This window comes from Pseudomonas sp. UBA5666 (assembly GCF_002420785.1).
In the GTDB taxonomy this organism is placed as follows: Bacteria; Pseudomonadota; Gammaproteobacteria; order Pseudomonadales; family Pseudomonadaceae; genus Aquipseudomonas; species Aquipseudomonas fulva.
In genome coordinates, this window is record NZ_DIIQ01000016.1 from 43,705 (window position 1) to 159,047 (window position 115,343).

The window sequence follows — 115,343 nt, forward strand, 5'->3', positions numbered from 1 at the left end:
GTAACCCATCAATTCCGAAGCTTGTTCGCGGGCGTGTTGGCAGGGGATGCCGGGCTCGATGCGGAACAGGGCGTGGGTGTGGTTTTCGCCTTGGTAGAAGACGGTTTGGCCAAGGGTGCAGGGGGTGTGTGCGGTGGACATGGGTGTGGCTCCCTGAAGTTTTTTGGGCTGGCTGTTTTTGTGTCGTGGCTGGGTTACTGCCGTTTTGATTGAGCCAGGGGCTTGAGGGTTAGTGCGTGGGGTGTCGCGAGGGAGGGTGGTGGATTTGCAGGAGGGCGGATTCCAGCAGGCGGCGCAGGGATTCGAGCTCGTGCATGGAAGCCATGATCAGCGGGGCTGCCGGGGAGCGGGGCTGCGTGAGGAGGGCTTGTTGGGCCACGGCTTCGGCGCAGAGGGCGTAGTCGGCGGCTAGGGTTAGGGTGTCTTCCAGGGTGACGGGTGTGGGTGGTGGATCAGGGACGATTTTTAACATGAGTTGCTTCCGTTGCTGGGCCGACATCCGCCGCTGTCAAACGGTGGGTGGCAGCTGTACGTGGGTTGACAGACCGGCGGAAACAACAAGATCCGGCGCACGCAAGCGTGCCCGCACGTACAGCCGCCATAAGGGCGACCGCTTAGTTGTTTACCGCTGCGACCTGTCAAAGTCGTGTCGTTGGGTTGGCAACGACGGGGTGAGACTAGGACGCGGGGAAGGCTGACGCAACGGGAAACAGGGGAGGGGAGTATCTTTGGGAAATGGACTACAGGGAAGGGGGGAAATCTGAGGTTTTGGGCGGGATGGGCTAATCCTGAGCGTGGTTGCAGGGAGGTCCGGCCTGTCGGATTGACGCTGTGTATCCAAAATCCTAAGTGCCGACTCGCGGTCATAGATACATTGATATCGTAGGTTGCTGAGCCGGGGTAATCTGAATTAAGTCAGTAACATATTGATTAATAGTGGGAGTATCGGTTTGTAATTTTGGCTGGAATACCGATTGGAATACTGCGAGAAGTATTCTTGGTTTGCCGATGACCGGCTCGGGCGCCCAGCGTCGGGCGACCCAGGTCCAAGTGCGGTCACTGAGCTAAACAACCACGGGATAGCATGCATCACCCCACAATGTATCCGGGTTATCCAACATCAGCAGAATGATGACCGGAACCAGCTTGCCGAGCAGGTTGGCACAGTCGCGCAGTTGATCTCGATTGACGCTGCTGTTCCAAGTGGCACCGCCATGCATGATCTGGTTGCGCAGGGTGTAGATCCGGTTGAACAGCACCCCTAGCACGGCCGCGGTGTTGCGATTGGCCAGTGCTTGCTGCGCGGTTTTACGACCGTTGGCAAAGCGTTCGGTCCACAGTGGCTCGCTGATCTTGCCGTTCTGGTAATCCCAGAAACTCTGAAACACATAAGGGTTGTCAAGCAAGACGCGAATACTGCCAGAGAACTCGGACCACACCAGATTTTCGATCAGGCTGTTCTTGTCCAAGGCACAGAGTTTTTCGAGAAATGCCTTAAAGGTGGGCTGTTCGGACAGGCGGAACTCTTCATCAATGTCCGTCGCGTATGCCGAGTTGAAGGCGATCCACAGAAAGATAAAGCGTCCATCAATATCATCAGTCTGCTCAGCGCGGTTCAGCCAGCTCAGTGCTCGATGAGCACGCAAGGTGAGGTTGGGGTGATGGCCCTCACGTTCTTGGCGGTGTCGGGTCTTGAGTGCTTGATGGTCCATGAGGTGATGATCCTTGAGGGGGCGCGCGGTCCGTAAAGAGCTGATGTGTGTCTGAAAACTTTACAGTTAAATGAGCGACTCGCCGCTGGCGCTGGAAACTATCTGGCCAGGGCACTCGAACCTGCTCCAATTGTTTACCTGTATGAACAGACAACGTGGACGCAGCCTGTCATTTTGCTTAGGGTATGGCCATTCGACACTACCTGCAAGGCGGCTGGCATGAAGCGTGATGACTTCCTGGCACAACCCGAAGTTGAGGCTTTCATTGAATGGCTGGCAGCCAACTTGCCGGTACTCACCTTCAAGCTGCGATTCAAGTCCAGCAAGTTTGTGCCCGGCGGTTTGACGGTCGATGTACAGGGGATAGAGCAGGTCCTTGAGCATTACCGCTGGAAGGCAAGCTGGCGCGACAGCCACCAGAGCGCGGTCGACTCTGAAACCTGGATGCAGACCCAGGGCTCGCTTAGGCAATTGCGTGAGTGGCTGTCGGCTGGTGTCCGCGCCGGTGATGAGCAACAAGCGCTTCAGGCCTGTTTGCAGATTCTGCGCTGGGGCGGCGTGCGGGGCGCCATTCCATTCTTGCATCGGCTGGCGGCCAGCGGCGAGTTGTCGAGCTACCTGAAGAAGATGGCTGGGCTCATGGCGCTCGATGCCGACAATGACCTGGATGACCTCAGCAGTGTCGAGCGTTTCGATTCGGGCCTGACCAAGATTCACGCCTTGCTCGACTTGTCCGGTTCGCCGATCTATGACAGCCGTGTGGGCGCCGCGATTGCCATGTTGTATGCGCTGTTCCGCCAGCAGTGGGCAGGGCGTGGCAAACCTCTGCTGAGGTTTCCGTCCGGCGGCGCGCGTGGCGACCAAATCCGCAACCCCGGGGCGTTTGCCAATTGTTTGGCAGCGCCGCAGTTCTCGGCGATCGAATACGCTGAGTGGGCGCGCTGGCAGGTCCGCTTGGGCTGGATTGTCCGCGCGTTGCTCGGGCGCACAGGCTGGTTTGCCGACCAAGGGGCAATGCCCGCGCGATGCCATGCATTCGAGGCGAGCCTTTTCATGCTCGGCTATGACCTTCGCTGCTTTGGCCTGACACCAGTACCTGAGGCCCAAGCTGTTGGCGAGCAGGGCGAAGTATCGCTGCGCGAGTCTGGCAATAGCGGCTGGGTGCCCACGGGTCATCCTTTTGGCCAGGTGCTCAGTGACTACTTGGCCTTCCGTCACAGCGGTGCGCCAGACAATAAAGACGCGTTCGTTGACTGGCTGGTGGCTGAGCCGCGCAATGGGAAAACGCTCTCACGCGCTACTGCACAGGGCTATTGCTTCCCGTTTTCCATTGACGAGTTTGACTTGTTCGGCCGCTCGCTTGCTGCCCTTGAACGCATAGTTGAAGGTGGTGAGGACGGACTGCGGGCAGCCTTGTCTGGTGAAACGCTCGAGCCGTTCACGGTGGGGGACGAGCGCGTCAGTGTCTGCCTGGTTGATGTATTTATCACTGGCAATGCCTATGCCCGCGCAGAGAGCGACAAGGAACGTGTCGACTACGTCGTAAACGCTGGCTATGCCGGTACCGAGAACTCCGCGAGAACACTCATGGCCGTAGGGCGCAGCGTAGGCAAGCACTTCGGCCTGCTCGATGTGCAGCACTTGCCAACGCCCTTGTTCGAGCAGTTCTACCAAGGTTGCTCGCTCGACGCCTGAGCCACGCCGGAGGCAATACAACCATGCAAACTCGAAATGGGACTCGGCTGTATTCCGCCTCGGACATCTGCGGCTTCCTGGAATGCCAGCATCTGACAGCGCTGGACCTGCAACACCTGGTCGCGCCGATGGAGAAAGCCCCGGCAAGCGAGCAGAACCGCTTGATCCAGGACAAAGGGCTGGCCCACGAAGCAGCATTTCTTGAACGGCTCAAGAGCAACCATGCCCACGTAGTCGACATCGCTGAGGGTAATCCGAGCTTCCCTCGGCGGGTGGAGCTGACCATCGAAGCCATGCAGGCTGGTGCGGACATCATCTTTCAGGCCTCGCTTCAGGAAGGCGCCTTTATCGGGCATGCCGACTTCCTGCGCAAAGTGCCTCGGCCGTCGGCGTTGGGTGGCCACAGCTATGAAGTGATCGACACCAAGTTGGCCAAGAATACAAAGGCCAAGTTTCTGGTGCAGGTTGCGCTTTATTCGCGGATGCTGATAGCGATTCAGGACGTACAGCCACAGTTCATGTACATCGTGCTGGGTGATGTTGCGCGTACCGAGCAGGCCTATCGGGTTGCTGACTACGCGGATTACCTAGAGCAGGTGCTGCAGCGTTTCACTGCGTTCGTGAACATTGACGGACCTCGGGTCACCTACCCGGACCCGTGTGGGCATTGTGGTTTTTGTGGGTGGCGTGATCGTTGCACTGAACAACGTCTACAGGATGACCATCTGTCGGCAGTCGCTGGTATCAGCCGCTCGCAAATCAAGAAATTACAGGTTGGCGGTGTGACCACCTTGCAACAGTTGGCGGCCAGTGGCGATGACTTGCGTATACCCAAGCTGCAAGTGGAGTCACTGAACAAGTTACGCCATCAGGCGCGCCTGCAGTTTCAGGGGCGCTCCAGCGATACCCCGTTGTACGAGCTGTTGCCGGTCATGGGGCAGCGGCGTGGCTTTGGCCGTATGCCTTCTGCAGTCGAGGGTGATCTGTTCTTCGATATGGAAGGTAATCCTCTGGAGGAGGGTGGCCTGGAGTACCTCTTCGGCCTGTATATAGACGAAGGCGGTGAACAAACCTTCAAAGCTTTTTGGGCGCACAGCCGGGACGAAGAAAAGATCGCGTTCGAGCAGTTCATCGACTGGGTCATCGCGCACCTTGAGCGTTACCCGAATGCGCATGTCTACCACTATGCCAGCTATGAAGAAACGGCCATCAAGCGCCTGATGAGCCAGCACGGTACGCGAGAGGCGCAAGTGGACTGGCTGCTGCGCAATGGCAAATTGATTGACCTTTACAAGGTGGTGCGTGAAGCGATCCGGGTGTCGGAACCCAGCTACTCGATCAAGAACATCGAACACTTCTACATGGCAAAGCGCGACGGTGATGTTACCAATGCCGGTGCGAGCATCGTGTTCTATGAGCGCTGGAAAGAGACTGGTGAGCCAGCATTGCTTGAGCAGATTGAGCGGTACAACGAAGACGATGTGCTTTCTACGTATCTGTTACGCAACTGGCTTGCAAACATAAGTCCGTTGGGCCTCGAGGCTCTTGTCGTAAAGCATGCTGAGGGCGAGAAAGCCGTAGCAGAGCAGAAGGAGATCGAGGTTCTGCTGGCAAATTATCGTGATCGACTGCTCGCTGGCTTGCCGTCCGAGGAATGCGCACTGAGCGACGAGGATCAGGTCAGGGTACTGACCTTCCAACTGCTCGACTTCTACCGTAGGGCAGAAAAGCCGGTGTGGTGGCAGCTGTTCAGCCGCCAGGACATGACGACCGAAGAGTTGCTGGAGGATATCGAGAGCCTCGCCGGTTTGCAGCGTACAAAAACGCCGCCGGAACCGATCAATAATTCGTTCCTGTTCGAATACAGTTTCGAGCCGCAGGAAAGCAAAATGCGTTCGGGATCCAAAGGTGTCATCCCAGAATCGTTGGCCAGTGTGCAACTGGTCAGTCTGGACCATGACGCGTGCCTGGCGACATTCAAGGCCACCGCAAAAAAGGCGCCACCGGAAGCCTTTGACATGATTCCCGGCAGGCCAATACCGTCCACGCCGCTGCGCAAGGCACTGTTTCGTTATGCCGATAGCGTCTTGGCTGGTGAGCAACGCTTCCAGGCGGTGGCGGATTTCCTCCATCGACGCGCACCACGGGTTAAAGGCATCGAGCCGGGTGCGCCTCTGCTTGATCCGGACCTGGCAACGACCGATGCCATCAAGCAGGTGGTACGCAACCTCGAGGACAGTGTGCTGTTCATTCAGGGGCCGCCAGGTGCCGGGAAGACCTACACCGGCTCGCATGTGATCGTTGACCTGCTCAAAGCCGGCAAGCGCATTGGGGTAACCTCCAATTCGCACTCTGCCATCAACAACCTCTTGGCTGCTTTCGAGGCGCGTGCACAAGTGGAGGGTGTTAGATTCAAGGGGCTGAAAAAGTCATCGGAAGGCGAGGGCACGGAATTCATCGGCCGTTGCATCCGCTCCATCGAGGACAAAACGGAATTTCTCGACAACTGGGGGCCGGATATCAACCTGAGCGCCGGTACTGCCTGGCTGTTCGCCGACGCGAGCTTCACCGAGCAGTTGGATTACCTGTTCATCGATGAAGCAGGCCAGGTGAGTGTGGCGAGCCTGGTCACCATGGGCATGGCGGCCCGTAACATCGTCTTGATGGGTGACCAGATGCAATTGTCGCAACCTGTGCGGGGCGTGCACCCGGGCCGCTCCGGTGACTCCATCCTCGACTATCTGCTGGACGGCACGCCCGCCATCGCACCTGGCCGAGGGGTGTTCCTGGCACAGACCTGGCGGATGCATCCGCAGATTTGCTCTTTCATCTCCCAGGCGGTGTACGAAGGTCAGCTTTCATCGGCGCCAGGGACCGAGCGGCAGTTGTTGCTGCTCGATGGGGAGCGACCGGAAGTACCGGCCAGTGGGCTGATGTTCTGCCCTGTCGAACATGACGGCAACAGCCAGAGTTCCGATGAAGAAGCCGCCTGCGTCAAAGCGCTGTACCTGTATTTCCTACGCCAGCGCTATGTGGATAAAACCGGCGTGGAGCATGCGCTGTGCCTTGAAAATATCCTGGTCGTGGCGCCTTACAATCTGCAGGTACAACTGTTGAAGCAAGTGCTCCCGGCGGGCGCGCGCGTCGGCACTGTGGATAAGTTTCAGGGGCAAGAGGCGGAAATTGTCATCGTATCCATGGCGACGTCGAATGAGGACTACCTGCCAAGGGACATTGGCTTCCTGTACTCGAAAAACCGTTTGAATGTGGCGGTCAGCCGAGCCAAGACGCTGGCGTGCATCGTTGCCAGCCCGGACCTGACGGCCATTCGCTGCCAGACGCCGCAAGACATGAACCTGGTCAACGGCTTGTGCATGGCGACCCGTCATGGGCGACAGGGAAACCGGTCGTCCCAGTGTGAATAGTGGCCTTGGCCTTTCTGTGTATCCGCGAAAACGTCTCATGACCTATCCGCCCGCTTTCCTTGCCGTGATGGAAAAGACGCTCAGAACTACGCGCTTCGGTATCGACGACCTGCTGGCGTTGGAAATAGGCACCTGGCATGCCGCCGTGCTTTTTGACGATGCCGAGCACCTGATGGCGTTTGCTCCCGTGGCGATGAACGACCGAGACCGCGCCGAAAACACGCCACTGGATATGGCCTACCGGCTTAACCGAACGGCATGGATCGACACGCTGGAGGCGCTCGGGGCTGAGGGGGAAAAAGAACTTCTGGATTGGAAAGGCCTCGGCAGCTTTCTGACCCCTGTCAACCATGATCGTTTGCCCAGCAAACGCGGCATCATCAAGGCGCTCGCCAATCGATACCGGCAGGGCCGCAGTCTGAATGACCGTGATGCGGCAGGTAATACTCCACTCCATTGGCTGGCCGCGCACGGCCACAGCAAGGCTGCGAACTACTTCGCCAACCACTACCGGACCTTCTGCCTGGACCTGAGCGCGAGGAACAACGAGGGCCACACCGCCCGAGACGTTGCCAGGCTGGCGGGCCATCATGACATAGCGGCGCAGCTGTTAATCCGGGAAATCGACAACTACCTGGGCGCGGCATATATCTGGCAGCAGATGTGTGCCGACCGCAGCAGTTACAGCCGTAGCTGAACCTCTGTGAGCGGGCCATCGACCAAGGGCATTGAGCCCCTCGTCTGAGATACTCGCGATTTCAATCATGCAACAACCACGGCTTTAGCTCTTTGAGGTTGCTCACGACAATCTGCTGGGCCTCGGGGCTCATGGCCAGGCTGCGCCGGTCAATCTGATAGCGCTGCAGCACATATTTCACCAGCGCCCTGCGGCTGGGCACAATCAACTGCCCCTGGGTCATACCGAAGTCCGTTTCGATGATTGCCTTCTGCGCCTCGTTCAAGCGTCCATCGGGCTCGATGATCACCGGAATCTCGGTGTTCCAGTCTTCATCCAGCTCGCGCGTGTTCGGTGAGGCGTCGAGCAAATCCGGCTGCCCGCGCAAGCGGCTCAGCACGAAGTCGCGGTATTGGCCATTCTTTTCGCAGTAAGCCCGCACATGCCAGCGCATGCCGGTGTAGACCAGCGTGTGAGGGGCGATCAAGCGAACCTCGACGTTGGGGGTGTTGAACGACACGTACTCGGTTTCCAGGCGCAGGCCCTCACGGCAGGCCTTGAGCAAAGGGCGCAGGACCTCCGGGCGGATGGGCCGATCCGGCACCTCCAGCACCTTGGTGTGCGCATAGGCCAGTGCGAGTCCGTCGATGTGCGGGGCCCGCTCATTGTTCTGGTAGAGCAGATGAAGATAGGCGCTGGCGCTGTCGTCGATGAACAGCGGCTTGAACTGCTTGCTCGGTACATACCCCTTGAGCTGCTTGTCATATGTCAAGTTTTTGGGCGCATGCTCGGTGATGTAGGTGTTGATGTCCTTGGACGCCTGCTGGCGACTGATTCCAAAGCTCTGCATCAAGTGCCCCGTGGTCAGCCGGCCTTCCCACCAGGCAACGGTCTCAATCAAACGATAGCGAAGTGCCAGGTCCCAGCGTACCTGCTCGACGGATTGCTTGCGTTTCATACCCTCTCCTTGTGCGCGATTACTTTACCTGTATAAGTCTACATTCTAGACGTGTAGCTTTGCATTACATATCTTCGATTTGTCTTCGGAATACATCGGGGGCAGCAAAGGATATGAGCATGACTATGCCGGAAGTGGTTGCGACAGGGGCCTTGGTGGCGATGGGGATCATCCTGCTGGTGCTGATTCAGCAGGCTTTGAAGCTCGGTGAGCTTGGGAAAAAGGTCGAGCACTGCCAGAGGGACCTGCGCTGGCTACAGATTTGGGAAATGGAAAACCGCGAGCTGCGGTCGGCGTTGCGCGCAGAGCGGGAGCATGTTGCGCAGTTGCAGCGCAAGCTGGTGATTTTGCAGGACCTAGCTTCTGGTGAAGGGTGTTGAGGGACGATATGAACAGAATTGAACGGATCAGCGGCTGCCTGCTGGGGGGAGCCGTCGGAGATGCGTTGGGCTCTCCCGTGGAGTTGCTTGAGTGGCCTGTGATCGAGGCCAGGTTCGGGTCGCAGGGCGCCAGTGATTTTGCCCCGGCGTTTGGCATCACCGGTGCGATCAGCGGCGCTACCCAGATGATGCTATTTACCGCAGAAGGCTTGCTGCGGGCTTATGTGCTAGGGAGTTCACGGCAGGCATGTCATGTGCCCAGCATTATTCATCATGCGCTGCTGCGTTGGCTGACGACCCAGGATTACCCCTCGGTGATACCGGTCGCCACAGATAGCTGGCTGATCAGGCAAATGGAGCTCTGGTCGCGTCGTGCGCCAGACATCACCTGCATGAGTGCGCTCAAGGTCAGTGGACGGTTGGGTATGGTTGCCGAAAACAACAGCAAGGGCTGCGGTGCCTTGGTACGTGTTGCACCCTGTGCATTCTTCGCCCATGCATTTGACTACGCCTCGCAGTCCGGGCGCCTGACGCACGGGCACCCGACAGGTTACCTGGCGGCTGGGCTGTTCGCCGACATTCTGCAGTGTGTTGTCGGTCGACAAGATAGCTTGGAGCACGCTGTGACGCAGAGTTTGGCCAGGTATGGGCAAGTACCTGGTATCGAGGAAACGCGCAGCCTCGTCGAGCGAGTGATGTTCTTCTTTTACGAGGGGTACACACCTAGCCCTCAACGAATAGACGATTTTGCCGGTGGTTGGGGCGCTGAACAGGTGCTGGCGATTGGGCTGTGGTGTGCGTTGGCTGCGCGGTCATTTGAAGACGGGGTGATTGCGGCGGTTAATCACAGTGGTGACAGCAGCACTACAGGGCTGGTCGTCGGGCACTTGCTGGGGGCGCAGTATGGTGTTGCCGCTATTCCTGATCGGTGGCTTGAGCGCCTGGAGCTGCGGCAGGTGATTGCTCAGGTGGCCGAAGATATTGAGTGTGTTCCGCGAGAGTATTACGGGGTTGGCGGCGAGTTTGATGAGCAGATTGAACTGGCTTATCCCGCGAGTTGAACGCATTGGAGGCAGTGAGTTTGCGTAGCGACCAAGGAGATTGAAAATGCCGGTAAAACCTAGACCCTTCACTTTTGAATGTGAAGGTTGTGGTTGGACGAAAACAGTGGCGCCGCGCAGTGATACGTTGGCGCTTGGGGAGTGGATTGATCAGTGTCCTAAGTGTGGGGGCAAGGCGTTGAACGTACTTACTGCCAGGTGGCTTGCGGGGGCGGTGGCGGAGTTGCTGGCGCGGCGGTGGTTTTAGGGTATAGGCGGACAAGTCGATCAATCAGGATCATTCAGCCATGAAGAATATATTTGCCTTTGTCGGTTTTATCGTGATCGCTACCAAGGGTTATGAGCTGTACCGCGAATACAGCGAGATGAAGCGTGAGAAAGCGGCGCGGGAGGCGGACGCCGGTTCGATTTGATGCACGCCGAGTTGTGGCATTGACGACCTGTACGAGGATATCGGGGTGGCTACGGAGCTGAAGTTTTGTCATTAATTTATGCATTTGCTTCGACCAATGAGCATTACAGTCCCGCGTTCTCGAAGAACGCCCTGGTGGAGCGGAGCCAGGAGCTGGCCAGTTTCGCGGTGAAGCGCTGGCCGCTGACGCCGACCGACTTGGCTGAAGCGTAATCGCCTACGATTGACCTGCGAGAGCTACCGCCCCGATGTTGGGCTTCGGCCCGTCACCGGCGCGGCGCACTGAGCTGACGGCCTCAGTCGTTCATCAGCCAAGGGCGCAGCTCCTTGAGGTTCTTTACCACAATCTGTTGCGCTTCGGGGCTGGTCGCCAGGTTACGCGGGTCGATGTGGTAGCGCTGCAGCACGTATTTCACCAAGGCTTTGCGGCTCGGTACCACTAGTTGCCCATCCTGCATGCCGAAGTCGGCTTCGATGATGGCTTTTTGCGCCTCGTTCAGCCGCCCGTCTGGCTCGAAGATGACTGGCACGTCGGCACTCCATTCCTCGTCAAGCTCGCGCGTGGTGGGCGGCTCGTAAAGCAGGTCCGGCTGTCCGCACAGGCGGCAGAGGACAAAGTCGCGGTACTGGCCGTTCTTTTCGCAGTAGGCGCGCACATGGCAGCGCATACCTGTATAGATCAGTGTATGCGGGGCGATTCGGCGAATTTCCACGTTCGGCGTGTTCAGCGAGACGTACTCGGTTTCCAGGCGCAGGCTTGCGCGGCAGGCCTTAAGCAAGGGGCGCAGCACCTCCGGGCGAATCGGTCGGTCAGCTACCTCTAGCACCTTGGTGTGCGCATAGGCCAGTGCTAGCCCGTCGATGTGCAGGGCGCGCTCATTGTTCTGATACAGCAAGTGTAAGTAGGCGCTGGCGCTGTCGTCGATGAACAGTGGCTTGAACTGCTCGCTCGGCACGTAGCCCTTGAGTTGCTTGTCATATGTCAATTTTTTGGGCGCATGTTCGGTGATGTAGGTATTGATTTCCTTCGATGCCTGCTGGCGGCTGATACCAAAGCTCTGCATCAGGTGCCCTGTGGTTAGCCTGCCCTCCCACTAGGCAACGGTTTCGATCAGGCGGTAGTGAAGTGCTGAGCTCCAGCGAGCCTGCTCGATGGATTACTTGCGTTTCATACCTTCTCCATGTGCGCGATTACTTTACCTGTATAAGTCTACATTCTAGACGTGTAATTTCGAATTACATATCTTGTGCTGGTCTTCGGAATACATCGGGGGCAGCTAAGGACATGAGCATGACGATGCCGGAAATGGTTGCGACGGGTGCTTTGGTGGCGATGGGGATCATCCTGCTGGTGCTGATGCCGCAGGGTTGAGGTTGGGAGTGCTGGGCAAAGGGGTTGAGCAATGCCAGAGGGTTATGCGCGGGTTACAGATCTGGGAGATGGAGAATCGCGAGTTGAGGTCGGCGTTGCGGGCGGAGCGGGAGCACGTGGCGCAGTTGCGGCGCAAGTTGGACTTGCTGCAGGCGTTGGTGCCGGTTACGGACTGATGCTGGCCAGTGTTCTACAGGAGTAGGCATTCATGCCGATAAAATCAAAGCCCTTTGTGCTGCAGTGCAAGGATTGCAGCAGGAAAACGACCATCGCGCTGCGCAGCGATGCATTGAGGCCGGGTGAATGGTTTGTTTTGTGCCCAAGGTGCGGGAGTACGGAGTTGAAACTGCGAGCGGCGGGGGGGCTTAAGTTTGCAGCCGCGAGACTCATGGCGAGGAGGAGTGGGACGGCTTCGGCTGGTCATGGCAATATGGCACCATCTCTCTGCTCGTTGGCCATCTCAGTTACACGCCATGATGTCGTTGGGCAAGGTGTATGACATGACCTGTAAACCGGTACTACGAATTAACTTTTCAACGGACGATGACTTGGAATGCGTTCGTGGAGGTAAGCGCAGGGGCATACAAGCAGCTGCAGGCAATGTGACGTATTGACCTAATAAATTGTAAGGAGGCTGTAATGGTACAAGTAGGTGATTGGCAGCAGGACGCGATCGATGACGTCATTCGTGACGCTGTACGTGGTTCCGGAGAAGTCAATATCATTGTCGCGGGTAAGACGGGAGTCGGTAAAAGCACCTTGATCAACACCGTATTCCGCGGGAGGTTGGCGAAAACGGGTTCAGGCACTCCAGTGACACAGCAGATTGAAGAGATCTCGAAGGAAGGTCACCCGATCACCATCATCGACAGCAAAGGTCTTGAGCTGAAAGACTACGAGGTCATTCTCAGTCAACTCACGGATTTCGTAGTAGAGCGCGATGAGCATCATGACGAAAACAAGCATATCCATGCAGCCTGGATTTGTATTCAGGAAAGCGGCGATCGCATAGAACAAGCGGAAATCGACCTCTGTCGCATGTTGAACGATCACAAAATACCCGTGGTTGCGGTAGTCACAAAGAGCATGTTCTCGAAAGATAGTGATTTCCACCACAAGGTCAAAGAAATGCTACCGGGTTCTTGCGCGGTAGTGCGGGTGCGCGCTGAGGCTCAGAACATCGAAATTGAGGAGGGAAGCTTCCACACCCTCCCGATCAAAGGCATCGACGAGCTGATCTCTGAATCCGCGAGGTTGATCCCCGAAGCAAAAAAGCGTGCATTCGCCAATGCATTGAGCTCGCGGCATCAATCTTCCATGAAAATCAAAATCGAACAAGCTGAAAAGGAAGTATTGATAGCAAGTGGCCTGGCGGCGGCAGCAGGCGCTACACCAATTCCTTTTTCTGACTCATTCGTACTGGTGCCTATTCAAGTCGGTATGCTGGCGAAGATTGGCGTGACCTTTGGCATGGAGGTTAGTACCAGTGCATTGACCACCCTTGTCGCGTCGGCATTAGGTTCGAGCGCTGCGAGCCTGTTGGGTCGTGCGGTAGTTACGGGGATGCTCAAGATGATTCCGGGTGTAGGGAGCGCAGTAGGTGGCACCATTGCCGCAACAACAGCGGCTACGCTGACTAAAGGGTTGGGTGCGGCTTACATCTCGATATTGACGGATTTCTGCAATAACAATCCCGGTAAGGATCTCGATATCAGCCTGATCGGCGAGGAGTTGAAGCGCAGGCTCTCGTTCAAATAGTGAATGACTACTCATTTGGCCTATCGGAGCCCGGTAGGTCGATGAGTGGTTGGGTAGCTTGAGGAGAGTGGGTGGCGCTTGGACTACTCCCTCACTGGGCTTGGCGCTGCTCATGCTTCCCTCTTGGGCCGGCTTTGGAGTGAATGGACACACACCGAATCTGGGCGTTTGCTTTACACGTTCCTGGCGCCTGTGGGAACGCATCCCTCGTGGTCAGGGCTGCTACCACAACTGCAACCGCGAGAAAGAAAAGCACCAGGACAGACGGGGGATTGGGATGATCCAGCGGCGTGATCCAATCGCACGGGGGAATGTGCATTTCCCCATGCGCTGGCGTCACAATGCCGCGCGAGTAGCTTGAGTGGACTACTGGTGTTACCTCTGTGCAAAAAAGCCGCGTTTTGATTGGGCGCGATCTTTACCCATTCTTGCTGGATAGATATTGTGACGTGGTTCGCACACAGTTAGGTCAAAGAGCCATCAGGGACGTAATCAAGGGTTCTAGCGTACACTTTTACGCCGTCCCAATAATCGCCTCGCCAACCAGATATGCGAGTTCAAGGCAGTTCAACGGGACGGATACATGGACAAGAATTCACTGACTGAGCGTGACATCTGCAGCAAATACATCACACCGGCCATCACCGCGGCGGGCTGGGATTTGCACAAGCAGGTTCGTGAGGAAGTCAGCTTTACCAAGGGGCGCATCATCGTCCGTGGCAAGCTGCACAGCCGAGGCGAGTCGCGCCGCGCCGACTACATCCTGTATCACCAGGCCAACCTGCCGCTGGCGGTTATCGAGGCCAAGGACAACAAGCACGCGCTCGGCGCCGGTATGCAGCAGGCGCTCGGTTATGCCGAGGCGCTGGATGTGCCGTTCGTATTCTCCAGCAACGGCGACGGCTTCCTCTTCCATGATCGCAGTGGCACCGGCGCGCAAAAGGAAACCGAGCTGAGCCTGGAGCAGTTTCCCAGCCCCGATGAGCTCTGGCAGCGCTACTGCCAGTGGAAGGGCCTGAGTGGCGAAAGCCAGCAGAAAGCCGAAGCCCCGTATTACGACGACGGTTCCGGGCGCATGCCGCGCTACTACCAGATGAACGCCATCAACCGTACCGTCGAGGCCGTGGCGCGCGGGCAGGATCGCATCCTGCTGGTCATGGCCACCGGCACCGGCAAGACTTACACCGCTTTCCAGATCATCTGGCGCTTGTGGAAGTCCGGGCAGAAGAAACGCATCCTCTTCCTCGCCGACCGCAACATCCTCGTCGACCAGACCAAGAACAACGACTTCAAACCCTTCGGCCAGGCGATGACCAAGATCGCCAAGCGCCAGATCGAGAAGTCCTACGAAATCTACCTGTCGCTGTATCAGGCCGTGACCGGCAACGAAGAAGAGAAGAACGTCTACAAGCAGTTCTCCTCGGACTTCTTCGACCTTGTTGTGATCGACGAATGCCACCGTGGCAGCGCCTCCGAAGACTCGGCCTGGCGCGAGATTCTCGACTACTTCTCCGGTGCCACCCACATCGGCCTGACCGCCACACCGAAGGAGACCAAAGAGGTTTCCAGCATCACCTACTTCGGTGAGCCGGTGTACAGCTACACCCTCAAACAAGGCATCGAAGATGGCTTCCTCGCCCCGTACAAAGTGGTGCGCATCGACTTTGACAAAGACCTGCAAGGCTGGCGCCCACCCAAGGGTACGCGCGACAAGAACGGTGAGCTGATCGAAGACCGCGTCTATGACCTCAAGGACATGGACCGCCACCTGGTGATCGAAGCGCGGACCCAGTTGGTCGCCCGCAAGGTCACCGAGTACCTGACCGCCACCGACCCCTTCCAGAAAACCATCATCTTCTGCGACGACATTGACCACGCCGAGCGCATGCGCCAGGCCCTGGTCAACCTCAACCCCAAGCGCGTTGAGGAAAACCGCAAATACGTGATGCGCATTACCGGCGATGACAAGGAAGGCAAGGCCGAGCTGGACAACTTCATCAACCCCGAGTCGCGCTACCCGGTAATCGCCACCACCAGCAAACTCATGACCACCGGTGTTGATGCCCAGACCTGCAAACTGGTGGTGCTCGACCAGCACATCAAATCCATGACCGAGTTCAAGCAGATCATTGGTCGTGGCACCCGTATTAACGAGGATTACGGCAAGTACTGGTTCACCATCATGGACTTCAAGAAAGCCACCGAACTGTTTGCCGACCCGGCCTTCGACGGGGAGCCGGTGGTAATCTACAACCCCGAGGGCGACTCCTCACCGGTGCCGCCGGAAGAAACCGAGGGCGAAGAGGGTGACGTGATCGACTGTGGCGCTGGGCCAACCGAAGGTGACGAAACCACCGGCGGCGCTGACGACGATGGCGGCAAGAAGCGCGTCAAATACGTGATCAACAACGTCGCCGTGCACGTCATTGCCGAGCGCGTGCAGTACTACGGCCCGGACGGCAAGCTGATCACCGAATCGCTACGCGACTACACCCGCACCTGCGTTAAGAAACAGTTTGCCTCGCTGGATGACTTCCTGCGCCGCTGGAGCGATGCCGAACAGAAGAAAGTCATCATCGATGAACTGGCCGCTCAAGGCGTGATGTGGGAAGCCCTGGACGACGAAGTCTCAGCCAAGCGCGGCCAGCCGCTCGATCCGTTCGACCTGATCTGCCATATCGCCTTCGACCAGCCGCCGCTCACCCGCAAGGAGCGCGCCGAGCAGGTGAAAAAGCGCAACTACTTTGCCAAATACTCCGGCGCCGCCCGCCAGGTACTGGAAGCCCTGCTCGACAAATACGCCGACACCGGCGTCGAGCACATCGAAGACATCAAGATTCTTCAGCTGGCGCCATTCAGCCACATCGGTGCGCCGATTGAGCTGGTCAAGGCCTTTGGCGGCAAACCGGGCTATCAGCAGGCCATTCAGGAGCTTGAGCAACAGCTCTACGGATAACCGATGCCCAAACTTAATTCATTTGAAATCGCAGCTGTGCTCATCCGTAAGGGCTTTGTTCTGACCGTCAAAAATCAACATGCTAACGGGTATGAGAATCCTGATTTTAACGGTCGTGTATTCGTCAAAATGAGCAAAACGGGTGCTCCTGTTGCTAAGCAACCCTTCCTCATTCATCCAGAACATGCCACCGCAGGTAAATGGGACTTCATCAAGGTACTTTCCCCTTCTTTGCCAAATACCGGGTATCGAAACACCAACATGACGGGGTATCCCGCCGTAGCTGGCTCTGACAGTAAACTAGCAATTGCATTGGATATCGCTACAGAGGCCGATCTTCATCAACTGCTTGATCTACTCGGTTATAAATCCTCTGTTTCTTCCCTGCAGTCCGCGGCTGCTAAATCTTCGGTCTCAACAGAGGAATTTCTAAACGAACCCAACCTCACCGAGACCGAACGCGATGCACTGATGAAAGCGCGCATCGGCCAGAGCGGCTACCGCGACGACCTGCTGGCCTACTGGGGCGGCTGTGCGATTACCGACTGCTGCGTACCGGAGTTGTTGCGGGCCTCGCATATCAAACCCTGGCGTGCTGCCAGCCCGATCGAACGGCTTGATCCGTTCAACGGGCTGTTGCTCACCCCCAATCTTGATCTGGCCTTCGACCGTGGCCTGATCAGCTTTGACGATCAGGGGCAGATTCTCCTCGGCGAGGATCTCGACCCCGACAGCGCCCGTGCGCTCAATATCACCCCTTGTCTGCGCTTGCGCCAGATCAAGCCGCAGCATCGCGGTTATCTGGCCTGGCACCGTGAACACCTTTTCAGGAAGTAAGCATGTCCATCAGCAGCACCATTAAATCCATCCAGGACATCATGCGCAAGGACGTTGGCGTCGACGGCGATGCCCAGCGTATTGGCCAGCTTGTGTGGATGTTGTTCCTGAAAATCTTCGATGACCGCGAGCAGGAATGGGAGCTGCTTGATGACGACTACCGCTCGCCGATTCCGGAGAGCTGCCGCTGGCGCACTTGGGCGGCCAACCCGGAGGGCATCACCGGTGATGCCCTGAAGGACTTCATCGACAACAACCTGTTCCCGCAGCTGCAGAACCTCCACGAATACAGCACCACGCCAGCTACCTACGTGGTGCGTGGCGTGTTCGAGGATGCCTACAACTACATGAAGTCCGGCCAGTTGATCCGCCAGGTGATCAACAAGATTCAGGAAGGGGTGGACTTCAACAAGGCGCAGGAGCGCCACGCCTTTGGCGACATGTACGAGCAACTGCTGCGCGACCTGCAGAACGCCGGCAATGCCGGTGAGTTCTACACGCCGCGCCCGGTCACCGAATTCATGGTGCGCATGCTCGATCCCAAGCTGGACGAAAAGGTCATGGACCCGGCCTGCGGCACTGGCGGCTTCCTCACCTGCAGCATCGAGCACAAGCGCAAGCGCTATGTGCAAACCGCCGAGGACGAGCGCGCCCTGCAGGCGAGCATCTTCGGCGTGGAGAAAAAGCCGCTGCCGCACCTGCTGGCCACCACCAACATGATCCTGCACGGCATCGAAGTGCCCAACCAGATCAAGCACGACAACACACTGGGGCGCCCGCTTATCAGCTGGGGGCCGGCTGAGCGGGTCGATTGCATCGTCGCCAACCCGCCGTTCGGTGGCATGGAAGAAGACGGCATCGAAACCAACTTCCCCACGGCCTTCCGCACCCGCGAAACCGCCGACCTGTTCCTGGTGCTGATCATGCACCTGCTCAAGGACGGTGGCCGCGCCGCGGTGGTGCTGCCCGACGGTTTCCTCTTTGGTGAAGGCATCAAGAGTCGCATCAAGGAAAAGCTGCTGACCGAATGCAACCTGCACACCATCGTTCGCCTGCCCAACGGCGTGTTCAACCCCTACACCGGCATCAAGACTAACCTGCTGTTCTTCACCAAGGGCACGCCCACCAAGGACGTGTGGTTCTACGAGCACCAGTACCCAGTCGGTTACAAAAGCTACTCCAAGACCAAACCCATGCGAGTCGAAGAGTTTGCTGTCGAGGAAGCCTGGTGGGGCAGCGAGGCCGATGGCTTTGCCGCACGGCAGGAGAATGAGTTTGCCTGGAAGGTCAGCTTCGACGAGCTGCAAAACTGCAACTGGAACCTCGACTGCAAGAACCCTCACGTCGGAGAACAGATCAGCCATGACCCGAACGAACTGCTGCGCGACTACGCCGCGCTGCAAGGCGAGATTGGCGAACTGCGCGACCAGCTCAAGGCTGTGCTGGCCGAGGCCTTTGCCGCTCAGGCGGCGGAGCGTGACGCATGAGCGCCGTGTTGACCGACAATCTGCCGCTGCTGGCCGGCGCGCCCAATGGCATCAAGAAGCTGCGTGAGCTGATTCTGGAGCTGGCGGTGCGCGGTAAGCTGGTGCCGCAAGATCCGAGTGATGAGCCGGCCAGTGAGTTGCTGAAGCTGATTGCTGAGGAAAAAGCGCGGCTTGTGGCGCAGGGGAAAATCAAGAAGCAGAAACCGCTGGCTGGCGTTGAAGAGGCAGCACTACCATTTGAATTGCCAGTGGCCTGGGTTTGGGCTCGTCTTGGCGAAATTACCAACTTTGGTACTACAACCAAAAAAGACGAAATCCCAGATGACGCTTGGGTGCTCGATCTTGAGGATATTGAGAAAGACACTTCAAGACTTTTACAGAAGACTCGCTTTTACGAGCGTAACTCTCTCAGTGACAAGAACAGCTTCGCTAAAGGCGATGTGCTCTATGGCAAGCTCCGTCCGTATCTGAATAAGGTTCTAGTAGCTGAGGATGACGGATTTTGCACAACCGAAATTCTCCCGTTCAGGTGCCACGGACCTTATGTAGCGCACTACTTTATGGTCGCGCTGAAAAGCCCATACTTCCTCAGCTATGTGAATGCTAAAAGCTACGGTATGAAAATGCCTAGGCTAGGAACTGAAGACGGTAGGCAAGCCCTTTTCCCTCTACCCCCTCTCGCCGAACAACACCGCATCGTCGCCAAAGTCGATGAGCTGATGGCCCTGTGCGACCGGCTGGAAGCGCGGCAGGCCGATGCCGTCAGCGCCCACGTCCAACTGGTGCAGGCGCTGCTGGGCAGCCTGACTCAGGCCAGCAATGCAGAAGACTTTGCGCAAAGCTGGCAGCGCCTGGCCGAGCACTTCCACGCCCTGCTCACCACCGAATCCAGCATCGACGCCCTCAAGCAAACCCTGCTGCAACTGGCCGTGATGGGCAAGTTGGTGCCGCAAGATCCTAGCGATGAACCGGCGAGTGAATTGCTGAGGCGGATTGCCGAGCAAAAGGCGCGCCTCATCTCCGAAGAAGGTCTTCGAACGACAGCAAGAGACGATGTCCCAGAGGCTGAGCATTACTTCAGGCTACATACCGGTTGGGCGTCCTGCCGGCTTGGCAACCTTGCTCGTTTCATTGACTACCGGGGCAGGACACCTACAAAAACATCATATGGCGTACCGCTCATTACTGCCAAAAATGTGCGTCCAGGATTCATCAGTAGAGATCCTCAAGAGTTCATTGCTGAGACGGACTACTTGTCTTGGATGACAAGAGGCTTTCCACGGGTTGGAGACATGCTTTTCACAACCGAAGCTCCAATGGGGAACGTGGCGGTAATTGATATTGCTGAGCGTTTTGCACTGGCTCAGCGCGTGATTTGCTTCCAACTGCATGAGCTGGAAACGGGCCCATTCCTGAAGCTGACCATGATGTCCTCTGGCTTTCAGACGCAGCTTTCAGATGCCGCCACAGGTATGACCGCCACTGGTATCAAATCCTCTCGCCTTAAAGAAATACCAGTTCCGATACCTCCGCTCGCCGAACAACACCGCATCGTCGCCAAAGTCGACCAGCTGATGGCCCTCTGCGACCAACTCAAAGCCCGTCTTAATCATGTCCGGCAAGTGCACGAGCATCTAGCCAGTGCGCTGGTCGAGCAGGGCGTGGCCTGATTTAACAAGAACACCGATAAGGACATCCTATGCGTCCCGACAAGAAAGCCGTCACCGACCTGTTTACCGAGCGCGCGCAGTACCTGATCCCCTTGTTCCAGCGCGGTTACGTGTGGACGCTGAACGAGCAGGTGCAGCCGCTGTGGGAAGACCTCGTTGACCGCCTGGAGGCTATCGTCCAGCATCAGGCTGATGCAGCCATGGTCGGGGCTGGCCGGCTCAGGCCGCTACGCCGGCACTTTCTCGGGACCGTGGTGATCGGCAGCCTCAAGGGCGGCAGCAGTGATGCCGTGGGCAACCGCGATGTGATCGACGGTCAGCAGCGTATCACCACCCTGCAGATTCTGTTGCTGGCGTTTCGCGACCTGGTCGCGCCTCTGGATGACGATGCGCTGAGCTATGACCTCAAGCCGCTGACGCAGAATATCGGCCGATACCGCCAGGCCAGCGATACCCTCAAGGTGTTGCCGACCAATGTTGGCCGCGATGTCATGCAGGCGCTGGCCGGGCTGGGCAGCGCCGAGAAGATCAGCGAGCGCTTCCCGGCCAAGGTCGGCCGGCAGTACCAGGAACGCCCGGCGATGGTGCGTGCCTACCTGTTCTTCCACGCCATGCTGGCCTGCCACCTGCGCGGCCTGCGCTACGACGACCCGTTGCCGGACGCGGCTGCAGATGAAGAACGCACCGTGGCCCATGCGGTGATTCGTACCATCGACACGGACAACCAGTTGAAACTGCCGGGCGCCGACCTCCCTCTGCAGGTGGAGCGCGCCCATGCGCTGCTGGCCACCCTGCGCGAAGGTTTCCAGATCATGTCGCTGGAGCTGGAGGACGAGGACGATCCGCAGATTATCTTCGAAACCCTCAATGCCCGGGGCGCGCCGCTATTGCCGAGCGACCTGATCCGCAACTTCATCTTCCTCCATGCCACCCGCAACGGCGAGGACGTGGATGAGCTGTATCGCCAGGGCTGGCAGCATTTCGACGAGACGGTAGACACCAGCACTGGCAAGGGCGCCAAGTTCTGGAAGCAGCAGGAGCGGCAGGGCCGCCTGAAGAACTCGCGACTGGACCTGCTGCTTTACCACTACGTGGGCATGCGCAAGTGCGAGGATTTGAAGGTGGCCCACGTATTCAACGAATTCAAGGACTGGTGGCAGTACGAGCCCCGCGACACTCAGCACGAGCTGGCGCGCATCACGCACCTGGCGGGGTATTTCCAGACCTTTATGGTACCGGGGCAGGCGAGTCGCCTCGATCTGTTCTGCCGGCGTCTGAAACTGCTGGATGTATCCACGGTGACGCCGCTTGTGCTGTATCTACTGGAGCACCATAAGCCGGATTCCGCGGAGTTCCTGCAGGCCATTGGTGATCTGGAGTCTTACTTGGTGCGCCGGTTTATCTGTGGCTACACCACCAAGAGCTACAACCGCACCTTCCTCAACCGCTTGCTGGTGGAGATGGTGCGCGAGCAGAAGACCGATGCCGCGACATTGCGCGACAAGTTGCTGTCCCTGCAGGGCGACAGCCAGTGCTGGCCGGATGACGAGGCCTTCGCCCTTAACTGGTGCCATCGCGCTCTTTACCAGGGCCGCAACACCAGCAAGGTCCGTGCGGTTCTCGAGGCGCTGGAGTTGTCCATGCGCGGTAGCAAGCAGGAGAGCCTGGTGCTACCTGATGGCCTGACCGTGGAGCATGTGTTGCCGCAGAAGTGGCAAACGAACTGGCCGCTCGCCGAGGACACGCCAGAGAACCAGGAAAAGCGCCGTCGCCTGCTGCACAGTATCGGCAACCTCACACTGGTGACCCAAGCCTTCAACTCCGCCCTGAGCAACGAACCCTTTGCCGTGAAGCGGCAGGAGATCGTAACCACCAGCCTGCTGATGCTCAACACCCACTTCCAGCGCTATGGCGACAACGATTCCTGGGATGAGGAAGAAATCGTGGTGCGAGCGGACAGCCTGTTTGCATCCGCGCTGAAGATTTGGCCGATGCCGAAGTGATGCTGGAACCACTGATTATTCAAATAACGTTTTTGGGTGCCCTGACATGATGGACCTGCTGCAACACCTGATTCCTGACTTCGCCCATATGTTCAGCGCCAACCCCAATGGCATCAGTGCCTGGTTCTGGTTGGCCACTGCGCTGGTCTTTGTTTTTTCCTTTTGGGCGCTGGTGGTGCATTACCGCCGCTTCAGCGCGCGGATGCAGGCTCTGCACTCGCTGCTGGAAGGGCAGAGCAAGGAGACGCTAGCGCAGAACCGCCGGGAAACCCTACAGAGGGCGGGTGAGCTCAAGGCGCCGAATGTAGGCATGCTCTGGCGTGAATTCGACGAAAGCCTAGTGCTGTCCTCGGATCAGAAGCAGCTGTTCAACACGCTGGATGCCGAGCACTTCTTCAACCCGCGTACGCTGGCTGGTGGTTTGACGGCCAGCCGTTTGCTGGCGGCAGCGCCAAGCTTTCTGGTGGCCATCGGCGTGCTGGGCACCTTCGTCGGTCTGACCGTTGGTCTGGAAGGGCTGGTTGGCAGTACGGGCGAGATCGAAGCGCTCAAGGGCGGGATCAACAAGCTGATCTCCGGTGCTGCCGTGGCCTTTATGACGTCGGTCTGGGGTGTGCTGTTCAGCCTGTTGCTCAACTTCATCGAGAAGATGTTCGAGCGTGCGGCGCTGCAGGGGATTCAAGCGCTGCAGCACGATGTGGATGCGCTGTATCCGCGCATTCCCGCCGAGCAGTCGTTGGTGCACATCGCCGAATACGGCAAGGAGAGCAAGGAGGCGCTGCAGGAGCTGCACGAGCGCATCGGCGAGCGCCTGCAGGAAACCCTGACCGGCATGAACGAGGCGATGCAGACCGCACTCACTGATGCCCTGAACAACATCATGGCGCCGGCCATTCAGACCTTGGTCAGCACCACCAGCCAGCAGTCCACTCAGGTGCTGGAAAGCCTGGTAGGCAACTTTATGGAAGGCATGACCTCGGTTGGCCGTGAGCAGGGCCAGCAGATGCAGCAGGCAGCGGCTAATGTGAATGCCGCCGTGAGTGGCATGAGCGAGGAGCTGAATCAGTTGTTCAGCCGCCTCAGCGAGCAGCAGAGCCAGCAGATGTCGGTGGCGCAGCAGCAAAGCTCGGCCTTCGAGGCGCAATTGCAGCGCATTAGCGGTTCTGCTGATGATCGTCAGGCGCAGATGGAGCAGCGCTTCAGCGAGTTGATGGCGGGCCTGAGTGGTCAGCTACAGAATCAGCTGGGTGTGGCGCAGCAGCGCGACGAGGAGCGCCATGCGCTGTTCGAGCGGGTACTGGGCCAGGCCAGCAGCAGCCAGACGGCGATGCTGGATCAGTTCTCCCATTCGACCCGTGAGCAGATGCAGGCGATGGCCGAGGCCGGCAACGAGCGTCACAACAATCTGGAGAAGGTGTTCTCCCGTTTGATGATGAGCCTCAACACTCAACTCGATACGCAGATGGGCGCGGCCGAGCAGCGTGAGCAGGCGCGTAGCCAGCGGCATGAGCAGCAACAGGCCGAGCTGCTCGAACGCCAGCAGCAGATGCTGGGTAGCCTGGGGCAGAGCAGCCAGCAGCAGATCAGCGCACTCAACGAGGCGGCGGCGCAGCAACAACGTGAATTACAGAGCACCGTGGACAAGCTGCTGGGTGGCCTGACCACGCAGTTCAGCACCCAGGGCGAGCAAGCCGAGGCCCGCGAGCAGGCGCGGCAGCAGCGCTTCCAGCAGCAGTTGGAGCAGGTTACCCTGCAGCAGCAGGAGCTGCTGGCCGGTTTGGCCAGTGCCGTGCAGGCCACTCAGCAGCAGAGCCGGCTGATGGCGGAGCAGCACCAGCAGTTGCTCGGCCAGCTCAAGCAGGCCACCGAGGCGGCAGCGCAGAGTAGCAAGCATATGGACAGCAGTGCCAACCAGCTTGGCCTGCTATCGGCCAACGTGCGCTCGGCCGCCGAGCTGTTGGGCCAGCGCCTGGAGCAGGTGACGGCACGCATCGAGCAGGCGGGTGGACAGAACGCCGAATTAGCCGGCCAGCTGCAGCAGCAGGCGACGACCTTGGCGCAGTTGCAGGGCACCCTGCTGGAAGGTGCGCAGCGCTTCGAGCAGGCTGCCAGCGAGGCGCGTAACGGCTTTGGCGAGATGAAAACGACCCAGCAGGAATTTCTCGCCGGGGTGCGCCATGAATTTACGTCACTGGGCGTGGCGCTGCGTGAGCAGGTCGAGGCGGTTGAGAAGCAGGCTGAGGAGTGGCTGCGTAGCTATGCCGGTGAGGTGCGCGTGCAGACGGATGACCGCATGAACAAGTGGAATGAGGTCTCGCAGAACTATGCGGATCAGATGCACCGCATCGTGCAGAACATGAGCAGCATTCTGGATGAGCTGGAGGCACGCTGATGCGTCTGGGCAAAGCCAAAGAGGTCAGCGTCGACGAGGAGAATCCGTACTGGATGTCCTTCTCGGACATCATGTCGGCGCTGCTGGTGATCTTCATTCTGGCCTCGGTGATTCTGATCCTGCAGTTGATGGAGATTCAGCAGGAGCTGAAGGAGCGGCAGGTTCAGTTCGAGGAAGAAATCGTTGAACTGAAAAAGGCCGAGCAGGTGCGCCGCACCATTCTTGATGAAGCGGTTGAGGCCCTGCGCCGTCGCGGCATCAAGGTCGAGGTCAGCGAAAATCATACGGTGCTGAGTATCCCCAACGATCTGCTCGGGTTCGACAGCGGCGCCTATGACATTCATGCCGCTTACCAGGAACGTGCGCTGGAGATTGGCAAGGTGATCCATGAGGTGATCGCCCGTGATGACAGGATTGAGTATCTCGATACCATCTTCATCGAGGGCCATACCGACAATCGACCCTTCCCGGGGTTTATGGGCAAAGGCAACTGGGGGCTCTCAACCTTCCGCGCCATCTCTTTGTGGCAGTTCTGGGGCGCTGCCCTGCCGGGTGATGAGCAACTGGCCAGCCTGAACAACAAGGATGGCAAGCCGCTGTTCTCGGTCAGTGGTTACGGTGAAACCCGGCCGGTGGTGGTAGACCAGCGGGCGGAAGAAGACTTCAAGCGCAACCGTCGTATCGACATCCGCTTCACCATTCGCCGCCCGGACAGCGCTCAGTACGAGCAGGTACGTGAGCGTCTGGAAGAGGTGCAGCCGTGAGGTTGCCCCCGGTGCATATGCCCGTGGTCGAGTGGCCTGCCAAGACAATCGAAGGCTGGCAGATTCTGATCGAAAAGGGGGCCAGGATGGCGGCAGCGACAGGGCAGGGTGATGCGTTCGAGGCAATACTGGCGCGTTTGCGCGATATGGCCAGCACCGGGCGTTTTGACGGCTTGCCGGCGTTGCTCAAACGCCGGCTTACCGCGAGAGCGCTGACCTGGTTGTGGTTGAACGACGAGGTTATCGGTAGGCGCCTGTTCAGTGTCCGCTTGCTCACTGTGCTGGTGGAGGCGCAGCAGCCGAGGCTGACGCGCATTACTCTGCAGCAACTGGCGCAGTTCTACTTCCGTCGCTTCGACAAGCTGGACGAGCACGAGGGGCTGCGTGAGAAGCTTGAGCAGGTTTTGCTGCAGCAACTGCAATTGTTGCCTGAACCCAGAATCAGCGGGCCGCAAGCCGATCCGCTGTTAACCCTCAAGCGTGATGGACATTGGTTGTTGCCGCTTGACGGCCCGGTACAACTGGTCGAGCAGGTTCGCGACAGCGGCCATGAGCTGAGTGCAACCTTTGAGGCTCTGGGTCTTCAGGGCTTTGACGATGGGCGCTATGGCGATATCTGCCGGGCGCACTTCTACCTGGAGACCCTGCGAGGGCTTTCGCCCGGTGAGTATGACCCGGTGCTGGACGAACTGCAGAAACCCTCTGTGGCCAAGGCGCCCTACGAGGGCGAGCGGCGAATCGGCCATATCGCGCTGGAGATTTTGATCGACCGCGTCGGGCAGGAACCGGGCGATGCCTGGTTGAACTTCATCCTTAATCTGGCGGGGGATCCGCGGATTGCCCGCAATTCGCCCAATTACCGTGAGTGGTGGCAGTTCCTCGGTGAGGAGCGGGTGCAGAAGGTTCGGGGCTGGTTGGTCAAGGAGGATTTGCGACTATTCCTGAGTGCAGTTGAGGAATACGGGATTGAAACTCAGAATTTAGAATTGCAGCGTATGTTTCCTGCTCGTAAAAGATTTATTGAAGGGTTGTTTGAGCAGAAGCTTATTGTTAATGCGCGTTTGATGTTGGGTAATAAGGCGCAGGATACCGTCAGGAAAATTCTTGGGTCTGAGGTAAAAACAAGCTTTGCTCGAATGGAAGGGCGGATGCACGATAAAGCCGTTATTTATATGGATTGCGGTGCATTTCACCTTGTTCAAGGCTCTCATAGTTTTAAGATATGGGTTTACCTTGCTCTGCCGAGTGAGTTGTTGAGGTCTTTTGATAAAAATGTATTTAGTGATGCCGATCTTACTAAGGTTGTTCCGTTGGAGTATGAGCGTAGTTATCCTGGTCTGCCTTATGTCTCATACTCACATCATCCTATGGTATGGCAGAACAAGGTTTTCACTTTCTTGGCGGAAAACGGTATTTCTCTCGATCTCGAAAGATTGCTAAGTCGTTCTGATTATCAAGCATATCTACGGCGTTATGGCATGCCTGTAGTTAACTCTACTCGCACCGTAGTACCGAAGTCCAAGTTAGCAGAAGCTCCGGATTTTCTACTAAGTGAGCCACGGGGCTCAGCTACTGGTCAGGCAATTCAAACGATGTCAGAGCCTCAGGGGCCTTCGCCTGTCTCACAGGCAACGAGAGATTCCAGATCTACTCCTGCACAAGATCCAGTGGCTCCACGTGCTGTAACTTCTGCTCCATCTTCTTCGGTAGGGCAAGGTACTCAACAGCATGATCCCGTAGTGTCGCGCTCTGTAAGTTCTGGAGAAGTGAATGCTGCTGCTGCTGCTGCTGCGGCTCCTCAGATGGTGGTAAACGAAGGGCTGCTGGCAGGGTTGAAACCCTCGGCTCTGAAAATACTGCGCTACTTCGTGGACAACCCGGGCGATAAAGTCCGCTATGCCGCGAATGTTTTCGATGTCGACACGCGAGAAATCAATCAGATCTTGTATGGCCCATTGAAGGACATGTGCGTGCGTGATGAGCAGTACGGCTGGACGGTGAATGAGGCAGCACGTCTCGCGCTTGAGGCGTTGGATGAACAGGAAGGGGCCGAATAGATGGGGTTGATGGATATTTTCCGCTCGCTCATCGGTGAGCGGGATGGCGCGCTGAGTACTCAGCAGGGCTTTCAGTCGCAACCGGACTCCAATGGCTTGAACTTCTTCATGCCCATGCCGGCCTTCCAGGCGTTGCAAAATGGGCAGGGTAGTGCGCTGGCAAAAGTACAGTTGATCGTGTTCAACATGCTGACTGAGCAGGGCATTGCTGAAACCACCGCTAACGGTTTCCACATCGGTGCCGAAGATGTTTCGGGGATGGACCTTGAGCAGGCGGAAATCCTGCGCTTGCCAAGGCGCTTGCCGGGGCGCTTTCTGACCTCGATCAGTGGACGCACAGGCAACAGTGGTTTTCGTGTGGCGATCACCTTGGAAATGCCGGATGGCGCTGCCAGCTTCACACGCAAAGGCCCTTATTTGTTCCTGACCAGCAGTGAGTGCTACTGGCTGACGCCGGCTGAAATGATGGGTTTGCAGGCCTGGGAGCGGCATGAGGCGCTGCTGCCGGAGCAGCGTGGTGAGGCGGCCAATCTGCGTTTGATGGCTGAACTGCAGACCGCCGCACGCAGCGGTATGCGCATTGACCTGAGCCACTTCGAGCGGCTGGATGTGGTGGTGCCGGAGAACATCGGGGTTATCGCCACGCGTTTGCCAGATGGCAGCCTTCAGCTCTGCCCTAGCCTGGGGGATGGCTCCACTGCTGATCAGTTGGAGAAACGCTGGTCGCAGTTGGACATGACGGCCGATGGCGGCGTGCTGCGGATTGACAATCGTGTGCTGTTGCTGGATCAGGCGAGGATGGAGGGTATCCGCAATGTGCTGGCGAACAAGCGTATTCCGGCTAACCAGGTAAACGAGTTTATTGCGACGCCCACGGCGTTTCTCGATGCTGCGCTGGTCAATCTGGAGGTGGGATTCTCCGCCCGGGTTGCGGGCATCGGCAAGCTTCAGCACATGGACTTCGGCGCGCTGGATGCAACTAAGAATGACTGGTTTGCACTGGACAAACGCCCGGCACCTGCCGCTATTCTGGGCAAGCTGATTCAGTCTCCCGAGGATTTGCAGCGCTTCGAAGGGGTACTGCAGGCGGCTAATGAACAGGGCGCGACGAGTGTGGCGTTTGCTGGCGAGGTGATCGATATCTCCGATGCCCCGGCCGTTCAGCAGGAGCTGGCCAAGGCTCGCCAGAACATGCACCCGGTCAGCGATAGCGAATCGCGTGACGAGGAGTACGAGCCCCCGGAAGGCAAGGAAAAGGTCGGGGTCATTCTCAAGGATGCCGACGAGATAAACTCTGCACTGTTGCACAAGGCGGCGGCTGCAACGCCGTTGACTGTGCCCGACTGGTCGGTTTATGCCCGGCAGCCGTTCCCTCATCAGCGTGAGGGGATCGAGTGGATGTTGAAACTGATGGGCGCTGCGTTGCAGGATGAAGCGGATGACCTGTATCGCCTGCAGGGTGGTCTGTTGGCTGATGACATGGGCCTCGGCAAGACCTACATGTCGCTGGTTACCGTCGGGGAATATCTGGCCAGTCAGCGCGCGGCTGACAAGCCACAGAAACCAGTTCTGGTGGTGGCGCCGCTGAGCCTGCTGGAAAACTGGGAGGATGAAGTCGGCAAGACTTTCGCCGGCATTCCGTTCCGCGATGTGGTGGTGCTGCAGTCGGGGCGGAGTCTGCGCGACTATCGCGTCAACGGTGCTGAGCGCGAATCGGTGCAGTTGGCGTCTATGATCGATGACAGCAGTGGCATGGTGGATGAGCAGAGCATTCGCTATGCGCTGCATGTAGGGCCGGAAGCTGGTGTGCATCGTCTGGATATGGATCGCCGCTTGGTACTGACGACCTACCAGACCCTGCGCGATTATCAGTTCTCTCTGTGCCGTATCGACTGGGGCGTGGTCATCTTCGACGAGGCGCAGAACATCAAGAACCCCAATGCGCTACAGACTATTGCGGCCAAAGGGCTCAAGGCGGATTTCAAACTGCTGGCAACCGGCACGCCGGTAGAAAACAGCCTGGGCGATTTCTGGTGCCTGATGCATACGGTGCAGCCCGGTTTGCTGGGGGGCTGGGAAAACTTCCGCGATACCTGGATCAAGCCGATCCTGGCGGCCAGCGATGACGAGCGAGATGAGGTCCGGACGCATTTAGGCGAGCAGCTGCGGCGTGCGGTTGGCATATTCATGCTGCGGCGGGTGAAAGAGGATCAGCTCAAGGGCCTGCCAACCAAGACCATTCTCAGTGGTGTCGAGCAAGCTGATCATGGCCTGCAACGGCATGCGACGCAGTTGGGTGTTGTGATGAAAGGCATCCAGTTGCAGATCTACGATGAAGTCCTCAACAGCTACCGGGCGCGACGTGCGAGTGCTGAGGATATGCGGGGCACCGCACTGGCGGCATTGACTCAGCTGCGCTCGATTTCCCTGCACCCACGCCTGGAGAATGAGCCGGCGCTGTACAGCGAGGACGGCAAGCAAGCGCGGCAACTGATGATGGAGTCCGGCAAGCTGGCGGTGATGCTGCAGTTGCTTGATGAGATCCGTAGCAAGGGTGAAAAGGTCATTTTATTCATGATGACCAAGCGTCTGCAGCGAGTCCTCAAGCTCTGGCTGGACCAGATCTATGGCTTGAATCTATCTGTGATCAATGGCGATACCAAAGCGGTCGCGACACGTGCGGAAGACATGACGCGCAAGCGGCTGATTGCCGAATTTGAAGCCCACAGCGGTTTCAATGTGCTGATCATGTCGCCAGTCGCTGCGGGGGTCGGTCTGACCGTGATCGGGGCCAATCATGTGGTGCATCTGGAGCGCCACTGGAACCCGGCCAAAGAGGCACAGGCATCTGACCGGGTTTACCGGATCGGCCAGACCAAACCGGTATTCATTCACCTGCCTGCTGTCACTCATCCCCAGTTTGATTCATTCGATGTGCACCTTGACCGTTTGTTGCGCGGAAAACTGATGCTCAAGGATGCCGTTGTGACGCCGGAGTCGGTCAGTGAAGGTGAGATGATTCAGTCGATGGGCCTTTAAAGAATCTGTACGGGCGAGGTGAAAGGGGGGATAGATTTATTGATGGACTGCCTACCCTCGATTCGAGCGTCAGATCAGCAATCCTCGGCCGCTCCCTAATCGTTTCCAGATCAATAGGGCGGTGAGTCGATAGTAATACCGGGTGGCGTCGGAATGGTCTTTCAGGTGCTGAGTGAGAAACCAGCGCACATGCTTGAGCTGCCAGGTCCAGGGATTATCGCGTTGCCATCGCTGTTGAATGGCTGCTTGCATGACTCGTGCTTGGCGTAGGTGACGTTGCTGCGTGGCCTTTGAGCCGGTCAGTACGCCGCTCAGGAACAGCGTCATATCGAAGGGTTTGCTCATGTTCTTCCGCCAATGTAGGCCGATACCACATCGATCCGGTTATGCCCAAGCTCAAGGCTGATCTGTTGGCGCGCCAGTTGATCAAGGCCGCGGTCAATGCGATAGCAGTGGCCGCCATTGACCGGTGCGGCGTGGCCCGTGAGCTGCTCGTACCGTTCGCAGGCGTAGGCTGCGCGCAGTTCATGAAAACCCTTCAGCCCGTGTGCATGCAGCGTTTTGCGGGCGGAGAGCACTGTTTGGTGCAGAAATATGGCGTAGCTTTCGTCTCGGGCCAGCAAGTTGCGGCTGCCGGTTGGCGATGCCTGACGAACCAACTGTAGGGCCGCTTTCACCGCTTCATTGGCCACCACCCATCGCGGCGCTGATGAGCCTGAACGGCCTCCTTTGGTGCCGTCTTGGATGTTGATGCGGCCTAAGCGTTCGGCTTCGCGGTGTAAGCGTGGCAGGTCAGCCAGGATCGCTTCGCGCAGGCGCATGCCGGTTGCTCGAGCTAAAAGGACTATGGCGGCCACCCGATCGTGTTGCTGTTCTCCAAGCACCTCAGCCAGTCGCCGCACCTGTTGGTGATCTTGGCCATCCGGCGCGCGAGTGCGTACGCTCGAGCGCTGCTGTCCCAACGCCTGACTCGGGCTGGCGATCCTCACATCCTGATCACCGCGCAGCGCAGCAAGGGTGCGGTTAACGCTGCTCAGGCGGTTTTGCGCGGTGGCGATACACAGCTCGCCTTGCTGGATCTGCTGGTGCAGATATGCGACGTAATCCTCCAGCGTATGTCGATCAATCTGGCGCGCATCGTTGTAACCGGGGCCGTTCTCTGACCGGCACCAGCGCACGAAGGCTTGCCAGCGATCGCTGTGTGCTTTCACGGTGGCGAAGTGGCCGCCTGCGAACATATCCTCGAGTGCCTGCCGCCCGGCATAGCTCAGTTGGCGACCATAGCCAAAGTTGCGACCGTCACGCCGACCGACCAGTGCCATTATCTTCACCTTGATCGTTGGTTTGTAGGTGCAGCAGCAGGGCTTTCCAGTGGGGACCGATGCAGTCCAACTGTCCCCAGTGTGCTGGGCGGACGAGAAGGGCGTTTTCGCTGTGTTGCAGCAGAGCCCCTTCTTCTTGCAACTGTTCGATAAGCCGAGCGAGGTCGATTGACTCAGATGTTGGAGCGGCGACAGCGGCGACACTGGCGAAAACCCCCGCCGCATCTGGATTGGCACGTGGCGACAAAGTGGTGGCAGTGGCGGCGACACTCCGTAACTCGGTCGGCGAGCAATGTTGCGCCCGATAGCGGCGCACGGCGTCATTGAGTCGGAACATGGCGCACCTCGAATATGTCCCCGTCATTGTTCAGCCAGTTATGGGCAACCAGTTGCAGCAATAACTCGAAGGTGTGCCGCGTGCTTTTACGGGCAAAGCGGGGGCCGTTGCGCGTGATATCGCGGAGGCGAAACGGTGGCCAGTTCTTCTTTATCAACCAGCGCAGGAGGCAATCAGCCTCTGCGCGAAGCTTATTCAGTGGTTCCTGCTCAGTCAGCCGTTGGTTCTCGGCCAGGTAGTAGTCCATCAGCGTGGAGGCGCGCTGAATGTGCATGTCTTCCAATAAAGTCGATTCCTCAACCACCGCCATCACACCCGCCATGCGTAATACGTTCGCGGCGGCTTTGCCCGCGGCAGCTTGCACGTTGACCAGCTCGCCGAATTCCCCGGACTCGCATTCAATGGTGTCGTGAATGGCAATCCAGGCCTCACGGGCGCGGGGGCTCAACTCCAGGGTTACAGGGTTGAGGCCGCCGTCTTTATGGCGTGACCAAGGCTTCTGCATCAGCGCGGCAATGCGTTGCTGGTACAGGTGCACCTTTGGATCTCGGGTCAGGTCGATGGCTTTGTACAGCCGTTGTCCAACCAGACGCTCGGGCCAACTGATCAGGCAGCGCCCCAGGATGCCCTGGTCTTTGATATCTGCGTCCTGAAGCAAGCGGTCGGCCAGGCGGGGTTGCAGCATCAAGTGCATGCTGAGACGGCGGTCATAGGCACGCAGACTTTCCCCTGCCATCGCGCGCGACCGATCAATCGGGCTGCCGTCCCACAGCGTCGACAAGTGAGTGATGGCCTTGATCATGTTGTCCTTGCTCATGGTGCTGCCGCCCAAAAACTGGCCGCCTTCATCGCTGAACAGACCCATGCTGGGCAAGCCGTGGCACAGGCTTTTGACCAGGCCCTCAATGGTCGGCTCAGCACTGAGGAGTCTCGGTTGGACGGGTTCAGGTTGGGCGTCCAGCGTTAGTTGTGCTGACTTTTTCGAGGTCGGTGACTTCGCGGTGAGGCTCATTGCAGCGCGGTGCGCCTTGAGCTGTTCGCCATAGGCGATCCACTGCTGTCTTTCCCAGTCGTGTACGGCCTGCAGCGCAATATGGTCCACCGCGCTTTTGCGATCACCCGAGCAAGCCACCGTCAGCAAGTACAGCGACAACGGATAAATTCGGCCGTCGAGGTGAACATTGGCGTGCGCCTGGCTCGCCAAAGCTGCCGTGGCCAGAACGGATTGCGCGGCCATGGCGCAGGGCACGCCGATCACATCGGCCATGCGTTTCACGGCAGGCCCCAATAGATCGCCCAGCGCCGCGACCGGGTAGGGTAGGGGCGTAATCTGCTGTTCCAACAAGGGGCGTGGTGGCCCTTGTACTTCGCGCAGTTGCATAGCCTTCCTCCATAAATTACCGACCTCTCCCTCACGTCATCCCGTCAAGAATGCTGAGTGTTATCAGGGATCAAGGCCCCTGCGACCTGTGAGGGTGTCCACTGACGCGGGACTGGCGGCTCTTTACGACCAGGAGCAAGGGCATCTCATGATCTGGCCTCCTGAGCACCGTTACCGGTGGGCGGGTGGAGGCTGCACTGGCTGACGAGACCAGCGCCGCGAGATCCTGAGCCACAAGCAAGCAGCAATGCGATGACCGGGACATGCCTGACTGTCAGTCAGGTGCAGTCCATTCCTTGGGCTGCGGCACCATCATCTACAGCGCTGTTGCTGGTGACATCGGCGTTTGTCACGCCGATTGTCACGAGGGGAATTGCCGCAAAGCCCTGTGCGATGAGGGCTGCAGCAGTGGTAGGAGCACCCGTCTCTTTTCTGGAAAAAGAGACGGGCGAACGGTTGGCGCAAAACGTTGGCCGAGCAGGTTCGTTGCTGCAGTGCTAAATGGTTAGCGGGCAGCCGCACTAGGCTGATTGTTTAGAGGGCGTCCATCATTCTGGCGAATGACCGTGCGAGCCTCCGGGCGCGAATCGCACTTTGGGATGAACCACCGGGTTAGCGGCATGACCTTGAAGGCTCTGGTCATCTGGGGTGCTGCCTAAGGCAGCGCTTTGAATCTTCGTTCTATCGGTCACCGCGGCACGGGTCAATTGGTGAAGGGCACATGGAAATGCGCCAGATTCCACCTCTGGCGTGCTTTGGAAGTCGGTGGGTGTCAGTGGCAAAGTGGCCGTTTGTCGCTTTTCTGGTGTTAGCCCGTGAGCATGGGGATGCGAAGCCTCCCCATGCTCACGGGCTTAGCCGGAGAAACCAAAATCGAGGCGAGTTGGCGACTGTCGCCATCCGCTCAGACGGCAAGGATGTAGATGGCACGTGGTCTGTCGCCAGTGTCGCCGTTGTCGCCGCCCTATCGGATGGGTATCACGTTCCGATCCCTGGCCACATTCATCGCGCTGGCTGAGAGATTGCCCGTCGACGCCTTCAGAATGTACTCGCTCCACCAAGCCATCATCGGCCGCCGTCGCTCGATGTAGTCGGCTCGATTGTAGGCACTGCGCACCTCATCCTTGTCGACGTGCGCCAACGCCACTTCGATGAGCTCCGGGTCCCACCCATGTTCATTCAATATGGTGCTGGCCATCGAGCGCATGCCGTGGCTGACCAAGCGGTCCTGGAAGCCCATGCGTTTCAATGCCATGTTGGCGGTCTGGCTATTGGCATGAGTACGAGGGTTTCGGTCTGCCGGGAAGACGTATTCCCGATGACCACTGTGGGACTTCAGTATCTCCAGCAATGACATGGCTTGATCGCTCAACGGGATGCTGTGCGGGCGGCGCTTCTTCATCCGCTCCGGTGGGATAGTCCAGACTCGCCTTTCAAAGTCGATGTCTACCCAGCGAGTAGTTGCCGCCTCGGCGGGGCGAGTCATCGTGTGCAACTGCCACTCGATCAGGCAGCGGGTCGTGCGCTTGATACTGGCATTCGCTATTTCCAGCATGAGCTCAGGAAGCTCCTCGGGTGGTAGCGCCGCCATATTTTCTTTCTTCGGTTTCTTGAATACCGCCCGAATCCCGCTGAGCGGGTTCGCGAAAATCATTCCCGAATTGACCCCGTAGGTCATGATCTCGTTGAGGCGCTGGCTAAGCCGCTTCACCGTTTCCAAGCTGCCTTTGGCTTCGATAGGGCGAAGGATCTTTATCACCATCGGTGCACTGACTTCCGAGATCGGAGTCGATTTCAAGCTCGGAAAAACGTGCAGCGCGAGTGAGCGCCAGATGTCCTCGGCATAGGCCGGCGTGACCGAGTCCTTTTTCAGCTCGAACCAGGCGCTAGCTACTTTCTCGAACGTATGTTCCGTCTCGGCCCGTTTGGCCTGCGCGAGATCATTGCGTTGAGCTTTGGGATCGATCCCCTGCGCAAGTACTTCCCTAGCCTCAACCGCTTTCCGCCGAGCTTGTGCCAGAGAGACCTCAGGGTAGGAGCCGAGCGCCATGTTGATTCGATTTTTGGTGACCGGATGCCTGTAGTTGAAATTCCACTGCATCGAGCGGTTAACCCGGACGCGAAGCTGCAGGCCGTCGCCATCTGTGAGGACGTAGTCCTTGTCTTTGGGCTTGACCGCCTTGAGCTGGCGGTCGGAGAGGCGAGCTGTTTGAGCGCACATGGGAGAAGCTCCATGACACCTTTTGGTATTCCCAAGATTAGCCCCAGGTAGGCTGGAATACCACCGGGAATACCGGGATGGCTGGAACTCAAAAAACCGTTATGGCCCTTAAAAGAGCAGTAAACCCTTGATTTAACTGACTTCCAGGCACAAAAAAAGACGTCCGTGGACGTCTTTGATTGATTATTTGGTGGAGCCGGGGGGATTTGAACCCCCGTCCGCCAGTACTCCGCTGTCGGTACTACATGCTTAGCCGTGTCTATTGAGTTAATCCGCAGCCGCCCGACGGGCAGGGTGCTTTGGACGAGTTGGGTAAGTTTTAGTCGCTTTGCCCCCAACGTGCTACACGACGATCCTGTTCTGTATGACAATCACTTCGGGTTTACAGGCATCCCCTGGTGATTGCTGGAGCCGAAGCTACCAGGAGAGCGGGCTCAGCTGCTTACGCAGCGAGAGCGTAGCCCTCGTAGTTTTCGTCATTGGCAACTATAGAAAGTTGCAACAGTGGATTTACGAGTTCTGTTACCAACTCGGCATGCACCTAGAGTTTCGCTACCGGCGTCGAATCCTAATCGGCCCCACACTAGCTCTAAGCTAACGCACCTTACGGCACGTGAACCGGAGTATACGGCATTGCGCGGGCGGCGTCGACAGCTGAGCGCTCACCCGCGCGATGCATCAGGCGCCGCCGCTGCTCGAGCCGCTACCTTTGTTGGTGTTTTGCAGCGTGGTCAGGGCTTTTTGAGTGATTGCAATGCACTCCTTGTCATTGCCTTTTGCCTGGGCAGCTTTGGCCTTGGTCACTTCATCATCGATTTGCGTTTTGAGGCCTTCCGAGGTGGCTCCGGCGGTGGCCATGGTGTCGTTGATTTCCTGCAGGTTCAGGGCGCACAGGTCTTTTTCGGCAGCGAAGGCCGGCGAAGCGAGCAGGGTAGCGGCCGCGAACAGGGCCGAAAGCGCGGTACCTTTCATGGGAGTCTCCTCTGTGGCCTCTGGTAGGTGGGCCTGTAAAAGTGGACTGTGCCGCTTGGCTGACAGTTCCGTTTTGATGGTGGCGGGATGGCATGAGGGTTTGTGGCGGGATGTTGCTGGAGAGCAGAGTGGGAAGGGGCCGCTTTGCGGCCCATCGCGGCCGGTCCGGCGCCCCGGCGAGGCCGCTCCCACAGGGGAAAAAGGGGGGGCGGCCTCGCCGGGGGTTAGGCTACTGGGCAGGCGGTGGGACGGGTGCCGTCTACGACTTCGTTGTAGGGCGCCTGGTCGCGGTCGCGCAGGCCATAGTCGCGGATGACCGAGGTGACGCGCACGCGGTAGTCGTCGAAGATCTTGTCGCGGCCGGCGCGTTGGGCGGAGAGGTGGGCGGTGACGTTGCGCCATTGCACCACGGCTTCTTCGTCGCGCCAGGTGGTCACCGACATCACTTTCTTGGGGTTGAGGGTGCTCTGGAAGCACTCTACCGAGATGAACCCTTCCATGGGCTTGAGCAGAGGGGTGAGCTTGTTGACCAGGTCAACGTAGGTTTCGCCCTGGCCGGGCAGTGCTTGCAACTCGAACAATACGACGATCATGGGGCGTGCCTCATCCTTGATGACTTTGTTGTTTTCATGCGGTGGTGGTGCAGCGGGTTACTTCAGGTTGGCGAGCCAGGCGCGCATCACGCGGGCGGCGGCCTGGGTCAGGCGCTCGCCGAGTTCGGCGGCAGCCGAGCGCAGGGCGATGGGGTCCAGGCCGGTCTGGCCGACTTCGTTGGCGTGGCCTACCAGCCACTGCTCGATGCGGGCGGGGTCGGCTTCCAGGTGGCATTGCAGGCCCAGGATGCGGTTGTCCACGGCAAAGGCCTGGTGCGCGCAGATGTCGGTCTTGGCCAGCAGCACGGCGCCCTGGGGGATGTCGAACTGGTCGCCATGCCAGTGCAGCACGGGTACGTCGCCCAGTTCGGCAAGCGGCGATTGCTGGCCTTCGGCGGTGAGGGTAAGCGGCGAGAAGCCGATTTCCTTGACGCCCATGGGGTAGACCTTGGCGTTCATGGCGCGGGCGATCAGTTGTGCACCCAGGCAGATGCCCAGCATGGGCTTGCCGGACTCAATGCGTTGGCGCACCAGCTCGAGCTCGGCCTTGAGGAAGGGGTAGGGCTTTTCGTCGTAGGCGCCAATGGGGCCGCCCAGCACGATCAGCAGGTCAGCTTGCATCACCTGTTCGACCTGGAGGGTTTGGACGGTGGGGTCGATGTAGGTGAGACTGTAGCCGGCCTCACTCAGAACGGGGGCCAGGGTGCCGACGTCTTCGAAGTGGATGTGGCGCAGTGCGATGGCTGTTTTCATGTGCAAACCCGATGATGAAAGAAGTGAGGGCGCGGTTTACGCCGTAGGGTTGAGGTCGACCTTGATCGTACCGGCCTTGGGGAAGGTGCTGCAGGCCAGGGCATGGCCGTCGCGCTTGTCCTGGTCAGTCAGGCAGAAGTCGGGTTCGACGGTGTACTCGCCTTCCGAGACTTTCAGTCGGCAGTGGCCGCAGATGCCGGCGCGGCACAGGCTGCGTACGGCGATGCCGCTGGTTTCCAGCATCTCCAGCAGGCTCTTGCCCGCGGCGGGCTCCAGCACCTGGTCGTTATGCTGAAGGTGCAGGCGCAACGGGCTTTCGGCCTGGGCATCGTCTGGCGTGGCCGGGGCAGAGGCCGCTGGTGGGGTGAAGGATTCGATCAGCAAGGGGCAGGTGGGGAACAACGCCAGCAGGTGCTCGCGCATGCCCTGGGCGAAGCCGTGGCTGCCACAGATCACCACGCTGTCCGGGTTGCCCAGCGCTTGCAGGTTCTGGGCTTGCGGGCGGCCGGCCTTGAAGTGGCCTTTGCCGTGCACCGCTTCGCGGGTGACGAACACCTGTAGGTCGAACCAGGGGCAGCTCAGTTCCAGTTGCAGCAATTCGTGCAGGAACGGGATGTCGGCAATGGACGGCACGCACAGCAGCAGGCTGACCTGGGGCACGTTCAAGCCGCGCAGGGCGCGCTCGTGCAGCCCGCGCAGCAGGGCGATCGGCAGGGTGATGCCGATGCCGCCGGCCAGCAAGCCGACGTGGCGGCAGGCCTGGACCGAAGCCAGGGTGATGTCACCTGCGGCGAACTGCACGTCGAAACGCGTGCCGGGCTGGCAGGTGGCGTGCAACTGGTCCGAGACCCCGCCACGGCCTTCGCGCTTGATCGCCAGCTCGAACTGGTCGTTGCCAAGCCTGCGGGTGATGGAGTACAGCCGTTGCTGACGGGCGCCGGACAGGTCCGTTGCCTGCAACGCCACGTGCCGGCCGGGCACGAGGTCTGCCAGAAAGGCGCTGGAGGCGTTGAGTACGCGCAGGCCAAATACCTTGATCTGCGCGGTCTCGCTGCTGACATGCTCGCACACGGCTTCAAAGCCTGTCGGGGTACTCATGCGCTAGCCCTCTCGCGCAGCTGTTCGACGGCCTGTTCGGCGCTCTCCAGGCCATTGCCGGCCAGGCCGATGCGGTTGACCAGGGCTTCGAGGGAGTCGGTATAGACGCTGATCTCGTTGTTGTCGCCCACGTCGTGCAGGATCTCGTTGCCGTTGGGGAAGCCCAGCATCTCGAACACCCGCGACCAGGCGCCCATCTCGTTGTTGGCGAACATCTGCACGGTGCGCAGGATGATCGAGCGCAGGTACAGGCGTTCCTTGCGGGTCAGGCCGTTGACGATGTCGGTGGCGACGAAGCTGAACACGCTGGAGTGGCTCCACTCGTCCATGGCGTGGGTGCGGGTGACCTCGTGGCAGACCGACTGGATGGTGGTGTCTTCGGCCATGGTCTTGAGGTAGTCGGTGATCAGCGTTTCGCTGGCGCAGGCGATGCCGAAGCGGGTCAGGCGGCGTTCCCATTCGGCGGTGCAGTTGGCCAGCAGCGCTTCGCGCCAGGTCACCAGGTTGAAGGCGCTGAAGTCCAGGGGGGTAAGTTGGCGCATGTCGTAGATATAGTTGCAGGCCATGATCGACATGCGTGTATGCAGGGCTTCATCGAGCAGGGCTTGAGACATTACATCTTGCAGCAGTGCGCGGTTATGGCTGTGGGGCGGGGTCTTGATAATGTCTTCGCAGGCCGGCACCACCACATTGCATTCAATATAAATGGTCTTGAGGTTATAAATGCCCCAGGCGTAGGACATGCACTTGGACTGCAAGTCCTTGGGGGCTTCAAGCCAGGCCTGGTGGTTGCGAAACGGCAGCAGTGAATGGCTGAAGTCGTTCTTGTTGGCATCGAACGCCAGGCCCCAGTAATCGGGTTGTGGCTGGTTCACGGCAGCGCGGGTTTTCCACAGGGTTGAAAGTTTGGCGAGCATGCCTTTAACTGCATCATCGGTACCGCTATGGTTAACATCCATGTTAAAACTCCAGGCTATCGGTTGTCGTTGTTCAGTTTGATTACGCCGGCTGGCTGGCACACACAGGTGCGGGCGGCGCCCTTCAAGTTTGCGGTACAAATGTGTCGTTATTATTGCGTCAGGTCATTTAAATGAAAGTTGCAACGCAGTGACTTTGCGCTGCCGCGCCATTACCCATTCCTGCAACAATGTCAGGGCCACGGTCAGGCCCATGAAGGCGGCACTGGCCCAGAAAATCGCGTTGGGGTGGCCCTGGTCCAGCAACCAGCCGAACCCGACTGGCCCGATGGCGCCGCCGATGTTGAAACCCGTGGACACGATGCCGAAGGTCTTGCCTTCAGCCCCTTTGGTGGCGGCAGCCCGTACCAGCATGTCCCGTGACGGGGCGATCACGCCGGTCAAAAAGCCCGCTAGGCCCAGCACGGCAAGCAAGAGCGGCTCGCTCAGGCCCGCCGTGGCCACCAGCAACATCAGCATGCACGCCACCCCAAAAGCGCTGGCCGCCACCACCCCGTGACGCTGGGTGCGGTCGGCCAATGCACCGCCTGCCAGCACGCCGAATGCGCTGGCGAACAGGAAGGCGGTCAAGGCCGAGTTGGCCCAGTACAAGGCCACGCCCTGGCCCTGCATCAGGGCCGCGACGGAAAACTTTTCGATGGCGCCAGTGCTCAGGTTCAGCAGCACGAACAGCAGCGTCAGGCTGATGATCATCGGCGAGAGCAGCGCCACGCGTTGCGCCTGCACGGGCTTGGGTGCCGGGGCGGGCGGCGCGTCACTGACCTGGGCCAGTGCCGAGCCGGGTATCAATAGCAGGGCCAGTGCTGCAAAGCCCACCAGCGCTGCGGTCGCGAAGGCCATGGCCGGGCCGCTGGCCACCGCCACCCCCAGCAGCAACACCGGGGCCACCGCCGCGCCCAGAAAACCTGCAAAGGTGTGCACCGAGAACGCCTTGCCGATGTGCGCAGGGTTGATGTGTCGGGACAGCAGGGCATAGTCGGCAGGGTGGTAGACGGCATTGGCCACGCCCGCCAGCGCCATGCCCACCAGCAGGCAGGTGTAGCCGGGCAGCAGGGCAATCAACAGGAAGCTGCAACTGCCCAAGGCCAGGGCCATCAGCAGCAGGCGCCTGGCGCCATGGCGATCGACGGCAAACCCCATGGGGGCCTGCACCAGCGCGGTGACGATGTTGAACACGCTGAGGGCCAGGCCCAACGCCACATAATCCACGTTCAAAAAAGCAGGCAGCAGCGGAAAGAGCGCCGCCAGCACCATGATGTGCAGGTGGCTGACAAAGTGCGCTGCGGCGACTTGCGGCAACAGGCCGATACGTATCGTCATGGTGAAACCTGTAGGGGCATGAGCTGAGTCGGCGCAGAGCTTAATGAGGCTTTGGTCTTGTCGGGTAGTCCAATTAGTGGCAATAGGCCAGACCGCTTTGGCCCATCTTTCGCGCGTTCTGGCATGCCCAGGCCAGACGCCTGCTTGCCGGGCCAAGCCAGGTGGTCTGCAACAGCGCGGGTAATCGGTACGGTCGCAGGCGCCGCAGGCCGCTAGGGTAGTGCGGTTGTCGCCGGCGTTCAGACCAAGGAGTACACATGCCGCATTTCGCTTATAAAGAGGGCCACGCGCTGCCGGGCATCAGTGCCGCTGCGCTGCCGCAGGTGGACAGCGAGGTGTGGACCGCCATCGATGCCGAGCGGTTGCGCCAGGTGCAGTCCATCGAGCTGATCGCCGCCGAGAACGTGGTCAGCCGCGCGGTACTCGAAGCCCAAGGGTCGGTGCTGACCAACAAGTACGCCGAGGGGTACCCGGGGCGACGCTATTACGCCAGCTGCGGCAATGTGGATGTGGTCGAGGACCTGGCCACCGAGCGGGCCCGGCTGCTGTTCGATTGCAGCTATGCCAACGTGCAGCCTCACTCCGGCACCCAGGCCAACCAGGCGGTGTTCCTGGCGCTGCTGGAGCCGGAGGACAAGATCCTCGGGCTGGACCTGAAGTCGGGCGGGCACCTGTCCCACGGCGCGGCGTTCAACGTGTCCGGGCGTTGGTTCCAGGCGGTCAGCTACGGTGTGCACCCGCTGACGCACCTGGTTGACATGGACCAGGTGGCGCAGATCGCCCGCCGTGAGCGGCCACGGCTGATCATCGCCGGGGCGTCGGCCTATTCACGCACGCTGGATTTCGCCCGTTTTCGCGCCATTGCCGACGAGGTGGGGGCGTATCTGATGGCCGACATCGCCCACGTCGCCGGGCTGGTCGCAGGCGGCGCCTATCCCTCGCCAGTGCCCCATGCCCACGTCACCACGCTGAGCACCCACGCGACCCTGCGCGGCCCGCGCGGAGGGATGATCCTGTGCAACGACCAGACCCTGGCGCGCAAAATCAACGCGGCGGTGTTCCCCGGCCTGCAGGGCGCTGCACTGATGCACACGGTCGCGGCCAAGGCGGTGGCGCTGGGCGAGGCGCTGCAACCGGGTTTTGGCCCCTACGCCCATGCGGTGGTGGCCAATGCCCGGGCCTTGTGCGGGCGGCTGGCCGAAGGTGGCTTGCTGGTGGTGTCGGGCGGCACGGACTGCCACCTGGGGGTGATCGACCTGCGCCCCTGGGGCCTTGCCGGCAACGCCGCCGAGGGTGCGCTGGAGGCGGTCGGCATCACCGTGAACCGTAACGTCGTGCCCGGTGACGAGGTCAAGTCCAGCGTCACCTCGGGCATTCGCCTGGGCAGTGCGGCCTGTACCTCCCGGGGCATGGGCGAGGATGAGTTCCGCGAGATCGGGGACATGATCCTGGCCATGCTCGGGGGCGTGCGCAGCGGTGCCATGGACAGCCGCACCGAGCGCTCGATCCGCGAGGGCATCTTCGACCTGACCCGGCGTTTCAAGCTGCCTTACTGAACCCGGCGCTCAAAGCTTGAGGGCGTTGGCCAGGCGCAGCATGGCCGCTTCGATCTCGTAGGCCGTGAGCGAGGAATACCCCAGCAGCCAGCCGTGGGTCTGCGGCTCGCTCAGGTACAGGCTGCTCAGGCCCGACAGCTGCACGCCGGCCGTGGCCGCCTGGCGAATGGTCTTTTCTTCGGACCAGCCTGGCTTGAGCAGGCAGGGGATCTGCAAGCCACCTGGCGGCAGGTGGGCGGTGACCACCGGGCTCAGGTACTTGGCGATGGCGTCGTGCATCACCGCCCGGCGCCCGGCGTACAACTTGCGCATGGCACGCACGTGGGCGTTGTAGTGCCCGTCCTCCATGAAGCGCGCCAGGGTCAGCTGCAAGGTCTGCGGGGTGTGGCCATCCATCATGCTGCGGGCATAGGCGAAGGGCTTGACCAGTTCGGGCGGCAGCACGATGTAGCCCATGCGCAGGCCAGGGTAGAGGGTCTTGCTGAAGGTGCCGATGTACAGGGTGCGCTGGTAGCGGTCCAGGCCCTGCACGCAGGCGGTGGGCTGGCCGTCGTAGTGAAACTCGCTGTCGTAGTCGTCCTCGATGATCCACTTGGCTTTCTGCGCGGCCCAGTTGATCAGCTCCAGCCGGCGCTCCAGGGGCAGGGTCGCGCCGGTGGGGTACTGGTGCGAGGGGGTGACGTACACGCAATTGGCGCCGCTGCGGTCGGCGAACAGCAGGTCGGTGCGGATGCCCCGTTCGTCCACGTCGATGGGCAACACCTTGGTTTCGGCGATGGCGAACGCCTTGCGGGCGCCGTAGTAGCCGGGGTTTTCCAGCAGGATGGGTTTGCCGGCATCTACCAGCAATTGCGCGCACAGGTACAACGCCTGACGCGTACTGCTGAGCACCAGCACCTGGTCGGGGGTGCACGTGGCCCCGCGTTCGAGGTTCAGGTAGGTGGCGATGGCCTTGCGCAGGGGTTCGGCGCCTTGCGGGTCACCGTGCAGCAGGACGCTGGCGCGGTAGTCCTTGACCACTTGACGCTGCAGCCGCTCCCAGACGTCGGTGGGGAAGCTGCGGGTTTCCGGCAGGCCGGTGGCGAAGGCCTTGATCACTTGCTGGTCACGCACGCCGCCGGTCTCGAAGATCATGCGCCCGCGCTGGCTGAGTTCGGCGCCGGGCGCGACCACGCTGCGCCGCACCTCCTGGGTCCTTTGCCGGCGTGGGCCGGCCCCGCGCAATTCGGCGCCCACCGTGTCGCACACGTAGCTGCCCGCGCCGCCGCGGCGCACGATGAAACCGTCCCGGTGCAGCTGTACGTAGGCGTTTTCGACGGTATCGCGGGCGCAGCCCAGAGACTTGGACAGCGCACGGGTGGAGGGCAGTTTCAGGCTCGGGCCCAGCGCGCCATCCAGGATCAACGCACGCAAGGCACGCTGGATGCGCTGGTGCAGGTCCAGCAGCTGAAACTCGGCGTCGTTGAGCCGAATCTTCAGGGTGTCCAGCGCGAAGGTCTTCGCCATGTGGTCTGCTCTCCATCCATGAACTGGCAGGTAAGGGCAGGCCAGTTTATCCGTAGACTCCGGCCTTCGCCACCCAGGCCTGGCCTGGTATTCACCGCGTCGGCGCGTTCACGCACAGGAGCCCACCCACCATGGCACGGTCACACAATTTCAGCGCAGGCCCCACCGCAGTCCCTCTGGAAGTGCTCAACCAGGCGTACGACGAGTTTCACGATTTTGCCGGCACGGGCATGTCCATCATGGAGATGAGCCACCGCTCGCCCATCTTCCGCGCCATTGCCGAGCAGACCGAGGCCGACCTGCGCGAGCTGCTGGAGGTGCCGGCGCACTACCGCGTGCTGTTCGTGCAGGGCGGCGCTTCGTTGCAGTTCGCCCAGGTGCCCATGAACCTGGCCGGGGACAACGGCAGCGTGGACTACCTGCACACCGGGTTGTGGTCGGGCAAGGCGATCGAGGCGGCGCGCCAGTATGGCGAGGTGCGCGTGGTCGCCAGTGCCCAGGGCACCGGCTTTGACCGGGTGCCGGCGGTCGCGCACTGGCAGCTGAACCCCAAGGCGGCCTACCTGCACTACACCGAGAACGAAACCGTGCACGGCGTGCAGTTCACCGAAGCGCCCGCCAGCGAGGCGCCGCTGGTGTGCGATGCCTGTTCGAGCCTGCTGTCCAAGCCCATCGACATCGCACGCCATGGTCTGGTGTATGCCGCCGCCCAGAAGAACATGGGCGTGGCCGGGCTGACGGTGGTCATCATGGACCCGGCGCTGCTGGATCGCTGCCATGGGTTCACCCCGGACATCCTCAACTACGCGCGCATCAGCGATGCCCAGTCGATGCTCAATACGCCCGCCACCTTCCCCTGGTACCTGACCGGCCTGACGTTGCAGTGGATCAAGCGCAGCGGGGGCTTGCAGGTGCTGCACCAGCGCAACCAGACCAAAGCCAGCCTGCTGTACGAAACCCTCGACGGCAGCGACGGCTTCTACCGCAACCCGGTGCAGCCGGCCTATCGCTCGATCAACAACGTGCCGTTCCGGCTGGCCGATGAAGCACTTCAAGCGGTCTTCCTGCGCGAGGCCGAGGCGGCCGGGCTGCATGGCCTGAAGGGCCACGCCAGCGTCGGCGGCATTCGCGCCAGCCTGTACAACGCCATCTCCGTCGAAGCGGTGGCCGCCCTGTGCGAGTTCATGGGGGCGTTCGCCCGCAGGTACGGTTGAGCGCACTGAAAGTGGTCTGGTCCGCCCCGGTGAAGCGTCGGGGTAAAACCAGCCAATCTGCGGCTATAAATGACTGCCTACCGCAGCCGGATACAGCGTCTAGCAAGGAGCCAAGACCTATGTCATCTACTCGTACCCCCTCGCCCCTGCGCCTGCAGGACCTGCTGCACCCGGTGGTGGCCGGGCTCATTTCGGTGATCGTCAACTATGGCGGCACTTTCATTCTGGTGTTCCAGGCTGCCAAGGTTGCAGGGCTCAGCCCCGAGCTGACCGCCTCGTGGGTGTGGTCGGTGTCCATCGGCGTGGGCGTGACCGGGCTGCTGCTCAGCTGGGTCAGCCGCGAGCCGATCATCACGGCCTGGTCCACGCCGGCGGCGGCGTTCCTGATCGTGGCCCTGGCCACCACGCCCTACGCCGAGGCGGTGGGGGCGTACATGGTGTCGGCGGTGGCCTTCGTGCTGTTGGGCGTCTCGGGTTACTTCGAAAAGGCCGTGCGCCTGATTCCGCCCGGGGTGGCCGCGGGCCTGCTGGCCGGCATCCTGTTGCAGTTCGGTATCGGCGCTTTCGCCAGCATGAGCGTCGACCCGTTGCTGGTCGGGCTGCTGATCGGGGCGTACATCGTGTTCAAGCGCCTGAGCGCTCGCTATGCCGTGGTGGGCATCCTGGTGCTGGGGCTGGTGTACCTGGTGATGCAGGGCCGGGTCGATTTCGCTGGGCTGTCCCTGGCATTCGCCACGCCGGTATTCACCCGCCCCGAGTTCTCGCTCAACGCACTGCTGAGCGTGGCGCTGCCGCTGTTTCTGATCACCCTGACCGGCCAGTACATGCCCGGCATGCTGGTGTTGCGCAACGACGGGTTCCGCACCAGTGCCAATCCGATCCTCGGCATCACCGGGCTGGGCTCGCTGTTGATGGCGCCGTTCGGCTCCCACGCCTTCAACATCGCCGCCATCACCGCCGCCATCTGCACCGGCAAGGAAGCGTCCGAAGACCCGTCCAAGCGCTGGGTGGCCGGTGTGGCCGCCGGCATCTTCTACATCCTGGTGGGCATTTTCGGCGTGACGCTGGCGGCGGTGTTCATGGCCTTTCCGGCCACCTTCATCACCACCCTGGCGGGGCTGGCCCTGCTGGGCACCATCGGCGGCAGCCTGGCCAACGCCATGCTCGATGCAAAAGCGCGCGAGGCGTCGTTGATCACCTTCCTGGCCTGTGCGGCCAACATCACCCTGCTGGGCATCGGCGGTGCGTTCTGGGGGCTGGTGATCGGCCTTGTGGCCTACGCCGTGCTCAACGGTCGCCTGCCACGCCGGGCCAAGGCCGCCCAGGCAGAACCGGCCGCAGTGCCCACCAAAGGAGCGACGAATTGATGACCGAGTACGCCGAAGACCTCACCACCCTGCATGCGCGCCATGGCCGCTATCCGCAGGCCAACACCGTCGAGGATTTTCGCCGCAACCTGGCCGCCGTGCATGAGCGCATCGCCCGGGCCTGCGAGCGGGTCGGGCGAGACCCGGCCGAAGTGCGCCTGCTGCCGGTCAGCAAGACCTTCGACGAAGCCCACCTGCGCCTGGCCTATGCCGCCGGTTGCCGCCTGCTGGGCGAGAACAAGGTGCAGGAGGCCCAGCGCAAGTGGGAAGCCATGGCCGACCTGCAGGACTTGCAGTGGTCGGTGATCGGCCACTTGCAGACCAACAAGGCCAAGCAGGTGGCGCGTTTTGCCAGTGAGTTCCAGGCGCTGGATAGCCTGCGCGTGGCCGAGGTGCTGGACCGCCGGCTGCGCATCGAAGGGCGGCAGATGGATGTGTTCGTCCAGGTCAACACCTCGGGCGAGGCCAGCAAGTACGGGCTGGTGCCCGATGACGTGGCGGCGTTTCTACAGGCGCTGCCCGCGTTCCCGGCGCTGCGTGTGCGCGGCCTGATGACCCTGGCGCTGTTTTCGGCCGACGCCGCGCGGGTACGCCCGTGCTTCGTGTTGCTGCGTGAGCTGCGCGACCAACTGCGCGCCACTGCGCCTGAAGGGGTGTCGTTGCAGGAGCTGTCGATGGGCATGTCGGGTGATTTCGAAGTGGCCATCGAGGAGGGCGCCACGGTGGTGCGCGTCGGCCAGGCGATCTTCGGCGCCCGCGCCATGCCCGATGCCTACTACTGGCCCACCGCCGATGCCGCGCCGCACCCGGACGCTACTCCGTCGCTGGCCACCAGCCATTGACCACTCTGTACAGGAAACCTGCAATGTCTGCTGCTCCCGCTTACCTCATGCACACCTCAGCCCGCCAACCAGTTGCGTTCAGCCGGGGCCAGGGCGCCTTGTTGTGGGATTCGCACGGGGTCGAGTACCTCGATGCCATCGCCGGGGTGGCCGTGACCAGCCTGGGGCACGCCAACCCCGAGATCGCCTCGGCCCTGGCCGAACAGGCCGACGTGCTGCTGCACACCACCAACATGTTTCGTATCCCATGGCAGGAACAGCTAGGCGAGCGCCTGTGCCGGCTCTCGGGCATGGAGCGGGCGTTCTTCTGCAACTCTGGCGCCGAGGCCAACGAGGCCGCGCTCAAGCTGGCGCGCTTGCACGCCACGGCCCGCAACGTCGCCCAACCCCAGGTGCTGGTGATGGAAAACAGCTTCCATGGGCGTACCCTGGCAACCCTGGCCGCCACCGGCAACCCGGCCGTTCACCGCGGTTTCGAGCCGCTGATGCCAGGCTTCATCCGCGTGCCCTACGATGACATCGAAGCGGTGCGCCAGGTGGCGGCCAATTCGCCCAACGTGGTGGCCGTGCTGGTCGAGCCCGTGCAGGGTGAGGGCGGTGTGCATCCGGCGTCGGCGGGCTATCTGCAAGCGTTGCGCCAGCTGTGCGACGCGCACGACTGGCTAATGATGATCGACGAGGTGCAGACCGGCATGGGCCGTACCGGCACCTGGTTCGGTTTCCAGCACGCCGGCATCGAGCCCGACGTCATCACCCTGGCCAAGGCCCTGGGCAATGGCTTCCCCATCGGCGCGTGCCTGGCCCGAGGCAAGGCCGCCGAGCTGTTTTCCCCCGGCCACCATGCCTCCACCTTCGGCGGCAACCCGCTGGCCTGCCGCGTGGGCTGCACGGTGGTGGACATCATGCAGCGCGATCAGCTGCCGCAGCGCGCTGCGGTGCTGGGCCAGCGTTTGCTGGCGGCCTTGCAGCTGGCGCTGGGCGGGCACCCTGAAGTGGTGTCGGTGCGCGGTCTGGGCCTGATGGTCGGCATCGAGCTCAACCGCCCCTGCGCCGAGCTGGTGGACCGGGCCCGGGACGAGCAACACCTGCTGATCACCGTCACCCGCGGTACCACCGTGCGCCTGCTGCCACCCCTGATCTGCTCCGAGGTGCAGATCGACGACATCGCTGCACGCCTCACCCGCTTGCTGTCACCCCAAGCCTGATTCAGAACAAGGACGCTTAACCCATGTACGACTCGACGCTGACCCTCAACGCCTTCGATCCAGAGCTGCACGCCTCGATTCGCAACGAAGTGAATCGCCAGGAAGACCACATCGAGCTGATCGCCTCGGAAAACTATGCCAGCCCCTTGGTGATGCAGATCCAGAGCACGGTGCTCACCAACAAGTACGCCGAAGGCTATCCCGGCAAGCGCTACTACAGTGGTTGCGAATACGTGGACGTGGCCGAAAGCCTGGCCATCGAGCGGGTCAAGGCCCTGTTCAACTGCGACTACGCCAACGTGCAGCCCCACGCCGGCGCCCAGGCCAACGCGGCGGTGTTTTTGGCGCTGATCCAGCCAGGCGACACCGTGATGGGCATGAACCTGGCCCAGGGCGGGCACCTGACCCACGGCAACCCGGCCAACTTCTCGGGCCGCCACTACAAGATCGTGCCCTACGGCCTGGACCCTGAAACGGGTTTTCTCGACTATGACGAGATGGAGCGCATCGCGCTGGAAACCCGCCCGAAGATGCTCATCGGTGGTTTCTCGGCCTACTCGCGCTACAAGGACTGGGCACGCATGCGCAGCATCGCCGACAAGGTCGGGGCGATCTTCTGGGTGGACATGGCCCACGTGGCCGGGCTGGTTGCCGCAGGCGAATACCCAGACCCGCTGCCCCACGCCCATGTGGTCACCAGCACCACCCACAAGACCCTGCGCGGCCCGCGCGGCGGCCTGATCCTGTCCAAGGGGCAGGACGAAAGTTTCTACAAGAAGCTCGACTCGGCGGTATTCCCGGGTGTCCAGGGTGGCCCACTGATGCACCAGATCGCGGCCAAGGCCGTGGCCTTCAAGGAAGCGCTGTCGCCGGCATTTCGCAGTTACCAGACCCAGGTGGTGACCAATGCCCGGGCCATGGCCAAAGTGTTGCAGGCGCGCGGGTACAAGATCGTGTCGGACGGGACCGACAACCACATGATGCTGATCGACCTGTCGGCCAAGCCCTACACGGGTAAGGAAGCCGATGCGGCCTTGAGCAGCGCCTATATCACGGCCAACAAGAACTCGGTGCCCAACGACCCGCGTTCGCCGTTCGTGACCTCGGGGCTGCGCATCGGTACACCGGCGGTGACCACGCGAGGGTTCGATGTAGAGGCGTGCGAGCAGGTGGCGGGGTGGCTGTGTGATGTGCTCGATGCCCTGGAAACCGGGCGCAGTGACGAGGTGGGGCACCATGTGCGTGAGCAGGTGGTTGCGCTGTGCCGTCGTTATCCGGTTTATGGTTGAGAGGATGGGGGCCTGGCACCGGCGGTGTCGGGGTGTTTGAGGCAGGTTTTTTGACCTGTGTGAAAGGGCTGCCTGGCAGCCCTTTTTTGTTGCTGGGTTTGCTGTGCCGTCGAGTCCGGGATGAAGACCGCCGGGGCCGCTATGCGGCCCATCGCGGCACAAGGCCGCTCCTACAGGGATTTGCTTATTCGAAAGCTACCGGGATCTACTGTGGGAGCGGCCTCGTGCCGCGATGGGCCGCATAGCGGCCCCAACTACCGCGCCCGAGTGACCCGATCCACCAGATACACCAGCCCGTGATAATCGATGCCACTGTGGGTCGACAAGCCAATTTCACAGGTGCGGCTGGTGGAGATGCCTTCACCGCAGTACTGCACCGCATTCTTCAGGCTGCGCAAGGCATGGGCATTGAGCTCAGGGGTGGTGAAGCCCTTGTCGCCGGCAAACCCGCAGCAATGAATCCCTTCAGGTATCACCACCTGCGTGCTGCACCGCCGCGCCAGGTCGATCAGCGCCTGGCTTTCGCCCAGGTGCTGCGTACTGCAGGTCACATGCACGGCGACCGGTTCATCCTGCGGAGTGAAGGTGAGCCGATCGACCAGGTGCGTACGGATGAAACGCACCGGGTCGTACAGGTCCAAACGGGTATCCCCCAGGTCCTGGACCAGGCGCAGGGTGCAGGGGCTGGTGTCGCAATAGATCGGGTCCAGGCCGCCCCGGCTGGCGTGCAGCAGTGCATTGATCAGCTCCTGGCGCTTGTGTTCAGCCTGCTCAGGGTAGCCTTTGGAGGCGAAGGGCTGGCCGCAGCACAGGCTTTCGGCATTGTCAGGGAAGACCACCTGATACCCTGCCTTCTCCAGCAGGCTGCGGGTCTTGTCGAGCAACGAGCTCTGCTCGCGATCGGCATACGCCGGGCCCATGACCTTGGACACGCAGGCAGCCAGGTAAACCACGCGAGGGCGCGGGTCGTTGCTCGCCTCACCCACGCGCACAGGGCGCACAGGCTGGGGCATGGCCGGGGTCCAGCGGGGCATGCGCCCTTTGCTGGTCTTGCTCAGGGCGGCGCTCAAGCGGTTCAGGCGCGGCGCGCCCAGCAGCTTGCGGGCGGTATTGGCGGCGGTCAGGGACAGGCGCGCGCCGCCCATGGCCGTCTTGAAGTGTTCGGCCAACCAGTCGGCGGCCTTGCCATGTTCGGCCGCCTGGGCGCGCAGCTTCTTGACCAGCTCGCCGGTGTTGATGCCCACCGGGCAGCGCTGGGCACACAGCCCCGTGGCGGCGCAGGTATCCATGCCCTGGTACTGGAAGGTGTCGCGCAGCGCGCGGGTGTCCTGGCCGTCGCGCTCCCTGGCCTGGATATCCCGCCACATGACGATGCGCTGGCGCGGGCTGAGGGTCAGCCCCTTGGACGGGCACACCGGTTCGCAGAACCCGCATTCGATGCATTTGTCGACGATCGCGTCGGCAGCCGGCAGCGGCTTGAGGTGCTTGAGGTGGATGGCCGGGTCTTCGCTGAGCACCACATCGGGGTTGAGAATGCCGTTGGGGTCGAGCAGGCGCTTGAGCTGCCACATCAGCTGGTAGGCATCCTGGCCCCATTCGAGCGCTACGAAGGGCGCCATGTTGCGGCCGGTGCCGTGCTCGGCCTTGAGCGAGCCGCCGAACTCCACGGCCACCAACTGCGCCACGTCGTCCATGAAGGCCTGGTAGCGCGCCACTTCCTCGGCGCTGTTGAAACCCTGGGTGAAGACGAAGTGCAGGTTGCCTTCCAGCGCATGGCCGAAAATGATTGCCTCGTCGTAGCGGTGCTGGTCGAACAGCTGGATCAGCCGGTTGACGCCTTCGGCCAGTTGCTCGACGGGGAAGGTGACGTCTTCGATGATGACCGTGGTGCCGGTCTGGCGCACGGCGCCCACGGCGGGGAAGGTGTCCTTGCGGATCTTCCACAACTGGTTGTACACCACCGGGTCTTCGCTGAAATCCACTTGCTGTTCCAGGGGGAACTCGGCAATCGAGGCCATCACCTGGTGCATTTGCTCGTGCAGCAGGGTCTGGCTGGCGGCGCGGGATTCGATCAACAGGGCGCAGGCGTTGGCCGACAGGCCCTTGACCCACACCGGCATGCCGGCCATGTCCTGCACCGAGCGCAGGCTGCGCCGGTCCAGCAACTCCACGGCCGATACGGGCTGGCGCTTGAGGATCGGCACGGCGCGGCAGCAGCTTTCGACACTGGGGAACACCAGCAGGGCGCTGGCCTTGTGCGGGTGGTCGGGCACGGTGTCGTAGGTCACCGCGCTGATGAAGCCCAGGGTGCCCTCGGAGCCGACCAGCAGGTGCTGCAGGATATCGAGCGGCTGGTCGAAATCCACCAGGGCATTGAGCGACAGGCCGGTGGTGTTCTTGAGCCGGTACTTGTGCCGGATGCGCTCGGCCAGGGCCGTATTGGCGCGGGTCTCCCGACCCAGGCGGGCGAGGGCGTCGAGCAAGGGGGCGTGGCTGTTCTGGAAGGCCGCGACGCTGGCCGGGTCCTCGCTGTCCAGGCAGGTGCCGTCGGCCAGCACCAGGCGCAGACCGGCCAGGGTGTGGTAGGTGTTCTGCGCCGTGCCGCAGCACATGCCGCTGGCGTTGTTGGCGACGATACCGCCAATCTTGCAGGCATTGATCGAGGCGGGGTCGGGGCCGATCTTGCGCCCGAACGGCGCCAGCCAGGCGTTGGCCTGGGCGCCGATGACACCCGGCTGCAGCCTGATCTGTTCGCCCTGGCCGCGCACCTCGCGCCCGTTCCAGTTATCGCCCAGCACGATCAGGACCGAATCGCTGATGGCCTGGCCGGACAAGCTGGTGCCGGCGGCGCGGAAGGTGATGGGCACCCGCTCGCGCTGGGCCAGCTTGATCAGCCCGACCACCTCGTCCTCGGACTCCACCCGCACCACCAGCTTGGGGATCAGGCGATAGAAGCTGGCATCGGTGCCGAAGGCCAGGGTAGAGGTCGGGTCGTCGAAGCGACGCTCGGCAGGTATCAGGCGCTCGGCATCGCGCAGAAACGCAGCAGGCAGGCTCATGCAGTCTCCTCGCGGGGCCGCGGCGTCTGGTGCGGCGCGTGCCCCGGTAATCAGGCGGTGTTTCAGGCAGGCGCTCAGGCGCCGAATTCGCGTACCAGCGAGTCGCGGGTGATCTCGCCGATGGACTTGGTGCCGGTCAGCACCATGGCCACGCGCATTTCTTTCTCGAACAGCTCCAGCAGGTTCTTCACCCCGGCCTGGCCATGAACGGCCAGGGCATACAGGAAGGCCCGGCCGATCAGCACGGTGTCGGCGCCCAGGGCGATCATGCGCACCACGTCCAGGCCGCTGCGAATGCCCGAGTCGGCCAGGATCTTCAGGTCGCCCTTCACCGCGTCGGCAATCGCCGGCAAGGCGCGGGCGCTGGACAGCACGCCGTCGAGCTGGCGGCCACCGTGGTTGGACACGACGATACCGTCGGCGCCGAACTTGACCGCATCGCGGGCATCGTCGGCATCGAGGATGCCCTTGATGATCATCGGGCCGTCCCAGAATTCGCGGATCCACTCCAGGTCGCGCCAGGAAATGGACGGGTCGAAATTGTTGGCCAGCCAGCCGATGTAGTCGGCCAGGCCCGTAGGGTTGCCCCGGTAGGTGGAGATGTTGCCCAGATCGTGCGGGCGGCCCATGACGCCCACGTCCCATGCCCACTGCGGGTGGGTCATGGCTTGCAGCATACGCCGCAGCGGGCCGTTCTTGCCGCTCATGCCCGAGTGGGCATCGCGGTAGCGGGCGCCGGGGGTGGGCATGTCGACGGTGAACACCAGGGTGCGAACGCCGGCAGCCTTGGCGCGCTCCAGGGCATTGCGCATGAACCCGCGGTCCTTGAGCACGTACAGCTGGAACCACATCGGCCGGTCGATGGCCGGGGCCACTTCTTCGATGGGGCAGACCGAAACGGTGGACATGGTGAACGGGATGCCGTGGGCAGCAGCCGCACGCGCCGCCTGCACTTCGCCACGGCGGGCGTACATGCCGGTCAGGCCGACCGGGGCCAGGGCCACAGGCATGCTCAGGGTTTCACCGAACAGCTCGGTCTGCAGGCTGAGTTCGGACATGTTCTTCAGCACGCGCTGGCGCAGGGCGATGCTGGCCAGGTCCGAAACGTTATGGCGCAGGGTGTGCTCGGCGTAGGCGCCGCCATCGGCATAGTGGAACAGGAAGGGCGGCAACTTGCGTTGGGCGGCGGCGCGGTAATCGGTAGAGGCAGAAATGATCATGGGCTCTCGCAGCTTGGCAGGTGAGTAAGGCCGGGCAATGTGGGCTGCCCGGCCCCTTTCACTTTAGTGATGAACCAGCATGCCGGTCAGCCAGTAGGCCTGCACCAAGGTGATCAGGCCGACGATGGTGGCGAAGAACAGGCTGTGCTTGACGGTGAAGCGGAACAGGTCGGACTCCTTGCCCACAAGGCCGGTGGCGGCGCACGCCACGGCGATCGACTGCGGCGAAATCATCTTGCCGGTCACGCCGCCGCTGGTGTTGGCTGCAACCAGCAGGGTGTCGTTCACGCCGATCTGGTGCGCGGTGGTGGCTTGCAACGAGCTGAACAGGGCGTTGGAGGAAGTATCCGAACCGGTCAGGAACACCCCCAGCCAGCCCAGGAACGGCGAGAAGAACGGGAACGCCGCGCCGGTGCCGGCCAGTACCAGGGCCATGGTCGAGGACATGCCGGAATAGTTGGTCACGAAGGCGAAGGCCAGCACCATGCCGATGGACAGAATGGGCCAGCGCAGCTCGAAGAGTGTTTCCTTGAAAGTGGTCAGACCAGTCTTGACGTTGATCTTGAGCACGGCCATGGAGATCAGTGCCGACAGGAAGATCGCGGTGCCCGTGGCAGAAATCGGGTCGAGCTTGAACACGGCCGGCATGGCCGTAGGTGCAGCCACGATGGGGACCGTTTTGATCACCAGTTGGTCGAGGTGCGGGATGGCGAAGTTGAACACGAAGTTGTACATCGCACCGCCCGGGGCAAACGCGGCCTTGAAGGGCTTGAGGGTCCAGATCGTCACCAGCACCGTGAGGATCAGGAACGGCGACCAGGCCTTGAAGATTTCACCCAGGCTGTAGGGGCTTGGCTGGCTGCCACCGGTTTGCACCACGGCCGCGCCGACGCTGCCGGTGGCCGCCGCGAACGAACGCTTGGGCTGCCACACTTTCAGGAACAAGGTCAGGGCGATCAGGCTGGCCAGGGCCGAGGTGATGTCAGGGAGTTCCGGGCCGATGAAGTTCGAGGTGAAGTACTGGGTGACGGCGAAGCTCAAGCCGGCCACCAGGGCAGCAGGCCAGGTTTCCTTCACGCCGCGCAGGCCGTCCATCATGAACACCAGCCAGAACGGCACGAACAGCGACAGCAACGGCAGCTGGCGACCAGTCATGGCGCCAATGTGGAAGGCGTCGATGCCGGTGACCTGGCCTGCCACGATGATCGGGATGCCCAGCGCGCCGAAGGCGACCGGTGCGGTGTTGGCGATCAGGCACAGGCCTGCGGCGTACAGCGGGTTGAAGCCAAGGCCCACCAGCAGCGCGGCGGTGATCGCCACCGGTGCACCAAAGCCGGCCGCCCCTTCCAGGAAGGCGCCGAAGCAGAAGCCGATCAGCAACACCTGCAGGCGCTGGTCGTCGGTGATCGACAGCACCGAACTGCGGATCACCTCGAACTGGCCGCTCTTGACCGTGAGTTTGTACAGGAACACGGCCGCGACGATGATCCAGGCGATGGGCCACAGACCATAGAGGAAGCCGTAGCCGGCAGCCGCCAGGGCCATGTCGACAGGCATCTGGAAAGCGAAGATCGCCACCAGGATCGACAAGCCCAAGGTGATGCTGCCGGCGACATGGCCCTTGAGACGGAAGACGGCCAGGGCCAGGAAGAAGAAGACGATGGGGATGACTGCCGCCAGTGCGGACAGGCCGAGACTGCCCAGCGGGCTGTAGAGTTGTTGCCAGGTTTGCATATGGGGTGGCCCCTAATTGTTGTTGGTCATGCGCCGGCCCTGGATAATTGGTAAGACCAATTTACAATGGCTCGCCGCTAGGTTAAAAGCGCACACGGGGGTGTGTCAATTTGTCCGAGGCAGCACTTTGGTCGAATGCCGATGAGCGGGCAGGTGATGTGGCGTGAAAATCGAGCGCTGGTGGGTGTCGGCCGGCTGTGGATCGGCGAGAATGGATGCCCCGGATATCAGCCGGGATTCGTGGAGAGCGTGTGATGGTTTTTGATCAGGTCCGCCAGCGGCGCCTGTCCGACGACATTGTCGATCGGTTGGAAGGGATGATTCTGGAAGGCACGTTGACGTCGGGCCAGCGGCTGCCAGCCGAACGCGTGCTGGCCGAGCAGTTTGGGGTATCACGCCCGTCGTTGCGCGAAGCGATCCAGAAGCTGGTGGCCAAGGGGTTGCTGGTCAGCAAGCAAGGCGGCGGCAACTATGTGGCGCAGTCGCTGGGCTCCACGTTCAGTGACCCGTTGTTGCAACTGCTCGAACACAGCCCTCAGGCGCAACACGACCTGCTGGAGTTTCGCCATACCCTGGAGGCGTCTTGTGCCTACTACGCGGCCCAGCGCGCCACCGCACCCGACCGGGCTCGCTTGAAGGAGGCGTTCGACGTGCTGCAGGACTGCTACGCACGGGTGGGGGAGGTCACGCGGGCCGAAGAAGGCGCCGCCGATGCGCGCTTTCACCTGGCCATTGCCGAGGCCAGTCACAATGCCGTGCTGCTGCACACCATTCGCGGCTTGTTCGACCTGCTCAAGCGCAACGTGGTCACCAACATCGGTGGCATGTACCAGCAACGCAGCGAAACGCGCGACATGCTGATCAGCCAGCACCGGGAGTTGTACCTGGCGATTGTCGAAGGCAGGGCTGAGGATGCGCGTGAGGTGTCCAGCCGGCACATTCTGTACGTGCAGGAGGTGCTCGAAGAGGCGCATGAAGAGGCGCAGCGGGTCGCACGGGCGGAGCGGCGCAACGGGCACTGAGGGTATGTGTGCGGGCGAGTGTACGCATGAACAGGTGGCCGCTGTGGGCGGCGCGCTGTTCACGGCAGGTAAGCTTCCCCTTGATGAAACGATCGGGCAACTAGTTGCCCCTATCATCACTCGGCGGGGAAGAGGGGCAAGCGCTAGTCTTCCTTGCCCTTGTTGCGCACGGCCCGCTGCAGCTCGCGGTTGGAATCGCGTTCGCGCACGGTATCGCGCTTGTCGTATTCCTTCTTGCCCTTACCCAGTGCGATTTCGCACTTGATCAGGTGCTTGCTCCAATACAGCGCCAATGCCACGCAGGTATAACCCTTTTGCGCCACGGCCGCTTCGAGCCGCTCGAGCTCACGCTTGTTGAGCAGCAGCTTGCGGGTGCGGATGGGGTCTGCGATGACGTGGGTGCTGGCGGTGGTCAGCGGGGTGATGTGGCTGCCGAACAGCCAGGCCTCACCGTCCTTGAGCAGCACGTAGCTGTCAACGAGGTGCGCCTTGCCGGCTCGCAGGCTTTTTACTTCCCAGCCGGACAGGACCAGCCCGGCCTCGAACTTGTGTTCGATGAAGTAATCGTGTCGCGCTTTCTTGTTCTGCGCGATGGTCCCGGTCGGATGTTTTTTTTGCTTAGCCATAGGGTCGGCATTATAGGCAAGTCCGCGCGTCGTCCGCTATGGGATTTCTGCGTGCTTGAGCCACTGGAATGAATACCGGACAATGCAGGCACTGTCATAGGTACAGAACCTGTAATCGGAATGCTGCGAAGCACCGCCACCCAGCCTAGGAAGTGACGCCTGGATGACTACCCATATTCAACGCTCCGCCCTGCTGCCGTATCCTGCCCAGGCCTTGTACGACCTGGTAAACGATGTAGCCAGCTACCCGGACTTCTTGCCCTGGTGTTCCGACTCGACGGTGCTCGAAGCCAGCGAAACCCACATGCGCGCCAAGCTCGAGGTGGCCAAAGGCGGTATCAGCCAGCACTTCGTTACCCGCAATGTGCTGGTGCCGGGGGAATCCATCGAGATGAACCTGGAGGAGGGGCCGTTCACCCAGCTGCATGGCATCTGGGTGTTCAAGCCGCTGGGCGAGAAGGCCTGCAAGATCAGCTTGGACCTGTCGTTCGACTATGCCGGCTCATTTGTGCGCGCCACGCTGGGGCCGCTGTTCAATCAGGCAGCCAATACCCTGGTGGATGCGTTCTGCGAGCGTGCCAAGCAGTTGTACGCTGCTTCGTAAGGTCTGCAATCGAGGTATCGCCACGCGCCTCCAGTGGCAGGAGGCGGTGACGTTTGATTGGCAGCGTTTATTGCAGCAATGAAAAAGCCCGGACACTGTCCGGGCTTTTTTGTATCAGCGCGTTTAGCGCGTTTCCAGCGGTGCCGGTGTCGGCACGGGCGTGGTTTCGATGGTGTCGATCTCGCGCTGGATGGATTCCTCGACCGAGCCTGGTTTGGCCGGTTTTTCTTCCGGCTGGGCTGCCGGCTGCTCGCCGTTGGCGCCTGGGCTGACCGTGGTGTCACCGCTGCCACCGAGGATTTCCTGGTCGCGGCTGACGCCCGGCATGAAGTCGCCAGACAGGCTTACCAGCTGGTCGCTTTCATTGAAGAAAATGCTCATGCGTTCCTGTTGGCGCTGACCGCCACCAGGTTGCAGGCTGTAGAGGTAATCCCACCGGTTGGTGTGGAACGTATCCTGAATCAGAGGGTTACCCATGATAAACCGCACTTGCCGCCGGGTCATTCCCGGACGCAATTGGTCTATCATGTCTTGCGTGACGACATTGCCCTGCTGGATGTCGATTTTGTAAACCCCGGGAAACGAGCAACCGGCGAGTGCGAGCAGTCCCACGAAGGTGAGGCTGGTTAGCAAGAGCTTGGTGTTTTGCATCGGTGGGCGACTTCCACTATCTTGGCTGGACAACGTAAACACCGATCATACCCGTATTAAGAGAAGCTGCGAAGCAGCATCGGCGAGAAAGCTGACCATGGTTGAAAATAGCGAATTGCGCAAAGCCGGTCTCAAGGTGACCCTGCCTCGAGTCAAGATCCTTCAAATGCTCGACTCTGCCGAGCAGCGTCACATGAGCGCCGAAGATGTGTACAAGGCCCTCATGGAGGCAGGCGAGGATGTTGGCCTGGCCACCGTGTACCGTGTACTGACCCAGTTCGAAGCAGCAGGTCTGGTGGTTCGCCACAACTTCGACGGCGGTCATGCAGTGTTTGAACTGGCCGATGGCGGTCACCACGACCATATGGTCAACGTGGATACCAGTGAAGTCATCGAGTTCATGGACGCCGAGATCGAGAAGCGTCAGCGTGAAATTGTCGAAGAGCACGGTTTCGAGCTGGTGGACCACAACCTGGTCCTTTATGTGCGTAAGAAGAAGTAACGATTACTTCGTTCTTAAACAGCAAAGGCGACCCTAGGGTCGCCTTTGTTTTTTCTGCAAGCGGTGGTGTTGGCCGTTACCCCGGCCCTTTGCCGAATGACTTCAGGCCTTGCCGCTGACCACCATCTTGCGCGCATGGGCCAGCGATTCCTTGGTCAGGTCGATGCCACCCAGCATGCGCGCCACTTCCTCGACTCGTTCGCGTTTGCCAAGGCTGGCCACAGCCGTGTGCGTGGTATCGCTCTCGCGGACCTTGTGCACGAACAGGTGATGATGGCCTTGCGCGGCCACCTGGGGCAGGTGGGTGACGGTCAACACCTGGCCGCGCTCGCCCAGGCGACGCAACAGTTGGCCCACGATTTCCGCCGTCGGCCCGCCGATACCTACGTCCACTTCGTCGAATACCAAGGTAGGGATGCGCGAGGTCTGGGCCGTGATGACCTGGATCGCCAGGCTGATCCGGGACAGTTCGCCGCCCGAGGCGACTTTGGACAGCGCCTTGAGGGGTTGGCCGGGGTTGGCACTGACCAGCAATTCGATCTGCTCGAGCCCATTGGGTGAAAGGTCGGCCGTCTCATTGGGCGTGAGCTGAATGCAGAAGCGACCGCCAGGCATGCCCAGGCGCTGGATTTCCTGCTCGACAGCCTCTGCCAGCTGCTTGGCGGCATGCTGACGCAGCCCGCTCAGTTCGCGGGCCTTCTCTTTATAGTGCTGAGCGAATGCAGCCATCTCTTCGCCCAGGCGTTCCAGCGATTCGTCGCTGGCGTTGAGCCCTTCGAGTTCCTCCATCAACTGCTGCTGCAGGTGAGGTAGCTCTGTGGGGTGCACCCGGTGCTTGCGCGCCAGGGTATAGATGGTGTCGAGGCGTTCTTCCAGGGCCTGCAGGCGCATGGGGTCGGCATCGAAGTTGTCGAGGAAACGGTTGAGCTCGCCCACGGCTTCTTCCACCTGAATCTGCGCGCTGGCAATCAGGTTGGCCGCTTCCGACAGTGCCTTGGGGGCATTGCTGGCAGCGCCCAACCGGTTGAGGCTGGAGGTGAGCGCGCCAAGCACATTGCCCGAATCGCTTTCACTGCACTGGTCGATGACCTGGCGGCAAATGCCGAACAGGGCCTCGGCGCTGGTGAGGTTCTTGTGCTCCTGCTCCAGGTGCTCCAGCTCGTTTTCGCCCAGGCCCAGGTTGTCCAGCTCTTCGAGCTGGTAGCTGAGCAGCTGGTGACGGGCCCGCTGTTCGTCGCCGGAATTGGACAGGCGCTCCAGTTCGAGTCGCGTCTGGTTCCAGCGCTTGGCCGCCATTTGCACCTGCCGGGCCAGGTCGATGGCCCCGGCGTACTCGTCGAGCAGGCGCCGGTGGGTGTCGGCCTTGAGCAGGGACTGGTGCTCATGCTGGCTGTGGATGTCTATCAGCAGCTCGCCCAGGGCCTTGAGGTCGCCGAGCGGGCAGGGCGTGCCGTTGATGTAGCCACGGCTGCGGCCTTCGGCAGTGATGACACGCCGCAGGATGCACAGCCCGTCGCTGGCGAGGTCGCGTTCGGCCAGCCAGGTGTGGGCTTCGGGAATGTCGACCAGGTCGAACGTGGCGAGGATGTCGGCCTTGTCGGTGCCGGGGCGTACCACACCGCTGTCGGCGCGGTCGCCCAGGGCCAGGCCCAGGGCATCGAGCATGATCGACTTGCCCGCACCTGTCTCGCCCGTGATCACGGACATGCCGCGGGCGATTTCCAGGTCGAGGTGTTCGACGATGGCGTAGTTGTGAATGGACAGGTGCACCAGCATGAGGGCGACTCCAGAAAGTCATGTCTGGTTATTTATACAGTAGTTTTTTCCAGCCTGCCAATGCCCTTTTGGCGCAAACGCTTGAAGGCGTAAAAACCGGGTTGCCCCTTGAAGCTGTATTTTCCGGCCCCATATACGCCACATCACCGGCGAGCCTGGCTCGCAGTCCACCAAATTGCGCAGGAGATATCCCATGGCTGATGAGCAGCTGAACGAGAAAGACCTCAACGTCGAGCAAACCGGTGCCGACAACGCAGCTGATGCCCGCGTGCTGGAACTCGAAGAACAGCTGGCCGCGGCCAAGGACCAATCGCTGCGTACCGTGGCCGAACTGCAGAACATCCGCCGTCGTGCCGAGCAGGATGTGGAAAAGGCGCACAAGTTCGCCCTGGAAAAATTCTCCACCGACCTGCTGCCTGTGATCGACAGCCTGGAACTGGCCCTGGCTCACTCCAGCGCCCAGGACGAACACGTCAAGCAGATCCGCGAAGGCGTCGAGCTGACCCTGAAGATGTTCCAGGACACCCTCAAGCGCTACAACCTCGAGGCCATCGACCCGCACGGCCAGCCGTTCAACCCTGAGCATCATCAGGCCATGGCCATGCAGGAAAACGCCGAGGTCGAACCCAACAGCGTATTGAACGTGTTCCAGAAGGGCTACCTGCTCAACGGCCGCCTGCTGCGCCCCGCCATGGTGGTGGTCAGCAAGGCGCCGAGCGCAGCGCAACCTTCTATCGATGAAAAGGCTTGAAATCCTTCCGGGCATCCCCATCTAGGTGTCAAGCCTTCAAGTATTACCGCAGTTGGCCACAGTAGCCGCTGCTACCTCATTCAAGTTTCGGGAGAGTTAACATGGGCAAGATCATCGGTATCGACCTGGGGACCACCAACTCGTGCGTCTCCGTGCTGGAAAACGGTAACGTCAAAGTCATCGAGAACGCCGAGGGTGCGCGTACCACCCCCTCGATCGTGGCCTACGCCAACGACGGCGAAATCCTGGTCGGCCAGTCGGCCAAGCGCCAGGCCGTGACCAACCCGCACAACACGCTGTTTGCCGTCAAGCGCCTGATCGGCCGCCGCTTCGAAGAAGACGTCGTGCAGAAAGACATCAAGCTGGTGCCTTACAAGATCGTCAAGGCCAACAACGGCGACGCCTGGGTTCAGGCCAGCGGCAAAGACATGGCCCCGCCGCAGATCAGCGCTGAAGTGCTGAAGAAAATGAAGAAGACCGCCGAAGACTACCTCGGCGAGCCTGTGACCGAAGCGGTCATCACCGTGCCGGCCTACTTCAACGACAGCCAGCGTCAGGCCACCAAGGACGCCGGCCGCATCGCCGGTCTGGACGTCAAGCGCATCATCAACGAGCCGACCGCCGCTGCACTGGCCTACGGCATGGACAAGGCCAAGGGCGACCACACCGTCATCGTCTATGACCTGGGTGGTGGTACCTTCGACGTATCGGTCATCGAAATTGCCGAAGTCGACGGCGAGCATCAGTTCGAAGTACTGGCCACCAACGGCGACACCTTCCTGGGTGGCGAAGACTTCGACATGCGCCTGATCGACTACCTTGTCGACGAGTTCAAGAAAGAGTCCGGCATGGACCTGAAGAACGACCCGCTGGCCCTGCAGCGCCTGAAGGAAGCTGCTGAAAAGGCCAAGATCGAGCTGTCCTCGGCCCAGTCGACCGACGTCAACCTGCCGTACATCACTGCAGATGCAACCGGTCCGAAGCACTTGAACGTGAAGATTTCCCGCGCCAAGCTGGAATCGCTGGTCGAAGACCTGGTCAGCCGCACCATCGAGCCTTGCCGCATTGCGCTCAAGGACGCCGGTATCGACGCCAGCAAGATCGACGACGTGATCCTGGTCGGTGGCCAGACCCGTATGCCGCTGGTTCAGAAAGCCGTTGCCGACTTCTTCGGCAAGGAAGCGCGCAAGGACGTGAACCCGGACGAAGCCGTTGCCATGGGTGCCGCCATCCAGGGCGCAGTATTGGCCGGTGACGTGAAGGACGTTCTGCTGCTGGACGTCAGCCCGCTGACCCTGGGTATCGAAACCATGGGCGGCGTGATGACCTCGCTGATCGAGAAGAACACCACCATCCCGACCAAGAAGTCGCAGGTGTTCTCGACGGCCGACGACAACCAGGGCGCCGTGACCATTCACGTGCTGCAAGGCGAGCGCAAGCAGGCAGCACAGAACAAGTCGCTGGGCAAGTTCGACCTGGCTGACATTCCGCCAGCACCCCGTGGCGTGCCGCAGATCGAAGTGACCTTCGACATCGACGCCAACGGCATCCTGCACGTCAGCGCCAAAGACAAGGCCACTGGCAAGTCGCAGTCCATCGTCATCAAGGCCAACTCCGGCCTGTCGGACGACGAAATCGAGCGCATGGTGCGTGACGCCGAGGCCAACGCCGAGGAAGACCGCAAGTTCGAAGAGCTGGCCGCTGCCCGTAACCAGGGTGATGCACTGGTTCACTCGACCCGCAAGATGGTCGCCGACGCGGGTGACAAGGTCACCGCCGAAGAAAAGACTGCCATCGAAGCGGCCGTGGTCGCCCTGGAAACCGCCGTCAAAGGCGACGACAAGGCTGCCATCGACGCCAAGGTCGAAGAGCTGTCCAAGGTCTCTGCACCGGTTGCCCAGAAGATGTACGCCGAGCAGTCGGCTGAACAGCCTCAGGGCGGCGCGCAGCAGGCCGAGCCGGAAGCCAAGCACGATGACGTGGTGGACGCCGAGTTCGAAGAAGTGAAAGACAACAACAAGCAGTAATTCCTGCAAGTTGTCGGCCAGTGCACCGCCGTTTGGCGGTGAACTGGTAGGATGTCGCCGCGCGGGGGCTTGCTCCCGCGTTGACGTATCTGGAATTCGAGAATTTTTGCAGCATTTGTCAGCCCCTCATGGGGAGCAGGTGCTGACGGCGCGGCGCAGATGCCGGACGCCCAACAAGGTGCAAATGACCTATGTCCAAGCGTGATTATTATGAGGTCCTGGGTGTCGAGCGCGGCGCCACGGATGCTGACCTCAAGAAAGCCTATCGCCGGTTGGCGATGAAGTACCACCCTGACCGCAACCCGGGTGACAAAGAGTCCGAAGACAAATTCAAGGAAGCCAACGAGGCCTACGAGGTCCTGTCGGACGCCAGCAAGCGCGCAGCTTTCGACCAGTATGGTCATGCCGGTGTCGACCCGAGCATGGGTGGCGGCGGGGCCGGTTTCGGGGGCGCCAACTTCTCCGATATCTTCGGTGATGTGTTCAGCGATTTCTTCGGCGGCGGCCGGGGTGGTGGACGCGGTGGCGCCCAGCGCGGCAGCGACCTGCGCTACACCCTGGAGCTGAACCTGGAAGAAGCCGTACGCGGCACCACGGTCAGCATTCGCGTGCCGACGCTGGTCAACTGCCAGCCGTGCGATGGCAGCGGTGCGAAGAAAGGCTCCACCCCGTCGACGTGCCCGACCTGCGGCGGTATCGGCCAGGTGCGCATGCAGCAGGGCTTCTTCTCGGTGCAGCAGACCTGCCCGCGCTGCCATGGCCAGGGCAAGATCATCACCGACCCTTGTGGCGCCTGCCATGGCGAAGGCCGCGTCGAGGAATACAAGACCCTGTCGGTCAAGGTGCCAGCAGGCGTCGACACCGGTGATCGCATACGCCTGTCGGGCGAGGGCGAAGCCGGCGCGCACGGTGGGCCGACCGGTGACCTGTACGTGGTGATCAACGTGCGTGAGCACGAGATCTTCCAGCGTGATGGCAAGCACTTGTACTGCGAAGTGCCGATCAGCTTCACCGATGCTGCGCTCGGTGGCGAACTCGAGGTGCCAACCCTCGACGGTCGGGTCAAGCTGCGCATTCCCGAAGGCACCCAGACCGGCAAGCAGTTCCGCCTGCGTGGCAAGGGCGTGGCGCCTGTGCGCGGTGGTGGTGCGGGCGATCTACTGTGCCGCGTGGCGGTGGAGACGCCGGTCAACCTCAGCCGTCGCCAGCGCGAGCTGCTTGAAGAGCTGCGTGATTCGCTCGAAGGCGACAGCTCCCATTCGCCCAAGGCCAATGGCTGGTTCGATGGCGTGAAGCGCTTCTTCGGCGATCTCTGACAAGGAAAAGGCTATGCGACGTATTGCAGTGATGGGCGCGGCAGGGCGAATGGGCAAGACCCTCGTCGAAGCCGTGCAGCAAACCGCAGGTGCCGGACTCACGGCTGCCATCGACCGCCCGGACAGCACGCTGGTGGGTGCGGATGCAGGCGAGTTGGCGGCCCTGGGGCGCATTGGCGTGCTGCTGTCAGACGACCTGGCCAAGGTTGCCGATGACTTCGACGTGCTGATCGACTTCACCCATCCATCGGTCACCCTGAAGAACCTGGCGTTCTGCCGCAAGCATGGCAAGGCCATGGTCATCGGCACCACCGGGTTCACCGTGGAAGAAAAGCACCTGCTGGCCGAAGCGGGCAAAGACATCCCGATCGTGTTCGCTGCCAACTTCAGTGTGGGCGTCAACCTCAGCCTCAAGCTGCTGGACATCGCGGCGCGTGTGCTGGGCGATGACGTCGATATCGAGATCCTCGAGGCGCATCACCGCCATAAGGTCGATGCGCCTTCGGGCACCGCGCTGCGCATGGGTGAAGTGGTGGCCAATGCGCTGGGGCGCGACCTGCAGGAAGTGGCGGTGTATGGCCGCGAAGGGCAGACCGGTGCGCGTGATCGCGAGACCATCGGCTTTGCCACGGTGCGCGCCGGCGATGTGGTCGGTGATCACACGGTGCTGTTCGCTGCCGAGGGCGAGCGCCTGGAGATCACCCACAAGGCCTCCAGCCGCATGACATTCGCCAAGGGTGCCGTGCGAGCGGCTTTGTGGCTGGACGGGCGCGAGCCTGGCCTGTACGACATGCAGGATGTGCTCGAGCTGCACTGAGCCATCGGTCGTGACCAGGGCAACCTGCCGCCGCTGACGCGCACCGGTGCGGGTCTAGGCGGTGGGGCTCGCTTCTGGCGCGTGGCTCTGACAGCGGTCTGTCGCATTCATGTGTTTAAGAGGCACATATGCGGTAGACCCAAAACGCACTTTTCTGTAAGCTACAGCTTTAGTGTGTCCACTAAAAGCGCGCAGCGAATTGAATTCAGCACATAAAAGCGGGGTGACGTGTCCATACGTCACTCCGCTTTTTTGCAACCTGCGATCGCCCTTTCATGCTTGATTTTCGGGAGGTCTTCTTGACAAAGCCAGCCATACTCGCCCTTGCCGACGGCAGTATTTTCCGCGGTGAGGCAATCGGTGCCGACGGCCAGACCGTTGGTGAGGTGGTATTCAACACCGCTATGACCGGCTACCAGGAAATCCTTACAGACCCTTCCTACGCGCAGCAAATCGTTACCCTGACCTACCCGCACATCGGCAACACCGGCACCACGCCGGAGGACGCAGAATCCAACCGCGTCTGGTCGGCCGGCCTGGTCATTCGCGATCTCCCGCTGCTGGCCAGCAACTGGCGTAACACTCAGTCGCTGCCCGAGTACCTCAAGGCCAACAACGTGGTGGCCATTGCGGGTATCGACACCCGCCGCCTGACCCGAATCCTGCGTGAAAAGGGCGCTCAGAACGGCTGCATCCTGGCCGGTGACGACATCAGCGAAGAAGCCGCGATCGCTGCTGCGCGCGGCTTCCCAGGCCTTAAAGGCATGGACCTGGCCAAGGTGGTTTCCACCAAGGAACGCTACGAATGGCGCTCTAGCGTGTGGGAGCTCAAGACCGACAGCCACCCCACCCTCGAAGCTGCCGACCTGCCTTACCATGTGGTTGCGTTCGACTACGGCGTCAAGCTGAACATCCTGCGCATGCTGGTCGCCCGTGGCTGCCGCGTCACCGTGGTACCGGCCCAGACGCCGGCGAGCGAAGTGCTGGCTCTCAACCCGGACGGCGTTTTCCTGTCCAACGGCCCGGGCGACCCTGAGCCTTGCGACTACGCCATTCAGGCGATCAAGGAAATCCTGGAAACCGACATCCCGGTCTTCGGCATCTGCCTGGGTCACCAGCTGCTGGCCTTGGCCTCCGGCGCCAAGACCGTGAAGATGGGTCACGGCCACCACGGTGCCAACCACCCGGTTCAGGACCTCGATACCGGTGTGGTCATGATCACCAGCCAGAACCACGGCTTTGCGGTAGACGAAGCGACCTTGCCTGGCAACGTGCGCGCCATTCACAAGTCGCTGTTCGACGGCACCCTGCAGGGTATCGAGCGCACCGACAAGAGCGCGTTCAGCTTCCAGGGCCACCCTGAAGCGAGCCCAGGCCCGACCGACGTCGCGCCCCTGTTCGATCGTTTCACCGATGCCATGGCCAAGCGCCGCTGAGTCTCCTGCTTCAAGGCCCCGGGCGGCATGTGCCATGCCCGGATGCGCCTGACCCAGATTGTTCAATGCGGCTTGCCGACTGACCCCGGATTTGAGTGACAACCATGCCAAAACGTACAGACATCAAAAGCATCCTGATTCTCGGCGCTGGCCCGATCGTGATCGGCCAGGCCTGCGAATTCGACTACTCCGGCGCCCAGGCTTGCAAAGCCCTGCGCGAGGAGGGGTTCCGCGTCATCCTGGTGAACTCCAACCCAGCCACCATCATGACCGACCCGGCCATGGCCGACGCCACCTACATCGAGCCGATCAAGTGGCAGTCGGTGGCCAAGATCATCGAGAAAGAGCGCCCTGACGCCGTCCTGCCGACCATGGGTGGCCAGACTGCGCTGAACTGCGCCCTGGACCTGGAGCGCCATGGCGTTCTGGAGAAGTTCGGCGTGGAAATGATCGGCGCCAATGCCGACACCATCGACAAGGCCGAAGACCGTTCGCGCTTTGACAAGGCCATGAAGGACATCGGCCTGGAGTGCCCGCGCTCCGGTATCGCCCACAGCATGGAAGAGGCCAATGCGGTGCTCGAGAAGCTTGGCTTCCCTTGCATCATCCGCCCGTCGTTCACCATGGGCGGCACTGGCGGCGGCATCGCCTACAACCGCGAAGAATTCGAAGAAATCTGCACCCGTGGCCTGGACCTGTCGCCGACCAAGGAACTGCTGATCGACGAGTCGCTGATCGGCTGGAAGGAATACGAGATGGAGGTGGTCCGCGACAAGAAGGACAACTGCATCATCGTCTGCTCCATCGAAAACTTCGACCCGATGGGCGTGCACACCGGCGACTCGATCACCGTCGCCCCGGCGCAGACCCTCACCGACAAGGAATACCAGATCATGCGCAACGCCTCCCTGGCGGTGCTGCGTGAAATCGGTGTCGAGACCGGCGGTTCCAACGTGCAGTTCGGCATTTGCCCGAACACCGGCCGCATGGTCGTCATCGAGATGAACCCGCGTGTGTCGCGCTCCTCGGCCCTGGCTTCGAAAGCTACCGGCTTCCCGATCGCCAAGATCGCCGCCAAGCTGGCCATCGGCTACACCTTGGACGAGCTGCAGAACGACATCACCGGTGGCCGCACCCCGGCTTCCTTCGAGCCGTCGATCGACTACGTTGTGACCAAGCTGCCACGCTTTGCTTTCGAGAAATTCCCGAAGGCCGACGCTCGCCTGACGACCCAGATGAAATCGGTCGGTGAAGTCATGGCCATCGGCCGTACTTTCCAGGAATCCTTGCAGAAAGCCCTGCGCGGCCTGGAAGTCGGCGCCTGCGGCCTCGACCCGAAAGTCGACCTGGCCAGCCCCGAGGCTGCCAGCATCCTCAAGCGCGAGCTGACCGTGCCGGGCGCCGAGCGCATCTGGTATGTGGCCGACGCCATGCGTTCGGGCATGACCTGCGAGCAGATCTTTGACCTGACCGGCATCGACATGTGGTTCCTGGTGCAGATGGAAGACCTGATCAAGGAAGAGGAAAAGGTCAAGACCCTGGCCCTCACCGCGATCGACAAGGACTGCATGCTGCGCCTCAAGCGCAAGGGCTTCTCGGACCAGCGTCTGGCCAAGCTGCTGGGCATCACCGACAAGACCCTGCGCCGTCACCGCCACAAGCTGGAAGTGTTCCCGGTGTACAAGCGCGTCGACACCTGCGCCGCCGAGTTCGCCACCGACACCGCCTACCTGTATTCCACCTACGAGGAGGAGTGCGAGGCGAACCCGTCGACCCGCGACAAGATCATGATCCTCGGCGGTGGCCCCAACCGCATCGGGCAGGGCATCGAGTTCGACTACTGCTGCGTGCACGCCGCCTTGGCGCTGCGTGACGACGGTTACGAGACCATCATGGTCAACTGCAACCCGGAAACCGTTTCCACCGACTACGACACCTCCGACCGTCTGTACTTCGAGCCGCTGACGCTGGAAGACGTGCTGGAAGTCTGCCGCGTCGAGAAGCCCAAGGGCGTGATCGTGCACTACGGCGGCCAGACCCCGCTCAAGCTTGCCCGCGCCCTGGAAGAAGCCGGCGTGCCGATCATCGGCACCAGCCCCGACGCCATCGACCGTGCCGAAGACCGTGAGCGCTTCCAGCAGATGGTACAGCGCCTGAACCTGCTGCAGCCGCCAAACGCCACCGTGCGCAGCGAAGAAGAGGCCATCAGCGCCGCTGGCACCATCGGCTACCCGCTGGTCGTGCGTCCATCCTACGTCCTGGGTGGTCGTGCCATGGAGATCGTCTACGAACTGGACGAGCTCAAGCGCTACCTGCGCGAAGCCGTTCAGGTGTCCAACGACAGCCCGGTGCTGCTGGACCACTTCCTCAACTGCGCCATCGAGATGGACGTGGATGCGGTCTGCGACGGTACCGATGTGGTTATCGGCGCCATCATGCAGCACATCGAGCAGGCCGGCGTTCACTCCGGTGACTCGGCATGTTCGCTGCCACCTTACTCGCTGAGCAAGGAAGTGCAGGATGAAGTGCGTGTGCAGGTCAAGAAAATGGCCCTGGAGCTGGGCGTAGTTGGGCTGATGAACGTGCAGCTGGCCCTGCAGGGCGACAAGATCTACGTGATCGAAGTCAACCCGCGTGCCTCGCGTACCGTACCGTTCGTGTCCAAGTGCATCGGCACGTCGCTGGCCATGATCGCCGCCCGCGTCATGGCAGGCAAAACCCTGAAGGAACTGGGCTTCACCCAGGAAATCATCCCCAACTTCTACAGCGTGAAGGAAGCCGTCTTCCCGTTCGCCAAGTTCCCAGGGGTTGACCCGATCCTCGGCCCTGAGATGAAATCGACCGGTGAAGTAATGGGTGTCGGTGACAGCTTCGGTGAAGCCTTCGCCAAGGCCCAGATGGGTGCCAGCGAAGTACTGCCGACCGGTGGCACTGCGTTCATCAGCGTGCGCGACGACGACAAGCCGCAAGTGGCCGGCGTTGCCCGCGACCTGATCGCCCTGGGCTTCGAAGTGGTGGCAACCGCAGGTACCGCCAAGGTCATCGAGGCGGCCGGCTTGAAGGTGCGCCGCGTGAACAAGGTGACCGAAGGCCGTCCTCATGTGGTCGACATGATCAAGAACGACGAAGTGTCGTTGATCATCAACACCACCGAAGGCCGTCAGTCGATCGCCGATTCCTACTCGATTCGCCGCAATGCGCTGCAGCACAAGATCTACTGCACCACGACCATTGCGGCCGGTGAAGCCATCTGCGAGGCGCTGAAATTCGGTCCGGAAAAAACCGTTCGCCGCCTGCAGGATCTGCACGCAGGACTCAAAGCATGAGCATGACCAAATACCCGATGACCGTCCAGGGCGCTCGCGCCCTGGAAGAAGAACTGCTCTTTCTGAGCAAGACCGAGCGCCCGCGCCTGAGCCAAGCCATTGGTGAAGCGCGTGAGCTGGGTGACTTGAAGGAGAACGCCGAGTACCATGCCGCCCGCGAGGAGCAGGGCATGGTCGAGGCCCGTATCCGCGACATCGAAGGCCGTTTGCAGAACTCGGTCGTGATCGACGTGACCGCCATTGCCCATACGGGCAAGGTCATTTTCGGCACTACCGTCGATCTGGAAAACACCGAGACGGGTGATCAGGTCACCTACCAGATCGTTGGCGAGGATGAAGCCGACGTGAAGAAAGGCAAGCTGTCCAGCAGTGCGCCGATCGCTCGCGCCATCATTGGCAAGGAAGAGGGTGACACCGTTGTCGTCAAGACGCCAAACGGTACGGTCGAGTACGAGATTGTCGAAGTCAAGCACATCTGACCGGCGCCTGCGGGCGCCTTCCCTCGAGGGGATCCTCTGGCAGCTGGCCCAGGTATTCTGGGTCGGTGGCCTGTGGGTGTTCCACGTGGGGTTGGTGCCTGCGTTGAAAGTCAGCGGCCTTGCGCCATTGCTTGTCCAGGACATTGCCGGGCAGATCGACCGTTGGTTGATCGGCGTGGCACTGCTCGGCTTGATCACCCAGCTGGCCGTATTGGCGAGGGTGGAAGGCCTGGCTGCCTGGTGGCGCCAGTTCCGTGGCCAGATGCTGTTGCTGGGCCTTGGGGCCTGCATCGGCTACTACACCTTGCGCTACGGGATCTCCGTGGGCGAGCGCTGGCAGATGTTCTGTTTCCTGGTGCTGGGCTTTTCCGGCATCGTGCTGGTCGCCCAGCCCGTTCCACTCAGGGCGCGACATTCGCGCCACTGAGCGGCGCCACCGTTACTTGTAACGGTGGACGTTGGACAGCTGCTTGTTCGGCTGAGGGTTCTTGCGGTAGATCAGCGCCTTCTTGCCGATGGTCTGCACCAGCTCGGCGCGGCCGGCCTTGCACAGCGCGGCAATGGTCTCGGCACGCTCCTCGCGGTCTTCGGAGCGAATTTCGACCTTGATCAGCTCGTGGTCGGCCAATGCGCGTTCCAATTCGGCGACGACACCTTCATTCAAACCGTTGCCAGCAACGATCAGGACCGGCTTGAGGTCATGACCAATGGATTTGTATTGCTTCTTCTGCTCGTTATTGAGCGGCATAATCTGACCCTTTCCGTCTGATTCTGTAAAATTGACCGGCATTTTACCCGAGGGCCACCGGCTCCGCCCAGTCAATCACCACGCATATCATCGAGGTGCCCCGTGGTACAACGTTCCAAAAGCAGCGCAAACTGGCTGCGAGAGCATTTCAACGACCCTTTCGTCAAACAGGCGCAGAAGGACGGCTACCGCTCGCGAGCAAGCTACAAGCTGCTTGAGATCCAGGAAAAGGACCGCCTGATCCGTCCTGGCATGAGTGTCATCGACCTGGGCGCAGCGCCGGGCGGCTGGTCCCAGGTGACCAGTCGTCTGATTGGTGGTCAGGGTCGACTGATCGCCTCCGACATCCTGGAGATGGACTCAATCCCCGATGTCACCTTCATTCAGGGGGACTTCACCCAGGACGAGGTGCTACGGCAAATTCTCGAAGCCGTCGGCGATTCACACGTAGACCTTGTGATTTCGGACATGGCCCCCAATATGAGTGGTACGCCCGCGGTCGACATACCGCGAGCCATGTTCCTTTGCGAGCTGGCCCTGGATTTGGCAACCCGCGTGCTTCGGCCCGGCGGTGATTTCCTGATCAAGATCTTCCAGGGTGAAGGTTTCGATGTGTACCTCAAGGACGTGCGCACCAAGTTCGACAAGGTACAGATGCGCAAACCGTCTTCATCGCGGGATCGCTCCCGCGAGCAGTACCTGCTTGGCAAGGGGTTCAAGGGCGCGTGAACGGTACTAAGCGCAGCGGCCGATAGTTAATTCCAATCGGCCACGGCGTCAGGATCGTCCGAACTTCGTGTAGTCTGGATTTCACAAAGGGTTACAGACGGTGCCTGCGGTTGCGTGGGCAATGTAGTAAGTTAGGGCGATGAATATCATGCGAGGCACGGCTGCGTCGTGCGCCGGCCTCAGAGGGTAGCGAATTGAACGACATGGCAAAGAATCTGATCCTGTGGTTGATCATCGCAGCTGTCCTGGTGACGGTGATGAACAACTTCTCCAGCCCTAACGAGCCGCAGACCCTCAACTACTCCGACTTCATCCAGCAGGTCAAGGATGGCAAGGTCGAGCGAGTGACCGTCGACGGTTACATCATCACCGGCAAGCGCTCCGACGGCGACAGCTTCAAGACCGTGCGCCCGGCGATCACCGACAACGGCCTGATCGGCGACCTGGTGGACAACCACGTTACCGTTGAGGGCAAGCAGCCCGAGCAGCAGAGCATCTGGACCCAGTTGCTGGTTGCCAGCTTCCCGATCCTGGTCATTATTGCCGTGTTCATGTTCTTCATGCGCCAGATGCAAGGCGGGGCAGGTGGCAAGGGTGGCCCCATGAGCTTTGGCAAGAGCAAGGCGCGCCTGCTCTCCGAGGACCAGGTCAAGACCACCCTGGCTGACGTCGCCGGTTGCGACGAGGCCAAGGAAGAAGTGGGCGAGTTGGTCGAGTTCCTGCGCGACCCGGGCAAGTTCCAGCGCTTGGGCGGCCGCATTCCGCGCGGTGTGCTGATGGTGGGCCCGCCCGGTACCGGTAAGACCCTGCTGGCCAAGGCTATTGCAGGCGAGGCCAAGGTGCCGTTCTTCACCATTTCCGGTTCGGACTTCGTTGAAATGTTCGTCGGTGTCGGTGCCAGCCGTGTACGCGACATGTTCGAGCAGGCCAAGAAGCACGCCCCGTGCATCATCTTCATCGACGAGATCGACGCCGTCGGCCGCCACCGTGGTGCTGGCATGGGCGGGGGTCACGACGAGCGTGAGCAGACCCTCAACCAGTTGCTGGTAGAGATGGACGGCTTCGAGATGAACGATGGCATCATCGTCATCGCCGCGACCAACCGCCCCGACGTGCTCGACCCTGCGCTGCTGCGCCCCGGTCGCTTCGACCGTCAGGTCGTCGTTGGCCTGCCGGACATTCGGGGTCGTGAGCAGATTCTTAAAGTGCACATGCGCAAGGCGCCGATCGGCGACAACGTCAACCCGGCCGTCATCGCCCGTGGTACGCCGGGCTTCTCCGGTGCAGACCTTGCCAACCTGGTCAACGAAGCCGCGCTGTTCGCCGCTCGCGCCAACAAGCGCCTGGTCGACATGAAGGAGTTCGAGCTGGCCAAGGACAAGATCATGATGGGCGCTGAGCGCAAGACCATGGTCATGTCCGAAAAGGAAAAGCAGAACACGGCCTACCACGAAGCCGGTCACGCGATCGTCGGTCGCCTGGTGCCCGAGCACGATCCGGTCTACAAGGTGTCGATCATCCCGCGGGGTCGTGCACTGGGTGTGACCATGTTCCTGCCCGAAGAAGACCGCTACAGCCTGTCCAAGCGTGCGCTGATCAGCCAGATCTGCTCCCTCTACGGCGGTCGTATCGCCGAGGAGATGACCCTGGGCTTCGACGGCGTCACCACCGGCGCTTCCAACGACATCATGCGTGCCAGCCAGATCGCGCGGAACATGGTCACCAAGTGGGGCCTGTCCGAGAAGCTGGGCCCGCTGATGTATGCCGAAGAAGACGGCGAAGTGTTCCTGGGTCGTAGCGCAGGCAGCCAGCAGACCAGTGTTTCCGGTGAGACGGCCAAGCTGATCGACTCCGAAGTGCGCAGCATCATCGACCAGTGCTACGCCACTGCCAAGCAGCTGCTGACCGAGAACCGCGACAAGCTCGATGCAATGGCCGAAGCCTTGATGAAGTACGAAACCATCGACGCCGAGCAGATCGACGATATCATGGCCGGCCGTACGCCTCGCGAACCTCGCGATTGGGATGATGATTCGGCTTCCGGTACACCGGCTGCCCAGGGTGACCGCCCGGAATCGCCCATCGGTGGTCCAGCGGCTCAACACTAAGGGCACCTATGAGCTCAGTGCAGCACCCGACCCGATTGCCTTGCGGCAATCGGGTTCTTGATTTGTCGCGTACCCATGTCATGGGTATTCTCAATGTCACGCCCGATTCCTTCTCCGACGGTGGCCGCTTCAGTCGGCGCGACGAGGCTTTGCGCCACGCCGAGGCAATGGTGGCTGCAGGCGCCACGCTGATCGATGTGGGCGGGGAGTCCACCCGCCCGGGTGCGCGGCCCGTTTCGGTCACCGAAGAGCTTGAGCGCGTGGCGCCGATGGTCGAGGCCATCCACCGTCATCTCGATGTCGTGGTGTCGGTGGATACGTCCACGCCTGCCGTCATGCGCGAAGCCGCCCGCCTGGGCGCTGGCCTGATCAACGATGTGCGCGCCCTCGAGCGCGATGGGGCGCTGGACGCCGCTGCTGCAACCGGGCTGCCGGTGTGCCTGATGCACATGCGCGGCGAGCCGGGCACCATGCAGGACGACCCGCATTATGAGAATGTCACCCAGGACGTGGCGCGCTACCTCCAGCAGCGCATGGTGGCCTGTGCGGACGCGGGCATCGAGGCCGACCGCATCGTGCTCGATCCAGGCTTCGGTTTCGCCAAGACCCTGGCCCACAATCTCAGCCTGTTCAAGCACCTCGAAGCGCTCCATCGCCTGGGGCGTCCGCTGCTGGTAGGCGTTTCCCGTAAAAGCATGATCGGCCTGACGCTCGAGCGTCCTGTGGATGAGCGTCTTTATGGCAGCCTGGCGCTCGCGGCGCTGGCCGTGACCAAGGGCGCAAGGATCCTGCGCGTGCATGATGTAGCGCAAACCGTTGACGTGGTCCGCATGATCGCCGCCGTTCAGCACGCCGAATAAGAACATTGGAGTCCCTATGAGCAGAAAATATTTTGGTACCGACGGCATTCGTGGCCGCGTCGGCGAATACCCGATCACCCCAGAGTTCATGCTCAAGCTTGGCTGGGCGGCTGGCATGGCGTTTCGCAAACAAGGCCATTGCCGCGTGCTGGTGGGCAAGGACACGCGGATCTCCGGCTACATGTTCGAATCCGCGCTCGAAGCTGGTCTTTCGGCCGCAGGCGCCGATGTGATGCTGCTGGGCCCGATGCCCACGCCTGCCATCGCCTACCTGACCCGCACCTTCCATGCCGAAGCCGGTATCGTCATCAGTGCCTCGCACAACCCGCACGATGACAATGGCATCAAGTTCTTCTCGGGGCAGGGCACCAAGCTGCCGGACGAAGTGGAGCTGATGATCGAGGAACTGCTCGATCAGCCCATGACCGTCGTGGAGTCGAGCAAGCTGGGCAAGGTTTCGCGCATCAACGACGCAGCCGGTCGCTACATCGAGTTCTGCAAGAGCAGCGTGCCCAGCAGCACCAGCTTCGCCGGCCTCAAGCTGGTGGTCGACTGCGCCCATGGCGCCACGTACAAGGTGGCGCCCAGCGTGTTCCGTGAGTTGGGTGCCGATGTGACGGTGCTGCACGCCCAGCCAGATGGCCTGAACATCAACGAGGGCTGTGGTTCGACCCACATCGAGTCGCTGCAGGCCGCTGTGCTGGTCGGCCACGCAGACCTTGGCATCGCTTTCGACGGTGATGGCGACCGTGTGTTGATGGTCGATCACACCGGCGCGATCGTCGACGGTGACGAGCTGCTGTTCATCATCGCGCGCGACCTGCACGACCGCGGCAAGCTGCAAGGGGGCGTGGTGGGTACGCTCATGAGCAACCTGGGGCTGGAGCTTGCGCTCAAGGACCTGGATATCCCATTCGTGCGTGCCAAGGTCGGTGACCGCTACGTCATGGCCGAGCTGCTCGAGCGCGAGTGGCTGGTGGGTGGGGAGAATTCCGGCCACGTGGTGTGCTGCAACTACACCACCACGGGGGATGCGATCATCGCTGCGCTGCAGGTGCTGATGGCGCTCAAGCGCCGTGGCGAGACCCTGGCCCAGGCGCGCCAGGCGCTGCGCAAATGCCCGCAAGTGCTGATCAATGTGCGCTTCAGTGCAGGCGACGTGGACCCCCTCGAGCACCCGGACGTCAAGCAAGCCAGCGCGCAGGTCACTGAAGCCCTGGCAGGCCGTGGGCGGGTGTTGCTGCGTAAATCCGGGACCGAGCCGCTGTTGCGCGTCATGGTCGAAGGTGAGGATGAACACCAGGTGCGTCTGCATGCCGAAGCACTGGCAAAGCGCGTCGCAGAAGTTTGTGCCTGAAGCCGCTTGCCAGCGCGAATCTGGTTGGGTAAGATCTGCGCCCACTTTGACCGACGAGGTAAAGCATGCGTCGCCCTATGGTTGCTGGTAACTGGAAGATGCACGGTACCCGCGCCAGCGTCGCTGAGCTGACCGAGGGTTTGCGCAATCTTGCCCTGCCGAGCGGAGTGGAAGTCGCGGTATTCCCGCCAACCTTGTTCATCAACCAAGTGGTTGCCGAACTCGACGGCAAGGGTATTATCGTCGGCGCACAGAATTCTGCGGTAATGCCCGAACAGGGCGCGCTGACCGGTGAAGTTGCTCCGGAACAGCTGGTTGAAGCAGGTTGCAAGTTGGTGTTGATTGGCCATTCGGAACGTCGCCAGGTAATCGGCGAAGATGACGAAGTGCTGAATCGCAAGTTTGCAGCGGCTCAGGCCAAAGGTTTGAAGCCCGTGCTCTGTATTGGGGAAACCCTTGAAGAGCGCGAGGCCGGCAAAACGCTCGAAGTTGTTGGGCGTCAACTCAACAGTATCATCGAAGCTTTCGGTGTTAGTGTGTTTGCCAATGCGGTAATTGCCTATGAGCCTGTATGGGCCATCGGCACTGGCCTAACGGCCACGCCTCAGCAGGCCCAGGATGTGCACGCCGCCATCCGCGGCCAGCTGGCGGCAAAAGATGCTGAAGTGGCTGCGAAGGTGCAGTTGCTCTACGGCGGCAGCGTGAAGGCGGCCAATGCGGCCGAACTGTTCGGCATGCCGGATATCGATGGGGGTCTCATTGGTGGGGCTTCCCTGAACGCAGACGAATTCGGTGCAATTTGTCGCGCCGCAGGAAACTGAACAAATGCTGGAAACAGTCATCGTTGTTTTTCATCTGTTGGCAGCGCTTTCGCTGGTAGTGCTGGTACTGTTGCAACAGGGTAAGGGGGCGGAAGCCGGTGCATCTTTTGGTGCGGGTGCTTCCAATACCGTCTTCGGAAGTCAGGGCTCTGCCACCTTCCTAAGTAAATTCACTGCAATACTCGCTGCCACTTTCTTTTTGACAGCACTTGGGTTAGGATACTTCGCGAAGCAACAAGCTCACCAGCTTAGCCAAGCAGGTCTTCCAGATCCAGCCGTGCTAGAAGTGAAAGAGCAGCCAAAACCGGCCATCAATGATGATGTACCGGTGCTCCAAGAACAGAAGAGCGAAGCCACTCCTAATTCGGGTGATGTACCTCCTCCGGCAGAAGAGCAGAAGTAACGGGTTTCAAAGTAGTATTGCCGAGGTGGTGGAATTGGTAGACACGCAACCTTGAGGTGGTTGTGCCCATAGGGTGTAGGGGTTCGAGTCCCCTTCTCGGTACCATTTAAAGCTTGAGAGCCCGCCTTGGCGGGCTTTCTTGCAGGTGAAGGTTTGGATTTGACCCTCAAGTGGGTTCGGTCTTATACTTTCGCCCCAGCTTTGTCGCGGGGTGGAGCAGCTTGGTAGCTCGTCGGGCTCATAACCCGAAGGTCGTTGGTTCAAATCCAGCCCCCGCAACCAGCTTCAGCGAAGCCCCTTTTCAGGGGCTTTTTGCTAACCGAACAGTTCAGGCGTCGTTGTCCAACGGCGCTTTCAGGGATGGGCGCTTCGCCCATTTTTTATTTGCACAGCATGCACGAGGGGGTTCAGGTGTCGAGCAAGCTAGAACAGTTGCAGGCCTTGTTGGCCCCGGTTGTCGAGGGTCTGGGCTATCAATGCTGGGGGATCGAATTCGTTTCCCAGGGCAAGCATTCGGTATTGCGTATCTACATCGACAAGGAAGGCGGCATTCTGGTGGAGGACTGCGAAGCTGTCAGCCGTCAAGCCAGCGCCATCCTGGATGTCGAGGATCCGATCAGCAGCGAGTACACCCTCGAGGTGTCTTCTCCAGGCATGGATCGCCCACTGTTCACACTGGAACAGTTTGCCTCGCATGCCGGCGAACAAGTGAAGATCAAGCTGCGCTCACCCTTCGAGGGTCGTCGTAACTTCCAGGGCCTTCTCCGCGGTGTGGAGGAGCAGGATGTGGTGGTCCAGGTGGACGACCAGGAGTTCCTACTGCCGATCGATTCGATCGACAAGGCCAATATTATTCCCAGTTTTGACTGAGACGTGCCGGGCCCGACGGATTATCCGGGCCCAATGGCTTGCGCAAGGCGAGGCGTACGATGAGCAAAGAAGTACTGCTGGTTGTTGAATCGGTATCCAACGAAAAAGGTGTACCGCCCGGCGTCATTTTCGAAGCGCTGGAGGTGGCCCTGGCCACCGCAACCAAAAAACGTTTTGAAGACGAAGTCGACCTGCGTGTGGAAATCAACCGCCACACCGGTAGCTACGAGACTTTCCGTCGTTGGACCGTGGTCGATGAAGCCGACCTCGATGATCCGGCCATCGAAACCTGGCTGGACAAGATCAAGGACACGCATCCCGAAGCCAAGATTGGCGACGTGATCGAAGAAAAGATCGAATCCATCGAGTTCGGCCGCATCGCCGCGCAGACCGCCAAGCAGGTCATCGTGCAGAAGGTCCGTGAGGCCGAGCGTGCGCAGGTGGTCGATGCCTACCGTGAGCGTGTGGGCGAAATCATCTCCGGTACCGTCAAGAAGGTCACCCGCGACAACGTCATCGTCGACCTGGGCAACAATGCCGAGGCGTTGCTGGCCCGCGAAGACATCATTGCCCGCGAAACTTTCCGTGTGGGTGTGCGCCTGCGTGCACTGCTCAAGGAAATTCGCACCGAAAACCGTGGTCCTCAGCTGATCCTGTCGCGCACCGCGCCGCAGATGCTGATCGAGCTTTTCCGCATCGAAGTGCCGGAAATCGCTGAAGGCCTCATCGAAGTCATGGCCGCTTCCCGTGATCCGGGTTCGCGAGCCAAGATCGCCGTCCGCTCCAAGGACAAGCGCATCGACCCGCAAGGCGCCTGCATCGGCATGCGTGGGTCGCGCGTCCAGGCCGTATCCGGAGAGTTGGGTGGTGAGCGTGTGGATATCGTTCTCTGGGACGATAACCCGGCGCAGTTCGTCATCAACGCCATGTCGCCGGCTGAAGTCGCGGCGATCATCGTTGATGAAGATGCCCATGCCATGGACATCGCCGTCGCCGAAGACAACCTGGCTCAAGCCATTGGCCGTGGCGGTCAGAACGTTCGCCTGGCCAGTCAGTTGACTGGCTGGACCCTGAACGTGATGACCGAGAAGGACATCCAGGCCAAGCAGCAAGCCGAAACTGGCGACATCCTGCGCAATTTCATCGATGAACTGGAAGTCGACGAGGAGCTGGCCCAAGTGCTGGTCGACGAAGGCTTCACCAGCCTTGAAGAAATTGCCTACGTACCGTTGGAAGAAATGCTCAACATCGATGGCTTTGACGAAGATATCGTCAATGAGCTCCGCGCTCGAGCCAAGGACCGTTTGTTGACCAAGGCCATCGCTACCGAAGAAAAACTGGCAGACGCCCATCCGGCCGAAGACCTGCTCTCCCTTGAGGGCATGGACAAGGACCTGGCGGCGGAACTGGCGGTGCGCGGCGTGGTTAACCGCGAAGACCTGGCCGAGCAGTCGATCGACGACCTGCTCGACATCGACGGCATCGACGAAGAGCGTGCCGGCAAGTTGATCATGGCCGCCCGAGCCCACTGGTTCGAGTAATTAGGCGCGGCCTGAGGAGAGAAGTGCATGACGCAAGTCACGGTGAAAGAACTGGCCCAAGAGGTCGAGGCACCGGTAGAGCGCCTGCTGCAGCAGATGCGTGAGGCAGGTCTGCCGCACACCGACGCCGGTCAGGTAGTGACCGACAATGAGAAGCAGACCTTGCTGACTCATTTGAAGAGCAGCCACAAGAGCAAGGCGGAAGAACCGCGCAAGATTACCTTGCAGCGCAAAACCACCAGCACCCTGCGTGTCGCCGGTAGTAAGAGTATCAGCGTAGAAGTACGCAAGAAGAAAGTATTCGTGCAGCGCAGCCCGGAAGAAATCCAGGCTGAGCAGAAGCGTGAGCTCGAAGAGCGCCGTGCAGCTGAAAACGCTGCCCGCGACAAGGTTGACGCTGAAGTGCGTCAGCGCAACGAAGAGCAGGCGCGTCGCCAGGCTGCTGATGCCGCCGCTTCCGCTCCGGCTCCGGCTGCTAAGGCAGAACAGGCTTCTGCCCCTGCCGCTGCGCCGGTCGTAGCCAATGCGCCGACGTCGGAAGACGCTGCCGCCCGTGCGGCCGAGCGCAAGAAAGACGAGACCCGTCGCAACGAAAGCCGCACCCGTGATGACGACCGTCGTCGTGGCGAGGCGCCACGTGTGTCGATCAAGGTCAAGGTCAAGGAAAAGGAAAAGGCTCCGACGCCTCGTGCCGCGCCGCGTACCACCGACGAAGAGAGCGATGGCGCTCGTCGTGGTCGTGGTGGCAAGAGCAAGCTGAAGAAGCGTAACCAGCACGGCTTCCAGAACCCGACCGGTCCGGTCATTCGTGACGTGACCATCGGCGAGACCATCACCGTCTCCGAGCTTGCCAACCAGATGTCCGTCAAGGGCGCTGAAGTGGTCAAGTTCATGTTCAAGATGGGCACCCCGGTGACCATCAACCAGGTGCTCGATCAGGAAACCGCTCAGCTGATCGCCGAAGAGCTGGGCCACAAGGTCACGCTGATCAGCGATTCCGCCCTGGAAGACTCCCTGGCCGAATCCCTGAAGTTCGAAGGCCAGACCGAGTCCCGTGCGCCGGTCGTCACTGTCATGGGTCACGTCGACCATGGTAAGACCTCGCTGCTCGACTACATCCGTCGTGCCAAGGTTGCTGCTGGCGAAGCCGGTGGTATCACCCAGCACATCGGTGCCTACCACGTGGAAACCGACCGCGGCATGGTCACCTTCCTCGACACCCCTGGCCACGCTGCGTTTACCCAGATGCGTGCCCGTGGTGCCAAGGCGACCGACATCGTCATCCTGGTGGTGGCGGCGGACGACGGCGTGATGCCACAAACCCGCGAAGCCGTTCAGCATGCCAAGGCAGCTGGCGTACCGCTGGTGGTTGCGGTCAACAAGATCGACAAGCCTGGTGCTGACCTTGATCGCATCCGTAACGAGCTGTCCGTCGAAGGCGTGACCTCCGAGGACTGGGGTGGTGACACGCCATTCGTCAAGGTTTCGGCCAAGATGGGTACCGGCGTGGACGAGCTGCTCGAAGCGGTGCTGCTGCAGGCCGAGATCCTCGAGTTGACCGCTACGCCGACCGCCCCAGGGCGCGGTGTGGTCGTCGAATCGCGTCTGGACAAGGGCCGCGGCCCAGTCGCTACCATCCTGGTTCAGGACGGTACGCTGCGTCAGGGCGACATGGTGCTGTGCGGCTCCAACTATGGCCGCGTTCGCGCCATGCTGGACGAGAACGGCAAGCCTGTGAAGGAAGCTGGCCCGTCCATCCCGGTCGAAATCCTTGGCCTGGACGGCACACCGGAAGCCGGCGACGAGCTGTCGGTAGTGGCTGACGAGAAGAAAGCCCGCGAAGTTGCCATGTTCCGTCAAGGCAAGTATCGCGAGGTCAAGCTGGCCCGTGCTCACGCAGGCAAGCTGGAAAACATCTTCGAGACCATGGGTCAGGAAGAGAAGAAAACGCTCAACATCGTTCTCAAGACCGATGTGCGCGGTTCTCTCGAAGCGCTGCAGGGTTCGCTCGGCGGCCTGGGCAACGACGAAGTGCAGGTCCGTGTCATTGGTGGCGGCGTAGGTGGTATCACCGAGAGCGATGCCAACCTGGCGCTGGCTTCGAACGCAGTACTGTTCGGCTTCAACGTGCGTGCCGATGCCGGTGCGCGCAAGATCGTCGAGCAGGAAGGTCTGGATATGCGTTACTACAACGTGATCTACGACATCATCGAAGACGTCAAGAAAGCCCTGACCGGCATGCTCGGCAGCGATGTTCGCGAGAACATCCTGGGCGTCGCCGAAGTGCGTGACGTGTTCCGTTCGCCGAAGTTCGGCGCCATCGCTGGCTGTATGGTCATCGAAGGTACCGTCTACCGTAACCGTCCGATCCGCGTACTGCGCGACGACGTGGTCATCTTCGAGGGCGAGCTGGAATCGCTGCGCCGCTTCAAGGACGATGCCGCCGAAGTGCGTAACGGCATGGAGTGTGGTATCGGCGTGAAGAGCTACAACGACGTCAAGGTCGGCGACAAGATCGAAGTGTTCGAGAAAGTCCAGGTGGCTCGTACCCTCTAAGGGTGAGCAGGTTGCAAGCGCCTTGGCGGGCGCTTTGCAGCACCTCTTCAGGCAGCGCCCGGTCAGGCATCGTTCTGACCGGGCGTTTGCCGCTTTACGTTACAGGTAACAAGAATGGCCAAAGAATATAGCCGTACCCAACGCATTGGCGATCAGATGCAGCGCGAGCTGGCTGAGCTGATCCGTCGTGAAGTCAAGGATCCGCGTGTCGGTCTGGTCACCATCACTGCCGTGGATGTGAGCCGCGACCTGGGCCATGCCAAGGTGTTCATCACCGTGATGGGTGAAGAAACCCCCGATGCCGTGCAGCAGTCGCTCAAGGCCCTGAACAGCGCCGCCAGCTTCCTGCGCCTGCACCTGGGTCGCTCCATGCAGCTGCGCAGCGTGCCGCAACTGCATTTCCACTTCGACGAAAGCGTCAGCCGTGGCGTGCACCTGTCGGCATTGATCGAGCGTGCAGTGGCCGAAGACCGCCTGCACAAGGATGCCGACGAGTCTGGCACCAAGGAGTAATCGGTGGCCCAGGTCAAACGCATTCGCCGCAATGTCAGCGGCATCATCCTGCTGGACAAGCCCTTGGGCTTCACCTCCAACGCTGCCTTGCAAAAGGTGCGCTGGTTGCTCAATGCAGAGAAGGCCGGTCACACCGGTAGCCTCGACCCGCTGGCCACTGGCGTCTTGCCGCTGTGCTTCGGCGAGGCCACCAAGTTTTCGCAATACCTGCTCGACTCCGACAAGGGTTACGAGACGGTCATGCAACTGGGCCAGACGACCAACACCGGCGATGCCGAGGGCGAGGTGCTGCGCACCCGCGAGGTGACCGTTGGTCGCGCCGAACTGGAAGCCGCATTGCCCGGTTTTCGTGGCCCGATCAGCCAGATACCGCCCATGTACTCGGCTCTCAAGCGTGACGGTCAGCCGTTGTACAAGCTGGCGCGTGCAGGAGAGGTAGTGGAGCGCGAGGCGCGTTCTGTTACTATTAGCCGTCTTGAACTGCTTGAGTGCGAAGGCACCCGTGCACGCTTGAGCGTTGGCTGCAGCAAAGGCACCTATATTCGTACCCTGGTGGAGGATATCGGTGAAGTGCTGGGCTGCGGTGCGTATGTCGCAGAGCTGCGCAGGACGCAGGCCGGGCGTTTCGCGCTGGCACAGACGGTCACCCTCGAGGAGCTCGAGCAGGCCCACGCCGAAGGCGGCAACGAAGCGCTCGATCGTTTCCTCATGCCGTCGGACAGCGGGCTGCAGGATTGGCCGATGGTGAGTCTGTCCGAGCACAGCGCGTTCTACTGGCTGCATGGGCAGGCAGTGCGTGCACCGGACGCGCCGCAATTCGGCATGGTTCGTGTACAGGATCACAATGCCCGCTTCATCGGTATCGGTGAGGTGAGCGAAGACGGGCGGATCGCGCCACGTCGACTGATTCGGTCGGAATGACCGAAACCATGGGCCCAGGCAGGTGCCGAGGTCCGTGGAGCAGAGGGTGGCTGTCAGTAGGCACGGTCACACCTCTTTCTATTGATACAGGGATAAGTCCCTGGCCTATTGGAACCCGTTCGCGGGGTCCGTTTAATCAGGAGAAGCCTCATGGCCCTCAGCGTTGAAGAAAAAGCTAAGATCGTTGCCGAACACCAGCAAGCCGCCGGCGACACCGGTAGCCCGGAAGTACAGGTTGCTCTGCTGACCGCCAACATCAACAAGCTGCAAGGCCACTTCAAGGCCAACGACAAAGACCACCACTCCCGTCGTGGTCTGATTCGTATGGTCAACCAGCGTCGTAAGCTGCTGGACTACCTGAAGGGCAAAGACACCACCCGTTACAGCGCGCTGATCGCTCGCCTGGGCCTGCGTCGCTAATAGCGGCCTGGTTGGTGGTGTGCATGGCGTGCCGCTGGCTTCGACAGGGCTGTTTCACAGCCTTGTCGTGGGGCACGCCACGCATGACTTCGAGGCTGGCAGCCTGGTAACTCGAGCGGTTTTTTCGTTCGGTTCCAGGCTCCCGGCCTCGAGTTGTATCTGGACGGTAGACAGGGCCGATTCCCTGCACTGCCCAAGCATTCGCAAGAAAACAGTTCCCCCAAGAGCCACTGAAGAAGGTAGGAAACCGTGAACCCGGTAATCAAGACATTCCAGTTCGGTCAATCGACCGTTACTCTCGAAACGGGCCGCATTGCCCGTCAGGCAACCGGCGCCGTGCTGGTCACCGTCGACAACGACGTCACCGTGCTGGTGACCGTGGTCGGTGCCAAGCAAGCTGATCCAGGCAAGGGCTTCTTCCCGTTGTCGGTTCACTACCAGGAAAAAACCTACGCTGCCGGCAAGATCCCCGGTGGTTTCTTCAAGCGTGAAGGCCGTCCTTCCGAGAAAGAAACCCTGACCTCGCGCCTGATCGACCGTCCGATCCGTCCGCTGTTCCCTGAAGGGTTCATGAACGAAGTGCAGGTCGTCTGCACCGTGGTTTCCACCAGCAAGAAGACCGACCCCGATGTCGCCGCGATGATCGGTACCTCGGCGGCCCTGGCCATCTCCGGCATTCCATTCGAAGGCCCGATTGGCGCGGCACGCGTTGCCTTCCACGAAAGCACCGGCTACCTGCTGAACCCAACGTACGAGCAACTGGCGGCTTCTAGCCTGGACATGGTTGTCGCCGGTACCGAAACCGCCGTGTTGATGGTTGAATCGGAAGCCAAAGAGCTCACCGAAGACCAGATGCTGGGCGCCGTGCTGTTCGCCCACGATGAGTTCCAGGCCGTCATCCAGGCCGTCAAGGAACTGGCTGCCGAAGCCGGCAAGCCAACGTGGGACTGGCAGCCCGCTGCCGCCAACACCGAGCTGATGAACCTGGTACGTGCCGAGTTCGGCGAGCAGGTGTCGCAGGCCTACACCATCACCCAGAAAGCGGACCGCTACACCCGCCTGGGCCAGCTGCGCGATGAAGCCATTGCCCGCCTGAGCAACGAAGAAGCCGGCCCGACCGCTGGCCAGATCAAGGAAATCTTCGGCGAGCTGGAATACCGCACCGTGCGCGAGAACATCGTGAACGGCAAGCCGCGCATCGACGGCCGTGACACCCGCACCGTGCGCCCGCTGAACATCGAAGTCGGTGTTCTGCCCAAAACCCACGGCTCGGCACTGTTCACCCGTGGCGAAACCCAGGCGCTGGTCGTTGCCACCCTCGGTACTGCCCGTGACGCACAGTTGCTGGACACCCTGGAAGGCGAAAAGAAAGACCCCTTCATGCTGCACTACAACTTCCCACCGTTCTCGGTCGGTGAGTGTGGTCGCATGGGCGGCGCTGGCCGTCGTGAAATCGGCCACGGTCGTCTGGCGCGTCGCGGCGTGCAGGCGATGCTGCCAAGCGACAGCGAGTTCCCGTACACCATCCGTGTCGTCTCGGAAATCACCGAGTCCAACGGTTCCAGCTCCATGGCGTCGGTCTGCGGTGCCTCGCTGGCCCTGATGGATGCCGGTGTACCGATGAAAGCACCGGTTGCCGGTATCGCTATGGGTCTGGTCAAGGAAGGCGAGAAGTTTGCCGTTCTGACCGACATCCTGGGTGACGAAGACCACCTCGGCGACATGGACTTCAAGGTAGCCGGTACCGCCAAGGGCGTCACCGCCCTGCAGATGGACATCAAGATCAACGGCATCACCGAAGAGATCATGGAAATCGCCCTGGGCCAGGCCCTGGAAGCGCGCCTGAACATCCTCGGCCAGATGAACCAGATCATTGCCCAGTCGCGTACCGAGCTGTCGGCCAACGCGCCGACCATGATCGCCATGAAAATCGACTCGGACAAGATCCGCGACGTGATCGGCAAGGGCGGCGCCACCATTCGCGCCATCTGCGAAGAGACCAAGGCTTCGATCGATATCGAAGACGACGGCTCGATCAAGATCTTCGGCGAAACCAAGGAAGCGGCAGACGCTGCCAAGCAGCGCATCCTGGGCATCACTGCCGAGGCCGAGATTGGCAAGATCTACGTGGGCAAGGTCGAGCGTATTGTCGACTTCGGCGCCTTCGTCAACATCCTGCCTGGCAAGGATGGCCTGGTGCACATCTCCATGCTGAGCGATGCGCGCGTCGAGAAAGTCACCGACATCCTCAAGGAAGGTCAGGAAGTCGAAGTGCTGGTACTGGACGTGGATAACCGCGGCCGTATCAAGCTGTCCATCAAGGACGTCGCGGCTGCGAAGGCTTCTGGCGTCTGATCGCCTAGCGCTTCACAAAGGGCTCCCGCGGGAGCCCTTTTTTTGGATCTATACTGGGCTGTGCCCGTGTAAATACAAAAACAGACACGGAACTTTTAGCGGACTTGCATCTTGCATGCAGGTTTATCGCGCAGGTTGCAGAATGCACGAGCGGTGAACGATGCGATGATACGTAAGTCATTGATTTAAAAGGAATCAAGCGAAGCGTAAAACCTGGCACAAGCCATGCAACTACCTGTTTACCTGCCGCCAGACACATGGCGCAGACCTTTCGAAAAACAGGAGTGACTCACATGAAGAAGTTCGCCATTGCTGCCGCTACTGCTACCGCTCTGACCCTGACCATGGCCAACGCCGCTTTCGCAGCCCAGGCCACCCAGGCTCCGGTAATGCTGGCTGCCAACACTATGGATGACGCTAAGCAAGAAGGCTCTGACACCTGGATCACCACCAAGGTCAAAGCGGATCTGCTGACCGAGAAAGGCGTACCAGGCAGCGACATCAAAGTAGAAACCAGCCACGGCGTAGTCTCTCTGTCCTCGGACGTCAAAGTGACCGAGTCGCAAAAAGAAGTGGCCGTGCGCGTTGCCAAGAACATCAAAGGCGTCAAGAGCGTAATGGCTGACGGCCTGAAAGCTGAATAAGGATCGTCCTGTCGGCCAAATGGATTTGGCCAGCTACAACAAAAGCCCCGGCCTGTGCCGGGGCTTTTTCGTGGAAGCTTTCATTGAGCCGCATAGGCTTGGCATCAAGCCTTAGGAGTCACGATCAGTCGGCATCCAGGTGCATTGGCGTGACAACGCGGCCATCTTTTTCGGGCTGCCCCAGGTGGGTGTCGATGAAGTACACCCTATCGTCTTCAAGCTTGGCTTTGTCCACCAGGTAATCCTTGATACTGCTGGCCCGCTCCTGCCCCAGAGTGCGTAACAGAGCCGTGCTTTCGGCCCAGAACTTGAGCACGGCGTTGCGAAGGTTGGCAGTGCGCGCGTCGCGGTCAAGCTGCTCCCATTCGGCAGGCGGTTGCTGCTTGAGGCGGCTGCGGTAAATGCCTTCGAGCATCGCTGGCTTGTCGGCCTCGTCGACCACCATCAGGGACGCACTGGCCGGTACCTTGTCACCGCGCCGCTGCAGAATCTTGTACCAGGTGGCCTGATATTCCCGCTCCAGACGCTGTTGGGCAAGAATGGGGCCGTCGCTTGCCTGAGCGCTGGTGCCTTCGATTTCCAGGCGCAGTTCCGGCCGCTTTCTCAGCCCTTCGGCAAGTTTATCCAAGGATGCTTGGGCATCGCCTGCCAGCTCGCTGGACCCGGGTGCAAAGGCCACAGTGCCCAAGTCTTCGGCGCCGCCTCCGGCAACAAGGCCACCGATGAGCTTGAACGGTGCCTGCGCGGCGCGCAGCACCAGGTTGCGCAAGGTTTGCCACACGATCGGCATCACGCTGAACTGCGGGTTGTTCAGATCGCCCGCAACGGGCAACTCGATGGAAATCTTGCCGTGAGTGTCTTTGAGCAGCGCCACTGCGAGGCGAATCGGCAGATCGACCGCGTCCGGGCTGTCCACTTTCTCCCCAAGTTGCAACTGCTCAACGACCACCTTGTTCTCGGCTTTGAGTTGGCCCTTGGTGATCAGGTAGTGCAGGTCCAGGTTCAGCCGGCCTTTGCGGATGCGGTAGCCGGCAAACTTGCCCGAGTAGGGCGTCAGGGTGGTCAGTTCGACGCGTTTGAACACGGCGGCGATGTCCAGGCTCGCGAGTGGGTCGAATGGGTTGAGGCCACCTTTGATGGTGACGGGTGCGTACCGGTCAACCTTGCCTTGCACATCCACCGGGGCAGGGAGGGGCTTGCGGTTATCGATGGTCCCCACCTGGCCGTTGAGCTGTTGCACGGCCGTGGCGAAATTGGGCGTGAGCGACAGGTCGGCGAAGTTGGCCGAACCGTCCTTGATCACGATCTGGCCAATGTGGATACCGAGCGGCTTTTCCTCGGTGGCGCTTGCAGGCTGGGGCTGGGCCTTGGCAGGCGCATCGTTTGACTGTGGGATCAACAGGTCATTGATGTTGGTAGTACGGTCTTCGTTGATGATGAAGCGTGCATAAGGCTGTTGCAGTGTCACCTTGGCGATCGACAGGGCATCGCCATGCACATACGTCAGGCCATCGAGGTTGACCTGCTGCCATTTGACGAAGTCCCGGCTCTTGATGGTGTCGAGGGTGTGCAACTGATTCACCTGCGCTTTGCCGCTTACCGTCAAGGCCAACGGCGAGGTACTTTTCAGGTCCACCTTCAGGTCGCTGTCGAGCATACCGCTGCGCAGCTCCAACAGAATGAAGGGGCTGATGTAGGCTTGGGCTAACCGCAGGTCGATGTCCCGGGTGCCGACATCCAGCTTGGCCCACACCGGCGCCAGGTTGACCTGGCCCTGGCCCTGCAGGGTGCCTTGCTTGCCGATGCCGGTGTCGAACTTGACCGTGAAGGGCTTCTGGTTGAGGCTGTCGAAGCCCTTCAAGTCAGCGTTCAAGGGGCCTACGTCCAGGGTGACCGGTTCTTTTTGCGTGCGGTCTGCCAGGTGAACACGGTAGTTCCTGAGCTGGACATCATTAAGCAACACCTGCCAGGGCTTGCTTGGGGCCGCTGGCGTCTGCGGTGCAGCTGAAGCCCCTGCAGTGGGCGGCTCGGCCTTTTCAGCTGGTGTTGGCTTGCCAGGCTCGCCGGCAAACAGCACCTGCCAATCGAGCTGACCGTCCTTCTCCAGCGCTGCCCAGGTTTCCAGTTTTTCACTGCGTACCTTGCCGATCGTGACCTGCTGCTTGACCAGGTCGACGGAGGCATCACTCAACTCCAGATTGGCGAGCCTTGCCAACGGACGACCATTCGGAGCCTTGATGGCAAAGGGCGCCACCCGCACCGAGGCTTTTTCCAGACGCAGTTCGGTCTTATCTGCCAGGTTGAGCCGATAATGCGTGCTCAGGCTGAGCTTGCCGTCTTCCAGCACCAAGGGCACCGCATCGCGCACATAGGGCCAGAACAGCTTCATCTTGCTGTCGGTGACCTTGAGCGTGCCTTCGGACGCGATAGGCGCTAGGCTCAACGTGCCCTGCCAGTCGATGCGCCCACCGTTGGGACCGTTGGCCACCATGGTCATGTCGGCATTGTCATTGGCGAGGGTGCTGAGGTTCTTCAATTCCAGGCCAAGGTTGTCGTAGAGAAACTCGATCGGCTCGCTGGGACGCAGGTCTTCGAAACGCACGAAACCCTGCTCAAGCTTGATGCTGCCGATACGCAGCGGGAAAGGATCGCCTGGGGGTGTATCGGGCTCGCTTTTGCTGGCAGGCAGTTGGAAAAGGCGAGCGAGGTTGAGCGTGCCATCTTTGGCAAATAGCACTTCGGTGCGTGGTTTGACCAACTCGAGGGCGTCAAGGTGCAGCGCGCCGGTCCATAGGCTGTCCAGCGACAGGTTGGCGTACAGTTTTTCGAAGCCAACCTGCTCTTTACCGGGCTCGCCGATCTGCAAGCCCCACAAGGTCAACTCAAGGCTGAAGGGGTTGAACTCGGCCCGCTGGAGGTGGGCCGGCACCGTGGCGTAGTGGGCGAGCTGCTGGTTGGCGATACGCAGCGCGACGCCCGGAAGAATGAAAAAGCCAAGCAGGCTGTACAGGGCGAGCAACGCCAGCAGTGCGCCGATGGCGCGAGTCAGTCCTTTGTACATGAATCGCTTCGTCTGTCCGGGCCGGGATGCCTTGGAGTATGGCACGTTAAATCAGTTCCGCTGAGGTGCGCTCAGTGCTTATTCGATGCCCATGCGGCGCCTGGCCCGGTGCGCAGACCCGTCGCGCATGGCCCAGCGCAATACCGGTGCGGTGCCTTGCACGCCCAGGCGGATCAACCGTTTTTGCCAATGGCCCGGTTCGAGGCCAAGCTGCTGTTGTGCCCACTGTGGCAGCAGCTCGATACCGGCGTTCAGCATCAGCTTGCCCACCGGTTTTGCCAGTCGGCTGGGCGCAGGGGCGTCGAGCAGAATACTCATGACTTCCTGACTGCGGGCATCGCAGCTCAGTTGTGGGCGCATCGCATGCAGGTAGTGTTCGACCTCACGGCGCGAGCGTGGCACGTCCAGGGCGCCCAGGCGTTCGGCGATCAGGGCGATTTCCTGGTAGTAAGCGTCTTGGTCGGCCAGGGACAAGCGGGGGTTGCGGTAACGCAAGTGAGCGGCCAGAAAGCTGCTGACCTCGGCCACATGCACCCAGGTCAGCAGGTGAGGGTCGCTGGCCGCATAGGGGCGGCCATCCGGCGCAGTGCCTTCGACTTGCAGGTGTATCCGGCGCACTTTTTCGATCAGCCAGTGCGCATCTTCGGTCGCACCGAACGTGGTCCCTGAAATGAACTGGCTGGTGCGCCGCAGGCGCCCGATCAAGTCATGGCGAAAGTTGGAATGGTCCCAGACCCCAGCGAGCGCCAGCGGGTGCAGCAACTGCAGCATCAGTGCGCTGATGCCGCCGACCAGCATGCTGGGGAAGTCGCCATGCACCCGCCAACTGACACTGTCGGGCCCGAACAGGCCAGGGTCGCCCTTGGGCGACTCCAGGTCGAGCTGCCCCAACGCCAGGCCGGTGAGGCTCATGGCTTGTTGTTCGATACGGCGGCGAAGCGCTTCCATGGTGACCTGCAGGGCTGGGCAGCCTGGGTAGCGGCCGCCGGTTATCGGTTCAGGCGAGTGTCGATCAACCCTTGGACGACGCTCGGGTCGGCCAGGGTAGAGGTGTCGCCCAGGCTGTCGAGCTCGTTACAGGCGATCTTGCGCAGTATACGCCGCATGATCTTACCCGACCGTGTCTTGGGCAGAGCCGGAGCCCATTGCAGCAGCTCGGGCTTGGCGAAGCTGCCGATCTCCTTGCCGACGAGCGCCAGTAACTGGGCCTTGAGGTCTTCATCGGGGCTGACACCGTTCATGGTGGTCACGAAGGCGTATACACCCTGGCCCTTGAGATCGTGGGGGTAACCCACCACGGCTGCTTCGGCCACGCTGTCGTGAAGCACCAGGGCGCTTTCGACCTCCGCCGTGCCGATGCGATGTCCGGACACGTTGATCACATCGTCCACGCGCCCAGTGATCCAGTAATGCCCGTCGGCATCGCGCCTGGCGCCATCCCCGGTGAAGTAGTAGCCGGGCATGGGCTTGAAGTAGGTGTCGACCATGCGTTGGTGATCGCCATGGACGCTGCGAATCTGCCCCGGCCAGCTGGCCTTGATCGCCAGCAGCCCAGCCCCTGGACCCTCGATGACCTGGCCCTTGTCGTCAAGCAGCACCGGCTGCACGCCGAACATGGGTTGGGTGGCGCAGCCAGGCTTGAGGGTCTGGGTGCCGGGCAGTGGCGTGAGCATGATGCCGCCGGTTTCGGTCTGCCACCAGGTGTCGACGATGGGGCAGCGGCGCTGTCCGACCTCATCGAAATACCAATGCCAGGCTTCCGGGTTGATCGGTTCACCCACGCTGCCCAGCAGGCGCAGGCTCGCACGGGAGGTACTTTGCAGGGGCGCAAGCCCTTCGCGCATCAGGGCGCGCAGGGCGGTGGGTGCGGTGTAGAAGATGTTGACCTGATGCTTGTCCACCACTTGCCAGAGCCGCGAGCTGTCGGGGTAGTTGGGCACGCCCTCGAACATCAGCGAGATGGCGCCATTGGCCAGAGGGCCATACACGATGTAACTGTGGCCGGTGACCCAGCCGACGTCGGCGGTGCACCAGAAGACTTCCCCCTGCCGGTAGTCGAACACCACGTCGAATGTCATGGCCGCTTGCAGCAAGTACCCCGCCGTGGTGTGCAGCACGCCTTTGGGTTTGCCGGTGCTGCCGGATGTGTAGAGGATGAACAGCGGCGCCTCTGCCTCCATGGGTTCGGGCGGGCAAGTCTCGTCGACCTGCTCGATGGCGTGGTGGTACCAGAGGTCACGACCGTCGTCCCACGCGACATCACCCCCAGTGCGCCGCACGACCACGACGGTGCTGACGGCTGGGCAGCTGGCCAGCGCCTTGTCGACATTCTGTTTGAGGGCGATGCGCTTGCCGCCGCGTACGCCTTCGTCAGCGGTGATGACGGTGCGGCAGTCGGCATCGAGGATACGGTCACGCAGCGCGTCGGGGGAAAAACCACCGAACACCACGGAGTGAACAGCGCCTATGCGCGCGCACGCGAGCATGGCGAACGCGGCTTCGGGGATCATCGGCATGTAGATGCATACCCGGTCACCTTTGGCCACGCCTCGCGACTTCAATACATTGGCCAGGCGACACACCTGGCGGTGCAGTTCACGGTAGCTGATGGCCTTGGTGTCACTGGGGTCGTCGCCTTCCCACAGCAGGGCGGTCTGCTCGGCCCGCGTGGCCAGGTGGCGATCGATGCAGTTGTAGCTGACGTTCAGTTGGCTTCCGTCGAACCAACGGGCGTGGCCAGTGCGCAGGTCCGACCGTTGAACCTGGGACCATGGCTTCATCCAGGTCAGGCGTTGCGCTTGAGTGGTCCAGAAGGTATCCGGGTCTTCGACCGACTGGCGGTACAGGCGGTCATAGTCGTCCTGGGAAAGGGCTGCCGCCTGACTGACGGCGAGGGCGTGCGGGTAATGTCGGAGATCGAACATGGCGGTGGTCCTGCTCTTGTAAGGGGCGAGGCACGGCAACGGCTATTGAGTAGGACAGTTTTGGGGGGAGGGGTGTTCAACCGGTCCGGCGATTGGGCGGTCACGGGCTACAGGGACAGTGGAGCTGCAGACTGGCTTGCTGCGCAGGCTTCACTCACGTGCGATAGGCGCTGCGCGGCAGCCCCGCCAATCGCCCGGAAGCGAACTGCAGAAGCTACGGCGCACTTTTTTCACGCCCTGCCTGACGAGCAGGATGCACTGCCAGGCAGAGGGTGGGATCAGCCGCGATGGCGGCCGCGGAAGTAATTGATCAGGCCCTGGGTAGAACCGTCCTCGGCAACCTCTTCCTGGCTGCCCACAAGACGCTGGTACACACCCTTGCCCAGCTCCTTGCCCAATTCCACGCCCCATTGGTCGAAGGCATTGATACCCCAGACCACGCTCTGCACGAACACCTTGTGCTCATACATGGCCACCAGGGCGCCCAGCCGGCGTGGGCTGATACGCTCGACCACCAAGGTGTTGCTCGGACGATTGCCCGGAATGACCTTGTGCGGGGCGAGCTTTTGCACATCGGCTTCGCTCATGCCCTTGGCACGCAGTTCGGTCTCGGCTTCCTCGCGCGTCTTGCCCAGCATCAGCGCCTGGCTCTGGGACAGACAGTTGGCGTACAGCCACTGGTGGTGGTCGGCCACCGGGTTGAAGCTGACGACCGGCACGATGAAGTCGGCCGGGATCAGCTGTGTGCCCTGGTGCAGCAATTGGTGATAGGCATGCTGGCCGTTGCAGCCCACGCCGCCCCAGATCACCGGGCCGGTCTCGGTTTTCACCGGGGTGCCGTCCTGCAGCACGCTCTTGCCGTTGGACTCCATGTCCAGCTGTTGCAGGTGCTTGGTGATGTTGCGCAGGTAGTGGTCGTACGGCAGGATCGCGTGGCTGCTGGCACCCCAGAAATTGCCGTACCACACGCCCAGCAGCGCCAGCAGCACGGGCATGTTCTTCTCGAACGGCGCGCTCTGGAAATGCTGGTCCATGGTGTAGGCACCGGAGAGCAGTTCCTTGAAGTTGGCGGTGCCGATGGCAAGCGCAATCGGCAGGCCGATGGCGGACCACAGCGAATAGCGCCCACCGACCCAGTCCCACATCGGGAAGATGTTCTCTTCGCGGATGCCAAACGCCACGGCGGCGGCCTTGTTGCTGGAAACGGCGATGAAGTGGCGGTACAGCTCGGCTTCCGAGCCGCCCTGGGCCAGGTACCAGGTACGTGCGGCCATTGCGTTCTTCAGGGTCTCGAGGGTGTTGAACGACTTGGACGAGACGATGAACAGGGTGGTTTCGGCGCGCAGGCTGGCCGACAGTTCGTGGAACTCGCTACCGTCGATGTTCGCCAGGTAATGGCAGCGTACACCGCGCTGGGCGTAAGGCATCAGCGCTTCGGATACCAGTTCCGGGCCCAGGAACGAGCCACCGATACCAATGTTGACTACGTCGGTGATGGGCTTTTCGCTGTAGCCACGCCACAGGCCATCATGGATGCGGCCTACCAGCTCGGTGATCTGGTTGAGCACCTTGTGCACTTCCGGCATGACGTTCACGCCGTTGACGCTGAGCTTGTCACCCACCGGGCGGCGCAGGGCGGTGTGCAGCACCGGCCGGCCTTCGGAGGCGTTGATGATCTCGCCGCTGAACATCGAGGTGATGGCGTCCTTGAGGCCCACTTCGTCGGCCAGGTTTACCAGCAGGTCACGTGTCTGTTCGGTGATCAGGTTCTTGGAATAATCCAGGAACAGGCCACAGGAGCTCAGGGAGAATTGTTCGAAGCGCTGAGGATCGGCGGCGAAGGCTTCACGCATGCTGAAGCCTTGCATGGCATCGCGGTGCTGCTTGAGCGCCTGCCAGGCGGGTAGAGCCGTGACATCGTGGGGGGTACGGTAATACGCCATTGCGCGGGGGTCCCTTGGTCCGTGGTGATGCGTTGGACACGGCAGTCATTGCCGGGTTCAGGCTGGCATCATTATAGGCAAAGGTCCGGCGCTGGGAATGGGGGGCGTTCAAGTAGATGAGGTGCCTGGGCACCCCAGGCCGTTCAGGCAGTCGTGTCCTGCACTTGCACGTACAGGTTGTCGATCAGGCGGGTGTTGCCCAGGTAAGCCGCCGCGATGACCACCAGGTCTCGGTCATCGACCACGGCCGGGCGCAGGGTCAGGGCATGCCGTACTTCCAGGTAATCGGTGCGCAGACCGGCTGTACTCAACTGGGCCTGGCCGTCGGCCACCAGCGTGGCGAAGTCCTTTTGGCCATGGGCGATGGCAGCTGCCAGTGTCTGGAGTACCCGATACAGCACTGGCGCTGTTGCCCGCTGCTCTGGGGTGAGGTAGCCGTTGCGCGATGACAGTGCCAAACCGTCTGCGGCGCGCACCGTAGGCAGGCCCATCACCTGGATCGGCATGTTCAGGTCGCGCACCATGGCGCGGATGACTGCCAGCTGCTGATAGTCCTTTTCGCCAAAGACCGCGAGGTCAGGCTGCACCATGTTGAACAATTTGCTGACCACGGTGGCCACGCCTTCGAAGTGCCCTGGCCGACTGGCGCCGCACAGCCCTTGCGACAGGGTGGGCACGCTGACCCGCGTCTGCACGCTCATCCCGTCCGGATACATTTCATCCACGCCAGGGGCAAACAGCAGGTTGCAGCCCGATTCGACCAACAGCTGCTGGTCGGCTGCCAACGTGCGAGGGTATTTGTCCAGGTCTTCATTGGCCCCGAACTGCAGCGGGTTGACGAAGATGCTGGCAACGACGAAGTCGGTGCATTGCGCGGCCTTGACCACCAGGGCCGCATGGCCGCTGTGCAGGTTGCCCATGGTCGGCACGAAGCCGATGCGCTTGCCTTCGTTGCGGGCGCGGGCTACGGCGGCGCGCAGCTCCCGCACGGTCTTGACTGTATTCATGCGCTGAACCCGTGTTCACTGGCGGGGAAGGTGACCTGCTTGACGGCCTGGACATAAGCGGCGAGGGCGCTGGCGATGTCAGGTTGGCCGTCCATGAAGTTCTTCACGAACTTGGGCACCCGACCGCTGAGAGACAGGCCGAGCATGTCGTGCAGCACCAGTACCTGACCATCGGTGGCGTTGCCGGCACCAATGCCGATGACCGGGATGCGCACGGCCTGGGTGATCGCTGCGGCCAGATCGCTCGGCACGCACTCGAGCAAGAGCATCGCGGCGCCCGCGGCTTCAAGGGCGATGGCATCGGCCTGCATCTGCCGGGCTTGTGCCTCAAGGCGGCCTTGTACTTTATAGCCGCCGAGCACGTTTACGGTCTGAGGTGTCAGGCCCAGGTGGGCGCACACAGGCACACCGCGCTCGGCCAGCAGCCGGATGGTCTCGGCCAGCCAGGCTGCACCTTCGATCTTGACCATATGGGCGCCGGCCTGCATCAGCGCCGCACTGTTGGCAAAGGCCGATTCGGGCGTGGCGTGGGCCATGAAAGGCAAGTCGGCGAGAATCAATGCGCCGTGATTGCCGCGCTTGACCGAGGCGGTGTGGTAGGCCATGTCTGCCGTGGTGACCGGCAAGGTGCTGTCATGGCCTTGCAAGACCATGCCCAAGGAGTCGCCCACCAGCAGGACGTCGACGCCAGCCTGGCTGGCTGCCTTGGCGAACGTCGCGTCATAGCAGGTCAGCATGGCGATTTTTTCACCCTTGGCCTTCAGGCCATTGAGGGTGGAAAGGGTTACTTCAGGCATGTAGAGAGTTCCTCATTCTGGCGCCAGGGGAAACGACTGCATGCAACCTGAGTAGTCATCTTCCGCGGCGGCACATCATCGCGCGTGATGTTCTGGCACAGGTCCGTCCGGGCCTCGATAGGGGTGCGCAACACGGGGGTGCTACGCGGGTGGCCTATAGTCGTGAGCGAAATGAGGGAAGTCAATCACCCTGTTACCGCATTGTTACGATCAGAGTGTTACTGGCGTTACTGCCTTAACGAACGGCCGGTTACAGGCGTTCGAGGCCAATGCAAGGGCAGGCGGCGAGCAGCTGGGACAATTGGCGGCCATCGGCAAGCCGGAAGTCTGCAGGTACCAGTTCGGCCAGCGGATAAAGCACGAAGGGCCTGGCATGCATGTGGTAGTGCGGTACCTGCAGGCGCGGCAGGTCCAGCACCTGGTCGCCGTACAGCAGGATGTCCAGGTCGAGGGTGCGCGGCCCCCAGCGTTCCTTGCGCACCCGGCCCTGGTCGTTTTCGATGGCCTGCAAGGCATCGAGCAGGTCAAGTGGCGCCAAGGCGCTGTCGAGCGCGGCGACCGCATTGGTGTAGCGGGGCTGACCCGGCAGTAGCGAATCGCTGGTATACAGCGCCGAAGCAGCCACCAGTCGCGTTGCCTGGACCTGATCGAGGGCGTCCAGGGCGCTGCGCAACTGCTCGGCCGGGGCATCCAGATTGCTGCCCAAGCCGACGTACACGCGGATGCTCACTCGAAGGCCTCTTCACCACCGCGCTTGCGCTTGCTGTTGCTGCGCTTGCGTTTGCGGGACGCACCGCCTTCATCACGGCTGCCCAGGTCGCGAATCATGTCGCGGCGCTCGCTGTCATTGGCTTCCTGATACTCGGTCCACCACTGGCCAAGGTCATCGGTTTCTTCGCCAGCGCTTTCGCGCAGCAGCAGGAAATCGTAACCGGCACGGAAGCGCGGATTGTCCAGCAGCATGTCGGCGCGTTTACCGCTGCGGCGCGGCAGGCGTTCCTGCATATCCCAGATTTCGCGGATCGGCAGCGTGAAGCGCTTGGGGATGGCGATGCGCGCGCATTGCTCGGCGATCAGGTCATGGGCTGCGCCGTTCATGGCCGGAATCGGTGGCACCCCTTGGTTCTGCAGGTGCAGAACGCGTGCTGGCAGGGCAGGCCACAACAGGGCTGCGAACATGAAGGCAGGCGTTACCGGCTTGCCTTGCTTGACGCGCAGGTCCGTGTTGCTCAGCGCCTGGCTGATCAGCGTGTGGGTATAAGTGGGGCGGTCTTCCAGCGCCTGGGCACTGGCGGGGAACAGGGGTTCGAACAGCTGCAGGTCGACCAGCATTTCGAACACCATGGCGCCCTGGCCCGAAAGGAACAGCTTCAGGCTCTCTTCGAACAGCCGCGCCGGCGGTATTTCGCGTAGCAACGGCGCCAGTTCGCGGATCGGCTGTACGGTGTGCTTTTCGATACCGAAGTCGAGCTTGGCTGCGAAACGCACCGCACGCAGCATGCGTACTGGGTCTTCCTGGTAGCGATGGGTAGGATCGCCGATCAGGCGCAACAGGCGATTGCGCACATCGTGCACGCCGTTGGCGTAATCGAGGATGCGCTCGCTGACCGGATCGTAATACAGCGCGTTGATGGTGAAGTCGCGGCGCTGCGCGTCTTCTTCCAAGGTGCCATATACGTTGTCGCGCAAGATTCGCCCGCTGGCATTATGGGACGAGCGGTGGCTGTCGCCCTGATCGTCCTCGGAGTGAGGGGCGCGGAAGGTGGCGACTTCAATGATTTCACGGCCGAAATGCACGTGAACCAACTTGAAGCGGCGGCCGATGATCCGCGCGTTACGGAACTCGGCGCGTACCTGTTCGGGGGTGGCGCTGGTGGCCACGTCGAAGTCTTTCGGCGTGATGCCCAGCATCAGGTCGCGGACACAACCACCGACTAGATAAGCCTGGTAACCGGCGCTCTGCAGGCGCTCCACGATGTTTACCGCATGGCGGCTGAACTGGTGGCGCTGCAGCGAATGCTGGCTTTTGTTGATCACCTCGGGCGTGGTACGCCGGTGGTGCTGGCCCGGTACGGGCGGGCGGAACGACTGGAACAGCTTCTTCAGCATGGGATGCACTGTTTGAAGGAATGTTCGGCCAAGAATATGAGAATGGCCGCATGATAGGCGGGGATTCTAGCATTTACTCGCGGGATGGTGTAGGCGGTCGCAGAATGCCTGCCCAAAGGCAGAAACGACAAGGGGAGCCTAAGCTCCCCAAGAAGTCGTTGCGTGTGCTCTTATTGTTTTTTTTGCGGGCTTCTTGTTTTTGTTGAGCGCCCTGCCACTAAGCGCGAAGCTTGTGGACGACCCCCAAGCCAGGGGTAAAGAGCAAACGGATTGCTTTGGCCGCTGATGTCACGTTGATCGTCGATCCATCCAGTTCAGGTGCTGCTTTTTAGTGCAGTTTTTGTTGTTCTCTGCCTGGGTGTGGGGCAAGCCCCAAACATGCATCCTCTCCAAAAGAATCAGTTAGCTGCGCCTCCGCCGTCTTGTTCTTATTGTGCGTGAGTCGTTTCGTCTTGTTCTTATTGTGGGTTGCAGTGCTTGTTATTGTTTTTGTACTAAGCATATAGCAGAAGGCGTGCCAACTTTGGCTGGCCCAGCAAATCCGGGGGTTTGGTCATTTCTGCAGGGTTGCATCCCAGGGGCGCAACGTGTTTTTCGTTACCGTTTGCCTCGGTAACTGTTACGTGCCAGCAGGCAGGTAACAGATTTTTGCAGAGGGGGAGGGTGCGGGGAATGGGTTTGAGCCCTATTACGAGGAAGGGCTTTGCAGGGTGACCGAAGACGGGCAGGAGATGACGCCTGCCCGGTTGAATCAGTTCTCGCTGGTGGCGTTGGTTTTACGGCGTGGAATACCCAGGCGCTGCCTGCGCTCCCAAAGGCATTTACGGCTGACGCCCAGCTTGCGTGCCAGCTCGGTCTCCGTCATGTGGTCCTGATGCTCCAACACGAAATGCTGGAAGTAGTCCTCCAGCGACAGGTCTTCGGTCGGCTCATGACTGGCCGTGGCGGCACCGGCCACGGTCAGCGTACTGTCGAGCAGCTCGTCCTCGTCCAGCTCGCTGAGCTCGATGTCGATGCCCAACAGCTCCGCCGAAATTTCCGGGCTCTCGCTCAGGATCACCGCGCGCTCCACGGCGTTTTCCAGTTCTCGCACGTTGCCGGGCCAGCTGTAGTGACGAATGGCCTGCTCTGCCTCGGAAGAGAAGTGCAGATCGTCGCGCCCGATCCGCGCGCACTGGCGGGCCAGGAAGGCACTGGCAATTTCGTTCACATCGCTGCCACGCTCGCGCAGGGCAGGTAGCTTGAGCGCGATCACGTGCAAGCGGTAATACAAGTCTTCACGGAACTGACCGGCCTTGGCCAGGTTTTTCAGGTCTCGGTGAGTGGCCGCGATCAGGCGCACGTCGACCTTTTGCGACTGCACCGAACCCACCCGGCGAATTTCCCCTTCCTGAAGCACGCGCAACAGGCGCGCCTGAGCTTCGAGTGGCAGTTCGCCGATCTCGTCAAGGAACAAGGTGCCGCCGTCAGCAGCCTCCACCAGCCCGGCCCGGCCTGCGCTGGCGCCGGTAAAGGCGCCCTTTTCGTGACCGAACAGCTCGGACTCGATGAGCGTTTCGGGAATCGCCGCGCAGTTGACCGAAATCATCGGTGCCTTGGCCCGCCGAGACAGGTTGTGCAGCGCGCGGGCGACCAGTTCCTTGCCGGTGCCTGATTCACCCTGGATCAGCACATTGGAATCGGTAGGGGCGACCTTGCGGATCTTGTTGAACATGTCCTGCATGGGGGCGCAGGAACCGATGATGCCGATATCTCCGTTGGTCGCCGGTGCGCTGGCTTTGTCCGCCGGGGCAGACTTGCCGGAAACCGGGCGTGGCTCAGGGGCTGCGGGAGGCGCGCTTGGCCGATCACGCAGGATGCGCGCAACCGCCTGGAGCATCTCATCATGATCGAACGGCTTGGCGATGTAGTCGACCGCGCCCATTTTCATCGAGTCCACGGCCGAGCGCAGGCTGGCGTAGCTGGTCATGATCAGCACAGGCCTGCCCTCGCCGAGCTTGATCAACTCGGTGCCAGGGGCACCCGGCAGGCGCAGGTCGCTGACGATCAGGTCGAAGGTCGCAATGCTGAAGCGTTCCTGTGCTTCCTGCACCGAGCCGGCTTCGCTGACCTGGTACTGGTTCCGTTCGAGCAGGCGTCGCAGGGCCGAGCGGATGATGGTTTCGTCTTCGACGATCAGAATATGCGGCATTGATTCAATTCTCTCGACGGTCTCGATTTTCAGGGGACGTCGCTACGACATGCCGGGGCAGGGTCACGCGGATCCGTGTGCCACGTTGCCGTTCGATATCGGCCGGGCTGTCGATGGTGATTTGTCCATAATGCTCTTCCACGATGGAATAGACCAGCGCAAGGCCCAGCCCGGTTCCCTCGCCAGGGTCCTTGGTGGTGAAGAAGGGTTCGAACAAGCGATCCATGATGTTCTTCGGAATGCCGCTGCCCTCATCCTCCACGATCAGGTCGACCGTGTGCTCGCAGCCCACGGTGCGCACGCGGATCGCGCTGCCGGGTGGGGAAGCGTCCCGCGCATTGGACAGCAGGTTGATCAGCACCTGGGCCAGGCGCTGCGGGTCGCCCTCTGCCCAGTGGTCGGGGTCGCACAGGTTGAAGAACTGCACGTCGAAGTTGCGCCGATTCAAGGCCAGCAGGCCAATGGCGTCCTGGGCCACTTCGGCCAGGCACACGGGTTCTTCGCTGTTCTGATGACTGCCGCCTGCATGGGCGAAGCTCATCAGCGACTGTACGATGCGCGACACCCGCTTGGTCTGTTCGAGGATCTGGCTGGACAGCTCGATGATTTCCCCATCCCCTTCGCGCTCCTCGCGAAGGTTCTGCGCAAGGCAGGCGATGCCGGTGATCGGGTTGCCGATCTCGTGGGCCACACCCGCCGCCAGGCGACCGATGCTGGCCAGGCGTTCGGAGTGCACCAGCTTGTCTTCCAGGGCCTGGGTGTCGGTCAGGTCTTCCACCAGCAGCACCAGGCCACTGTTGCCTGGGGCCAGCGGTTCGTCGATGGCGGCCTTGTGCAGGTTCAGCCAGCGCGGCTGGCCGTCCAGGGCCAGGCGCTGCTTGTGCAAGTGTTCATCCGGCACATTGATGAAGCCCTGCAGCAGGCCCCGCCAGGGTTCGGCAATGGTGATCAGGCGCGAACCGACCACGTGCTTGGCCGCAATGCCGGTCAGCTCTTCCATGGCCTTGTTCCACATGAGGATTTCCTGGTCCTTGGCCAGGGAACATACCCCCATCGGCAGCTCCTGAAGCGTCTGGCGGTGATAGCGGCGCAACGCGTCGAGTTCGGCAGCCAGGCCGGTCAGGCGCGAGTGGTAGTCTTCCAACCGGCTTTCGATGAAGTGGATGTCTTCGGTCACATAGTTTTCATTGCCCGACTTGTAGGGCAGGAAGGTCTCCACCATGTCCTGGGCCACGCTTGGGCCCATCAGGCCGGACAGGTTGGCCTCGATGCGGTCGCGCAACCGACGCAGGGCGTAGGGGCGCCGCTCGTCGAAGGGCAGATACAGGTCGCGCAGGGCTTGCTCCACTTCTTTCTGCGCGGCCTTGGCGCCCAGTGGCTTGGCCAACTGGGTGGCGAACTCCTGTGGCGAGGCGGCGTGCAGTTCGCGGCGCTGGGGACGGCGGACGTTGTCGACGGCGCAGGCTTCGGCCGCGGCCACCTCTTCGTTGCTGGCATTGGTGAACAAGGAGATCAAGGTGAACAGCAGCACGTTGGCGGCCAGCGATGCAATGGCTGCCATGTGCCAGCTGGTGTCGTCGAGCACGTAGATCATGTCCAGCAAGGGGATGTAGAAACCCTGCAGGTTACCCAGCAGCGGCAGCAGCATGGTGCCCATCCACACCAGGGTGCCCGCCACTAAGCCGGCAATGAACCCCCGCCTATTCGCCGTGGGCCAGTACAGCACCGACAGGACCCCTGGCAGGAACTGCAAGGTGGCCACGAACGCGACGATGCCCAGGTTGGCCAGGCTCTGGTGGTTGCTCTGGGTGAGGTAGAACATGAAGCCGGCGGTGATGATGGCCACGATCAAGGCCCGGCGCGTCCACTTCAGCCAGCGGTAGATGTTGCCCTCGGCAGGCGGCTGGTACAGCGGCAGGACCAGGTGATTGAGCGCCATGCCCGAGAGGGCGAGGGTGGTCACGATGATCAACCCGCTGGCTGCCGAAAGCCCGCCGACATAGGCCAGCAGGGCCAAGGCCTGGTTGTTGGCCGCGATGCCCAACCCCAAGGTGAAGTATTCCGGGTTGGTACTGGCGCCCAGGCGCAAGCCGGCCCACAGCACCAGGGGCACGGCCAGGCTCATCAGCAGCAGGAACAGCGGCAGCCCCCAGCTGGCGCTGACCAGCGAACGCGGGTTGAGGTTTTCGGTGAACGCCATGTGGTACATGTGCGGCATGACGATCGCCGAGGCGAAGAACACCAGCAGCAAGGTGCGCCACGGGCCTTCCTGCAAGGGCGTGTGCAGGGCCGCGAGCGCCGTCTGGTTCTGCAGCAGCCAGACCTCCAGGCCGTGGGGCCCGCCAAAGACACCATACAGGGCATAAAGGCCGATGCCGCCCAGGGAGATGAGCTTGATCACCGACTCGAAGGCGATGGCGAAGACCAGCCCCTCGTGCTTCTCACGGGTAGCGATGTGCCTTGAACCGAAGAAGATGGTGAACAGGATGATGAGGGCACAGAAGGCGAACGCTACCCGGGCCTTGACCGGCTCCCCGGTGAGGATGCTGATGGAGTCGGCCACGGCCTGGATCTGCAGGGCAAGCAGCGGCAACACCCCGATCAGCATGATCACCGTGGTCAGAGCCCCGGCCCAGGTGCTGCGAAAGCGAAAAGCCAGCAGATCGGCCAGGGACGATAGCTGGTAGGTCCGGGTGATCTTCAGGATCGGATACAGCAACACCGGTGCCAGCAGGAACGCCCCGGATACCCCCAGGTAACAGGCCAGAAAGCCGTAGCCGTACTGGTAGGCCAGCCCGACCGATCCGTAGAACGCCCAGGCGCTGGCATAAACCCCCAGCGACAAGGTGTAGGTAAGGGGGTGGCGGATGATCGAGCGCGGTATCAAGCCGCGTTCGCTGACCCAGGCCACGCCGAACAGCACCAGCAGGTAGCCGGCACTGATCAGGATCATCTGGGTCAGGCTAAAGCTCATCGGCATCTCGTTGGCTCTGCAGGATGAAAGTGACGACGATCAGGATGAGCCAGAGCAGGTACGGGCGGTACCAGGCTCCGGTGGGCTCGATCCACCAGTCCATGATGGCCGGGGAGAACAGGTAGATCCCCACGACCAGAAGCAGGACCAAACGATAGATGTACATGCGGGCCTCGACGGTTGGGCGCTGCGGGTGTGGATCTATTATTGGCGCATATGGCGTGGCGGATGCTAGCGGGAATCGGCAGCGTTGGCCAAGGGTTTGAATTTCATGGCCTTTTGATTCAGGTTGGCGGGTTATCGAAACCCGGCCTAGCGCAAGTCGGCCTCAGGGACCGTGGTGCGCTGGGCAATGCGTTCGGGCCGCCACTGCGCACGTGCCAGGGCCAGCACTTCGGTCGGGGTGGCACTTGCGAGCTGCGCGGGCGTGTCCTGGCCCAGTGCCCTGAGCGCGCGCAGCAGCAGCGGGGTGGCCTGGTCGGCCTGCAAGGGCGGGGAGCGGTACGACTTGCCCAGCTTGTGGCCGTCAGGCTGGACGATCAGCGGGACATGCAGGTAGCGCGGCTGCGTGAAGCCGAGCAACTCCTGCAGGTACAGTTGACGGGGAGTGTTGTCGAGCAAGTCGGCGCCGCGCACGATGTCGGTGATGCCTTGCCAGGCGTCATCGAGCACCACCGCCAACTGATAGGCATAGAGCCCGTCGCGGCGCTGAATGACGAAGTCGCCGACGTCGCGGCCCAGGTGCTGCTGGTACTCGCCTTGTACCCGGTCGGTGAAGCGGTAGGTCAGCTCCGGTACCCGGATACGAATCGCCGCACCTTCGCGGGCGTGCCCGGCGTTGCGACAAAAGCCGGGGTAGATGCCGCCGTACGCTTCCAGCTGCTTGCGCGAACAGGTGCAGGCGTATGCCAGGCCCATGTTGAACAGGCGGTCGACCACGCTGGCATAGACATCAAAGCGCAGGCTCTGGAAAGCCACTTCGCCATCCCATTCCAGGCCGTAGCGCTCCAGGGTTTGCAGGATGGCATCGCGCGCGCCGGGCATTTCCCGTGGCGGGTCGGTGTCCTCCATGCGCAGCAGCCAACGCCCGCCCACGGCTCGGGCGTCCAGCCAGGACGCCAGGGCGGCTACCAGGGAGCCAAAATGCAGGAAACCGCTGGGGGTGGGGGCAAAGCGGCCGATGTAACGGGACTGGGTCATGATCGGGCAGGGTATATAAATGAAGCGGGGCGCATGATGCGCCCCGTTTGGAGAAGAAGACGATCAGCCTTTGCCGACGGTCTTTTCTTTCTTCTCGGCAATTTCCTTGCAGTCAAAGCACAGGTCGGCGGTAGGACGGGCCTCCAGACGGCGCAAGCCAATCTCGATCCCGCAGGAATCGCACCAGCCGTATTCTTCGTCCTGAATCTTTTGCAGGGTCTTGTCGATTTTCTTGATCAGCTTGCGCTCGCGGTCGCGGTTGCGCAGCTCGAGGGCGAATTCTTCTTCCTGGCTGGCACGGTCGGCCGGGTCGGGGAAGTTCGCCGCTTCGTCCTTCATGTGGTCCACGGTGCGGTCCACGCTCTGCATGAGCTCGCCTTTCCAGGCATTGAGAAGCTTGGTGAAGTGCTTCTTCATGGGCTCACCCATGTATTCTTCGCCCTTGGTCTCTTGATAGGGCTCGACACCGTACATGGTTTGACCGGTTTTTTGCTTTTCTACGGTGGACATGAATAGACCGCCTCTCACTCATCTGATCCTATGCGCAGGATGCTCCATCTCCGGCGACCGCCGGCCCTGCGACTGCGAGCCGCCGAACTTACCAGATAGATCGGGGGTGCGCTAGCCCGCCCGATCCTGCTTACTGACACCGGCGCGAACCGTACGTTCGATTGCGCGCAAGGGTAGAATCCCAAGTTTAGACCCGATTGAGAGAAGGACATGGCCCAACCCTACAGTGCGCGCAGTCGCGCCATCGAACCCTTCCATGTCATGGCGCTGCTGGCGCGTGCCAATGAGCTGCAGGCAGCCGGGCATGACGTGATCCACCTCGAGATCGGCGAGCCGGACTTCACCACGGCGGCGCCCATCGTTGCCGCTGGGCAAGCCGCGCTTGCCGAAGGCCACACCCGGTACACGGCCGCCCGTGGTCTGCCGGCACTGCGCCAGGCAATCGCCGGTTTCTATGGTCAGCGCTACGGCCTTGACGTCGATCCGGAGCGCATCCTGATCACGCCAGGTGGTTCCGGGGCGCTGCTGCTGGCCAGCAGCCTGCTGGTCGATCCCGGCAAGCATTGGCTGCTGGCCGACCCGGGCTACCCGTGCAATCGCCACTTCTTGCGCCTGATCGAGGGCGGGGCGCAGTTGGTGCCCGTAGGGCCTGAGGTGAACTATCAGCTCGATGCAGAGCTGGTGCACAAACACTGGAATGCCGATACGGTCGGCGCCTTGGTGGCATCACCTGCCAACCCGACGGGGACGGTGCTGGGGCGCGAGGCGTTGGCCAGCCTTGCCCAAGCCACGCGCGCCCGCGCCGGTCACCTGGTCGTGGACGAGATCTACCACGGCCTGACCTATGGCATGGATGCGCCCAGCGTGCTCGAGGTGGACGATTCGGCCTTTGTGCTAAATAGCTTTTCCAAATATTTCGGCATGACCGGTTGGCGCCTGGGTTGGTTGGTGGCACCCGAAGATGCGGTGGCTGACCTTGAGAAATTGGCGCAAAACCTCTACATCAGCGCACCCAGCATGGCCCAGCACGCCGCGCTGGCCTGCTTCCAGCCGGAGGCGCTCGGGATCTTCGAGACGCGCCGGGCAGAATTTGCCAAACGCCGTGATTACCTGCTGCCAGCCCTGCGCAGCCTGGGTTTCAAGATTGCCGTGGAGCCCCAGGGCGCGTTTTATCTGTACGCCGATATCAGCGCATTCGGGGGTGATGCCTTCGGCTTCTGCCGACATTTCCTGGAAACCGAGCACGTGGCGTTTACCCCTGGGCTGGACTTTGGTCGCCACCTGGCCGGCCATCATGTGCGCTTCGCCTACACCCAAAGCCTGCCGCGCCTGGAGCAAGCGGTCCAGCGGATTGCCCGTGGCCTGCAGAGCTGGCAGGGCTGATGCGCTTTTCTCCTGCCCTTGAACAAGGTCGGCTGCTGCGCCGGTACAAGCGCTTTCTGGCCGACATCGAACTGGCCACTGGCGAGCAGCTGACCATCCATTGCCCCAACACCGGCTCCATGCTCAATTGCATGCGCGAGGGTGGCCTGGTGTGGTTCAGTCGCTCAAGTGACCCGAAACGCAAACTGCCAGGCACCTGGGAAATCAGCGAAACCCCGCAAGGTAGGCTGGCGTGCGTCAACACCGGCCGCGCCAACGCATTGGTGGAGGAGGCGCTGCGGGCGGGGATCATCACCGAACTGGCAGGTTTCACTGCACTCAAGCGGGAGGTGGCCTACGGTGAAGAAGGCAGTCGCATCGATTTTCGTCTGGAATTCGACGGTGCACCGGCTTACGTGGAAGTGAAAAGCGTAACCCTGGGTTACGCCGACAGCACCACGGCGGCGTTCCCGGACGCCGTCACCCAGCGCGGTGCCAAGCACCTGCGCGAGCTGGCCAAGCTGGCGCGTCAAGGCATACGGGCGGTTCAGCTGTATTGCGTGAACCTGACGGGTATCGAGGCCGTACGACCGGCCGATGAGATCGACATGGCCTATGCCCAAGCGCTGAAGGTGGCGGCGGCCGAGGGGGTCGAAGTGCTGGCCTATGGAACCCGGCTGGATGCCGAGGGCATCGTCATTGACCGGCGCCTGCCGGTGATCCTCACGCCTTGAGCCAGATGCCCTGACTGTCTTCGAGGCAGTCCAGGGCCTGCAACGACTCGCCTTCGCAAGGCCCGGACACACATTCGCCCGTCTCGATCAAAAAGAGTGCGCCGTGGTGGCTACAGTGAATAAGGCTGTTGCTGCCGTCCAGAAAACGTTCCTGCGGCCCGTTCAATGCAATGCCACGGTGCGGGCAGCGGTTGCGGTAGAGGTAGACGCTGCCTTGGCGGCGAACGCCCAGCAGGAGAACGCCGTCTACATCGAACGGGCGGCTCTGGCCTTCGGGCAAGCTGTGGGAGGGGCAAAGAAAGTGCATGGCAGGCCTGACTCTTGGAACGGTGGTCGACTTGACGCGTCAATGCGAACAATTATCAAATGGCTGTCATTCGCTGCGCCTGGCGTTGCATGGTGCGCAGTTCTGCCGCCTGCTACAAGGTGTGGGGGCCAATCCAATAAAGGAAATCCAATGATGCGTCGCCTTGCCGCCGTGCTTGTTCTTGCCGCCTGCCCACTGCTCTGCACCAAGGCCCTGGCAGCCGAACAGTCAAGCCGTTGGGTCAGTGCTGGCGGTGCCTTGAGCGAGTGGGTGGTCGCGTTGGGCGCTGAGCGGCGGTTGGTCGGCGTCGATACCACCAGCCAACACCCAGCCTCCTTGAAAGCACTGCCCAGTATTGGTTATCAGCGCCAGTTGTCCGCCGAAGGCATTCTGAGCCTGCGCCCTGACAGGTTGATAGGTACGGATGAAATGGGCCCACCGCCGGTGTTGGCACAGATCACCAGGGCCGGCGTGCCCGTCGAGGTGTTCTCCAGCCAGCCCGATATCGATGCCCTCGGGCAGACCCTCAAGCGCCTGGGCGATCTGCTTGGGGCCCAGGCGCAGGCCGCACGTGCGACTGAAGACTTTCGCCATCAGCTCGATGAACTGCACGACAAGGTACGCCAGGCACAAGCCGAGCAGCCCGCGCCCGGCGTGGTGTTGCTCGTGGGGCATGCCGGTGCCAAGCCGCTGTTGGCAGGTACCGGCACGGCAGGGGATTGGGTCTTGCAGCAGGCCGGGGGACGTAACCTTGCAACCCATCAGGGCTACAAGGACTTTTCCAGCGAGGCGCTCGCGGCGCTGGACCCGGACGTCATCGTGTTCTCGGACCGCGTGCTCACCGATCAAGCAGCCTTGCAGGCACTGTTGAAGGAAAACCCTGCACTGGCCGCCTCGCGTGCAGTGCACGATCAGCGCCTGGTTCAGCTTGACCCGACCTTGCTGGTCGGTGGGCTGGGGCCGCGCTTGCCAGCCACGCTTAGGGTGCTGGCCGCTGCGTTCTATCCGTCGGCCACTATCCGCTTCGCGCCATGAGGCCACGGGTTCGACCGCGCACGTTGTTCATCTGGCTGGGCTGTGCATGCGTGCTCGCCATCCTGCTTTCCTTGTCGCTGGGGCCCGTGAGTCTGCCGCTGACCGATACCCTGCAGGCCAGCTTGCGGCTTTTGGGTGTACCGCTTGCAGCAGAGGGTTTGCAGCAGGCGCAGATGATCATTGGCCAGATCCGCCTCCCGCGAACGCTACTGGGGCTGGCTGTGGGCGCGGTGCTGGCCTTGTCGGGGGTGGCCATGCAGGGTTTGTTTCGCAACCCGCTGGCAGACCCTGGGCTGGTAGGCGTGGCGGCCGGTGCGGCGGTTGGCGCCGCAGTCGCGATCGTTGGGAGTCAATGGCTGGGTAACATACCCGAGGGTTTGTCACCGTATCTGTTGTCGCTGTGTGCGTTTCTGGGCGGACTGGGTGTGACCGCGCTGGTATACCGGCTAGGCAGGCGCGACGGGCAGACCAATGTGGCCACCATGCTGCTGGCCGGGGTGGCCATGACCGCACTGGGCGGCGCGACCGTGGGGCTCTTCAGCTACCTGGCAGATGACGCCACCCTGCGCACCTTGACGTTCTGGAACCTGGGCAGCCTCAATGGCGCAAGTTACGCGCGGATCTGGCCTCTGCTGCTGGTCGCGACGGGCGTTTCGCTCTGGCTACCTCGCCGGGCGAGGGCGCTCAACGTGCTGATGCTGGGGGAGTCCGAAGCCCGCCATCTGGGTATCGACGTCGAGCGCCTGAAGCGCGAGTTGGTGTTCTGCACGGCATTGGGCGTCGGGGCGGCGGTGGCCGCAGCCGGCTTGATCGGTTTCATCGGCCTGGTGGTGCCGCATTTGGTGCGAATGCTGGCCGGCCCTGACCACCGGGTGGTATTGCCTGCCTCGTTGTTGGCAGGTGGCGCTTTGATGCTGATGGCCGATCTGGTGGCGCGGCTGCTGCTGGCCCCTGCCGAGCTTCCCATTGGTATCGTCACCGCTTTCATTGGCGCGCCGTTTTTCCTGTACCTGCTGATCCGAGGGCGCGCGTGATGCTGCAAACCGAAGGCCTCTACCTGCGCCGTGGTCAACAGGACGTTCTGCGGGGTATCGATCTGCAGCTACCGCCTGGGCAGATCGTCGGTGTATTGGGCCCGAATGGTGCGGGCAAAAGCAGTCTACTGGGAGCGCTCAGTGGCGAACTCGTGCCTGCGCAGGGGCGAGTGACACTGCAAGGGCGACCGCTTTCGGGCTGGGCCGGCCCCGAGCGCGCGCAGCGATTGGCGGTGTTGCCACAGGTGGCCAGCCTCGGTTTTGCGTTCCAGGTGCAGGACGTCGTGGGGATGGGGCGCATGCCGCATGCCACAGGGCGCCTGCGTGACGCACAGATTGTGGAGGCGGCATTGCAGGCAGCAGATGCAGCCCACCTTGCACAGCGCAGTTACCTGGCGCTGTCGGGTGGCGAGCGCCAGCGGGTGCACCTGGCACGGGTGATGGCGCAGTTGTGGCCGGGCGAAGAGGGCGTGACGTTGTTGCTCGACGAGCCCACCTCCATGCTCGACCCGCTGCACCAGCACACGACCCTGGAGGCGGTGCGTCGTTTCGCGGATCGTGGCGCTGCCGTTTTGCTCATTCTGCATGACCTTAACCTGGCAGCGCGGTTCTGTGACCAGATCCTGTTGCTGGAACAGGGGCGCAGTTACGCCTTGGCCAGCCCTGCCCGTGTGCTCACACCAAAGGCGCTCAAGGCCGTCTTCGGAATCGACGTCATCGTGCAGGCGCACCCTGAGCGTGGGCATCCGTTGGTCATCGCCCGCTGAAAGAGAAGCAGGCGTGTTCAAGACGTCGGTCAGGTACTCGACCTGAACAGCCAGGCAAAAAAAGACCCGGCAAAGTGCCGGGTCAATAACCGTGATTAGCCTGATGAGGAGATAATCTGAGAGTCCGAACCAAGGGCTCTGAGGCTATCCAACCAGTCTCGCGACCAGTTGTGATAATCATAACGATTCTCATTCATGGGTCAATAGCTTATTACACTTTATTTTTGCCTCGCGCCGAGTGGCGGCTTCCAGCAGCTCGAGCAGTGCCGTCTTGCGCGGGTGCGGCAGCGCTCTCCAGGCAACATCCAGCAGGGCGCCTTCGATGGCGAACAGCAGTACCTTGGTAGCGCGAAAACCGCGAGCCTTCACCGTCAAGTAGGCCTGGACTGCGCCAAGGCGGCGCAGATCCGACGGGGTTTGCACGCCGGCGGCCTTAAGCCACTGGACTGACGTCTTGCCAAGGTTTTTCAGGCATTGCAGATCCTCGGTCATCACGCCTCCTTGCGATGGTTGAGGAAAGAGCGCATGGCGCTGGAGCAAGTGTAGCGGGGCCCTACACGTGCGCGGCCTTTTGACAAGGCCGCAGGTCGGAGGCGCGTCGCTTGAAACGGCGTCTTGCCGCTTCAGGTATCAGAGCCCTGGCAGGCGCTGACGGATTTGCTCGATGACATGGTCCATGCTGCTGCTCGCCTGGGTGTCTACCGGCGTGCTCAAGGCGACTTCCTCGGCAGCCAACGGCTCACGGCTTGCCTGTTGGGCCTGAACGACCTCCAGGGTGGCATCCGACGGATCCTGGTTCTGCGCCTGGCGTTGCTGCAGCCAGCTGTTGATCACGGCATCCGGGGCATGGCAATCGAGGATCAGGAAGGGGACGCCTGTTTGGCTCGCGACGTCGGCGGCGGCTTGGCGCTGTGCATGCTTGAGGTAGGTGGCGTCGAGTACCACCGGCAAGCCTGCCCGCAGCACGGTACCTGCAATCTGGTGAAGGCGCTGGTAAGTGGCTGCACTGGCCTCTTGGTCGTAGATGCCTGCGCTCAACTGGCCTGTCGTGTCTTGCGCCTGTTCGCCGAACAGACGTTTGCGTTCCACATCCGAGCGCACGCGCACGGCGCCCAGCGCTTCGACCAGACGCATGGCGACATGGCTCTTGCCGACTGCCGAAACCCCATGGGTAATGGCCAGCAGGCGTGAAGGAATGGCGCTGTAGCTTTCTGCGAGATTGGCGTAGTTGCGGTAGGTACGCAGGGTCGTGGCCTTCTGTACGCCATCGGCGTCGGCAGGCATGCTGAACAGCGCGACCTTGGCACGCACCAGGGCGCGGTAGGCCTTGTAGAAGTTGAGCAACTCCAGCCCTTCATAGTCGCCGGTCAGTTCCAGGTACTGGCTGATGAAACGCCGGGCCAGGCACTTGAGCCCGCGGTCCTCCAGGTCCATGGCCAGGAAGCCGGTATCGGCATAGACGTCGGTCAGGCGGAAGGGCTCATTGAATTCGATGCAATCGAAGATCACCACCTGGCCATCGATCAGGGTCGCGTTGCCCAGGTGAATGTCGCCGTGGCATTCGCGAATGAAACCTTCGGCCTTGCGGCGTTCGAGCAGCCCATGCAAGCGGTCGAAACTGCTGCGCGCCCAAGCTTGCAGGGCGTCGAGCTGTTGCAGGTCGGCCTTGTCGCTCAGAAACGGACGGATCTGTTCGAAGTTCTGCTCCACCGGTGCCATCACGCTTTCTGGCGTACCCAGCGGGTGCTCCACCGGCACGCGAGGCGCCTGCATGTGGAACTCGGCGATCTGGCGGGCCATCTGGTCGACATGGGCAGCGGTCAGCTCACCGTTGGCCTGGAGAGTTGACAGCATCTGTCCCTGTGGGAATTGGCGCATTTTCAAAGCGAATTCGATGGCCTGGCCCTCTCCACCGATCTGCGGGGCGTCGGCGGTGCCGGTGATTGGCAGCACCTCCAGGTACAGACCGTCGGTCAGGCGCTGATTCAGGCGCAGTTCTTCGTTGCAGAAGTGCTGGCGCTGATCCAGGTGGGTGAAGTCGAGGAAGCCGAAGTTCATCGGCTTCTTGATCTTGTAGGCATACTCACCCGTGAGCAATACCCAGGAGATATGCGTCTCGATGAGGTGGAACCCATCCACGGGGTGGGGGTACAGGGCAGGGTTCTGCAACGCAGTGATGAGGGCTTGGCTCACGGGAAATCCTTCCGGGGGCAGGGAATTCGAATCGGCCATTATGGTCAATGGTGCCGTCCCTGCCTACCGCCGGGCCGCCTGCCCAGCCTCAGTAAAGTGCGTATAATCCGCCGCCATGACTCGATCTCGAAATTCCCGTACCCCCAAAAAACGCCCGACCTGCCGCTCCCGTGCCTGGCTGGGCTGGGCTTTGAAGCTCAGCCTGGTCGGCTTGGTGATCATCGCTGGCTTCGCGGTCTACCTCGATGCCGTCGTGCAGGAAAAGTTTTCCGGCAAGCGCTGGACTATCCCCGCCAAGGTGTATGCCAGGCCGCTGGAGCTGTTCACCGGCCAGAAACTGAGCAAGAACGACTTCCTCACCGAACTCGACGCGCTGGGTTATCGCCGTGAAAGTGC

Annotated in this window: 90 protein-coding genes, 2 tRNA genes, 1 other RNA gene and 3 pseudogenes (1 of these 96 running past the window's edge); 56 read left to right on the top strand and 40 right to left on the bottom strand. The window is 61.3% G+C overall.

The window, feature by feature from the left end; all coding sequences use genetic code 11:
• The 3 genes from B2Y33_RS09930 to B2Y33_RS09940 form a co-directional block, all read right to left on the bottom strand.
• Window positions 1-141, bottom strand: a 141-nt coding sequence (locus B2Y33_RS09930; protein WP_288632907.1) for a DUF3077 domain-containing protein, incomplete at its 3' end; no start/stop codon positions are given.
• 88 nt (window positions 142-229) lie between these two features.
• On the bottom strand, window positions 230-472 hold the full coding sequence (locus B2Y33_RS09935) for a hypothetical protein (protein ID WP_058638404.1): 243 nt from the start codon (window positions 470-472) through the stop codon (window positions 230-232).
• Window positions 473-1,064: 592 nt separating this feature from the next.
• Window positions 1,065-1,712, bottom strand: a complete 648-nt coding sequence (locus B2Y33_RS09940) for a HEPN domain-containing protein (protein WP_206405566.1) — start codon at window positions 1,710-1,712, stop codon at window positions 1,065-1,067.
• Window positions 1,713-1,931: 219 nt separating this feature from the next.
• On the opposite strand from B2Y33_RS09940, the gene B2Y33_RS09945 reads away from it, so the two are divergent.
• Genes B2Y33_RS09945 through B2Y33_RS09955 form a run of 3 tightly spaced genes read left to right on the top strand, consistent with a single transcriptional unit; the run spans window position 1,932 to window position 7,529 of the window.
• Entirely contained in the window at window positions 1,932-3,407 is a 1,476-nt protein-coding gene (locus tag B2Y33_RS09945; protein WP_206405567.1) for a hypothetical protein, read from the top strand.
• Between the two features lie 23 nt (window positions 3,408-3,430).
• On the top strand, window positions 3,431-6,832 hold the full coding sequence (locus B2Y33_RS09950) for a TM0106 family RecB-like putative nuclease (protein ID WP_206405568.1): 3,402 nt from the start codon (window positions 3,431-3,433) through the stop codon (window positions 6,830-6,832).
• Between the two features lie 37 nt (window positions 6,833-6,869).
• Window positions 6,870-7,529 carry an ankyrin repeat domain-containing protein gene (locus B2Y33_RS09955; RefSeq protein ID WP_206405569.1) on the top strand — a complete coding sequence of 220 codons (660 nt, stop codon included), beginning with the start codon at window positions 6,870-6,872 and terminating at the stop codon, window positions 7,527-7,529.
• A gap of 61 nt (window positions 7,530-7,590) precedes the next feature.
• Here the strand turns inward: B2Y33_RS09955 and B2Y33_RS09960 are convergent, their stop codons facing one another.
• The gene (locus B2Y33_RS09960) at window positions 7,591-8,466 is read right to left on the bottom strand and encodes a WYL domain-containing protein (protein WP_100850779.1); all 876 of its coding nucleotides are present in this window, start codon (window positions 8,464-8,466) and stop codon (window positions 7,591-7,593) included.
• A gap of 119 nt (window positions 8,467-8,585) precedes the next feature.
• Here B2Y33_RS09960 and B2Y33_RS09965 point away from each other — a divergent pair, with 119 nt between their 5' ends.
• The 3 genes from B2Y33_RS09965 to B2Y33_RS09975 all read left to right on the top strand — a co-directional run bounded on the left by B2Y33_RS09965 (window position 8,586) and on the right by B2Y33_RS09975 (window position 10,320).
• Window positions 8,586-8,846 (top strand): hypothetical protein, encoded by a 261-nt coding sequence (locus tag B2Y33_RS09965; protein WP_144968035.1) that lies wholly within the window; start codon window positions 8,586-8,588, stop codon window positions 8,844-8,846.
• 8 nt (window positions 8,847-8,854) lie between these two features.
• Window positions 8,855-9,907: an ADP-ribosylglycohydrolase family protein gene (locus B2Y33_RS09970; RefSeq protein WP_206405570.1), complete on the top strand. Its 1,053-nt coding sequence runs from the start codon at window positions 8,855-8,857 to the stop codon at window positions 9,905-9,907.
• Between the two features lie 287 nt (window positions 9,908-10,194).
• On the top strand, window positions 10,195-10,320 hold the full coding sequence (locus B2Y33_RS09975) for a hypothetical protein (protein ID WP_260507333.1): 126 nt from the start codon (window positions 10,195-10,197) through the stop codon (window positions 10,318-10,320).
• 295 nt (window positions 10,321-10,615) lie between these two features.
• On the opposite strand, the pseudogene B2Y33_RS09980 reads toward B2Y33_RS09975, so the two are convergent.
• Window positions 10,616-11,473: pseudogene (locus B2Y33_RS09980) on the bottom strand (WYL domain-containing protein).
• A 137-nt stretch (window positions 11,474-11,610) separates the two neighbouring features.
• Here B2Y33_RS09980 and B2Y33_RS09985 point away from each other — a divergent pair.
• The 11 genes and pseudogenes from B2Y33_RS09985 (at window position 11,611) to B2Y33_RS10035 (ending at window position 30,654) form a co-directional block, all read left to right on the top strand.
• Window positions 11,611-11,867, top strand: a pseudogene (locus tag B2Y33_RS09985) (hypothetical protein).
• Between the two features lie 463 nt (window positions 11,868-12,330).
• Window positions 12,331-13,449, top strand: coding sequence for a GTPase (locus B2Y33_RS09990; protein ID WP_288632891.1), 1,119 nt, complete (start codon window positions 12,331-12,333; stop codon window positions 13,447-13,449).
• Between the two features lie 583 nt (window positions 13,450-14,032).
• Window positions 14,033-16,405, top strand: a complete 2,373-nt coding sequence (gene hsdR, locus B2Y33_RS09995) for an EcoAI/FtnUII family type I restriction enzme subunit R (RefSeq protein ID WP_206405572.1) — start codon at window positions 14,033-14,035, stop codon at window positions 16,403-16,405.
• Window positions 16,406-16,849: 444 nt separating this feature from the next.
• Window positions 16,850-17,242: pseudogene (locus tag B2Y33_RS23235) on the top strand (HNH endonuclease); the annotation flags it as partial.
• Between the two features lie 2 nt (window positions 17,243-17,244).
• Window positions 17,245-18,729: a type I restriction-modification system subunit M gene (locus tag B2Y33_RS10005; protein ID WP_206405573.1), complete on the top strand. Its 1,485-nt coding sequence runs from the start codon at window positions 17,245-17,247 to the stop codon at window positions 18,727-18,729.
• Window positions 18,726-20,399 carry a restriction endonuclease subunit S gene (locus tag B2Y33_RS10010; protein ID WP_206405574.1) on the top strand — a complete coding sequence of 558 codons (1,674 nt, stop codon included), beginning with the start codon at window positions 18,726-18,728 and terminating at the stop codon, window positions 20,397-20,399. Before B2Y33_RS10005 ends, B2Y33_RS10010 begins: the two co-directional genes overlap by 4 nt.
• Before the next feature lie 29 nt (window positions 20,400-20,428).
• Complete coding sequence (locus B2Y33_RS10015) at window positions 20,429-22,402, top strand: DUF262 domain-containing protein (RefSeq protein ID WP_206405575.1); 1,974 nt, start codon at window positions 20,429-20,431, stop codon at window positions 22,400-22,402.
• Between the two features lie 46 nt (window positions 22,403-22,448).
• On the top strand, window positions 22,449-24,794 hold the full coding sequence (gene zorA, locus B2Y33_RS10020) for an anti-phage ZorAB system protein ZorA (RefSeq protein WP_206405576.1): 2,346 nt from the start codon (window positions 22,449-22,451) through the stop codon (window positions 24,792-24,794).
• Window positions 24,794-25,558 (top strand): OmpA/MotB family protein, encoded by a 765-nt coding sequence (locus B2Y33_RS10025; protein ID WP_206405577.1) that lies wholly within the window; start codon window positions 24,794-24,796, stop codon window positions 25,556-25,558. The genes zorA and B2Y33_RS10025 overlap by 1 nt, the downstream gene beginning before the upstream one ends.
• Window positions 25,555-27,615 (top strand): EH signature domain-containing protein, encoded by a 2,061-nt coding sequence (locus B2Y33_RS10030; protein ID WP_206405578.1) that lies wholly within the window; start codon window positions 25,555-25,557, stop codon window positions 27,613-27,615. Before B2Y33_RS10025 ends, B2Y33_RS10030 begins: the two co-directional genes overlap by 4 nt.
• The gene (locus B2Y33_RS10035) at window positions 27,616-30,654 is read left to right on the top strand and encodes a DEAD/DEAH box helicase (RefSeq protein ID WP_206405579.1); all 3,039 of its coding nucleotides are present in this window, start codon (window positions 27,616-27,618) and stop codon (window positions 30,652-30,654) included. It begins immediately after the preceding gene.
• A gap of 69 nt (window positions 30,655-30,723) precedes the next feature.
• On the opposite strand, the gene B2Y33_RS10040 is transcribed toward B2Y33_RS10035, so the two are convergent.
• From B2Y33_RS10040 to B2Y33_RS10090, 11 genes are all read right to left on the bottom strand, one after another.
• The gene (locus tag B2Y33_RS10040; protein ID WP_033701633.1) at window positions 30,724-30,999 is read right to left on the bottom strand and encodes a hypothetical protein; all 276 of its coding nucleotides are present in this window, start codon (window positions 30,997-30,999) and stop codon (window positions 30,724-30,726) included.
• On the bottom strand, window positions 30,996-31,976 hold the full coding sequence (locus B2Y33_RS10045) for an integrase domain-containing protein (protein WP_206405592.1): 981 nt from the start codon (window positions 31,974-31,976) through the stop codon (window positions 30,996-30,998). Before B2Y33_RS10045 ends, B2Y33_RS10040 begins: the two co-directional genes overlap by 4 nt.
• Window positions 31,977-32,296: 320 nt before the next feature.
• Window positions 32,297-33,694, bottom strand: a complete 1,398-nt coding sequence (locus B2Y33_RS10050) for a YfjI family protein (RefSeq protein WP_206405580.1) — start codon at window positions 33,692-33,694, stop codon at window positions 32,297-32,299.
• Window positions 33,695-34,658: 964 nt separating this feature from the next.
• Entirely contained in the window at window positions 34,659-35,915 is a 1,257-nt protein-coding gene (locus B2Y33_RS10055; protein WP_206405581.1) for an integrase domain-containing protein, read from the bottom strand.
• A gap of 188 nt (window positions 35,916-36,103) precedes the next feature.
• Window positions 36,104-36,495, bottom strand: a transfer-messenger RNA (tmRNA) gene (gene ssrA, locus B2Y33_RS10060).
• Between the two features lie 98 nt (window positions 36,496-36,593).
• Complete coding sequence (locus tag B2Y33_RS10065) at window positions 36,594-36,887, bottom strand: hypothetical protein (RefSeq protein ID WP_027915439.1); 294 nt, start codon at window positions 36,885-36,887, stop codon at window positions 36,594-36,596.
• Between the two features lie 224 nt (window positions 36,888-37,111).
• Window positions 37,112-37,480: an antibiotic biosynthesis monooxygenase family protein gene (locus tag B2Y33_RS10070; protein WP_027915438.1), complete on the bottom strand. Its 369-nt coding sequence runs from the start codon at window positions 37,478-37,480 to the stop codon at window positions 37,112-37,114.
• A 57-nt stretch (window positions 37,481-37,537) separates the two neighbouring features.
• On the bottom strand, window positions 37,538-38,233 hold the full coding sequence (locus B2Y33_RS10075) for a glutamine amidotransferase (RefSeq protein WP_104925822.1): 696 nt from the start codon (window positions 38,231-38,233) through the stop codon (window positions 37,538-37,540).
• A gap of 36 nt (window positions 38,234-38,269) precedes the next feature.
• On the bottom strand, window positions 38,270-39,331 hold the full coding sequence (locus B2Y33_RS10080) for an iron-sulfur cluster-binding domain-containing protein (protein WP_206405582.1): 1,062 nt from the start codon (window positions 39,329-39,331) through the stop codon (window positions 38,270-38,272).
• Window positions 39,328-40,290, bottom strand: a complete 963-nt coding sequence (locus tag B2Y33_RS10085) for a diiron oxygenase (protein WP_088523507.1) — start codon at window positions 40,288-40,290, stop codon at window positions 39,328-39,330. Before B2Y33_RS10085 ends, B2Y33_RS10080 begins: the two co-directional genes overlap by 4 nt.
• A gap of 123 nt (window positions 40,291-40,413) precedes the next feature.
• Window positions 40,414-41,628: an MFS transporter gene (locus tag B2Y33_RS10090; protein ID WP_028687091.1), complete on the bottom strand. Its 1,215-nt coding sequence runs from the start codon at window positions 41,626-41,628 to the stop codon at window positions 40,414-40,416.
• Window positions 41,629-41,885: 257 nt separating this feature from the next.
• On the opposite strand from B2Y33_RS10090, the gene B2Y33_RS10095 reads away from it, so the two are divergent.
• Window positions 41,886-43,184, top strand: a complete 1,299-nt coding sequence (locus tag B2Y33_RS10095) for a serine hydroxymethyltransferase (RefSeq protein WP_206405583.1) — start codon at window positions 41,886-41,888, stop codon at window positions 43,182-43,184.
• Window positions 43,185-43,193: 9 nt separating this feature from the next.
• Here B2Y33_RS10095 and B2Y33_RS10100 read toward each other — a convergent pair whose 3' ends face one another.
• The gene (locus B2Y33_RS10100) at window positions 43,194-44,690 is read right to left on the bottom strand and encodes a PLP-dependent aminotransferase family protein (protein WP_196110430.1); all 1,497 of its coding nucleotides are present in this window, start codon (window positions 44,688-44,690) and stop codon (window positions 43,194-43,196) included.
• Between the two features lie 131 nt (window positions 44,691-44,821).
• Here B2Y33_RS10100 and serC point away from each other — a divergent pair, with 131 nt between their 5' ends.
• The 5 genes from serC (at window position 44,822) to glyA (ending at window position 50,607) form a co-directional block, all read left to right on the top strand.
• Complete coding sequence (gene serC / locus B2Y33_RS10105; RefSeq protein WP_049696592.1) at window positions 44,822-45,904, top strand: 3-phosphoserine/phosphohydroxythreonine transaminase; 1,083 nt, start codon at window positions 44,822-44,824, stop codon at window positions 45,902-45,904.
• A gap of 119 nt (window positions 45,905-46,023) precedes the next feature.
• Entirely contained in the window at window positions 46,024-47,271 is a 1,248-nt protein-coding gene (locus B2Y33_RS10110; protein ID WP_028687088.1) for a benzoate/H(+) symporter BenE family transporter, read from the top strand.
• Window positions 47,271-48,113, top strand: a complete 843-nt coding sequence (locus B2Y33_RS10115) for a YggS family pyridoxal phosphate-dependent enzyme (protein ID WP_028687087.1) — start codon at window positions 47,271-47,273, stop codon at window positions 48,111-48,113. The genes B2Y33_RS10110 and B2Y33_RS10115 overlap by 1 nt, the downstream gene beginning before the upstream one ends.
• A 23-nt stretch (window positions 48,114-48,136) precedes the next feature.
• A complete protein-coding gene (locus tag B2Y33_RS10120) occupies window positions 48,137-49,318 on the top strand; it encodes an aspartate aminotransferase family protein (RefSeq protein WP_125922771.1) in 1,182 nt (393 codons plus the stop codon).
• 23 nt (window positions 49,319-49,341) lie between these two features.
• Complete coding sequence (glyA, locus tag B2Y33_RS10125) at window positions 49,342-50,607, top strand: serine hydroxymethyltransferase (RefSeq protein WP_027915429.1); 1,266 nt, start codon at window positions 49,342-49,344, stop codon at window positions 50,605-50,607.
• 254 nt (window positions 50,608-50,861) lie between these two features.
• Here glyA and B2Y33_RS10130 read toward each other — a convergent pair whose 3' ends face one another.
• The 3 genes from B2Y33_RS10130 to B2Y33_RS10140 form a co-directional block, all read right to left on the bottom strand.
• Window positions 50,862-53,666 carry an FAD-binding and (Fe-S)-binding domain-containing protein gene (locus B2Y33_RS10130; protein WP_206405584.1) on the bottom strand — a complete coding sequence of 935 codons (2,805 nt, stop codon included), beginning with the start codon at window positions 53,664-53,666 and terminating at the stop codon, window positions 50,862-50,864.
• Between the two features lie 74 nt (window positions 53,667-53,740).
• Window positions 53,741-54,886 carry an FMN-dependent L-lactate dehydrogenase LldD gene (lldD, locus tag B2Y33_RS10135; protein ID WP_027915427.1) on the bottom strand — a complete coding sequence of 382 codons (1,146 nt, stop codon included), beginning with the start codon at window positions 54,884-54,886 and terminating at the stop codon, window positions 53,741-53,743.
• 63 nt (window positions 54,887-54,949) lie between these two features.
• The gene (locus tag B2Y33_RS10140; RefSeq protein ID WP_027915426.1) at window positions 54,950-56,620 is read right to left on the bottom strand and encodes a lactate permease LctP family transporter; all 1,671 of its coding nucleotides are present in this window, start codon (window positions 56,618-56,620) and stop codon (window positions 54,950-54,952) included.
• A gap of 254 nt (window positions 56,621-56,874) precedes the next feature.
• Between B2Y33_RS10140 and B2Y33_RS10145 the strand changes: the two genes are divergently transcribed.
• Entirely contained in the window at window positions 56,875-57,642 is a 768-nt protein-coding gene (locus B2Y33_RS10145; protein WP_027915425.1) for an FCD domain-containing protein, read from the top strand.
• Window positions 57,643-57,785: 143 nt separating this feature from the next.
• Here the strand turns inward: B2Y33_RS10145 and smpB are convergent, their stop codons facing one another.
• Window positions 57,786-58,268 (bottom strand): SsrA-binding protein SmpB, encoded by a 483-nt coding sequence (smpB, locus tag B2Y33_RS10150; protein WP_023533119.1) that lies wholly within the window; start codon window positions 58,266-58,268, stop codon window positions 57,786-57,788.
• A gap of 163 nt (window positions 58,269-58,431) precedes the next feature.
• Between smpB and B2Y33_RS10155 the strand changes: the two genes are divergently transcribed.
• A complete protein-coding gene (locus B2Y33_RS10155) occupies window positions 58,432-58,872 on the top strand; it encodes a type II toxin-antitoxin system RatA family toxin (protein ID WP_027915424.1) in 441 nt (146 codons plus the stop codon).
• 123 nt (window positions 58,873-58,995) lie between these two features.
• Here B2Y33_RS10155 and B2Y33_RS10160 read toward each other — a convergent pair whose 3' ends face one another.
• Window positions 58,996-59,523, bottom strand: coding sequence for an outer membrane protein assembly factor BamE (locus B2Y33_RS10160; RefSeq protein ID WP_023533140.1), 528 nt, complete (start codon window positions 59,521-59,523; stop codon window positions 58,996-58,998).
• 97 nt (window positions 59,524-59,620) lie between these two features.
• Between B2Y33_RS10160 and fur the strand changes: the two genes are divergently transcribed.
• Window positions 59,621-60,025: a ferric iron uptake transcriptional regulator gene (fur, locus tag B2Y33_RS10165; RefSeq protein WP_023533128.1), complete on the top strand. Its 405-nt coding sequence runs from the start codon at window positions 59,621-59,623 to the stop codon at window positions 60,023-60,025.
• A 102-nt stretch (window positions 60,026-60,127) separates the two neighbouring features.
• Here fur and recN read toward each other — a convergent pair whose 3' ends face one another.
• Entirely contained in the window at window positions 60,128-61,801 is a 1,674-nt protein-coding gene (recN, locus tag B2Y33_RS10170; RefSeq protein ID WP_027915423.1) for a DNA repair protein RecN, read from the bottom strand.
• Between the two features lie 193 nt (window positions 61,802-61,994).
• Here recN and grpE point away from each other — a divergent pair, with 193 nt between their 5' ends.
• The 8 genes from grpE to B2Y33_RS10210 all read left to right on the top strand — a co-directional run bounded on the left by grpE (window position 61,995) and on the right by B2Y33_RS10210 (window position 72,380).
• Window positions 61,995-62,552, top strand: coding sequence for a nucleotide exchange factor GrpE (gene grpE / locus B2Y33_RS10175; protein ID WP_027915422.1), 558 nt, complete (start codon window positions 61,995-61,997; stop codon window positions 62,550-62,552).
• Between the two features lie 101 nt (window positions 62,553-62,653).
• Window positions 62,654-64,579, top strand: a complete 1,926-nt coding sequence (gene dnaK, locus B2Y33_RS10180; RefSeq protein WP_023533180.1) for a molecular chaperone DnaK — start codon at window positions 62,654-62,656, stop codon at window positions 64,577-64,579.
• A 191-nt stretch (window positions 64,580-64,770) separates the two neighbouring features.
• Window positions 64,771-65,895 (top strand): molecular chaperone DnaJ, encoded by a 1,125-nt coding sequence (gene dnaJ, locus B2Y33_RS10185; RefSeq protein WP_027915421.1) that lies wholly within the window; start codon window positions 64,771-64,773, stop codon window positions 65,893-65,895.
• 13 nt (window positions 65,896-65,908) lie between these two features.
• Window positions 65,909-66,712: a 4-hydroxy-tetrahydrodipicolinate reductase gene (gene dapB / locus B2Y33_RS10190; protein WP_027915420.1), complete on the top strand. Its 804-nt coding sequence runs from the start codon at window positions 65,909-65,911 to the stop codon at window positions 66,710-66,712.
• A gap of 299 nt (window positions 66,713-67,011) precedes the next feature.
• Window positions 67,012-68,148, top strand: coding sequence for a glutamine-hydrolyzing carbamoyl-phosphate synthase small subunit (carA, locus tag B2Y33_RS10195; protein ID WP_027915419.1), 1,137 nt, complete (start codon window positions 67,012-67,014; stop codon window positions 68,146-68,148).
• 104 nt (window positions 68,149-68,252) lie between these two features.
• A complete protein-coding gene (carB, locus tag B2Y33_RS10200; protein WP_027915418.1) occupies window positions 68,253-71,474 on the top strand; it encodes a carbamoyl-phosphate synthase large subunit in 3,222 nt (1,073 codons plus the stop codon).
• Window positions 71,471-71,953 (top strand): transcription elongation factor GreA, encoded by a 483-nt coding sequence (greA, locus tag B2Y33_RS10205; RefSeq protein ID WP_176417795.1) that lies wholly within the window; start codon window positions 71,471-71,473, stop codon window positions 71,951-71,953. Before carB ends, greA begins: the two co-directional genes overlap by 4 nt.
• Window positions 71,931-72,380 carry an MFS transporter gene (locus B2Y33_RS10210; RefSeq protein ID WP_080992917.1) on the top strand — a complete coding sequence of 150 codons (450 nt, stop codon included), beginning with the start codon at window positions 71,931-71,933 and terminating at the stop codon, window positions 72,378-72,380. Before greA ends, B2Y33_RS10210 begins: the two co-directional genes overlap by 23 nt.
• A 12-nt stretch (window positions 72,381-72,392) precedes the next feature.
• Here B2Y33_RS10210 and yhbY read toward each other — a convergent pair whose 3' ends face one another.
• Complete coding sequence (gene yhbY, locus B2Y33_RS10215) at window positions 72,393-72,701, bottom strand: ribosome assembly RNA-binding protein YhbY (RefSeq protein WP_023533185.1); 309 nt, start codon at window positions 72,699-72,701, stop codon at window positions 72,393-72,395.
• A gap of 102 nt (window positions 72,702-72,803) precedes the next feature.
• Here yhbY and rlmE point away from each other — a divergent pair, with 102 nt between their 5' ends.
• The 16 genes from rlmE to B2Y33_RS10295 all read left to right on the top strand — a co-directional run bounded on the left by rlmE (window position 72,804) and on the right by B2Y33_RS10295 (window position 88,799).
• Window positions 72,804-73,430 (top strand): 23S rRNA (uridine(2552)-2'-O)-methyltransferase RlmE, encoded by a 627-nt coding sequence (rlmE, locus tag B2Y33_RS10220; RefSeq protein WP_027915415.1) that lies wholly within the window; start codon window positions 72,804-72,806, stop codon window positions 73,428-73,430.
• A gap of 203 nt (window positions 73,431-73,633) precedes the next feature.
• Window positions 73,634-75,538 (top strand): ATP-dependent zinc metalloprotease FtsH, encoded by a 1,905-nt coding sequence (ftsH, locus tag B2Y33_RS10225; RefSeq protein WP_027915414.1) that lies wholly within the window; start codon window positions 73,634-73,636, stop codon window positions 75,536-75,538.
• Between the two features lie 8 nt (window positions 75,539-75,546).
• Window positions 75,547-76,398, top strand: coding sequence for a dihydropteroate synthase (folP, locus tag B2Y33_RS10230; RefSeq protein WP_027915413.1), 852 nt, complete (start codon window positions 75,547-75,549; stop codon window positions 76,396-76,398).
• A gap of 16 nt (window positions 76,399-76,414) precedes the next feature.
• The gene (gene glmM, locus B2Y33_RS10235) at window positions 76,415-77,755 is read left to right on the top strand and encodes a phosphoglucosamine mutase (protein WP_027915412.1); all 1,341 of its coding nucleotides are present in this window, start codon (window positions 76,415-76,417) and stop codon (window positions 77,753-77,755) included.
• 65 nt (window positions 77,756-77,820) lie between these two features.
• Complete coding sequence (gene tpiA / locus B2Y33_RS10240; RefSeq protein ID WP_027915411.1) at window positions 77,821-78,576, top strand: triose-phosphate isomerase; 756 nt, start codon at window positions 77,821-77,823, stop codon at window positions 78,574-78,576.
• Window positions 78,577-78,580: 4 nt separating this feature from the next.
• Window positions 78,581-78,979 (top strand): preprotein translocase subunit SecG, encoded by a 399-nt coding sequence (gene secG / locus B2Y33_RS10245; RefSeq protein WP_027915410.1) that lies wholly within the window; start codon window positions 78,581-78,583, stop codon window positions 78,977-78,979.
• 19 nt (window positions 78,980-78,998) lie between these two features.
• A tRNA-Leu gene (locus tag B2Y33_RS10250) sits at window positions 78,999-79,084 on the top strand.
• Window positions 79,085-79,184: 100 nt separating this feature from the next.
• A tRNA-Met gene (locus B2Y33_RS10255) sits at window positions 79,185-79,261 on the top strand.
• A gap of 129 nt (window positions 79,262-79,390) precedes the next feature.
• On the top strand, window positions 79,391-79,849 hold the full coding sequence (gene rimP / locus B2Y33_RS10260; RefSeq protein ID WP_027915409.1) for a ribosome maturation factor RimP: 459 nt from the start codon (window positions 79,391-79,393) through the stop codon (window positions 79,847-79,849).
• Between the two features lie 59 nt (window positions 79,850-79,908).
• Complete coding sequence (nusA, locus tag B2Y33_RS10265; protein ID WP_023533184.1) at window positions 79,909-81,390, top strand: transcription termination factor NusA; 1,482 nt, start codon at window positions 79,909-79,911, stop codon at window positions 81,388-81,390.
• 27 nt (window positions 81,391-81,417) lie between these two features.
• A complete protein-coding gene (gene infB, locus B2Y33_RS10270) occupies window positions 81,418-83,946 on the top strand; it encodes a translation initiation factor IF-2 (protein WP_027915408.1) in 2,529 nt (842 codons plus the stop codon).
• Window positions 83,947-84,060: 114 nt separating this feature from the next.
• Window positions 84,061-84,459: a 30S ribosome-binding factor RbfA gene (rbfA, locus tag B2Y33_RS10275; RefSeq protein WP_012274243.1), complete on the top strand. Its 399-nt coding sequence runs from the start codon at window positions 84,061-84,063 to the stop codon at window positions 84,457-84,459.
• A gap of 3 nt (window positions 84,460-84,462) precedes the next feature.
• The gene (gene truB / locus B2Y33_RS10280; protein ID WP_288632898.1) at window positions 84,463-85,380 is read left to right on the top strand and encodes a tRNA pseudouridine(55) synthase TruB; all 918 of its coding nucleotides are present in this window, start codon (window positions 84,463-84,465) and stop codon (window positions 85,378-85,380) included.
• Window positions 85,381-85,530: 150 nt separating this feature from the next.
• The gene (gene rpsO, locus B2Y33_RS10285) at window positions 85,531-85,800 is read left to right on the top strand and encodes a 30S ribosomal protein S15 (protein ID WP_023533188.1); all 270 of its coding nucleotides are present in this window, start codon (window positions 85,531-85,533) and stop codon (window positions 85,798-85,800) included.
• Between the two features lie 249 nt (window positions 85,801-86,049).
• Entirely contained in the window at window positions 86,050-88,155 is a 2,106-nt protein-coding gene (pnp, locus tag B2Y33_RS10290; RefSeq protein WP_023533183.1) for a polyribonucleotide nucleotidyltransferase, read from the top strand.
• A 293-nt stretch (window positions 88,156-88,448) separates the two neighbouring features.
• Complete coding sequence (locus B2Y33_RS10295) at window positions 88,449-88,799, top strand: BON domain-containing protein (RefSeq protein WP_027915406.1); 351 nt, start codon at window positions 88,449-88,451, stop codon at window positions 88,797-88,799.
• 124 nt (window positions 88,800-88,923) lie between these two features.
• On the opposite strand, the gene B2Y33_RS10300 is transcribed toward B2Y33_RS10295, so the two are convergent.
• The 13 genes from B2Y33_RS10300 to dksA all read right to left on the bottom strand — a co-directional run bounded on the left by B2Y33_RS10300 (window position 88,924) and on the right by dksA (window position 107,515).
• Window positions 88,924-91,860 (bottom strand): DUF748 domain-containing protein, encoded by a 2,937-nt coding sequence (locus B2Y33_RS10300; protein ID WP_027915405.1) that lies wholly within the window; start codon window positions 91,858-91,860, stop codon window positions 88,924-88,926.
• Between the two features lie 78 nt (window positions 91,861-91,938).
• Complete coding sequence (locus tag B2Y33_RS10305; RefSeq protein ID WP_027915404.1) at window positions 91,939-92,808, bottom strand: oxygenase MpaB family protein; 870 nt, start codon at window positions 92,806-92,808, stop codon at window positions 91,939-91,941.
• A 41-nt stretch (window positions 92,809-92,849) separates the two neighbouring features.
• A complete protein-coding gene (gene acs / locus B2Y33_RS10310) occupies window positions 92,850-94,784 on the bottom strand; it encodes an acetate--CoA ligase (RefSeq protein ID WP_197874709.1) in 1,935 nt (644 codons plus the stop codon).
• Window positions 94,785-95,062: 278 nt separating this feature from the next.
• Window positions 95,063-96,727: a glucose-6-phosphate isomerase gene (gene pgi / locus B2Y33_RS10315; RefSeq protein WP_027915403.1), complete on the bottom strand. Its 1,665-nt coding sequence runs from the start codon at window positions 96,725-96,727 to the stop codon at window positions 95,063-95,065.
• A gap of 143 nt (window positions 96,728-96,870) precedes the next feature.
• The gene (panC, locus tag B2Y33_RS10320) at window positions 96,871-97,734 is read right to left on the bottom strand and encodes a pantoate--beta-alanine ligase (RefSeq protein ID WP_027915402.1); all 864 of its coding nucleotides are present in this window, start codon (window positions 97,732-97,734) and stop codon (window positions 96,871-96,873) included.
• A complete protein-coding gene (gene panB, locus B2Y33_RS10325; protein WP_027915401.1) occupies window positions 97,731-98,531 on the bottom strand; it encodes a 3-methyl-2-oxobutanoate hydroxymethyltransferase in 801 nt (266 codons plus the stop codon). The genes panC and panB overlap by 4 nt, the downstream gene beginning before the upstream one ends.
• A gap of 250 nt (window positions 98,532-98,781) precedes the next feature.
• Entirely contained in the window at window positions 98,782-99,261 is a 480-nt protein-coding gene (folK, locus tag B2Y33_RS10330; protein WP_027915400.1) for a 2-amino-4-hydroxy-6-hydroxymethyldihydropteridine diphosphokinase, read from the bottom strand.
• Window positions 99,258-100,640, bottom strand: coding sequence for a polynucleotide adenylyltransferase PcnB (locus tag B2Y33_RS10335; RefSeq protein ID WP_027915399.1), 1,383 nt, complete (start codon window positions 100,638-100,640; stop codon window positions 99,258-99,260). The genes folK and B2Y33_RS10335 overlap by 4 nt, the downstream gene beginning before the upstream one ends.
• 751 nt (window positions 100,641-101,391) lie before the next feature.
• The gene (locus B2Y33_RS10340; protein WP_027915398.1) at window positions 101,392-102,831 is read right to left on the bottom strand and encodes a sigma-54-dependent transcriptional regulator; all 1,440 of its coding nucleotides are present in this window, start codon (window positions 102,829-102,831) and stop codon (window positions 101,392-101,394) included.
• Window positions 102,832-102,835: 4 nt separating this feature from the next.
• Window positions 102,836-105,811 (bottom strand): sensor histidine kinase, encoded by a 2,976-nt coding sequence (locus B2Y33_RS10345; RefSeq protein WP_027915397.1) that lies wholly within the window; start codon window positions 105,809-105,811, stop codon window positions 102,836-102,838.
• Entirely contained in the window at window positions 105,795-105,971 is a 177-nt protein-coding gene (locus tag B2Y33_RS10350; protein ID WP_003250005.1) for a hypothetical protein, read from the bottom strand. Before B2Y33_RS10350 ends, B2Y33_RS10345 begins: the two co-directional genes overlap by 17 nt.
• A 146-nt stretch (window positions 105,972-106,117) precedes the next feature.
• Window positions 106,118-107,005, bottom strand: a complete 888-nt coding sequence (gluQRS, locus tag B2Y33_RS10355) for a tRNA glutamyl-Q(34) synthetase GluQRS (protein ID WP_027915396.1) — start codon at window positions 107,003-107,005, stop codon at window positions 106,118-106,120.
• A gap of 63 nt (window positions 107,006-107,068) precedes the next feature.
• On the bottom strand, window positions 107,069-107,515 hold the full coding sequence (gene dksA / locus B2Y33_RS10360) for an RNA polymerase-binding protein DksA (protein WP_023533176.1): 447 nt from the start codon (window positions 107,513-107,515) through the stop codon (window positions 107,069-107,071).
• A gap of 210 nt (window positions 107,516-107,725) precedes the next feature.
• Here dksA and B2Y33_RS10365 point away from each other — a divergent pair, with 210 nt between their 5' ends.
• Together B2Y33_RS10365 and sfsA are read left to right on the top strand one after the other, a co-directional pair.
• The gene (locus tag B2Y33_RS10365; protein ID WP_027915395.1) at window positions 107,726-108,898 is read left to right on the top strand and encodes a pyridoxal phosphate-dependent aminotransferase; all 1,173 of its coding nucleotides are present in this window, start codon (window positions 107,726-107,728) and stop codon (window positions 108,896-108,898) included.
• Window positions 108,898-109,611, top strand: coding sequence for a DNA/RNA nuclease SfsA (sfsA, locus tag B2Y33_RS10370; RefSeq protein WP_027915394.1), 714 nt, complete (start codon window positions 108,898-108,900; stop codon window positions 109,609-109,611). The genes B2Y33_RS10365 and sfsA overlap by 1 nt, the downstream gene beginning before the upstream one ends.
• Here sfsA and B2Y33_RS10375 read toward each other — a convergent pair.
• Window positions 109,601-109,918, bottom strand: a complete 318-nt coding sequence (locus B2Y33_RS10375) for a Rieske (2Fe-2S) protein (protein ID WP_027915393.1) — start codon at window positions 109,916-109,918, stop codon at window positions 109,601-109,603. The genes sfsA and B2Y33_RS10375 overlap by 11 nt on opposite strands.
• Before the next feature lie 150 nt (window positions 109,919-110,068).
• Between B2Y33_RS10375 and B2Y33_RS10380 the strand changes: the two genes are divergently transcribed.
• The 3 genes from B2Y33_RS10380 to B2Y33_RS10390 are packed head-to-tail and all read left to right on the top strand — an operon-like array spanning window position 110,069 to window position 112,754.
• On the top strand, window positions 110,069-110,953 hold the full coding sequence (locus tag B2Y33_RS10380) for a heme/hemin ABC transporter substrate-binding protein (protein ID WP_027915392.1): 885 nt from the start codon (window positions 110,069-110,071) through the stop codon (window positions 110,951-110,953).
• 50 nt (window positions 110,954-111,003) lie between these two features.
• Window positions 111,004-111,987 carry a FecCD family ABC transporter permease gene (locus B2Y33_RS10385; protein ID WP_173645898.1) on the top strand — a complete coding sequence of 328 codons (984 nt, stop codon included), beginning with the start codon at window positions 111,004-111,006 and terminating at the stop codon, window positions 111,985-111,987.
• Window positions 111,987-112,754: a heme ABC transporter ATP-binding protein gene (locus B2Y33_RS10390; protein WP_027915390.1), complete on the top strand. Its 768-nt coding sequence runs from the start codon at window positions 111,987-111,989 to the stop codon at window positions 112,752-112,754. Before B2Y33_RS10385 ends, B2Y33_RS10390 begins: the two co-directional genes overlap by 1 nt.
• A 189-nt stretch (window positions 112,755-112,943) precedes the next feature.
• On the opposite strand, the gene B2Y33_RS10395 is transcribed toward B2Y33_RS10390, so the two are convergent.
• Both B2Y33_RS10395 and B2Y33_RS10400 read right to left on the bottom strand, forming a co-directional pair.
• Window positions 112,944-113,246, bottom strand: a complete 303-nt coding sequence (locus B2Y33_RS10395; protein WP_027915389.1) for a TfoX/Sxy family protein — start codon at window positions 113,244-113,246, stop codon at window positions 112,944-112,946.
• A 138-nt stretch (window positions 113,247-113,384) separates the two neighbouring features.
• The gene (locus B2Y33_RS10400; protein ID WP_206405587.1) at window positions 113,385-114,947 is read right to left on the bottom strand and encodes an AAA family ATPase; all 1,563 of its coding nucleotides are present in this window, start codon (window positions 114,945-114,947) and stop codon (window positions 113,385-113,387) included.
• A gap of 115 nt (window positions 114,948-115,062) precedes the next feature.
• On the opposite strand from B2Y33_RS10400, the gene mrcB reads away from it, so the two are divergent.
• Window positions 115,063-115,343, top strand: the beginning of a protein-coding gene (gene mrcB / locus B2Y33_RS10405) for a penicillin-binding protein 1B (RefSeq protein ID WP_027915387.1). The gene runs 2,041 nt beyond the window's last position; only the first 281 of its 2,322 coding nucleotides appear in the window; it begins with the start codon at window positions 115,063-115,065; its stop codon lies off the right edge, out of view.

Excerpts from the sequence above, each read along its gene's own strand:
- B2Y33_RS09935 (WP_058638404.1), bottom strand. The coding sequence starts at position 472 with ATGTTAAAAATCGTCCCTGATCCACCACCCACACCCGTCACCCTGGAA.
- B2Y33_RS09940 (WP_206405566.1), bottom strand. The coding sequence starts at position 1,712 with ATGGACCATCAAGCACTCAAGACCCGACACCGCCAAGAACGTGAGGGC.
- B2Y33_RS09945 (WP_206405567.1), top strand. The coding sequence starts at position 1,932 with ATGAAGCGTGATGACTTCCTGGCACAACCCGAAGTTGAGGCTTTCATT.
- B2Y33_RS09950 (WP_206405568.1), top strand. The coding sequence starts at position 3,431 with ATGCAAACTCGAAATGGGACTCGGCTGTATTCCGCCTCGGACATCTGC.
- B2Y33_RS09955 (WP_206405569.1), top strand. The coding sequence starts at position 6,870 with ATGACCTATCCGCCCGCTTTCCTTGCCGTGATGGAAAAGACGCTCAGA.
- B2Y33_RS09960 (WP_100850779.1), bottom strand. The coding sequence starts at position 8,466 with ATGAAACGCAAGCAATCCGTCGAGCAGGTACGCTGGGACCTGGCACTT.
- B2Y33_RS09965 (WP_144968035.1), top strand. The coding sequence starts at position 8,586 with ATGACTATGCCGGAAGTGGTTGCGACAGGGGCCTTGGTGGCGATGGGG.
- B2Y33_RS09970 (WP_206405570.1), top strand. The coding sequence starts at position 8,855 with ATGAACAGAATTGAACGGATCAGCGGCTGCCTGCTGGGGGGAGCCGTC.
- B2Y33_RS09975 (WP_260507333.1), top strand. The coding sequence starts at position 10,195 with ATGAAGAATATATTTGCCTTTGTCGGTTTTATCGTGATCGCTACCAAG.
- B2Y33_RS09990 (WP_288632891.1), top strand. The coding sequence starts at position 12,331 with ATGGTACAAGTAGGTGATTGGCAGCAGGACGCGATCGATGACGTCATT.
- hsdR (WP_206405572.1), top strand. The coding sequence starts at position 14,033 with ATGGACAAGAATTCACTGACTGAGCGTGACATCTGCAGCAAATACATC.
- B2Y33_RS10005 (WP_206405573.1), top strand. The coding sequence starts at position 17,245 with ATGTCCATCAGCAGCACCATTAAATCCATCCAGGACATCATGCGCAAG.
- B2Y33_RS10010 (WP_206405574.1), top strand. The coding sequence starts at position 18,726 with ATGAGCGCCGTGTTGACCGACAATCTGCCGCTGCTGGCCGGCGCGCCC.
- B2Y33_RS10015 (WP_206405575.1), top strand. The coding sequence starts at position 20,429 with ATGCGTCCCGACAAGAAAGCCGTCACCGACCTGTTTACCGAGCGCGCG.
- zorA (WP_206405576.1), top strand. The coding sequence starts at position 22,449 with ATGATGGACCTGCTGCAACACCTGATTCCTGACTTCGCCCATATGTTC.
- B2Y33_RS10025 (WP_206405577.1), top strand. The coding sequence starts at position 24,794 with ATGCGTCTGGGCAAAGCCAAAGAGGTCAGCGTCGACGAGGAGAATCCG.
- B2Y33_RS10035 (WP_206405579.1), top strand. The coding sequence starts at position 27,616 with ATGGGGTTGATGGATATTTTCCGCTCGCTCATCGGTGAGCGGGATGGC.
- B2Y33_RS10040 (WP_033701633.1), bottom strand. The coding sequence starts at position 30,999 with ATGAGCAAACCCTTCGATATGACGCTGTTCCTGAGCGGCGTACTGACC.
- B2Y33_RS10045 (WP_206405592.1), bottom strand. The coding sequence starts at position 31,976 with ATGGCACTGGTCGGTCGGCGTGACGGTCGCAACTTTGGCTATGGTCGC.
- B2Y33_RS10050 (WP_206405580.1), bottom strand. The coding sequence starts at position 33,694 with ATGCAACTGCGCGAAGTACAAGGGCCACCACGCCCCTTGTTGGAACAG.
- B2Y33_RS10055 (WP_206405581.1), bottom strand. The coding sequence starts at position 35,915 with ATGTGCGCTCAAACAGCTCGCCTCTCCGACCGCCAGCTCAAGGCGGTC.
- B2Y33_RS10065 (WP_027915439.1), bottom strand. The coding sequence starts at position 36,887 with ATGAAAGGTACCGCGCTTTCGGCCCTGTTCGCGGCCGCTACCCTGCTC.
- B2Y33_RS10070 (WP_027915438.1), bottom strand. The coding sequence starts at position 37,480 with ATGATCGTCGTATTGTTCGAGTTGCAAGCACTGCCCGGCCAGGGCGAA.
- B2Y33_RS10075 (WP_104925822.1), bottom strand. The coding sequence starts at position 38,233 with ATGAAAACAGCCATCGCACTGCGCCACATCCACTTCGAAGACGTCGGC.
- B2Y33_RS10080 (WP_206405582.1), bottom strand. The coding sequence starts at position 39,331 with ATGAGTACCCCGACAGGCTTTGAAGCCGTGTGCGAGCATGTCAGCAGC.
- B2Y33_RS10085 (WP_088523507.1), bottom strand. The coding sequence starts at position 40,290 with ATGGATGTTAACCATAGCGGTACCGATGATGCAGTTAAAGGCATGCTC.
- B2Y33_RS10090 (WP_028687091.1), bottom strand. The coding sequence starts at position 41,628 with ATGACGATACGTATCGGCCTGTTGCCGCAAGTCGCCGCAGCGCACTTT.
- B2Y33_RS10095 (WP_206405583.1), top strand. The coding sequence starts at position 41,886 with ATGCCGCATTTCGCTTATAAAGAGGGCCACGCGCTGCCGGGCATCAGT.
- B2Y33_RS10100 (WP_196110430.1), bottom strand. The coding sequence starts at position 44,690 with ATGGCGAAGACCTTCGCGCTGGACACCCTGAAGATTCGGCTCAACGAC.
- serC (WP_049696592.1), top strand. The coding sequence starts at position 44,822 with ATGGCACGGTCACACAATTTCAGCGCAGGCCCCACCGCAGTCCCTCTG.
- B2Y33_RS10110 (WP_028687088.1), top strand. The coding sequence starts at position 46,024 with ATGTCATCTACTCGTACCCCCTCGCCCCTGCGCCTGCAGGACCTGCTG.
- B2Y33_RS10115 (WP_028687087.1), top strand. The coding sequence starts at position 47,271 with ATGACCGAGTACGCCGAAGACCTCACCACCCTGCATGCGCGCCATGGC.
- B2Y33_RS10120 (WP_125922771.1), top strand. The coding sequence starts at position 48,137 with ATGTCTGCTGCTCCCGCTTACCTCATGCACACCTCAGCCCGCCAACCA.
- glyA (WP_027915429.1), top strand. The coding sequence starts at position 49,342 with ATGTACGACTCGACGCTGACCCTCAACGCCTTCGATCCAGAGCTGCAC.
- B2Y33_RS10130 (WP_206405584.1), bottom strand. The coding sequence starts at position 53,666 with ATGAGCCTGCCTGCTGCGTTTCTGCGCGATGCCGAGCGCCTGATACCT.
- lldD (WP_027915427.1), bottom strand. The coding sequence starts at position 54,886 with ATGATCATTTCTGCCTCTACCGATTACCGCGCCGCCGCCCAACGCAAG.
- B2Y33_RS10140 (WP_027915426.1), bottom strand. The coding sequence starts at position 56,620 with ATGCAAACCTGGCAACAACTCTACAGCCCGCTGGGCAGTCTCGGCCTG.
- B2Y33_RS10145 (WP_027915425.1), top strand. The coding sequence starts at position 56,875 with ATGGTTTTTGATCAGGTCCGCCAGCGGCGCCTGTCCGACGACATTGTC.
- smpB (WP_023533119.1), bottom strand. The coding sequence starts at position 58,268 with ATGGCTAAGCAAAAAAAACATCCGACCGGGACCATCGCGCAGAACAAG.
- B2Y33_RS10155 (WP_027915424.1), top strand. The coding sequence starts at position 58,432 with ATGACTACCCATATTCAACGCTCCGCCCTGCTGCCGTATCCTGCCCAG.
- B2Y33_RS10160 (WP_023533140.1), bottom strand. The coding sequence starts at position 59,523 with ATGCAAAACACCAAGCTCTTGCTAACCAGCCTCACCTTCGTGGGACTG.
- fur (WP_023533128.1), top strand. The coding sequence starts at position 59,621 with ATGGTTGAAAATAGCGAATTGCGCAAAGCCGGTCTCAAGGTGACCCTG.
- recN (WP_027915423.1), bottom strand. The coding sequence starts at position 61,801 with ATGCTGGTGCACCTGTCCATTCACAACTACGCCATCGTCGAACACCTC.
- grpE (WP_027915422.1), top strand. The coding sequence starts at position 61,995 with ATGGCTGATGAGCAGCTGAACGAGAAAGACCTCAACGTCGAGCAAACC.
- dnaK (WP_023533180.1), top strand. The coding sequence starts at position 62,654 with ATGGGCAAGATCATCGGTATCGACCTGGGGACCACCAACTCGTGCGTC.
- dnaJ (WP_027915421.1), top strand. The coding sequence starts at position 64,771 with ATGTCCAAGCGTGATTATTATGAGGTCCTGGGTGTCGAGCGCGGCGCC.
- dapB (WP_027915420.1), top strand. The coding sequence starts at position 65,909 with ATGCGACGTATTGCAGTGATGGGCGCGGCAGGGCGAATGGGCAAGACC.
- carB (WP_027915418.1), top strand. The coding sequence starts at position 68,253 with ATGCCAAAACGTACAGACATCAAAAGCATCCTGATTCTCGGCGCTGGC.
- greA (WP_176417795.1), top strand. The coding sequence starts at position 71,471 with ATGAGCATGACCAAATACCCGATGACCGTCCAGGGCGCTCGCGCCCTG.
- yhbY (WP_023533185.1), bottom strand. The coding sequence starts at position 72,701 with ATGCCGCTCAATAACGAGCAGAAGAAGCAATACAAATCCATTGGTCAT.
- ftsH (WP_027915414.1), top strand. The coding sequence starts at position 73,634 with ATGGCAAAGAATCTGATCCTGTGGTTGATCATCGCAGCTGTCCTGGTG.
- folP (WP_027915413.1), top strand. The coding sequence starts at position 75,547 with ATGAGCTCAGTGCAGCACCCGACCCGATTGCCTTGCGGCAATCGGGTT.
- glmM (WP_027915412.1), top strand. The coding sequence starts at position 76,415 with ATGAGCAGAAAATATTTTGGTACCGACGGCATTCGTGGCCGCGTCGGC.
- tpiA (WP_027915411.1), top strand. The coding sequence starts at position 77,821 with ATGCGTCGCCCTATGGTTGCTGGTAACTGGAAGATGCACGGTACCCGC.
- secG (WP_027915410.1), top strand. The coding sequence starts at position 78,581 with ATGCTGGAAACAGTCATCGTTGTTTTTCATCTGTTGGCAGCGCTTTCG.
- nusA (WP_023533184.1), top strand. The coding sequence starts at position 79,909 with ATGAGCAAAGAAGTACTGCTGGTTGTTGAATCGGTATCCAACGAAAAA.
- infB (WP_027915408.1), top strand. The coding sequence starts at position 81,418 with ATGACGCAAGTCACGGTGAAAGAACTGGCCCAAGAGGTCGAGGCACCG.
- rbfA (WP_012274243.1), top strand. The coding sequence starts at position 84,061 with ATGGCCAAAGAATATAGCCGTACCCAACGCATTGGCGATCAGATGCAG.
- rpsO (WP_023533188.1), top strand. The coding sequence starts at position 85,531 with ATGGCCCTCAGCGTTGAAGAAAAAGCTAAGATCGTTGCCGAACACCAG.
- B2Y33_RS10295 (WP_027915406.1), top strand. The coding sequence starts at position 88,449 with ATGAAGAAGTTCGCCATTGCTGCCGCTACTGCTACCGCTCTGACCCTG.
- B2Y33_RS10300 (WP_027915405.1), bottom strand. The coding sequence starts at position 91,860 with ATGTACAAAGGACTGACTCGCGCCATCGGCGCACTGCTGGCGTTGCTC.
- B2Y33_RS10305 (WP_027915404.1), bottom strand. The coding sequence starts at position 92,808 with ATGGAAGCGCTTCGCCGCCGTATCGAACAACAAGCCATGAGCCTCACC.
- acs (WP_197874709.1), bottom strand. The coding sequence starts at position 94,784 with ATGTTCGATCTCCGACATTACCCGCACGCCCTCGCCGTCAGTCAGGCG.
- pgi (WP_027915403.1), bottom strand. The coding sequence starts at position 96,727 with ATGGCGTATTACCGTACCCCCCACGATGTCACGGCTCTACCCGCCTGG.
- panC (WP_027915402.1), bottom strand. The coding sequence starts at position 97,734 with ATGAATACAGTCAAGACCGTGCGGGAGCTGCGCGCCGCCGTAGCCCGC.
- panB (WP_027915401.1), bottom strand. The coding sequence starts at position 98,531 with ATGCCTGAAGTAACCCTTTCCACCCTCAATGGCCTGAAGGCCAAGGGT.
- B2Y33_RS10335 (WP_027915399.1), bottom strand. The coding sequence starts at position 100,640 with ATGCTGAAGAAGCTGTTCCAGTCGTTCCGCCCGCCCGTACCGGGCCAG.
- B2Y33_RS10340 (WP_027915398.1), bottom strand. The coding sequence starts at position 102,831 with ATGCCGCATATTCTGATCGTCGAAGACGAAACCATCATCCGCTCGGCC.
- B2Y33_RS10345 (WP_027915397.1), bottom strand. The coding sequence starts at position 105,811 with ATGCCGATGAGCTTTAGCCTGACCCAGATGATCCTGATCAGTGCCGGC.
- B2Y33_RS10350 (WP_003250005.1), bottom strand. The coding sequence starts at position 105,971 with ATGTACATCTATCGTTTGGTCCTGCTTCTGGTCGTGGGGATCTACCTG.
- gluQRS (WP_027915396.1), bottom strand. The coding sequence starts at position 107,005 with ATGACCCAGTCCCGTTACATCGGCCGCTTTGCCCCCACCCCCAGCGGT.
- dksA (WP_023533176.1), bottom strand. The coding sequence starts at position 107,515 with ATGTCCACCGTAGAAAAGCAAAAAACCGGTCAAACCATGTACGGTGTC.
- B2Y33_RS10365 (WP_027915395.1), top strand. The coding sequence starts at position 107,726 with ATGGCCCAACCCTACAGTGCGCGCAGTCGCGCCATCGAACCCTTCCAT.
- sfsA (WP_027915394.1), top strand. The coding sequence starts at position 108,898 with ATGCGCTTTTCTCCTGCCCTTGAACAAGGTCGGCTGCTGCGCCGGTAC.
- B2Y33_RS10375 (WP_027915393.1), bottom strand. The coding sequence starts at position 109,918 with ATGCACTTTCTTTGCCCCTCCCACAGCTTGCCCGAAGGCCAGAGCCGC.
- B2Y33_RS10380 (WP_027915392.1), top strand. The coding sequence starts at position 110,069 with ATGATGCGTCGCCTTGCCGCCGTGCTTGTTCTTGCCGCCTGCCCACTG.
- B2Y33_RS10390 (WP_027915390.1), top strand. The coding sequence starts at position 111,987 with ATGCTGCAAACCGAAGGCCTCTACCTGCGCCGTGGTCAACAGGACGTT.
- B2Y33_RS10395 (WP_027915389.1), bottom strand. The coding sequence starts at position 113,246 with ATGACCGAGGATCTGCAATGCCTGAAAAACCTTGGCAAGACGTCAGTC.